Origin of the sequence: Pseudoalteromonas sp. A601, from assembly GCF_002165575.1 — a bacterium.
Lineage (GTDB): Bacteria > Pseudomonadota > Gammaproteobacteria > Enterobacterales > Alteromonadaceae > Pseudoalteromonas.
Window position 1 is genome coordinate 1 of record NZ_MXQF01000014.1, and the last position, 115,343, is coordinate 115,343.

General features: G+C 40.5%; 108 protein-coding genes, 1 other RNA gene and 1 pseudogene (1 of these 110 running past the window's edge). 49 read left to right on the forward strand and 61 right to left on the reverse strand.

The window, feature by feature from the left end; translation table 11 throughout:
• Window positions 1-223: 223 nt before the first annotated feature.
• Both pyrE and rph read right to left on the reverse strand, forming a co-directional pair.
• Complete coding sequence (gene pyrE, locus B5G52_RS12840; protein ID WP_087533049.1) at window positions 224-868, reverse strand: orotate phosphoribosyltransferase; 645 nt, start codon at window positions 866-868, stop codon at window positions 224-226.
• Window positions 869-890: 22 nt separating this feature from the next.
• Window positions 891-1,604, reverse strand: a complete 714-nt coding sequence (rph, locus tag B5G52_RS12845) for a ribonuclease PH (protein WP_058560283.1) — start codon at window positions 1,602-1,604, stop codon at window positions 891-893.
• 177 nt (window positions 1,605-1,781) lie between these two features.
• Here rph and B5G52_RS12850 point away from each other — a divergent pair, with 177 nt between their 5' ends.
• On the forward strand, window positions 1,782-2,642 hold the full coding sequence (locus tag B5G52_RS12850; RefSeq protein WP_087533050.1) for a YicC/YloC family endoribonuclease: 861 nt from the start codon (window positions 1,782-1,784) through the stop codon (window positions 2,640-2,642).
• Window positions 2,643-3,194: 552 nt separating this feature from the next.
• Here the strand turns inward: B5G52_RS12850 and B5G52_RS22545 are convergent.
• Both B5G52_RS22545 and B5G52_RS12855 read right to left on the reverse strand, forming a co-directional pair.
• The gene (locus B5G52_RS22545) at window positions 3,195-3,362 is read right to left on the reverse strand and encodes a transposase DNA-binding-containing protein (RefSeq protein ID WP_140394325.1); all 168 of its coding nucleotides are present in this window, start codon (window positions 3,360-3,362) and stop codon (window positions 3,195-3,197) included.
• Between the two features lie 72 nt (window positions 3,363-3,434).
• Window positions 3,435-3,761 (reverse strand): hypothetical protein, encoded by a 327-nt coding sequence (locus B5G52_RS12855; protein WP_087533051.1) that lies wholly within the window; start codon window positions 3,759-3,761, stop codon window positions 3,435-3,437.
• 57 nt (window positions 3,762-3,818) lie between these two features.
• Between B5G52_RS12855 and B5G52_RS12860 the strand changes: the two genes are divergently transcribed.
• From B5G52_RS12860 to B5G52_RS12870, 3 genes are all read left to right on the forward strand, one after another.
• Window positions 3,819-4,175, forward strand: coding sequence for a DUF5522 domain-containing protein (locus B5G52_RS12860; protein ID WP_087533052.1), 357 nt, complete (start codon window positions 3,819-3,821; stop codon window positions 4,173-4,175).
• Window positions 4,176-4,346: 171 nt separating this feature from the next.
• Window positions 4,347-6,779, forward strand: coding sequence for a TonB-dependent receptor (locus B5G52_RS12865; protein WP_087533053.1), 2,433 nt, complete (start codon window positions 4,347-4,349; stop codon window positions 6,777-6,779).
• Between the two features lie 56 nt (window positions 6,780-6,835).
• On the forward strand, window positions 6,836-8,371 hold the full coding sequence (locus B5G52_RS12870; RefSeq protein WP_254911206.1) for a tetratricopeptide repeat-containing sulfotransferase family protein: 1,536 nt from the start codon (window positions 6,836-6,838) through the stop codon (window positions 8,369-8,371).
• On the opposite strand, the gene B5G52_RS12875 is transcribed toward B5G52_RS12870, so the two are convergent.
• On the reverse strand, window positions 8,372-9,217 hold the full coding sequence (locus B5G52_RS12875; RefSeq protein ID WP_087533055.1) for a sulfurtransferase: 846 nt from the start codon (window positions 9,215-9,217) through the stop codon (window positions 8,372-8,374).
• Window positions 9,150-9,806, reverse strand: coding sequence for a hypothetical protein (locus tag B5G52_RS12880; protein ID WP_254911207.1), 657 nt, complete (start codon window positions 9,804-9,806; stop codon window positions 9,150-9,152). Before B5G52_RS12880 ends, B5G52_RS12875 begins: the two co-directional genes overlap by 68 nt.
• A 470-nt stretch (window positions 9,807-10,276) precedes the next feature.
• Between B5G52_RS12880 and B5G52_RS12885 the strand changes: the two genes are divergently transcribed.
• Window positions 10,277-11,281 carry a glycosyltransferase family 9 protein gene (locus B5G52_RS12885; protein WP_087533057.1) on the forward strand — a complete coding sequence of 335 codons (1,005 nt, stop codon included), beginning with the start codon at window positions 10,277-10,279 and terminating at the stop codon, window positions 11,279-11,281.
• Here B5G52_RS12885 and B5G52_RS12890 read toward each other — a convergent pair whose 3' ends face one another.
• The 5 genes from B5G52_RS12890 to B5G52_RS12910 form a co-directional block, all read right to left on the reverse strand.
• Window positions 11,282-11,698, reverse strand: coding sequence for a group 1 truncated hemoglobin (locus B5G52_RS12890; protein WP_087533058.1), 417 nt, complete (start codon window positions 11,696-11,698; stop codon window positions 11,282-11,284). It abuts the gene before it with no gap.
• Window positions 11,698-12,531, reverse strand: coding sequence for a DUF3034 family protein (locus tag B5G52_RS12895; RefSeq protein WP_087533059.1), 834 nt, complete (start codon window positions 12,529-12,531; stop codon window positions 11,698-11,700). The genes B5G52_RS12890 and B5G52_RS12895 overlap by 1 nt, the downstream gene beginning before the upstream one ends.
• A complete protein-coding gene (locus tag B5G52_RS12900) occupies window positions 12,518-14,833 on the reverse strand; it encodes an EAL domain-containing protein (RefSeq protein ID WP_087533060.1) in 2,316 nt (771 codons plus the stop codon). Before B5G52_RS12900 ends, B5G52_RS12895 begins: the two co-directional genes overlap by 14 nt.
• The gene (locus B5G52_RS12905) at window positions 14,823-15,485 is read right to left on the reverse strand and encodes a methylamine utilization protein (RefSeq protein WP_087533061.1); all 663 of its coding nucleotides are present in this window, start codon (window positions 15,483-15,485) and stop codon (window positions 14,823-14,825) included. The genes B5G52_RS12900 and B5G52_RS12905 overlap by 11 nt, the downstream gene beginning before the upstream one ends.
• A gap of 160 nt (window positions 15,486-15,645) precedes the next feature.
• A complete protein-coding gene (locus B5G52_RS12910; protein WP_087533062.1) occupies window positions 15,646-16,752 on the reverse strand; it encodes a phosphoribosylaminoimidazolesuccinocarboxamide synthase in 1,107 nt (368 codons plus the stop codon).
• A 213-nt stretch (window positions 16,753-16,965) separates the two neighbouring features.
• On the opposite strand from B5G52_RS12910, the gene B5G52_RS12915 reads away from it, so the two are divergent.
• From B5G52_RS12915 to B5G52_RS12930, 4 genes are read left to right on the forward strand one after another with little or no spacing between them, the layout of a single operon-like run.
• On the forward strand, window positions 16,966-18,039 hold the full coding sequence (locus B5G52_RS12915; protein ID WP_176372547.1) for a CDP-glycerol glycerophosphotransferase family protein: 1,074 nt from the start codon (window positions 16,966-16,968) through the stop codon (window positions 18,037-18,039).
• Window positions 18,040-18,056: 17 nt separating this feature from the next.
• Window positions 18,057-18,746 (forward strand): ABC transporter ATP-binding protein, encoded by a 690-nt coding sequence (locus B5G52_RS12920; RefSeq protein WP_087533063.1) that lies wholly within the window; start codon window positions 18,057-18,059, stop codon window positions 18,744-18,746.
• A complete protein-coding gene (locus B5G52_RS12925; RefSeq protein ID WP_087533064.1) occupies window positions 18,743-20,038 on the forward strand; it encodes an ABC transporter permease in 1,296 nt (431 codons plus the stop codon). The genes B5G52_RS12920 and B5G52_RS12925 overlap by 4 nt, the downstream gene beginning before the upstream one ends.
• 10 nt (window positions 20,039-20,048) lie before the next feature.
• Window positions 20,049-20,549, forward strand: coding sequence for a DUF3299 domain-containing protein (locus tag B5G52_RS12930; RefSeq protein ID WP_087533065.1), 501 nt, complete (start codon window positions 20,049-20,051; stop codon window positions 20,547-20,549).
• A 54-nt stretch (window positions 20,550-20,603) separates the two neighbouring features.
• Here B5G52_RS12930 and rnpB read toward each other — a convergent pair.
• Together rnpB and rsmI are read right to left on the reverse strand one after the other, a co-directional pair.
• Window positions 20,604-20,967, reverse strand: an RNA gene (rnpB, locus tag B5G52_RS12935) — RNase P RNA component class A.
• A gap of 42 nt (window positions 20,968-21,009) precedes the next feature.
• A complete protein-coding gene (gene rsmI / locus B5G52_RS12940) occupies window positions 21,010-21,867 on the reverse strand; it encodes a 16S rRNA (cytidine(1402)-2'-O)-methyltransferase (protein WP_087533066.1) in 858 nt (285 codons plus the stop codon).
• Between the two features lie 61 nt (window positions 21,868-21,928).
• Between rsmI and B5G52_RS12945 the strand changes: the two genes are divergently transcribed.
• Genes B5G52_RS12945 through dolP form a run of 4 tightly spaced genes read left to right on the forward strand, consistent with a single transcriptional unit; the run spans window position 21,929 to window position 25,344 of the window.
• Window positions 21,929-23,794, forward strand: a complete 1,866-nt coding sequence (locus tag B5G52_RS12945) for a penicillin-binding protein activator (protein ID WP_087533067.1) — start codon at window positions 21,929-21,931, stop codon at window positions 23,792-23,794.
• 23 nt (window positions 23,795-23,817) lie between these two features.
• Window positions 23,818-24,189: a YraN family protein gene (locus B5G52_RS12950; protein WP_087533068.1), complete on the forward strand. Its 372-nt coding sequence runs from the start codon at window positions 23,818-23,820 to the stop codon at window positions 24,187-24,189.
• Between the two features lies 1 nt (window position 24,190).
• On the forward strand, window positions 24,191-24,778 hold the full coding sequence (locus B5G52_RS12955; RefSeq protein WP_087533069.1) for an SIS domain-containing protein: 588 nt from the start codon (window positions 24,191-24,193) through the stop codon (window positions 24,776-24,778).
• A complete protein-coding gene (gene dolP / locus B5G52_RS12960; protein WP_087533070.1) occupies window positions 24,778-25,344 on the forward strand; it encodes a division/outer membrane stress-associated lipid-binding lipoprotein in 567 nt (188 codons plus the stop codon). Before B5G52_RS12955 ends, dolP begins: the two co-directional genes overlap by 1 nt.
• A 73-nt stretch (window positions 25,345-25,417) precedes the next feature.
• Here dolP and B5G52_RS12965 read toward each other — a convergent pair whose 3' ends face one another.
• The 7 genes from B5G52_RS12965 to B5G52_RS12995 all read right to left on the reverse strand — a co-directional run bounded on the left by B5G52_RS12965 (window position 25,418) and on the right by B5G52_RS12995 (window position 37,308).
• Window positions 25,418-28,471, reverse strand: coding sequence for a TonB-dependent receptor (locus B5G52_RS12965; RefSeq protein ID WP_087533071.1), 3,054 nt, complete (start codon window positions 28,469-28,471; stop codon window positions 25,418-25,420).
• Window positions 28,472-28,542: 71 nt separating this feature from the next.
• Window positions 28,543-31,299, reverse strand: coding sequence for a poly(beta-D-mannuronate) lyase (locus B5G52_RS12970; protein ID WP_087533156.1), 2,757 nt, complete (start codon window positions 31,297-31,299; stop codon window positions 28,543-28,545).
• 550 nt (window positions 31,300-31,849) lie between these two features.
• Window positions 31,850-32,782, reverse strand: a complete 933-nt coding sequence (locus tag B5G52_RS12975) for a sugar kinase (protein ID WP_087533072.1) — start codon at window positions 32,780-32,782, stop codon at window positions 31,850-31,852.
• A gap of 75 nt (window positions 32,783-32,857) precedes the next feature.
• Entirely contained in the window at window positions 32,858-34,165 is a 1,308-nt protein-coding gene (locus B5G52_RS12980) for an MFS transporter (RefSeq protein ID WP_087533073.1), read from the reverse strand.
• A 282-nt stretch (window positions 34,166-34,447) separates the two neighbouring features.
• Window positions 34,448-35,326: an NAD(P)-dependent oxidoreductase gene (locus tag B5G52_RS12985; protein ID WP_087533074.1), complete on the reverse strand. Its 879-nt coding sequence runs from the start codon at window positions 35,324-35,326 to the stop codon at window positions 34,448-34,450.
• Window positions 35,327-35,978: 652 nt separating this feature from the next.
• The gene (gene mutM, locus B5G52_RS12990; RefSeq protein WP_087533075.1) at window positions 35,979-36,791 is read right to left on the reverse strand and encodes a bifunctional DNA-formamidopyrimidine glycosylase/DNA-(apurinic or apyrimidinic site) lyase; all 813 of its coding nucleotides are present in this window, start codon (window positions 36,789-36,791) and stop codon (window positions 35,979-35,981) included.
• A 1-nt stretch (window position 36,792) separates the two neighbouring features.
• On the reverse strand, window positions 36,793-37,308 hold the full coding sequence (locus tag B5G52_RS12995) for a hypothetical protein (protein ID WP_087533076.1): 516 nt from the start codon (window positions 37,306-37,308) through the stop codon (window positions 36,793-36,795).
• A gap of 165 nt (window positions 37,309-37,473) precedes the next feature.
• On the opposite strand from B5G52_RS12995, the gene B5G52_RS13000 reads away from it, so the two are divergent.
• A complete protein-coding gene (locus B5G52_RS13000) occupies window positions 37,474-38,400 on the forward strand; it encodes a manganese-dependent inorganic pyrophosphatase (protein WP_087533077.1) in 927 nt (308 codons plus the stop codon).
• Window positions 38,401-38,581: 181 nt separating this feature from the next.
• Here B5G52_RS13000 and B5G52_RS13005 read toward each other — a convergent pair.
• The 5 genes and pseudogenes from B5G52_RS13005 to ftsY form a co-directional block, all read right to left on the reverse strand.
• Window positions 38,582-40,461 (reverse strand): annotated as a pseudogene (locus B5G52_RS13005) (methyl-accepting chemotaxis protein).
• Window positions 40,462-40,868: 407 nt separating this feature from the next.
• Window positions 40,869-41,732, reverse strand: a complete 864-nt coding sequence (rpoH, locus tag B5G52_RS13010; protein WP_087533078.1) for an RNA polymerase sigma factor RpoH — start codon at window positions 41,730-41,732, stop codon at window positions 40,869-40,871.
• Between the two features lie 225 nt (window positions 41,733-41,957).
• Window positions 41,958-42,944, reverse strand: coding sequence for a permease-like cell division protein FtsX (gene ftsX, locus B5G52_RS13015; RefSeq protein ID WP_087533079.1), 987 nt, complete (start codon window positions 42,942-42,944; stop codon window positions 41,958-41,960).
• Complete coding sequence (gene ftsE, locus B5G52_RS13020; protein ID WP_087533080.1) at window positions 42,941-43,618, reverse strand: cell division ATP-binding protein FtsE; 678 nt, start codon at window positions 43,616-43,618, stop codon at window positions 42,941-42,943. The genes ftsX and ftsE overlap by 4 nt, the downstream gene beginning before the upstream one ends.
• A gap of 58 nt (window positions 43,619-43,676) precedes the next feature.
• Window positions 43,677-45,605: a signal recognition particle-docking protein FtsY gene (gene ftsY, locus B5G52_RS13025; protein WP_087533157.1), complete on the reverse strand. Its 1,929-nt coding sequence runs from the start codon at window positions 45,603-45,605 to the stop codon at window positions 43,677-43,679.
• A 460-nt stretch (window positions 45,606-46,065) separates the two neighbouring features.
• Between ftsY and rsmD the strand changes: the two genes are divergently transcribed.
• The 13 genes from rsmD (at window position 46,066) to B5G52_RS13090 (ending at window position 61,526) form a co-directional block, all read left to right on the forward strand.
• Window positions 46,066-46,665 (forward strand): 16S rRNA (guanine(966)-N(2))-methyltransferase RsmD, encoded by a 600-nt coding sequence (rsmD, locus tag B5G52_RS13030; protein WP_087533081.1) that lies wholly within the window; start codon window positions 46,066-46,068, stop codon window positions 46,663-46,665.
• Window positions 46,666-46,828: 163 nt separating this feature from the next.
• Window positions 46,829-47,044 carry a 30S ribosomal protein S21 gene (gene rpsU, locus B5G52_RS13035; RefSeq protein ID WP_002957797.1) on the forward strand — a complete coding sequence of 72 codons (216 nt, stop codon included), beginning with the start codon at window positions 46,829-46,831 and terminating at the stop codon, window positions 47,042-47,044.
• Between the two features lie 20 nt (window positions 47,045-47,064).
• Entirely contained in the window at window positions 47,065-47,511 is a 447-nt protein-coding gene (locus B5G52_RS13040; protein WP_087533082.1) for a GatB/YqeY domain-containing protein, read from the forward strand.
• 163 nt (window positions 47,512-47,674) lie between these two features.
• Window positions 47,675-49,426, forward strand: coding sequence for a DNA primase (dnaG, locus tag B5G52_RS13045; protein ID WP_087533083.1), 1,752 nt, complete (start codon window positions 47,675-47,677; stop codon window positions 49,424-49,426).
• A 124-nt stretch (window positions 49,427-49,550) separates the two neighbouring features.
• A complete protein-coding gene (gene rpoD, locus B5G52_RS13050; protein ID WP_087533084.1) occupies window positions 49,551-51,395 on the forward strand; it encodes an RNA polymerase sigma factor RpoD in 1,845 nt (614 codons plus the stop codon).
• A gap of 67 nt (window positions 51,396-51,462) precedes the next feature.
• Entirely contained in the window at window positions 51,463-52,347 is an 885-nt protein-coding gene (gene prmA / locus B5G52_RS13055) for a 50S ribosomal protein L11 methyltransferase (RefSeq protein WP_087533085.1), read from the forward strand.
• 278 nt (window positions 52,348-52,625) lie between these two features.
• Window positions 52,626-53,597, forward strand: a complete 972-nt coding sequence (gene dusB / locus B5G52_RS13060) for a tRNA dihydrouridine synthase DusB (RefSeq protein ID WP_176372549.1) — start codon at window positions 52,626-52,628, stop codon at window positions 53,595-53,597.
• Between the two features lie 20 nt (window positions 53,598-53,617).
• Window positions 53,618-53,908, forward strand: a complete 291-nt coding sequence (gene fis, locus B5G52_RS13065) for a DNA-binding transcriptional regulator Fis (protein WP_002957804.1) — start codon at window positions 53,618-53,620, stop codon at window positions 53,906-53,908.
• 305 nt (window positions 53,909-54,213) lie between these two features.
• Window positions 54,214-55,800, forward strand: a complete 1,587-nt coding sequence (gene purH, locus B5G52_RS13070; protein ID WP_087533087.1) for a bifunctional phosphoribosylaminoimidazolecarboxamide formyltransferase/IMP cyclohydrolase — start codon at window positions 54,214-54,216, stop codon at window positions 55,798-55,800.
• 108 nt (window positions 55,801-55,908) lie between these two features.
• Complete coding sequence (locus tag B5G52_RS13075; protein WP_087533088.1) at window positions 55,909-56,727, forward strand: class I SAM-dependent methyltransferase; 819 nt, start codon at window positions 55,909-55,911, stop codon at window positions 56,725-56,727.
• 14 nt (window positions 56,728-56,741) lie between these two features.
• On the forward strand, window positions 56,742-58,025 hold the full coding sequence (gene purD / locus B5G52_RS13080; protein ID WP_087533089.1) for a phosphoribosylamine--glycine ligase: 1,284 nt from the start codon (window positions 56,742-56,744) through the stop codon (window positions 58,023-58,025).
• Between the two features lie 99 nt (window positions 58,026-58,124).
• Window positions 58,125-60,638 carry an EAL domain-containing protein gene (locus B5G52_RS13085; protein WP_087533090.1) on the forward strand — a complete coding sequence of 838 codons (2,514 nt, stop codon included), beginning with the start codon at window positions 58,125-58,127 and terminating at the stop codon, window positions 60,636-60,638.
• A 78-nt stretch (window positions 60,639-60,716) separates the two neighbouring features.
• Window positions 60,717-61,526, forward strand: coding sequence for a DUF2797 domain-containing protein (locus tag B5G52_RS13090; protein WP_087533091.1), 810 nt, complete (start codon window positions 60,717-60,719; stop codon window positions 61,524-61,526).
• Here the strand turns inward: B5G52_RS13090 and B5G52_RS13095 are convergent.
• Window positions 61,498-64,017 (reverse strand): EAL domain-containing protein, encoded by a 2,520-nt coding sequence (locus B5G52_RS13095; RefSeq protein ID WP_087533092.1) that lies wholly within the window; start codon window positions 64,015-64,017, stop codon window positions 61,498-61,500. The genes B5G52_RS13090 and B5G52_RS13095 overlap by 29 nt on opposite strands.
• Before the next feature lie 75 nt (window positions 64,018-64,092).
• Between B5G52_RS13095 and B5G52_RS13100 the strand changes: the two genes are divergently transcribed.
• Complete coding sequence (locus B5G52_RS13100; RefSeq protein ID WP_087533093.1) at window positions 64,093-64,389, forward strand: hypothetical protein; 297 nt, start codon at window positions 64,093-64,095, stop codon at window positions 64,387-64,389.
• Here the strand turns inward: B5G52_RS13100 and B5G52_RS13105 are convergent.
• The 6 genes from B5G52_RS13105 to B5G52_RS13130 all read right to left on the reverse strand — a co-directional run bounded on the left by B5G52_RS13105 (window position 64,375) and on the right by B5G52_RS13130 (window position 69,324).
• A complete protein-coding gene (locus tag B5G52_RS13105) occupies window positions 64,375-65,292 on the reverse strand; it encodes a histone deacetylase family protein (protein ID WP_087533158.1) in 918 nt (305 codons plus the stop codon). The two genes, B5G52_RS13100 and B5G52_RS13105, sit on opposite strands and share 15 nt — an antisense overlap.
• 69 nt (window positions 65,293-65,361) lie before the next feature.
• A complete protein-coding gene (locus tag B5G52_RS13110) occupies window positions 65,362-66,906 on the reverse strand; it encodes a serine hydrolase (protein WP_087533094.1) in 1,545 nt (514 codons plus the stop codon).
• A gap of 20 nt (window positions 66,907-66,926) precedes the next feature.
• On the reverse strand, window positions 66,927-67,421 hold the full coding sequence (locus B5G52_RS13115) for a gamma-glutamylcyclotransferase family protein (protein WP_087533095.1): 495 nt from the start codon (window positions 67,419-67,421) through the stop codon (window positions 66,927-66,929).
• A 12-nt stretch (window positions 67,422-67,433) separates the two neighbouring features.
• The gene (locus B5G52_RS13120) at window positions 67,434-68,057 is read right to left on the reverse strand and encodes a LysE family translocator (RefSeq protein WP_087533159.1); all 624 of its coding nucleotides are present in this window, start codon (window positions 68,055-68,057) and stop codon (window positions 67,434-67,436) included.
• A 4-nt stretch (window positions 68,058-68,061) separates the two neighbouring features.
• A complete protein-coding gene (locus tag B5G52_RS13125) occupies window positions 68,062-68,844 on the reverse strand; it encodes a hypothetical protein (protein WP_087533096.1) in 783 nt (260 codons plus the stop codon).
• A 9-nt stretch (window positions 68,845-68,853) separates the two neighbouring features.
• Window positions 68,854-69,324 carry a CreA family protein gene (locus B5G52_RS13130; protein ID WP_087533097.1) on the reverse strand — a complete coding sequence of 157 codons (471 nt, stop codon included), beginning with the start codon at window positions 69,322-69,324 and terminating at the stop codon, window positions 68,854-68,856.
• 122 nt (window positions 69,325-69,446) lie between these two features.
• Between B5G52_RS13130 and B5G52_RS13135 the strand changes: the two genes are divergently transcribed.
• Together B5G52_RS13135 and B5G52_RS13140 are read left to right on the forward strand one after the other, a co-directional pair.
• Complete coding sequence (locus tag B5G52_RS13135; protein WP_087533098.1) at window positions 69,447-70,034, forward strand: hypothetical protein; 588 nt, start codon at window positions 69,447-69,449, stop codon at window positions 70,032-70,034.
• Window positions 70,035-70,043: 9 nt separating this feature from the next.
• The gene (locus B5G52_RS13140; protein ID WP_087533099.1) at window positions 70,044-70,373 is read left to right on the forward strand and encodes a 5-carboxymethyl-2-hydroxymuconate Delta-isomerase; all 330 of its coding nucleotides are present in this window, start codon (window positions 70,044-70,046) and stop codon (window positions 70,371-70,373) included.
• A 53-nt stretch (window positions 70,374-70,426) separates the two neighbouring features.
• On the opposite strand, the gene zapE (B5G52_RS13145) is transcribed toward B5G52_RS13140, so the two are convergent.
• Window positions 70,427-71,527 carry a cell division protein ZapE gene (gene zapE / locus B5G52_RS13145; RefSeq protein WP_254911208.1) on the reverse strand — a complete coding sequence of 367 codons (1,101 nt, stop codon included), beginning with the start codon at window positions 71,525-71,527 and terminating at the stop codon, window positions 70,427-70,429.
• 63 nt (window positions 71,528-71,590) lie between these two features.
• Between zapE (B5G52_RS13145) and rsuA the strand changes: the two genes are divergently transcribed.
• Together rsuA and B5G52_RS13155 are read left to right on the forward strand one after the other, a co-directional pair.
• Window positions 71,591-72,289: a 16S rRNA pseudouridine(516) synthase RsuA gene (gene rsuA / locus B5G52_RS13150; RefSeq protein WP_087533161.1), complete on the forward strand. Its 699-nt coding sequence runs from the start codon at window positions 71,591-71,593 to the stop codon at window positions 72,287-72,289.
• Window positions 72,290-72,385: 96 nt separating this feature from the next.
• Entirely contained in the window at window positions 72,386-74,032 is a 1,647-nt protein-coding gene (locus B5G52_RS13155) for a methyl-accepting chemotaxis protein (RefSeq protein WP_087533100.1), read from the forward strand.
• 64 nt (window positions 74,033-74,096) lie between these two features.
• Here B5G52_RS13155 and B5G52_RS13160 read toward each other — a convergent pair whose 3' ends face one another.
• The 16 genes from B5G52_RS13160 to zapE (B5G52_RS13235) all read right to left on the reverse strand — a co-directional run bounded on the left by B5G52_RS13160 (window position 74,097) and on the right by zapE (B5G52_RS13235) (window position 92,064).
• Complete coding sequence (locus B5G52_RS13160) at window positions 74,097-74,870, reverse strand: YggN family protein (protein WP_087533101.1); 774 nt, start codon at window positions 74,868-74,870, stop codon at window positions 74,097-74,099.
• Window positions 74,871-74,980: 110 nt separating this feature from the next.
• Complete coding sequence (locus tag B5G52_RS13165) at window positions 74,981-76,354, reverse strand: Gfo/Idh/MocA family protein (protein WP_087533102.1); 1,374 nt, start codon at window positions 76,352-76,354, stop codon at window positions 74,981-74,983.
• Window positions 76,355-76,490: 136 nt separating this feature from the next.
• Window positions 76,491-77,564 carry a phosphotransferase enzyme family protein gene (locus B5G52_RS13170; protein ID WP_087533103.1) on the reverse strand — a complete coding sequence of 358 codons (1,074 nt, stop codon included), beginning with the start codon at window positions 77,562-77,564 and terminating at the stop codon, window positions 76,491-76,493.
• Window positions 77,565-77,613: 49 nt separating this feature from the next.
• A complete protein-coding gene (locus B5G52_RS13175; protein WP_087533104.1) occupies window positions 77,614-78,495 on the reverse strand; it encodes an NTP transferase domain-containing protein in 882 nt (293 codons plus the stop codon).
• A gap of 191 nt (window positions 78,496-78,686) precedes the next feature.
• Window positions 78,687-80,759, reverse strand: coding sequence for a M13 family metallopeptidase (locus tag B5G52_RS13180; RefSeq protein ID WP_087533105.1), 2,073 nt, complete (start codon window positions 80,757-80,759; stop codon window positions 78,687-78,689).
• 227 nt (window positions 80,760-80,986) lie between these two features.
• Window positions 80,987-81,430, reverse strand: coding sequence for a ClpXP protease specificity-enhancing factor (locus tag B5G52_RS13185; protein WP_087533106.1), 444 nt, complete (start codon window positions 81,428-81,430; stop codon window positions 80,987-80,989).
• On the reverse strand, window positions 81,430-82,056 hold the full coding sequence (sspA, locus tag B5G52_RS13190; protein WP_087533162.1) for a stringent starvation protein SspA: 627 nt from the start codon (window positions 82,054-82,056) through the stop codon (window positions 81,430-81,432). The genes B5G52_RS13185 and sspA overlap by 1 nt, the downstream gene beginning before the upstream one ends.
• A gap of 79 nt (window positions 82,057-82,135) precedes the next feature.
• A complete protein-coding gene (locus tag B5G52_RS13195) occupies window positions 82,136-82,879 on the reverse strand; it encodes a cytochrome c1 (RefSeq protein WP_087533107.1) in 744 nt (247 codons plus the stop codon).
• Entirely contained in the window at window positions 82,876-84,141 is a 1,266-nt protein-coding gene (locus B5G52_RS13200) for a cytochrome b N-terminal domain-containing protein (RefSeq protein WP_087533108.1), read from the reverse strand. The genes B5G52_RS13195 and B5G52_RS13200 overlap by 4 nt, the downstream gene beginning before the upstream one ends.
• Window positions 84,141-84,731, reverse strand: a complete 591-nt coding sequence (gene petA / locus B5G52_RS13205; protein ID WP_087533109.1) for a ubiquinol-cytochrome c reductase iron-sulfur subunit — start codon at window positions 84,729-84,731, stop codon at window positions 84,141-84,143. The genes B5G52_RS13200 and petA overlap by 1 nt, the downstream gene beginning before the upstream one ends.
• Before the next feature lie 677 nt (window positions 84,732-85,408).
• Window positions 85,409-85,801, reverse strand: a complete 393-nt coding sequence (gene rpsI, locus B5G52_RS13210) for a 30S ribosomal protein S9 (RefSeq protein ID WP_024600778.1) — start codon at window positions 85,799-85,801, stop codon at window positions 85,409-85,411.
• A gap of 8 nt (window positions 85,802-85,809) precedes the next feature.
• Window positions 85,810-86,238, reverse strand: coding sequence for a 50S ribosomal protein L13 (gene rplM, locus B5G52_RS13215; RefSeq protein ID WP_002957960.1), 429 nt, complete (start codon window positions 86,236-86,238; stop codon window positions 85,810-85,812).
• A 230-nt stretch (window positions 86,239-86,468) separates the two neighbouring features.
• Window positions 86,469-86,954 (reverse strand): DUF721 domain-containing protein, encoded by a 486-nt coding sequence (locus tag B5G52_RS13220; RefSeq protein WP_087533110.1) that lies wholly within the window; start codon window positions 86,952-86,954, stop codon window positions 86,469-86,471.
• Window positions 86,955-87,042: 88 nt separating this feature from the next.
• The gene (gene mutT / locus B5G52_RS13225; protein WP_087533111.1) at window positions 87,043-87,432 is read right to left on the reverse strand and encodes an 8-oxo-dGTP diphosphatase MutT; all 390 of its coding nucleotides are present in this window, start codon (window positions 87,430-87,432) and stop codon (window positions 87,043-87,045) included.
• A gap of 446 nt (window positions 87,433-87,878) precedes the next feature.
• The gene (gene secA / locus B5G52_RS13230) at window positions 87,879-90,587 is read right to left on the reverse strand and encodes a preprotein translocase subunit SecA (RefSeq protein ID WP_087533112.1); all 2,709 of its coding nucleotides are present in this window, start codon (window positions 90,585-90,587) and stop codon (window positions 87,879-87,881) included.
• Window positions 90,588-90,975: 388 nt separating this feature from the next.
• Complete coding sequence (gene zapE / locus B5G52_RS13235; protein ID WP_087533113.1) at window positions 90,976-92,064, reverse strand: cell division protein ZapE; 1,089 nt, start codon at window positions 92,062-92,064, stop codon at window positions 90,976-90,978.
• Between the two features lie 182 nt (window positions 92,065-92,246).
• Between zapE (B5G52_RS13235) and B5G52_RS13240 the strand changes: the two genes are divergently transcribed.
• The 3 genes from B5G52_RS13240 to B5G52_RS13250 all read left to right on the forward strand — a co-directional run bounded on the left by B5G52_RS13240 (window position 92,247) and on the right by B5G52_RS13250 (window position 95,358).
• Window positions 92,247-92,690, forward strand: coding sequence for a YhcB family protein (locus B5G52_RS13240; protein ID WP_087533114.1), 444 nt, complete (start codon window positions 92,247-92,249; stop codon window positions 92,688-92,690).
• A 130-nt stretch (window positions 92,691-92,820) separates the two neighbouring features.
• Window positions 92,821-94,173: a Do family serine endopeptidase gene (locus tag B5G52_RS13245; RefSeq protein ID WP_087533115.1), complete on the forward strand. Its 1,353-nt coding sequence runs from the start codon at window positions 92,821-92,823 to the stop codon at window positions 94,171-94,173.
• Window positions 94,174-94,275: 102 nt separating this feature from the next.
• Window positions 94,276-95,358 carry a trypsin-like peptidase domain-containing protein gene (locus B5G52_RS13250; protein ID WP_087533116.1) on the forward strand — a complete coding sequence of 361 codons (1,083 nt, stop codon included), beginning with the start codon at window positions 94,276-94,278 and terminating at the stop codon, window positions 95,356-95,358.
• Window positions 95,359-95,397: 39 nt separating this feature from the next.
• Here B5G52_RS13250 and murA read toward each other — a convergent pair whose 3' ends face one another.
• Genes murA through mlaF form a run of 7 tightly spaced genes read right to left on the reverse strand, consistent with a single transcriptional unit; the run spans window position 95,398 to window position 100,057 of the window.
• On the reverse strand, window positions 95,398-96,657 hold the full coding sequence (gene murA / locus B5G52_RS13255) for a UDP-N-acetylglucosamine 1-carboxyvinyltransferase (protein WP_087533117.1): 1,260 nt from the start codon (window positions 96,655-96,657) through the stop codon (window positions 95,398-95,400).
• Window positions 96,658-96,670: 13 nt separating this feature from the next.
• Window positions 96,671-96,928: a BolA family protein gene (locus B5G52_RS13260; RefSeq protein ID WP_087533118.1), complete on the reverse strand. Its 258-nt coding sequence runs from the start codon at window positions 96,926-96,928 to the stop codon at window positions 96,671-96,673.
• Window positions 96,929-96,933: 5 nt separating this feature from the next.
• Window positions 96,934-97,227: a lipid asymmetry maintenance protein MlaB gene (locus B5G52_RS13265; RefSeq protein WP_087533119.1), complete on the reverse strand. Its 294-nt coding sequence runs from the start codon at window positions 97,225-97,227 to the stop codon at window positions 96,934-96,936.
• Window positions 97,220-97,894, reverse strand: coding sequence for a phospholipid-binding protein MlaC (locus tag B5G52_RS13270; protein WP_087533120.1), 675 nt, complete (start codon window positions 97,892-97,894; stop codon window positions 97,220-97,222). The genes B5G52_RS13265 and B5G52_RS13270 overlap by 8 nt, the downstream gene beginning before the upstream one ends.
• 5 nt (window positions 97,895-97,899) lie before the next feature.
• Window positions 97,900-98,448, reverse strand: coding sequence for an outer membrane lipid asymmetry maintenance protein MlaD (gene mlaD, locus B5G52_RS13275; protein WP_087533121.1), 549 nt, complete (start codon window positions 98,446-98,448; stop codon window positions 97,900-97,902).
• Window positions 98,449-98,462: 14 nt separating this feature from the next.
• Window positions 98,463-99,242: a lipid asymmetry maintenance ABC transporter permease subunit MlaE gene (mlaE, locus tag B5G52_RS13280; RefSeq protein WP_087533122.1), complete on the reverse strand. Its 780-nt coding sequence runs from the start codon at window positions 99,240-99,242 to the stop codon at window positions 98,463-98,465.
• Complete coding sequence (gene mlaF, locus B5G52_RS13285) at window positions 99,242-100,057, reverse strand: phospholipid ABC transporter ATP-binding protein MlaF (protein ID WP_087533163.1); 816 nt, start codon at window positions 100,055-100,057, stop codon at window positions 99,242-99,244. Before mlaF ends, mlaE begins: the two co-directional genes overlap by 1 nt.
• 255 nt (window positions 100,058-100,312) lie before the next feature.
• Between mlaF and B5G52_RS13290 the strand changes: the two genes are divergently transcribed.
• From B5G52_RS13290 to mgtE, 12 genes are all read left to right on the forward strand, one after another.
• A complete protein-coding gene (locus tag B5G52_RS13290; protein WP_087533123.1) occupies window positions 100,313-101,284 on the forward strand; it encodes a calcium/sodium antiporter in 972 nt (323 codons plus the stop codon).
• 23 nt (window positions 101,285-101,307) lie between these two features.
• Window positions 101,308-102,279 carry a KpsF/GutQ family sugar-phosphate isomerase gene (locus B5G52_RS13295; protein WP_087533124.1) on the forward strand — a complete coding sequence of 324 codons (972 nt, stop codon included), beginning with the start codon at window positions 101,308-101,310 and terminating at the stop codon, window positions 102,277-102,279.
• On the forward strand, window positions 102,280-102,831 hold the full coding sequence (gene kdsC / locus B5G52_RS13300) for a 3-deoxy-manno-octulosonate-8-phosphatase KdsC (RefSeq protein WP_087533125.1): 552 nt from the start codon (window positions 102,280-102,282) through the stop codon (window positions 102,829-102,831).
• Window positions 102,828-103,382 (forward strand): LPS export ABC transporter periplasmic protein LptC, encoded by a 555-nt coding sequence (gene lptC / locus B5G52_RS13305; RefSeq protein ID WP_087533126.1) that lies wholly within the window; start codon window positions 102,828-102,830, stop codon window positions 103,380-103,382. The genes kdsC and lptC overlap by 4 nt, the downstream gene beginning before the upstream one ends.
• Entirely contained in the window at window positions 103,372-103,899 is a 528-nt protein-coding gene (lptA, locus tag B5G52_RS13310) for a lipopolysaccharide transport periplasmic protein LptA (protein ID WP_087533127.1), read from the forward strand. The genes lptC and lptA overlap by 11 nt, the downstream gene beginning before the upstream one ends.
• On the forward strand, window positions 103,896-104,621 hold the full coding sequence (gene lptB / locus B5G52_RS13315; protein ID WP_087533128.1) for an LPS export ABC transporter ATP-binding protein: 726 nt from the start codon (window positions 103,896-103,898) through the stop codon (window positions 104,619-104,621). Before lptA ends, lptB begins: the two co-directional genes overlap by 4 nt.
• A gap of 68 nt (window positions 104,622-104,689) precedes the next feature.
• The gene (locus B5G52_RS13320) at window positions 104,690-106,186 is read left to right on the forward strand and encodes an RNA polymerase factor sigma-54 (RefSeq protein ID WP_087533129.1); all 1,497 of its coding nucleotides are present in this window, start codon (window positions 104,690-104,692) and stop codon (window positions 106,184-106,186) included.
• 30 nt (window positions 106,187-106,216) lie between these two features.
• Window positions 106,217-106,504 (forward strand): ribosome hibernation promoting factor, encoded by a 288-nt coding sequence (hpf, locus tag B5G52_RS13325; RefSeq protein WP_087533130.1) that lies wholly within the window; start codon window positions 106,217-106,219, stop codon window positions 106,502-106,504.
• A 4-nt stretch (window positions 106,505-106,508) separates the two neighbouring features.
• Window positions 106,509-106,961 (forward strand): PTS IIA-like nitrogen regulatory protein PtsN, encoded by a 453-nt coding sequence (ptsN, locus tag B5G52_RS13330; protein WP_087533131.1) that lies wholly within the window; start codon window positions 106,509-106,511, stop codon window positions 106,959-106,961.
• 20 nt (window positions 106,962-106,981) lie between these two features.
• Window positions 106,982-107,824 (forward strand): RNase adapter RapZ, encoded by an 843-nt coding sequence (rapZ, locus tag B5G52_RS13335; RefSeq protein WP_087533132.1) that lies wholly within the window; start codon window positions 106,982-106,984, stop codon window positions 107,822-107,824.
• A 20-nt stretch (window positions 107,825-107,844) separates the two neighbouring features.
• Window positions 107,845-108,117 carry an HPr family phosphocarrier protein gene (locus tag B5G52_RS13340; RefSeq protein ID WP_087533133.1) on the forward strand — a complete coding sequence of 91 codons (273 nt, stop codon included), beginning with the start codon at window positions 107,845-107,847 and terminating at the stop codon, window positions 108,115-108,117.
• A 105-nt stretch (window positions 108,118-108,222) separates the two neighbouring features.
• A complete protein-coding gene (mgtE, locus tag B5G52_RS13345) occupies window positions 108,223-109,581 on the forward strand; it encodes a magnesium transporter (RefSeq protein WP_087533134.1) in 1,359 nt (452 codons plus the stop codon).
• A 485-nt stretch (window positions 109,582-110,066) separates the two neighbouring features.
• Here mgtE and B5G52_RS13350 read toward each other — a convergent pair whose 3' ends face one another.
• Window positions 110,067-110,225: a YqaE/Pmp3 family membrane protein gene (locus B5G52_RS13350; protein WP_087533135.1), complete on the reverse strand. Its 159-nt coding sequence runs from the start codon at window positions 110,223-110,225 to the stop codon at window positions 110,067-110,069.
• A 73-nt stretch (window positions 110,226-110,298) separates the two neighbouring features.
• Window positions 110,299-110,868: a BON domain-containing protein gene (locus B5G52_RS13355; protein WP_087533136.1), complete on the reverse strand. Its 570-nt coding sequence runs from the start codon at window positions 110,866-110,868 to the stop codon at window positions 110,299-110,301.
• Between the two features lie 328 nt (window positions 110,869-111,196).
• On the opposite strand from B5G52_RS13355, the gene B5G52_RS13360 reads away from it, so the two are divergent.
• The gene (locus B5G52_RS13360) at window positions 111,197-111,853 is read left to right on the forward strand and encodes a LiaF domain-containing protein (protein ID WP_087533137.1); all 657 of its coding nucleotides are present in this window, start codon (window positions 111,197-111,199) and stop codon (window positions 111,851-111,853) included.
• Window positions 111,854-112,003: 150 nt separating this feature from the next.
• On the opposite strand, the gene B5G52_RS13365 is transcribed toward B5G52_RS13360, so the two are convergent.
• On the reverse strand, window positions 112,004-112,420 hold the full coding sequence (locus B5G52_RS13365; RefSeq protein ID WP_087533138.1) for a VOC family protein: 417 nt from the start codon (window positions 112,418-112,420) through the stop codon (window positions 112,004-112,006).
• A gap of 171 nt (window positions 112,421-112,591) precedes the next feature.
• Window positions 112,592-113,941, reverse strand: coding sequence for a metalloprotease PmbA (pmbA, locus tag B5G52_RS13370; RefSeq protein WP_087533139.1), 1,350 nt, complete (start codon window positions 113,939-113,941; stop codon window positions 112,592-112,594).
• A 136-nt stretch (window positions 113,942-114,077) separates the two neighbouring features.
• Between pmbA and yjgA the strand changes: the two genes are divergently transcribed.
• Window positions 114,078-114,602: a ribosome biogenesis factor YjgA gene (gene yjgA / locus B5G52_RS13375; protein WP_087533140.1), complete on the forward strand. Its 525-nt coding sequence runs from the start codon at window positions 114,078-114,080 to the stop codon at window positions 114,600-114,602.
• A gap of 48 nt (window positions 114,603-114,650) precedes the next feature.
• On the opposite strand, the gene B5G52_RS13380 is transcribed toward yjgA, so the two are convergent.
• Window positions 114,651-115,343 carry the end of a methyl-accepting chemotaxis protein gene (locus B5G52_RS13380; protein ID WP_087533141.1) on the reverse strand. Its footprint extends 1,233 nt past the window's final position, so the window shows 693 of its 1,926 coding nt (coding positions 1,234-1,926); the start codon falls outside the window, past its right edge; its stop codon occupies window positions 114,651-114,653.

The window sequence follows — 115,343 nt, forward strand, 5'->3', positions numbered from 1 at the left end:
CTCAGTGGGGTCGCATTATAGGGAGATCCGATTTTTACGCAAGCGTTTTTTAAAGAAAACTTAAAATAAAGTACTGTTCGCTCATTATTCATGCCAAACACTACAAAACCTATACTTAATTTACGTTTTAATAACCTTGTTAAGTAATTTAGTGTAAAAAGCCCAGTGAAAATCACTGGGCTTTTACTATATATCGATTAGATAACACCTAAACAAAGCGTAATTAAGCGATACCGTATTGCTCGCGGTATGCTTTAACGGCTTCTAAATGTTCATCCATTGTCCCTTTGCTCTCAAGGTAGCTAATAAGGTCAGCTAATTTCACAATTGAAATTACTTTAGTACCAAAGTCACGCTCTACCTCTTGTATTGCAGATAACTCTGCTTTACCTTTCTCTTGGCGATCAAGTGCGATTAATACACCACTTAAGTCTGCACCATTTTGCGCGATGATTTCCATTGACTCTCGAATAGCAGTACCTGCGGTTATCACATCATCAACTAACATGATTTTGCCTTTGAGCTCAGAGCCTACTAATGTGCCACCTTCACCATGCGCTTTTTTCTCTTTACGGTTAAAGCAATAAGGCACATCTTTATTATGGTGATCAGCCAACGCAACAGCTGTGGTGGTCGCAATTGGAATACCTTTATACGCTGGGCCAAATAAAACATCATAATCAATTGCGGCATCTTCAAGGGCAGCGGCATAAAAACGACCAAGACGAGCCAGGTCACGGCCAGTGTTAAATAAACCAGCGTTAAAAAAGTAAGGGCTAGTACGGCCTGATTTTAAAGTAAACTCGCCAAATTTAAGCACCTGCTTTTCAAGTGCAAATTCAATAAACTCTATTTGATAATCTTTCATTACTATTAAACCTATTACTTTATTAAGCGAGTGCTTGCTTTTGCACGTCAATAATTTCGCGAATTGAATGTTTAGCTAAAGTTAGTAGCTCATCAAGTTCATCAAACGAGAAAGGTTCACCTTCGGCTGTACCTTGCACTTCGATGATTTTACCTGTTTCAGTCAGAATCACATTCATGTCTGTTTCAGCATCAGAGTCTTCTAGGTATTCTAAATCACTAATCGCTTGGCCTTTATAAACACCCACTGAAATTGCTGCGATCATAAACTTAAGAGGATTAGAGTTAATCATACCTTTACTACGCATATGAGTCAGCGCATCAACTAAGGCAACACAGGCTCCGCTGATAGATGCAGTACGCGTACCACCATCGGCTTGAATTACATCGCAGTCGATTGTAATAGTATTTTCACCTAATGCTTTTAAATCAACCGCAGCACGAAGAGAGCGTGCGATTAAACGTTGAATTTCCATAGTGCGACCGCTTTGCTTGCCTCGCGCCGCTTCACGACCATTTCGAGTATGGGTTGAGCGAGGTAACATTCCGTACTCAGCTGTGATCCACCCTTTACCTTGGCCTTTCATAAAACGCGGTACACCTGATTCAACAGTTGCTGTACACAGTACTTTAGTGTTGCCAAACTCAACCAACACTGAGCCTTCTGCATGCAATGTATAATTACGCGTAAATGTAACCGGTCTAATTTGGTTAGGTGTTCTTTCGCTTGGACGCATTAACGATCCCCTTAATTCTGAATTTGACATATTATAAGTATATATAGCGGCAGATGCCATGGTGAATTGTAGAAATGCTATAAGCAAAAACAACATCAACAAAAATTTCCGCTAGAGCTTATGCAGTGATACGGTATAATCAGTTCAATATTGTTTAAATAAACTAGGAAACCATCCATGATCCACAGTATGACAGCTTACGCGCGTCGCGAAATAAAAGGCGATTGGGGCACTGGCACGTGGGAAGTTCGTTCAGTTAACCAACGTTACCTTGAAACTTTTATTCGTGCGCCTGAGCAATTTCGTGGCATGGAGCCCGTTATTCGTGAGCGCTTACGTAAACACTTACAGCGCGGTAAAGTTGAAGTATTCTTAAAGTTTGTTGCCAACCCTGCCCATGTTGGTGAGCTTTCAATAAATGAATCGCTTGCTGCGCAACTTATAAATAGTGCTAAATGGGTGCAACAACAAAGTAATGGTGACATCAACCCTGTTGATATTCTGCGTTGGCCTGGTGTCATGGAAGCCGAAGAGCTTGATATGGACAGCGTTAACACCGCCCTTATTTCAGGTTTTGATCAAGTTATCGAAGACTTTAAATCTGCTAGAGCTGGTGAAGGTGCAAACCTTGAAGAAATGATAGCCACACGTCTTGATGCTATTTTAGAGCAAGTTGCTGTTGTAGAAACCCACATGCCTGAAATAGCAAAATGGCAACGTGAAAAATTAAATCAAAAGTTAGAGGATTTAAAAACCGATATCGATGAATCTCGCCTCGAGCAAGAGCTAATTTACCTTGCCCAAAAGCAAGATGTAGCTGAAGAACTAGACCGCTTGAAGTCGCATGTGAAAGAAACTAAAAAGATCCTTAAAAAAGGCGGTGCATGTGGCCGTCGTTTAGATTTCATGATGCAAGAGTTCAACCGTGAAGCAAACACCCTGGCCTCTAAATCAATTAATAGCGACATCACCAATGCAGCAGTAGAGCTAAAAGTATTGATTGAGCAGATGAGAGAGCAGATCCAAAACATCGAATAGGTTCCTAGGTAGAAGGTTACCCGTCCAAGAATGTCTTAGAAGCCCTGCATTACCTTGTGAAGAGTATTGAAAATAAAGGGCTTTTTATCCCCCAGTCCAAATCGGTTTGCAGATTTCCGTTACCTACTACCTGTTTAGTGGTGGGCAGAATGATAGGCAGCCCCCTCATTTTTCTCAATAAGCGTTTTGCGGTGAGCAAATCGGTGGTGAGCAACCACTATTGCACTCTCCATTATTTCAGAAACTATGGAGTGAACAGGGAAAGCTCACAGCAAAACAGGTTACTGTATACAGCAAAGCCGCCCAAAAAATATTCAGGCGGTGAAAGCCTATACTTCTGTGTTAGCAAACAGGGCTCACCTAACTGCATGATCGGCTCTATTGTATACCGTAAACACTTTAATTTAATCGGCGAAAAGCTGACATCTATACTGGTTGTTCGTGCTTTTCTTCCGCCTCTTTGCTGAATTGACTTCACCTAATTCATCACATACGGAATGTTTATAGCTCAGCCCTGTTGCATCTTAAAGAGCGAGCACGAGTGGCCGCTCTCTAACTATGTTGTCTGTGTAGGCAAGATGACATTAATGACTTACTGGCATTACTTTCTAAAGAAGCACTTATACTTACCAAGCGTTTAGTGGGACGAGGATCATTAAGCTTAGCTTTACTGAAAATAAGTTGCGCCAATTCGAGAGATTCATTGCTTAGCGTATTCATGACCTAACTTTTTGTTTATTATATCATAAATCTAAGAAAATAAAATCTTCTGTATAAGAGACAGACTGATGGCTAGATTTTCAATAATCCAACCAACCTCTCAATTTTACTAGTATCCAACTCGCCCATTTGTTCGCTGTTGCTTAGGGCATAAATTGCACCTTCCACGGCGCTGTGATCGATGTCGGTTCTTGATTCAATAACATTGGCCCACAGCTCAAGGTCATCTAAAGCTATCTCGCCTGCCAAGCAGCGAGTGAGTACATCGAGTACGGTTGCGAGCGTTAATGTGTAAGCAGGGCTTTGCTCATCACTTGTTGTTGAAACAATAATACTGATGGCCTCGTCTTTTTGTTTACCAAAACGGGCAAATTCTGCTAACGCTTGTGCTCTGTTCATAGTTAGTTATCTGTTATTCTATAGTGGATTATTATTAAAAAATTAAACGAATCTCGAATGACTATTTTAGCTTGCTCACAATGCCAAACCACGCTTACCTGTAATGTTGATAATATCAACGTCTGTTGGTGCAATGAGCTGCCAGCTATTTTACCGCTTGATAGCACAACAACCAGCTGTTTATGTCGAGAGTGTACCTTAGCGAAAATAAATCAATTTCTAACTACCCTCTATCTACGGCCCCTCAAAGAGCAACTTGCTTTTGCAAAATCCTTTCACACTAACGCCAATTTAATCGAAAACCTCGATTATGAAATGCAAAATAGCTATATGGTATTCAGTCGTTGGTTTTTCTTAAAACGTGGAAAATGCTGCCAAAACAACTGCCAAAATTGCCCCTATAAAAAACCATAGAGTATTTATTCAAAATAATTACATAATCTTGCAAATAACGCATGACTAGAAGAATAAAAATACACTATAATTTGATATAAATTCACTTTATATCTAATTAATTTTGTTTAAAAAATCACTCAACTTTGATTTTAAAGCATAAATTAACTGTAACTTATTCGGAATAAAAACATGAACACCTTTAGGCCAGCACTTCTTGCATCAGCTGTTTCTGCTATTTTATTTAATAGCCAACACCTTGCAGCTGAAGAATCAACAACCCAAGCAGACAAAGCTATTGAGACTATACAAATCACAGCAACTCGTCGCGCCGGTTCAGTGCAGGAAGCACCTCTTAATATTACAGCTCTTGATGGTGATGTGATTAAAGATCAAAACATTGGTGATCTTGAAGATGTGGCCCGCTGGGTTCCAGGTTTAACTATTTCTGATCAAGGTGGCCGCGAAGGGTCTCCTATAATAGTTCGTGGCTTAAATACCAATACTTCTGATCGTATTTCTGACGGCGGCACTGTTGCAACATACGTAGGCGAAATTCCGCTGAATATTGATTTACGCTTAACTGATGTTGACCGTGTTGAAGTATTAATAGGCCCACAAGGCACACTTTATGGTGCTGGCACATTAGGAGGGGCGATTCGTTACTTATTAAAGCAACCTGCGCTTGATATTACCGAAGGCCAAGTAACTGGCGATGTTTTTAGCTTAAATGAAAGCGACGGCACCGGTGGTGAATTGGGTTTAGTTTTTAATACACCACTGATTGACGATGTATTAGCAGTGCGTGCCAGTGTAAATTATTACACAAACCCAGGTTATATAGATTATAACTACGTGGTACAAAACCCAGGTGTATCAAACCCAAATCCTGACTTTACTAATGAGCAAGACGTTAGCGCTAACTTACGTAGTGTGAATGATGTGAACGATGAGCAAATTACCACAGGGCGTTTATCACTGCGTTGGCAAGCAAACGAAGATATTGGTGCCACCCTTAACTACTTTTATCAAAAACAAGAGAACGGCGGCAACTCAACATCACAATATAACTCATTAAGTGACAGCAGTGCGTTACAAGGCTTGGTTGGGCAATATGAAAATGCAGCCCGAGTGCTTGAGCCAGGTGAAGAAGAAAACGATTTACTAAGTTTAGAAATTAAAGCTGATTTAGGCTTTGCTGAACTTGTATCTGCATCTGGCTGGTCAAGCTACGAGCAATCAGGGCAACGAGATCAAACTGACTTGCTTTACGACATTTGGAGCGGTTACGCGGACTTCCCAGCCTTTGTTGGACAAACACTAGATACATCAACACGTGATAGCTTTACCCAAGAGTTACGTTTAGTGTCTAATTCCGACAGTGCTTTTAACTGGATTATAGGTGGTTACTACAACAAACTAGAAACTCATTCTGATGATAGAGAATATACGCCAGGCTTAACTGAGTTTTGGGGTGGTGGTATTCCAAATGTACAAGATGACCTTGAGTATATTTTAATTAGCGATTCAGAAACCACTGAAAAAGCACTCTTCGGTGAAGTCGGTTATGCTTTTACTGAGCAATTTAACGTAATCCTAGGTGCACGTTTTTATGAGTACGATGTATCAACCACATCAGGCTCTGCGACCCCACTGTATTCAGGTGACTTTGCATCTCTTGATAATTTAGCAATGGAAAATGTTAGCGCTAGCGACAACGGTAACCTATTCAAGTTTAACGCCAGCTACACGTTTGATTCTGGTGTGCTAGCCTACTTTACAGTGAGTGAAGGCTTTAGAATAGGTGGTGGTAACGGTATCGCACCTTGCCCTGAGGTACTACCCGAACAACAAATTGTTTGTGCATATCCAGATGAAGAAGATTACGAGCCAGATACTACGGTAAACTATGAGCTTGGTTTTAAATCAAGTTGGTTTAAAAACCGCCTTCATTTTAATGCCGCATTATTTAATGTTGATTGGAATGATGCCCAAGTTGGCTCTGCTACTGTCAATGGTCAAGAACTTATTACGTCTAATGCCGGTGCAGCAAACTCAAAAGGTGTGGAAATTTCATCTCGCGCAATGATTGCTGATAACTGGACTGCCTACGTCACTTATGCCTATGCAAAGGCTGAGCTAACTGAAGATGCACCTGGTTTGTTAGGTGTACTGGACGATGAATACGCACAGTATCAAGCATACTATGATGGTGCTGATGGCGATCGCTTACCAGGTGCTCCAGAGCATCAGTTTTCATTCGGTTTACGTTATGAGCAAGATGTATTGAATGATAAACTGCTCAGTATCAATTACGGTATGACGGCACAAAGTGACACCATCACTAAAGTTGGCTTAAAAGCGGATGGCGAAACATTAGCCGGTTATGCACTAAGTAACTTATCGGCCAAGCTAACAGGTGATATGTGGTCTGCGACTCTCTACGTTGATAATTTATTCGACAAATACGCGTATACCTCAGTACGTCGCGATAAATCTTGGGCAGGTATGGCTAAGTACGAAGAGTTAAATAAAGAGTTACCAGACTTACAACGTGTATACGGCCACTACACAACGGCGCCTCGAACTATCGGGATGAAGTTTACTTATAATTTTGAACTGTAAGTAAATTAACTTTATAAACAAAAGCCTTGGTGTTTTACATCAAGGCTTTTATGCTTATGACTATGCAACTAACATCAGCTCAAACTCAGCTTCAACGCCATATTGACCAAGCAATTGCGCAAGGTAAACTTAATGACGCCCACCATTTACTAGTAAGTAATATAAAAAAGACCCCAAACGATCATTTTAGTTATTTTTTATTGGCACAAGTAAATTTAGCCGCAGGCGATACCAGTAAAGCACAAAAGCTACTCGAAAAAGCACTGAGTATTACCAAGCATCCTTTATATATTGCTCACTTAGCAAAGCTTGCTACATTATCAGGCCAATTAATGAGTGCTCAGCATTATATTGATCAAACATTAAAGAGTGAACTTGAAGATGCTACGTATTATGACCTTGTGGCCAACGTACTGACTCGGCTAGGGCAATACGAAACGGCACTCGTTTGGCAGAAAAAAGCTTTTACATGTCAGCCATCAAATCCACAAGTAACTTATAATTTGGCTGTCGGTTACAAAGTGATGGGGGAGTTTGATAAATCTCGTGATTTACTACAGCAATTAATTACTCAGCAACCTGCGTATTTTCAAGCTCATTATTCTCTAGCAGAGTTAAATAACTCACACTCAGCAAAAGTACATTTAGCGCAGCTTAAAGCCTTAGTTAAAAGTAAACTATCAGCGCAAGACAGTCACTATGCACAACATGCTATGGCACTTAATTATGAGCACTTAGGTGAATTTAAAAACGCTTACAATGCGTTTATCGCCAGCAAAAAGAACATTAACCAGCTCGTAAAATATAACGCAGATCAACATAGTCAATTTTGCCAGCAGATTACAAAGCTTAGTCAGCAATTCCCCAACACTCAAACTGACACCGACTTTGCGCCAATATTTGTTGTCGGCATGCCACGTTCAGGCACCACATTAATGGAAAAAATTATAAATCAGTCTGATCAAGTTCAAGGTGTTGGCGAGCTTAATGACATTGTTCAACTTTGCCAAGGGGATAATAAGCAGGTTTTAAATAGCAATGTTTTAGCAAACGCCTATAAAAATAAACACACTATTGAGCAACTTAATAGTTATCAACAGCGGGTTAGACAATTAGTCGCACCATCACTACGTAGCTGTGATAAGCAGCCCTTCAATTTTTATTATATTGATTTAATTTTAGCTGCATTTCCACAAGCTAAAATAATTTGTATGCAGCGGGGGCAACAAGATACCTGTATTGCAAATTTCCGTCAGCTTTATAACCCTGCGAGTGCTTTTCATCATTACAGTTATGATTTAAAAAATATAAATCGGTATTACTATGACTACTGTGACCTAATAAATCACTTCGCGAGCACATATAAAGACAATGTCTTGATCATCCAATATGAAGAGTTGGTAACTGAACCTACCAGTAATACGCAAAAGGTATACGCTTTTTGTAATTTAGAGTGGCAAACCGACTGCTTAGACTTTTATAAACAACAAAGCCCCTCGGCTACAGCGAGTAAAGTGCAAGTGCGCCAACCACTTAATCGTAAAGCAATTAACTATTGGCGCCACTATGACTTTGCAGTAAATACTTTGTAACTATACCCGCCTAGGGCAAGGCCCTGTTTCGATAGGGAGTTCGTCTCGTGCTCCCCACTCACTCCAAGAACCATCGTATACATGCAGGTTTTGATAGCCGCACTCGCTAGCAAATAACGCTAAGATGCACGCAGTAACCCCCGAACCACAACTAAATTGTAATATTGCCTCGTTATCAATGACTTTCTCAAAAGCAGCTTGAATCTGTTCAAGGGATTTAGCTTCTCCGTCATTCAGTAGTTCACTGTATGGCATAGCACAGCTATTTGGTATATGACCACTGCGCATGCCTTTTCGCGGCTCAGCCATTTCGCCTGTGTAACGCTTGTAATTGCGTGCATCCAATAGCAAAACGTCGTCATTATCAATGTTATTAAACACCGCTGCGGCGTCAATGAAGTAGTCGGCTCTGGGTTTGGCAATAAAGTTACCTGTATGATGATTATGGCTGTATTCAACTTGAGTCAGGTATCCTAAAGACTGCCATTTGGCTAAACCACCACTAAGTACTTTAACGTTATCAAAGCCCATTGCCTTAAACATCCACCAGCCACGAGCAGAGCTAAACAGGCCTTCATCTTCATAGATAACCACCAACGAATCTTGGTCGACGCCCATAAGCTGCATTTGCTGCGTAAATTGCGCAGGGCTACACATAGTATGAGATAAGCCGCTGGATAAATCCGCGAGTTGTTTTTTAAAATCAAAACTCTGTGCATTGGGTAACATAGCATCAGGTTGGTACTTTCCGGATAAACCCGGGCGCACCATACCCGCATCAAAGATAACGAGTTTTGAATCGTTTATGTGCTCGTTCAACCATTGGCAAGTTACTACATTCTTCATTGTTATCCTTTACGTTATTCAGTTGCTGCGAAAAAACATCTAAACCTATCAGGCGTTCTTCCACAGCCTTAGCATGTTGTGTTGAGCAATCTTGCCACCTTCCTTCAACAGTGTAAACATGCTTTAGATAACCAAAAAACTGATCTCGTAACGCCAAGTTTAGTTGCCAGCCTTGATCCAGTTGTAATAAGCGCTCAAATAGCTCTTGCCTACTATTTGCATGTAAAACTAAATCATCAATGTTGTAACAAGCCTGACCAAGTGTAATTACATGCTTTGCTAATAACAGCGCCTCTAACCCTACAGTTGAATTGATAGTGATTACAGCCTGTGCATTTTCGATTAGATCAGCAGTTGCATTGCCGTTTGCAAATATAGCTTGAGGGTGCTTTTTGTATAAGTGTGTATAATGCTTATGCCAAGATGGATGCTCTTTAAAAACCACTTTTAAATCAGGGTCATTTAACTTTTCTACAGCGTTCATTACCTCACTGTAAAGCATTTCCATTGAATTCAACCAAGGCGAGTAACACACAACTTGCGTATCATGAGGAACCTGAAACGGCACAAAAATATAACGCTTTGGCAATTTACTTTTAATAAATTCTTTGCGTTTTTTATGACTTACTCTGGGGATTAAATTTGCATCTTCAACGTTAAAGTGACTTGAAGCCTTAAAAGGTACCGAAATACCCCATACCTAAGGGCGCTCATTATATGTATTTCTCTCTCCCAATATGTGAAATAAGATGCTTACAGTACCAAATATATAAGTTTTTCATGAAGTGAATAAATGTTCCATCGAAAAGACTGTAAAACAAAAAGTACTTAAAAATTAAGTTACAATATAATTTTGCAAAAAACTGCACACTAAAATTATTTGCAGCAACATATAATCGCCTATAATCCTTTACAGGGCTTATACTCCGGTATATTTTTATAGGTTAATTCTTTAACACTATTGATGAGTTATTAATTATAATAAAATACTGGCGCCAAATAGACTTCATAAACTGACGTTGGTACAATAAATTTTTATAAGGACCTCAAGCCCAAGTAATGAGAAATAACTCCCTAGAAATAAAGATTTCAGTTACTGGCACGATCCTCGTAGTACTTCCCAAGTTTATTGGTGATGCAGTTAATTGCACCCCCGCACTTCAGTTGATAAAAGAACAATACCCGAATCATAAAATATCACTGCTAGTTCGTCCCTACTTAGCCGAACTTTTCAAAAGAGATTCGCGCTACTCAGTAATTATTGACGAGCGTTTTAATAGCTCCAAGTCCATTTCAATGCTAGCTCAAGCCAAAATATTAAAGTCAGAAAGAATTGAATTAGCCTTTATCATGCGTAATTCTTTATCTGAAGCTATGTTATGTTTTTTAGCGCGTATTAAATACCGTGTAGGTTATGCTAAAAACGGTCGCTCGCCTCTGTTAACACACAGCTTGATCCTCAACCCTAACCATCACTATATTTATCGCTATTGCAGACTTATTAATGAACCCCTTGGTAACCCATTTTCAACGATACCAAGTACTTCTTTAATGACAAATGAGAGTGAGTTGATAGGTTGTACCAATAATAAAAATATTGGGATTTATTTTGGAGGTAAAAATAAAGAGTTGCGTCATTACCCTTTAAAACTTGCTCTAAAAAGCCTTGAGATAATTGCTAAACAAAATGATTGCTGCTTATATTTATTTGGTGATCCAACTGAAGTCGAAGATGTAAAACAACTACATGAGCAACTCATTAAGCAAAGTATAGACTCTAAAATGCTAGCTGGAAAAACATCAATAGCATCAATGGCCGATGCTATTGGTACTTTAGATTTAATGATAAGTATTGACTCAGGGCCCATGCATATTGCAGCGGCGCTTAATGTACCAATAATACCAATTGTAGGTCTAGGCACATCACCATGGAGCCTGGTCGTACCTAAAACCTTAAACCAAATAGCATTAGTTGCAAATGGCTCTCAATTACTTGAAGGCGATATCATTAAAGAAATAAATCCTAAAGATATCGCCGATGCCACTAAAAAATTATTAGATTAATCAAATATTAATAATTTCAGCTCTTAATGGCGCCATTTTCGCTAAAATTTGATTTTGTACCGAATGGCTGATGTGTTGCTCATCCATCGCATTAATTAATAAATCCACCACCCGATTAAAGTCTCGTTCGCTAATATGCATTCCAGTATGAATATCAACCATATTATCGCCTTTATATTCACAGGGGCCATTTGTGATAGAACATAAGTGAGTAATAAAGCCCGCTCTAAAGTGTGCAACATTGGCGTGCGTAAAATAAGGTAATATAGTATCGTCATTACCTATTTGATTAATAAAGCTATCAACCAAACGTTCAATGCCTTTTTGACCATCCAACTGCTGATATAAACTCAGCTTTGATGCTGATGTACATGCTGTAAGTGTAAATAAAAAAAGTAAAAATAAAACGTTTTTCATTACCAATAACCCGTTACAGATAAATACCAACCAGTTTGATCTTCTGCGCCTGCAATACGGCCTAAATCAAGCCATGCAGCAGTCACACTTACATTCTTATTAGGCATCCAAGCTATAAATAAGTCCTGCCAATCCTGCTCACCTAAACCAAGATTATTAGACTTTTGCCGATACTCAATACCAACCGCTACCTCACGGCTGAAAAATACCGCAGTGCTGCCTTCAAATAAGATTTCTTTATTTTTATCTACTCCACCAAAACCTAATAAACCTAGTTGATTGGCATCACTGTAGCGCGTGGTGATATTCCAGAACCAGTTATAACCAGCTATGGCGCCTAAATGTAACTTGCTTGCCGCTAAATAAATATCAGTCCCGCTGGTGTCTTGTGCACCAAGCAAGGTCGCAACAGTGCCATCCTCTAGTGACTTATGCTGTACGCCAACACTTAATTGTGGCCATTGACTATAAACAATATCACCATACACTCTCACCTTAGCTGATGTAATTGACTGCTCGATTTGTGTATCAAGTGCTGGTACATCAAATTGTTGCTGTGCATAACTAAATTCAACACGGTTAAACAAGTTAACTTGAGCACCACATACATCTAAACTGTAATCAGTGACATCTGCTCGGCTGCAAAAGCCGTTTACAGCAAATTCGTCATCACTGGCATAACCAGCTAACTGCGCCCAAGGTACAATACCGCCGCCCGCACTGCCCTCCACCTGTGATACTCCCGGCGTAGCTAACAATTTACCTTGTGCAGCAAGAGTGTGAAATGAATAAACACATGTTATTAAAACTATGATTACTTTAAGCAGGTTCATTATATTGCTCCAACCAATGCTCAAATACATCAGTTTTTAAGGGCCTACTTAAGTAATAACCTTGTACATGGTCACACTGCATCGCTTTGAGTAACTCTAAGGAGCCCTCGGTTTCAACTCCTTCAGCCACTACCGAAAAGCCTAATTGATGACCAAGTGTAATAGTTGACTCGACAATAAATTGATCTTTTTTCGATTCGTCTAGCTTTAGAATAAAACACTTATCCAGCTTAAGCTCATCTATGGGCAGCATTTTCAAGCGCCCGAGTGATGTTTGCCCTACTCCATAGTCATCCAGCGAGATTTTAACGCCAATGGCTTTCAAGCTCTCTAATGCTTGAATGCCTTTTTCTTCATTTTCAATCATATCGCGTTCTGTCAATTCGATCGTGATCAACGCAGGTGCTACCGAGTGATTCTTTAATGTTTTTACTAAGTTTGCGTGAAAGCCTGGGTAAGCAATATCTTGAGCCGATACATTAATAGCCGCCTGCATATTAATGCCATTTTGCTTCCATAAGCCGACTTGCTTCACAACTGTGCTAATAACCCACTCAGTTAACTCGACGATGAGTCCTGACTGTTCAGCAAGATCAATAAATAACTCAGGTGATACCCAACTGCCGTCTTTTCGTTGCCAACGGATCAAAGACTCAACTTTATCTATTTGTTCCGTGGCAATATTTAATTTGGGCTGATAGGTCATAAATAACTGCCCATCATCATCACTGATCGCTTGTTTAAGTTCATCGATCATGCGTAGGCTTTCAAGATGTTCTTCATCTTCACCATCTTGATAGTAATGAATATTCTCATGTTCAGTTGACGCACTATCAACAGCAATTAACACTCGACGGATCAAATCATCGGCTTGCTGCCCTTGCTCTGGATAATTCACAACCCCAGCACTAAAGCGTAAACTAATATTTAATTTTTGAATTGTGTAACAAGCCTGTAGCTGGTCCATTAGACCTGGTATGCCACACTTTATATTTTGGCTGGTTAATGTAGGAAACACTGTTAAAAACTCATCCCCCCCAATACGTGCATGAAAGCCTCCTAATTCGTCAGAAAACTCGGCAATACGACACGCAACCGCTTTTAAACAGTCATCTCCTACTCTTGGGCCAAGTTTATCGTTTATATGGCGTAGGCCGCGAATATCAATTGCGACTAAGGTGTACTGTTGAGCTTCTTCCAGAGACTCATTTAACACTTCAAGCATTGCAGAGCGATTATAAAAACCTGTTAATGAATCATGTTTTGCCGCAAAACTAATTTGCTGTTCGCGTTCGTTGATATCGTTACCCATGTTTTTGAACGCATCAATAAGCGTTTTTATTTCATTACTTTGCTTATTGCTCATAGCATCAACACTGTAATTACCACGGGCGAACTGACGGGCTAAGCTAGCCAGTTGCGATAAAGGCATGGTTAAATTTTTTGCTAATAAGCTACTGGTGATAATACCTATTACAATAGTTAAGAAAGCTAAAAATATTAACGTAAAAAACAACCGTTCAAACTCGCTATAGCTTTGTGATAAATCAGCGCTTAGCAATACATTAACAGGATGTTTTTTTAGTGAAGCTAAGTGTAAATCTCGATTACGATAGATGGGTTGCTCACCAAACAAACGTGATGTAGTTGCTTGATGAAAATAACTATTTGGTACAAAGGGAGTGGGTCTAGACACTAGCGAGCTGCGAATAACCCCGTCGCTTTGCGCAATAAAACTCACATCCATGCCCGTTAGGTTTTTTAACTCTATTGCTACGTTGTCACTAATTTGAAAGCCAACCAAACTATAAGCAACCGTTCTAGGCGCTCTCACTGGCAGTAATATAACTTGGTATAATTCACCGTCAAAGACCACAAAACTTGATTGCTCAGAGTTATTAAGTAGCTCAGTCATTAGCTGCTTAAAGTCATTGCTAAAAATCTGGTTTGGCTGATTTGATGAAATTAGCTCACCCGATAAATCTAATAGCAACATTACATCGGCATTTATGCGTTGGCTATGATTATACAAGGCACTGCTGATAGTATCTGCATCACGTGTCGCTACAGCTTGTTTGAAGCCAAAGTCTGATGTTAAAACCTTTGCCGCCGTTAATAGTAGGCTTTCTTTTGCCGTTAAATATTGCTTGTACACATTCTCAGCAACGTTTATATCCTGAGTCACTTTATTTTCATTAAATTGACTCGTTGACCACCAAAAGCTAGCCAAGCTAACTACTGTGGTTAATAACACCAAGCCGACACACAGTATAATAATGCGATTTTTTAAACTATTGGTCATTCTCAGCCTTAAATTTATTACCAAATGTATTACGTGGCGCAGGGGTATCCGTTTTAATCACAATAGCTAAACTGCTAACAGCATTTTCAGTAATGCTTAATAGCGCCTTTTCTTCAAGGGGCTGCGATTGCAGAGGATGCCAAAGGCTAATTTTCACAGGTAATCGGCTCTGCTCTATACGCACTATACCATTTGCATCACTTTGGTAAGTATAAGGACTACTTGCTATATAAATATAGCCCACCATAGAATCATGAATATTACAGCCAAGCACCACAATGCCATCATTTTCAAACTCAACAGGCTGTTCTGGTTGCCCTGAGTACAATTTTAATTGAAATGGTTTAGCCTTCGAAAATGAATAAACGTGGTGGCGAATGTTATCACTATTGGGAAAGTTAACTTGCTGTCCCTGCTGGGCAACAAGTAAAGTCGGTGAAAAATGTTTATCTATTTGATCCATAATCAACACAGGTAAATCACCTGCAACAGCTTGATTATTCTGCCCGAGTAGCTCTACAACAGAGTTAACCAAGGGCTGGCCATGTTGATCCGTTACCTTAAGAGTAATATCTGCAGCAGAGATAAAGCAAGAGAATAGCAAAAGACCCAATGCCGCCATGTATTTAGTCACAATCCCCAGCCAAGCCATTTTATACCCTTGGATACACGAAGTACCACGTTTAAAGTTTTTATCAGGTTTTACTTAAGCTAATTGAACTGTGCTCTGTAATGCAACTATAAAAGCCCAATTACACTAAATAATAGTAAAATATTGGGCTTTTTAAAGTCACTTAACTACCAACTCATTATTAAGACTTAGTAATTAATCCATATTGATCGTCTAATATGGTAATCACTTCTCTACGTGGATCCGCAGGAATAGCGATATCTTTACCGACAATTTTACTTGCAATACCAACATAAGTATCAGAAACAGCAAGCATAACAGACTCCGGTAAGACATACTCTTGCGCTAGAGTTTCACGTTCATCCATACGGTCTTTATTTAGTAATACATCACTATCTGGCACATTGTTGATCAATAACTGGCGGAAACCTTCTTTTGAGTTTTCAACAATTTTACCATCTCGGTAAGCAGCTCCATCCCAAATGCGAGATGAATCAGGCGTACCCACTTCATCTATGTAAATAAGTTTATCTGTGCCATCGACATCTTCTACATAACCAAACTCAAACTTGGTATCAACAAAAATTTGGTCAAGCTTCGCAAGCTCTGCACTTATTAGACCAAAGCCTTCTGTTAATAACTTTTCGTATTTAGCTACATCATCTTCAGACTTAAAATTAAAGACGCCCAAGTTATTAGTGATATTCTCACGCGTGATATTTACATCATCCACTTCAGGGATGTCTGTAACGCCCGTAATGATCCCTTTTGTAGAAGGAGTAATTAACACGTTATCTAACTTTTGATTAGCCGTTAAACCTTCTGGCAGTTCTAAGCCACAAAAACTACGTATGCCTTTGCTATAGTCACGCCACATGCTGCCTGTAATGTATTGACGCGCTATCGCTTCAACTTTAACTGTGCTCGCTTTACGTACAATCCATACATAAGGATGAGGAATATCAACAATGTGGTTACCCGCAAGGCCAGCTTGGTCAAATAATTTAAACCAATGTGACGCTACAGTATTTAATGCAATGCCTTTACCTGGTACACCATTTAACCCGTTCTCACCTTGCCAAATACAATCAAACGCAGAGATACGATCAGAAATAACCATAATGGCAAGCTCTGTTCCTTTTGGAACTTTATAGCCTTTTTCACTAATTAAACGAGCGCTATCTTCATCAGTTAACCAATAAACTGAACGCACTTTACCACTGTGAACAGGGCCTTTTGTGCGAATAGGTAAGTCATCGTTTACGTCTAAAACTTTATAGCTAGTCATGCTATCTCCGGATGTATGGCATGCCCATAATGAGCATAAGTATGGTATTGGGGTTATGAGGTGCTAATAATAATCGAGACGAGCCAAAAGCTCAATCTCTGCTCTTTTATACATAGCTTATAAATATAAGAGCTAAAGGGTCATTCCAGTGTAACTTTGCTGTCATAAACAATATAGAGTTATAATATGGGTCTATTTATTGGGGGACTATACTTGGACTATTTAACAGCAACTAAAAATAAAAAATACTTAATGTATATTTCTCAAAATTATTCTTATGCTATTTTACGGCCATTACAGCAAGAAATACTAGCTCAAGGAGGTGAGGTAAAGTGGTTTTTGGAAGGAAATGAAGTTACATCTAGTTTCTTGAAAAATAATGAATCTCACCTATTAACGATCGAAGAAGTTATTAGGTGGTCTCCAGATGTTTCATTCGTCCCAGGAAATGTTATACCTCCTTTCATCCCAGGTATAAAAGTAGGTCTTTTCCATGGGTTCAATTCAGGCAAACGAAATCGTAAAGGCTTCGAAGATCACTTTAATATCAGAGGATGTTTTGATTTATATTGTACTCAAGGCCCTAATACAACATCAAGATTTGAACAACTGTCAAAACAATATAAGCACTTTGCTGTAAAAGAAACTGGTTGGCCTACATTAGATCCTCTATTCAATCCAGACACCAAAAGTATCTATACACAGCCTGATGATAAAAGAAAAACACTATTAATTTGCTCAACATTTTCAAGAAACTTATCTCTGGCACCGAAGCTTTACCAAACAATAAAAACTTTTAGTGAGCAAGGTAAGTGGCGAATTCTAATGCAGTTCCACCCTAAAATGCCAAATGAGTTAGTCACTAAATATCAAGCTCTTGAGAACGAAAACCTAACTTTTATTGAAACAGATAATGTATTACCCCTTTTAAAAGCTGCTGATGTCATGCTCTGTGATACTTCATCAATTTTATTGATGTTTATTTTACAACGAAAACCAGTCGTAACTTTTTGCAATCAAGATCCAGGAAAACACCTTCTTGATGTCACTGAACCTGAAAAAGTAGAAGCTGCCATTGAGCTTGCTTTATCTCATCCAGCTCAGCTAATGGACGATATTGAGTCTTTTTGTCAACAGCTTCATCCATACCAAGACGGCCTATCGAGTCAACGTGTACTTGCAGCATGCAATGAATTAGTATTAACAAATCCAAAACTTAAGCCCAAACCGCTTAATTTAATTCGAAATTTAAAGATGCGTAAAAAGTTAAATTATTGGCGTTGGTAATAATTATATAGGTTTTTATGATCACACTTAACAATGTGCTTTTCAAATGGCACAAGCAACAAGCAAAGCCCACGCTTAGCATACCGGCATTAAACATTGCAGATGGCGAACATGTTTTTTTACATGGGCCGAGCGGCTCTGGTAAATCAACCTTATTATCATTGCTTGCTGGGATCAATACTGCCAACTCAGGTACCGTAAAACTATTAAATACTGATTTAGCAGCCCTGAGTAACCGCAAACGTGATGTTTTTCGCTCTGATCATATAGGCTATATTTTTCAGAATTTTAATTTACTGCCTTACCTATCACCACTTGAAAACGTGATGCTAGGTTGCCAATTTTCAAAGCCACGCCAAAAAAAGGCGCTACAACAAAGTGCCTCTTTAGAGCAAGAAGCCGCACGGTTATTAACTGCGCTTGGCCTCACAACTGAACACCACCAGCAAAACGCAGCAAATTTAAGTATTGGCCAACAGCAGCGAGTTGCTGCCGCACGCGCTTTTATTGGCAGTCCAGAGCTCATTATTGCCGATGAACCGACCTCTGCACTGGATGCTAATAACCGCACAGCATTTATTGAGCTGTTATTTGCTCAGGCCAGTATAGCCGGAAGTACCTTGGTATTTGTCAGCCATGATGAAAGCCTACAATCACTGTTTAATCGCTCAATCAGCCTAAGTGATATTACGGAGCAAGTAATATGATATTGATAAAGCTTGCTTATAAAAGCTTACTGAACCGCCGTGGCAGTGCATTTTTAACCCTGTTTACCATTGCCATTAGCGTGATGCTACTGCTGAGTATTGAACGTGTACGCGTTGATGCAAAAAGTAGTTTTAGCAATACAATATCAGGCACAGATTTAATTGTTGGCGCCCGCACTGGCGATATTCAATTACTGCTGTCGTCTGTGTTTCGTATTGGCCACACAAACAATGGCGTAAGCTGGCAGAGTTATCTATTTATCAAGCAACAACGCGGCGTAGCGTGGACAATTCCCTTATCCCTTGGTGACAGTCATAAAGGCCAAGCCGTGCTTGGCACCAGCTTAGATTACTTTACACACTACAAATACGGAAAAAAACAGCCGCTAACTTTTACCCAAGGCACTGCATTTAGCCATTTAAACGAAGTGGTGATAGGCAGTGAAATCTCTAGTAAACTAAACTATCAGCTTGGCGATAAAGTGATTATTTCACATGGCATGGGTAATACCAGCTTTCATCATCACGATGAAGACCCATTTACCGTAGTCGGTATTTTAAAAGCCACAGGCACACCGGTTGATAAAACCTTGCACATTCCGCTTGCTGCCATCGAGCTAATTCACGGTGGGGGTCACTCTGAGCATGAGCATGAGCATGAGCATGAGCATGAGCATGAGCATGAGCATGAGCATGAGCATGAGCATGAGCAGCATAATGAAAACCTAACCGGAGAGCCAAAACAAATTACGGCCTTTTTAATGGGCTTTGACTCGCCTTTATATACCTTGCAAGTGCGCCGTAATATTAATCAATATAAACCAGAAGCACTACTAGCTATTATGCCCGGCGTAACATTGCGCGAGCTGTGGGAAATGCTCTCAATAGTCGAAAAAATCCTACTGTTATTTTCATCAATTGTGGTATTAGTAAGCCTGCTTGGCATGTTAACAACACTTTTAGCCAGCTTAAACCAACGCCGTCGTGAACTGGCAATTTTACGTTCAGTAGGTGCCAGACCTTGGCACTTGTTCTCGCTTATTAGTATAGAATCACTCCTTATCACATTGTTTGGTTGCCTATTGGGGTGCGGTTTATTTTATGGCTTGATGAGTATCGCCGCAGGTTTTTTACAAAGCCACGGGGGCATATCAGTCACAATCAGTATGCTCTCCCACTATGAACTAGTGTTGATCGGCGCTATTATGGCGGCAGGTTTTATCGTTGGCCTTATTCCCGCAACGCGTGCTTATTTCTATTCACTGACCGATGGCATGAGCATTAAAATTTAAGAGGAACACCATGCAGTACATTCAAAAACTTAGCTTTGTGAGCTTAGTTATTATTAGCTTAGCAGTAAGCTTTTTAGCTCATGCTAATGCGCCAAAAGAAATATTTTGGGAAGACCTGATCCCCCAAGGGCATGTGCAAATTGACACTCAAGATCAAGCAAGCCATGAAGGCAGTGAGCAAAACTGGGTGCAACCCGACCTTGATGCGCCAGTCGTTAAAGAACTTGATGGCCAATCAGTGAGTTTACCAGGTTTTGTGGTACCACTTGAAGGTGATAGCGAAGTCATCACCGAGTTTTTACTGGTACCATATTTTGGTGCTTGTATTCACGTACCACCACCGCCACCTAATCAAATTGTTCATGTCACCATCAAAGGCGGCGTACCAATCGAAAGCTTATATGATGCGATTGTAGTCACCGGCATCATCAGCACAGAAACATGGAGCGGCGACATCGCCCAAGTCGGCTATAAAATAAAAGCCATTGGCGTCGCCCCGTTTGAGCTTTAAAAAGCTACAAACACAAAAAAGCCCGCAGCGTTAACTGCGGGCTTTTTTGTTGAATGAGTGAGTCAGCCTATAAGCCGGGTTCTGTTCTTTCCTAAGAAAGCGATAATCATTCGTCTAGGCCATAAATCGCTCTATGGCTCAAGCAACCTACCCGGTTCCAACGTGGGCCACGCCATAAGGAACCCTATTTGGTCTTGCTCCGAGTGGAGTTTACCTTGCAACCGACTATTACTAGCGGCCCGGTGCGCTCTTACCGCACCCTTTCACCCTTACCAACCGAAGTTGGCGGTCTCCTCTCTGCTGCACTTGTCGTGGGCTCACGCCCCCCAGCCGTTAGCTGGCACTCTGCCCTGTGGAGCCCGGACTTTCCTCCCCCTGCGCATTTTCGTTGCAGGCAGCGATTATCTTGGCTGACTCGGCGCGCAGTATACCTGAGCTTGATGCTCTGTGCAGTAAAGAATTAGCCTTTTTCGTCAATAATTGTTTTATACAGGGCGTTTTTTTTCATACCAAAGTAATCGGCCACGATACCGCAGGCTTTTTTCATCGGCATTTCACTCTCAAGTAAGGCTAACATTTTACGCGCTTCTGGCGGAATATCATCTACCACCTTAGGTTTGCCCGGTAGCATTAAAACAATTTCACCACGTTGTTTAGTTGGATCATCCGTTAAAAACTGTTTTAACTCAGTTACCGTGCCATTAAAAAAGGTTTCAAACGTTTTGGTTAGTTCTTTAGCAAAAACCACCTGTTGTTCGCTACCAAGGGCGCTTTCTAAATCATCAAGACTAGCCATAATACGGTGCGTACTTTCGTACATTATACTGGTAATGCCTGAATTAACGGCTTCAATGAAGAAGTCTTGGCGAGCTTTACTTTTCGCTGGAGTAAAACCAATAAATTGAAAGCGATCGGTCGGTAAGCCTGAACAGCATACCGCAGTAATTGCTGCACACGCACCCGGTACCGGTGTTACATGAGCCCCTTGCTCACGACATAAATTAACAACGGCATAACCAGGGTCGCTAATTAAGGGAGTACCAGCGTCTGAAACAAGTGCTATATTTAATCCTTGGTTCAACTGGTCAATTATTTGCTGCGCTTTTTGCTTTTCATTATGATCATGTAAAGCAAAGGTTTTTGCTTTAATACCAAAGTGACTGAGCAACTTACCTGTATGGCGAGTGTCTTCAGCAGCGATTAAGTCAACCTGCGATAATGTCGCGATTGCACGCTGACTTAAGTCGTCAAAATTGCCAATTGGGGTGGCAACGATGTAAAGAGTGCCGATTTTATCTGAATTCTCCTCATTTAACATTGAGGTCTCCTGCGTCAGTCAGTAATATAAGCAAATCGCGTTAACGTATTGGGAAATCATTGTGCGACTTAAACTTGTTAGTCTATTAATCATATTGTCAGGGTTATCGGCTTGTAGTACAACCGAAAAACAGACTAAAACCACTGAAAACCTCAGTTCAGCTAATAGTACGTCACAAATTCAAGCGACTGATGCACAATCAATGTACCAACTTGCGTTAAATCGCCAAGGTGCAGATAAAATTCAGCTGCTTTATAGCGCGCGTGACGCAGCTATCGAAGAGCAACGTTGGCCACTGCTAGAACAAATATGTACTGAGCTTGAGCAAACCCCAACGGTTGATCAGGTGCAAAATAAACTCTACACCGCATTTGCACAAAAGCAGCAGGGTAAAAACACCTTAGCGCTGGAAATGCTAGCCACTTTAAATAACCAGTTAACGCAACCTGAGCATTTTGCTTGGCACCAATATTTAACGGCCAGCATCTACTCATCACAAAAATTACCTAAACAAGCTGCACCGTATTTTTTTAGAGCATCAGAGGCTGCCAGTAAAAATAATTTAACTATCCCTGAGCTTAATAAAGCACTTTGGCAAAATCTACAACAACTTTCATCTTACGCATTAGAGCGTTTTAATCGTGGCTCTGTGGTACAGCAAGGTTGGGTAAACCTGGCTTTATACCATCAAGTTTATTTAGGTGCACCGGTTGAGTTAGATCAGGCAATCAATAATTGGCAGCGCCGCTACCCGACTCACCCCGCAATGGCAGTACTCCCTAAAAGAGCAGCTGAATTAATCGCGATAGAGCCTGTTAATATTGAGCGGCTAGTGGTGCTACTACCTCAATCTGGGGCTAATGAACGCTTAGGCGATGCATTAAAAGCAGGAGTGCTTGGGGCACTCGATAACAGTAATATCACCGAAACAGTTTTTCTTGATGAAATGCTGACGACCACAGAGCTAGAAACTAAGCTCGCAGAATTAAAACCTAACTTTGTTATTGGCCCACTACTCAAAGCAAACATTGATAAACTAGCGAATAATCGAACCTTAGTGAACTACCCTGTTTTGCATTTAAATTCTTTTGAAGGACAGCGCGTCTCAGGCCAACACTTCTTTTTTGCTTTAAATCCTGAGCACGAAGTACAACAAGCTCTTGAGCACTTTTTAACTCAAGGTTACCAAAAGCCTATGATTCTTGCGCCAAATAGCAGTGCCGGACAACGCTTAGTTGATTTTTTTAATATGCAGTGGCAACGCTATAGTGAAACAAAGCCACAAGTAGGACTGTATAGCAGTAAAAAGGATATGCCAAAAACAATCGCAGGTTTACTCGAAGTTGATAAATCAAAAGAGCGCATTGCAACTGTTAAATCGTTATTTAAGCAAGAAGTTGAGAGTGAAACCCGCTCACGCAGAGATATCGACGTTATTTATATTTTGGGCGACGCCATAGAAACCCGTTTAATTAAGCCTTACTTAGATGTTAACGTAAGTACCTTTGTAGAGCGCATACCTCTTTACGCGAGCTCTAAGAGTCATAGTAAACAAATCGATAGAACCGACAAAGGTGATTTAGACGGCTTATATTTTACTGAGCTACCTTGGATGCTTAGCGGTCAAGTATCTAACCAAGCCTTGCGCCAACAATATAATTCTCTATGGCCAGAGCAAGCCGATATCAGCCAACGCTTATTTGCCATGGCCTATGACTCTGTGGCTATGCTAAGTGATATTACGCAACTGAGCATGATCCCAGGTAAGCAATATACCGGATTAACGGGTCAATTAAGCATCGCTAGTGATGGCCAAATTAATCGTCAGCTTAAATGGGCACAATATAAAAATAAACAAATTAAGCCTGTGCAATTAAAAACCCAAGCGCCAGTACCTTTATTTATGCAAACAGCTACAAGTGAATAATTACCAACAGACAAGGACGTGTCATGTCGTGGTTCAAACAATTATGGCAAAATAGTCGAGAAAAAGGTCAATACTATGAGCTTCAAGCGCAAAAGTATTTACAGCAGCAAGGGTTAACACCCATAGAGCGTAACTATAACTGCCCCTATGGAGAGCTTGATGTAATAATGCGTGACGGTGATACACTTGTATTTATAGAAGTAAAGTTTCGTGCAAGTAGTATCAAAGGCGGTGCAATGCATGCGCTAGGAAAACAGAAGCAACAACGTTTAAAGCGCACTATCTATCATTATTTAGCAGCTAAAAAGCTAAAAAATCAAGCGCTAAGAATCGACTTTGTCGCTATTACTGGCGACAAAGCACAACAACTTAATTGGATAAAAAACGTATTTTAATATGCAAGATACTATAAAAGAGATTTTTACAGAAAGCATTCAAGTGCAAATCGCCGCTGGTGAGGTACTACCAAGCGCGTTAGAAGCCGCCGCTTTTACCATTGCACAAAGCCTTATTAATGGTAATAAGTTGATTTGTTGTGGTACCGCAAGCTGCCACATGCTAGCTCAACATATGGCTGGTGTACTAATCAACTTTTATGAAACCGAGCGCCCTTGCCTACCTGCAATAGCCCTATCGCAAGAAAATATTAATTTAGGGCAAAGTAACCACACAGATGATCACGAAACATTTGCACGTCAAATTCGTGCGTTTGCTCAACAAGGTGATTTATTACTGGTGATGGCAAGCAACGGCAACGAAAAAAATATAATTTCAGCAGTGGAAGCAGCACTTACAAAAGACATGAAGGTCATAGTAATGGTTGGCGATGATGGTGGAGAATTAGTTGGCCTACTTGGCGCTAATGATGTAGAAATCCGCGTACCTTCTAAACGACCTAGCCGTATCATCGAGTCTCACTTGGTCAACCTCCATTGTTTAAGTGGGCTAATCGATTTAACCCTATTTCCACAGGAAGAAAGTTAATGTTCAAGCAATCACTTATTGTTATGGGAACCGTTTTATTATTACAAGGCTGCGCAGCTGCTGTTGTCGCTGGTACTGCAGGCGCAGTCACAGCCGCAAACGATCGCCGCACGCTTGGCTCACAAATTGACGATAACAACATTGAAATTAAAAGCGGTATTGCTATTAACGACGTAGAGCGCTTAAAAGATCACGCCAATCTAAACGCAATTAGCGTTAATGGAATTGTGCTGTTAATTGGTCAAGTTACCAATCAAGAAATGAAAAATGAAGCACAGATTGCTATAGAGAAAATAGATGGCATTCGTAAAATTCATAATCAAATTCGTATTGGCTCAAATATCAGCATGAGTACAAAAACCCATGACTCATGGCTCACCTCTAAAGTGAAAACCCAACTACTCACCACTGAGAATATCAGTAGTAACAATATTAAGGTGATTACTGAAAACAGCGAAGTATTCTTAATGGGCTTAGTAACAGATGCAGAAGCCAATACTGCAGTAGATGTTGCGCGTAACGTATCTGGTGTTGAACGAGTTATAAAAGTGTTCGAGTATTTATAACGCGAGTAATCTATTAAAGTTTTAAAATTAAAAAAGGCGAGAGTAAATCCCGCCTTTTATTTTGACATGTACCTTAGAACTTAAACGATACACCGGCAAATAAGCGTGGGCCGTAGCTATTCACTTCCCCTAAGTTACCCTCAGTATAGTAATCTTGTGATTTAGGCTCACTAAATAAGTTAATTGCTTCAACTTTAACCTTAACGTGGCTATTAACTTTGTATGACGCTCTCATTTCCCATACACCAACCGCATCTACATAACGTAAACGGGTACCATTGCTTGTATATGGTTGGAAATACTCACTACGGTATTTATAAATAACCGCCGTATCAAAGTCGCCAATTTGATAATAAAGTTGACCACTGAATACATGCTCAGAGAAGCCTGGAACAGAGCCTGGCTCAACAATTCCCTCTGTTAACTGGGTAGTGTTGCCATCAACATCAGTGATGAAAGTATCGCCATAGTTACTATCTTCAAACTCGTAATCTGTATCAGCATAGTTATAGCCAAATTTCACACCAATTCCTGTGTCCCAACGATAAGCAATTGAAGTCTCTAGACCAAATATATCGCTTTTTTCATCCGTTGTTACGGAGTTAGTGATTGGTAATAGGTAGCTATCTCCATCAATTACAAACTCTTCTAATACCGTTTGTTGCTGGAAACCACCTTGGAATTGCTTGTAGTAAAAACCAAGCGATACAATAGCATCTTCATTAGGATACCATTCAGCTGCGATATCGTAGTTCCACGACATTAATGGTTTAGTATCAGGGTTGCCTGAACCGTTAACACCAACAAATAAGTCTTCAACCGTAGTTGGTGCTGCATTATCATCGGTTTGGAATGTACGGCTATAGCTCATATCACTTGGATCAGCACGCGACATACCACGGAAAATACCACCACGAAATAAGATGTCTTCGCTGTAATCTACTACTAAGTTAAAGCTTGGTAACACTTCAGTGTAACCACCGCCACCTTCGATTTTCTCTAGTGATTCACCGGGCACAACACTCAATATACCTAACTCATCAGCAACTACTTCAAAAGTGTTTCTAAAGCCTATTGACGTTACATCAGTATCAACGACACGCACACCAAAATTACCGCGAATAAACTTACCGAACATTTCTGTATCGTAATTCGCCATTAAGTAAACTGAGGTTGTTTCTTCGGTAACATCTTTCGTGCCTGCATTCGCGTACTCCAGTTCAGGGTAGGCAAATTCACCACCATTAGAAGCTGCAAGCGCTTGTGAGAAGCATACATTGTCGTATGTTGCCCAAGATGAACCGGTGCCACTATCCACTACATTTCCGCTACTGTCCACTTGGGTAATAATGTCGCCATCTGATACGCTCGATAAGAACCCTGACTCAGGGAAGTCTATTTGACACCCTTGTAACACATCAAGCGCTGCAGTCGTCGTTTCATCAAGTGTGTACTCAGTACGAGAACCATTACCTTGCAAACCACCATACTGAATAAATGATAACTCAGACATTCTCACGCCACCTTGAATACTGGTAAATACATCACCTTCAAGTGCATAGTCAAAGTCTACACGCGCACCTATCACTTCATTATCACGTACGTTTTCACGGTCAATACGTGTACGCAAGCTGTCGGTATAATTTGTAATATCTGTCACATCAAAATCTGTTAACGTGAAATGAGGAATGCTTTCCCCCATATCCCAACTAAAGAAAGGACGATCGGCGGTTCTACCCCGGTTAGAAATTTGAATTTCTTCACGCTTAGTTTGTGAGTAAGAAACATCAAAATCTAATGTTAGTCTGTCTGTTGCATGATACTCAACGTTTAAACCGTAACCTTTGTAGTTTTCTTCTCGAGAGAATTGCTCGCCAGCAGACTCAATGCGTTCTTGACCTTCCCAGTGTAAAATTCCACCTGCTTGATTGGTCACGAGTGAAGGACCCGTTATGCCTCGAGTCACTCCTTTTTGTAAGAAAATTAAGTCGTGTCGTGCTTCTTGCTGTATACGATCTGATAGTTGAATATCTAGATTAATATCCCATGCATCAGATGGCTGATATTGAAAAGCGACAAACAATGCATCACGTTCATCTGAAGTTTCATTTTGACGAAAACTTCTACTACTGCCAGTCCACGCGTAAGGTGTGCCATCACTAATTGCTTTACCAGTATCTGAGTCAATTTCGGTATCGTAACCTTGGTTAGTGCTACCACTTACTTGATCTTCACAATCCTTAATCGATCCTGTAGGTTCATAGCGATAAAAGCCTTCATTAGTGTTACTTGGATCATTTAAGCATGCCCACAATGAAGAACCTGTAGGGCTAGAGCTACGGTATTCCGCTTCTGGCTGGCTAATATCTTGACGTTGCACACCAAAAGACACACCTAAAGCTTGACCATTATCAAATTCAAATTGATCTAAATAACTAAAGGTACCACGAAAACCAACATCACTTTGTAATGAGTTATCAACATTACTTTCATCTGGGTTATAGTTTACTTTAACTTCACCTTGAATACGCTGCTTACCATAATCAAGCGGCTGTACCGTTTCAAGAGCGATAACACCCGCTACACCACCTTCAATCATCGATGCATCTTGCGTTTTATAAATCGCGATCTTTTTAACTAACTCTGAAGGAAACTGAGAGAAGTTAACCGAGCGGTCACCACTGCCGTTAGTCGCTTCACGGCCGTTAATATGCGTAGCACTTAGAAACGGGCCCAAACCACGAATAGTAATTTCAGTTGCACCACCATTTTCACGATGCGAAGCCGCACCTGTGATAGATTCAAGTGCCTCACCAATTGATAGCGCTGGTAAATCACCAATATCTTCCGCAGATAAGCCATCTACAACCGTGGTTGCTTCACGCTTGATTGCGATTTGATCTTGAATGGTTCTACGTGAACCTGTAACGCTAATAATTTCAATATTATCATCTTCAACTTCAGCATTTTGAGGTGCTTCTTGAGCATTAGCAGTCAAAGTAAATGAACCTGCCATACCTGCAAAAATAGTTGCTTTAACAAGCTTAGCAACTGGACGAAGTGCAAATTGATTTTGCGCTTCTTTTTGCGCTCCATTTGCTATTGTGTGTTCTGTTGTCAACGACATGTCGAGATCTCCGTTGTTATTATAAAGGTAGCGTTCGCTACCTATTTAGCAATACAAAATTATTTATGAGGTTACTCTTGCTCTACTGTCCAAGTAGAACCAGCTCCAACTTCAGAGGCTTGGATATAGTGCAGGCCTTTTGCACCAGCAATCGCTTGAGCGCCACTAGGGTCTGTCACTGTCAACGTATTTGCCTCTGTAGCAATGATTAATTCAGGTACTTCTTTGCCATTTTCAGCTGGCGCTTGGTCAACCGCACCTTGAGAATCAAATTCGCCATTGCCATTTAATTTTCTGATATCTACCCAGTCTTCATCTTCAACATCACCTGAGGCGTAGCTCACAGTGAAACCATAGTTATTTGAAAATAAAGATTCTTCATGGTTAATTAAGTCACAATCGTATTCAAAAGCATGTGCTGAACTACTGTCACCATTTGCTAAAAAGTAGCCATTAATTAATGCATCAGAAATGTCATCATCCGACTCATCTGTATCATCAACACCCACACCATTTGCAATTAGGTTCGCGTCGAAGTTAATTTTGAAAAAGTTTTTAGTTAATCCATATAATACTGGATCATCTGCTGCGGTCAGTTCATCACAATCACCAACACGTGCTTTAGAGCCAATTTCAGTACTAAATACGATAGGTTGAATAGAGTTTAAAACAGTGTTGTTACTAACATTTAAAGTAAAATCACCCGCCGCATCTAGTACCGCTTGGTTACCACTATTAGGCAAGCCACCCGTTGCTTGTGAGAAAGGGTTTGCAGAGAAAACAATACCACCCGCTTCTTTATTTGAGGCACGTGAGCCTGCTATATAATTATTTGTAACGGTATGCCCTAATGGCGTCATAATTACACCACTTGGTCGATCGCTCGTATCGTTGATATTGGTAGTGCGAATTATGATGTTATCACTAACGGTATTAAAGCCTCCGTCTTCTAACGAGATACCACCATTGGCATTTATAATCGTATTACCTTGAATCGTCGCACTTGAAGTTTGTACACGCATCAAACGACGACCTGTGGCGAAGTTATCAATACGATTATATTGAACCTTAAAATTAGAATTATCTGCGGCATCAGAACCTGTAGTACTACCTACATTTAATAATAATAAACTTGATTCGCCATAGTTAGGATTTTCACTGTTGCTGAATAGATTGTATTGCACTGTATGATCAGTACTTGAAGAGGCCATTTTAATTACAGACCCTTTAACCGCATTATTACGATTAGAAAAAGTATTACGCTCAACTAGTGCGCCTTTACCTTTTAATACAATCCAATGATGTGTTTCTTCGCGTATTTCACTGGCGGCAACATCACCGTCCATTGTATTGTGAGAGAAAACGAAGTTATCACCTTCAGAATATACGATGGCTTCTTCTTCGTTTTCGCAAAAAGAATCCGCTTTAGTATTTAAGTTTTTAAATGTAACACCTGAAATTCCTGCACCATCAACTCCGCTTGCCACATGAATACATGATTCACCCGAGAAAATAGGAGTCTCACCTTCCACTGCACGTATCGTTACAGCATTTGTTAGTAAGATATCTGGTAGGTCGCTGTATACCGCAGAGTTCAACCCTAATACTGACCCTTCAACTAAACCACTTGTAAGCGCATTTGAAAGTTCTGTAGAGTCGCTAATGATTTGTGTGTAAACAGTACCATCAAGTACACCTGTTACGATCTCGTCAAAACCATCATTATCGGTATATATTGCCTTGACTGAAATAGTCGCTCCGGCATAATCAGTCGGTGTAAAAGTATTGCTATTTGTATCTGCAATTTCAACGCCATCTGCTAACCAAGTGTAAGTAATGCTGGTTTCATCAACACCATTTTGTTCATCAAGCTGAGCTGTTAACAAGGTGTTTTCAAGACGAGGTATATCACCTGTAATAATGATACTACCATTAATATTAATAGCCTCATCTGTCACGGCTTGAGTAGGTTCTGAAAGATTATCTTCTGCAAAGCCATTATCGTCGGTATAAATAACTTGTACTGTGATTACTTGACCTAGCTGTGCTTGCTTAACTACAAATTCACTCGCCGTTTCACCAGTAAGAGCAACTGAGTCAGCAAACCATTGATAAGTAATAGTACCCGTTGCGCCATCAACATCAGTTATCTCAGCACTCAACGTTTTGCCTACAGTAGGAACCCCACTAATACTAACCATGCCTTCAGTGTTAACACGTTCTACAGCTGAAGTAGCCGCAGAGATAGGGGATTCATCAAAACCTCTCGCATCTTCGAATAAAGCTTTAACCCTAATCATCGTGCCATACTGCGCTTCAGTAAGTTGTAATTCTGATTGAATCTCACCCTCTATAAGTAGGCTATCGGCATACCATTCATACACAACTATTTCACTGTCAAAACCGTTTTCATCACTTACATTCGCTGTAAGCGTAGAGCCAACTAAAGTATCACCTGAAATGGACACCGTTGCATCAAAAGCTACAGCTGCAACATCATCAGTTGGATCACTTATATGTGACTCATTAATACCGCCGTCATCAGTGTAGCTCGCTTGTGCAGTAATGCTCATACCAACTTGTGCATCTGTTAAGGTAAATGTTGTACTATTTGCGCCTACAATGAGTTCATTATCAGCATACCAATAATATTTAACATCACCTGAAATACCGTCAGGATCACTCACACTCGCACTGAGTGTCTCACCCATTAATGCTGTGCCAGATAGAGCGATAGTGCCCAATGAGTTCCCTTCGTCTTTTGAGTCACTATTACAACCCATTATCGCAGCAGCAACGGCGCAAAGTGCAAAATGTTTTAAATTCATAACGGCTTTATTCTCCACAGTCATGGTCTTGGTTCTTTTCATTATAATGTGTGCAATCATTACCAAAACTCGCTAATTTGTTATTACCAAAATAATTACTTAAAAAGATAAATTGTTAACCAGAGCGGTAATATAATCACAATGTAAATACCATTACCAGTATAATCGTTCAATAAACATAACATTTAATTCACATACTGATGCATTACCTGTAATTTAGTGCTCTGCAGCTATGTCACTATTTTCAATACTTAAATTTAAATACGCAGAAAAAGCAATCTCATTTTTGGATTGAATTGGTAAAACAATATACAAATATAATTGATAGCCTGTATTGGATCTTTTGGTTTACTTCAAAACGTCCATGTACACGTGCTTAGAGATCACTCATTACCGTAGCTAAAAGACTAAATGAGGGCTTAGAAGAATGAGGGGGTAACATATGAGAATTTATTTTAGTTATAACTATGAAGCTAAATTAATACGCTGAGGATAAAGAGGAAAATATACAAGGTAGGCAGAGCAAGCAGCTCCCCTACCTAAAGTCTAACTACAAGCCAGCAATTGCCATGGCTTGTTGAAAAACATCTTTAGGCGCAATAGCGCCCGGTTGTTGAATAACCGTGCCAGCAGCTTTAGCTGCTAAATTAACTGCATCAGCTATTTCGCGGCCTGATAAACGCGCACCTAAGTAAACACCATTAAACGCATCACCAGCAGAGGTTGTATCAACAACATAGGCAACTGGGGAAATAGTATGGCTTAATTGTTCGTTGTTAATCACAGTTACAACAGATTTCGGGCCGTTTTTTACAACGATCTCTTCAATGTCATATGGCTTACAAAAGTCTATCACACCTTGAATAGTGTCAATTTCGTATAACATTTCAAAGTCTTCAACTCCAGGTAACACAACATCTGCAGCAGCAAAGGCACTATCATATTGTTGCTTAGTTTCATCAATACTCTGCCATAAACGAGCTCTGTAATTAGGGTCAAATACAATTTTTACCCCAGCTTGTTTAAGCTGTGTTACTTTTTGCCAAAATAGTTCACGTGCATCTTGTTCAATCACAGCAAGTGAAATACCTGAAAAGAAAAACATATCTCCAGAAGACAATTGTTCAACAATATTAGTCGTTAAAAAATCAACGATCTTTTTAGCTGCTGAATCATTACGCCAATACGAAAAGCTACGCTCACCGAATTCATCAGTTTCAATGTAATACATGCCAGGTACTTTTTCATCATGAGCAAATACAAAGCGCGTATCTAGCTGCTCGCTGTTAAAGCGATCTAACATTTGTGCACTTAACTTGTCTTGCCCGATTGCAGTAACTACAGCAGCGTTTAACTCAGGAAAACATCTTTTTAAATACACAGCAGAATTATACACGTCACCTGCAAAAGATTGATGTAAAGCGGATTCGTTCATCGTTCTAAGCTCAACCATGCATTCACCTAGGAAGTAAATATTTTTCATTAATCACACTTACCATATGTAACTAACTGTTAAGCTTCACCACCTTGGTGGTAAAACTTAACAGTTACAGTTTAATTATTGTGGCTTTTTAAGAGGCTCTATTTTTGGAATTAATATCCAAACTGCTGCCATCGCAATAATAGCTAACGAAGCACCGATAATAAATGCAGGAGTATAGTTACCGCCCGCAGTTAAGATTGGCACTAACGATGTAAGGCCAACCGCACCCAATTTAGCAGCCATACCTGAGAAACCAGATAAAGTACCCACCGCTTTTTTGCCCAACAAATCACTTGGTAAAGTTTGTACATTACCGATTGCGGTTTGAAAACCAAATAAGATCACAGCCATAATCATAACAGCGATTGCTGGTGCACCAGGGTTTGCCATAGCGAGTAACGCCGGTAACATGATTAAACAGCCTAGAGTAATTGTTAACTTACGAGTTTTATTAGTACTCCAACCTGCTTTAAGCCTATTTTGCGCAAGTAATCCGCCAAACCAAGCACCAAACATAGCACCTACATAAGGCACCCAGCCGTAAATACCAATGGCTTTGACGTCCATACCATATACTTCGTTTAAGTAAATTGGGATCCAGAAAACAAACAACCACCAAATAGGGTCAATCGCAGCAGAGGCAATAATTACACCCCAGCTTTCTTTACGAGAAAGTAGCTCACCTGTAGAAGGGTTATATTCTTCAACTTCTGCAGAAGATGCATCATTAGGATCAGCGGTGCGGCGTTGGCCTGTTAATATATATTCACGTTCTTCTTCAGTGATCCAAGGGTGAGAGCCTGGTGGCGCTTTTACCAATACTAACCAAGGTACAAGCCATAAAAAGCCCATTGCACCCACAAGTACAAACACCATCTGCCAGCTAAAATAAATGGTTAAATAAGCGATAAGTGGAATCGCTATAATGCCACCAATAGCAGCACCAGAGTTAAATATACCTTGCGCTAAAGCACGTTCTTTAGTCGGAAACCATTCTGCATTACCTTTCGCTGCGCCTGGCCAGTTACCAGCCTCGGCAACACCTAAGATAGCGCGGAAGATACTAAAGCTTAAAACCCCTTGCGCGAATGCATGAGCAATTGTCGCCAGTGACCAAACACCAATAGAAAGCACAAAGCCAAACCGTGTACCAACCCAGTCAAATATCTTACCAAAAATGGCTTGACCAAATGCATAAGCAAATACAAATACGATTGAAATATTAGCGTAAATTTGCTTTCGCTCTAACGCTGATTTATCAGGGAATAAGTCTTCAACAATGTCAGGCCAAAGTACACTTAGTGCCTGACGGTCGATGTAGTTAATTATGGTAGCAAGCGCAATCAGCGCAATAACCCACCAGCGTAAACCTTTAAGTTTCATAGTTAATCCTTAAGAAAAGTCTTCACGTAAAATGAATTAATTCTGCTTTTAGCTATCACTCTACGAACAAAGCCTCATTAAGTTAACATTAATTAAATGTTTGGTTAACCACTTCATATTATGACAAAAGTTGTTCTGCACAATTATTAATAAAGTCATAATTTAAAGTAGGCTAAATCTAGCTAACTAATATCAAGTGTGTGTGTGGTGCTTTAACCACCGACTCATTAAACATAACAAACCGGTGGTTAACTAAAGCGCCGAGTTATCTTACTTATACAATTACTTTTCTAACTTTTTAAAGTAATCAAAGATCTCAGGTACGTTACCTTGACCCATACCAGCATCAAATGCTGCTTGTAAGTTTGCAGAAGAGCCTTCAGCAATCTTTGACTCAGTACCTAAGTCTGCAACCATTTGTAGGAAGTAACCTAAATCTTTATTTGCATTAGCAATTGAAAAGCCAAGGTCACTTACGTTATCTACAGCGTAATTCTTACAAAACTGCATAAATGGTGAATTAGATGGACCTGTCGACATGATGTCGAATAATTGTTGTCTATCAACACCTGCACGATCCGCCACAGCAAAAGCTTGCGACATTGCACACACAGTGGTCATACCCATAAAGTTATTGATTAACTTAGTTGTATGGCCTGCACCAAGTTCACCTAAATGGAAAACATTTTCGCCTTGCTCATCAAGCACTGGCTTAACTTTATTAAAGGTATCAATATCACCTGATGCCATAATGTTTAGTAGGCCATCTTTAGCGTGCGCTGGAGTTCTACCTAAAGGAGCATCAATCATGCCTACACCTTTATTTGCTAAATCTGCACCAATTTTCTTAGTCGAAGATGGGATTGAAGTACCAAAATCAACCAGTACTGCACCTTCTTTAATCCCTGCTAAGATACCGTCTTCTGAGTAAACTACTTTTTCTACAATTGCAGAAGTAGTCAAACAAAGCATGACAATATCTGCGCCTGCAGCAAGTTCCTTCGCACTATCTGTGGTTTTTGCGCCTCTGGCAACACATGCCGCCACAGCATCTTTATTAAGGTCCATTACAATCAGCTCATAGCCTTTATTTTGTAAGTTTTCGACCATATTGCCGCCCATTAATCCTAGGCCGATAAAACCGATGACTGGTTTAGACATGAATAACTCCTAATCTGTTGGCGTATGTTTATTGGTAAGTACAAAATTATACTTACCTTTATAAAACTAACGCAGTGTCGCTGTTTGAATTCTGTAAAGTTACTTTCATTCACGCGATACAATTTTGCGAGTACGCATAAATAGCTAAATTAACACTCGTAAAATACGCGTTAAGAGTAACTTTGGTTATATACTGATATAGCTCTGACACAAAAAACCAGAGCTTACCAATCGGTATGTAAAAACATTATTACTATATATCCAACTTGTCAACCAATAAGCAATATTTGTAAAACAAGTGATTTTCAATTTAACTACAGTTATTTGACCACGATGAATGACAATACAGCACAGAAGAACTTGAAAAGAAAACTTAACCTGCTATTTTTGAAGAAAATTTCAAAAGATAAATTGGTAAAATGGAAGTGAGAAAATATTAAATCTAGAGTTAGGTTATTAACCAGCTCAATTGACTGAACTGGTAATAAGCATGTGGTTTAAACTAAAGTATAATAAGTTAATCGGTATTGCTCGACAGCAAGAATGTAGCTGTACAACTGAAGATGGTACATGCTGAGAATAAACTATCCATAGTAAAATATATTGGCCTCCCTTTTAATTAGTATTACGTTTTATCGACAGTATATTTTTGCTATGAACGTTGGCACTTGCTGCAAAATATCGTGCTACGTTGTCCTAAACGGATTTCGGTTAACTCCTTATGGCACACAAAACAAGGCTCACCTTTACGGCCATACACAAGTAACTGCTGAGCAAAGTAACCTGGTTTACCATCACTTTGGGCAAAATCTTTTAATGTGGTGCCACCTTGAGTGATTGCTGACGCTAAAGTCTCTTTAATAATAGGCACTAATTTTTGATAACGCGCTAAAGATACTTTACCTGCTTCACGTTTTGGGTGAATGCCCGCTTTAAATAGAGATTCATTGGCGTAAATATTCCCCACTCCCACCACTACAGCATTGTCCATTATAAATTGCTTAACCGCCGTTTTTTTGTTGCGTGATTGTTCATACACACGTTTAGCTGTAAATTCATCTGTTAGTGGCTCAGGGCCAAGTTTACTCAATAATGTATGACATTCTTTTGGGGCTTGCCATAAGCAACAACCAAATCGTCTTGGATCGTTTAACCTAAGTGCTTTTCCATTTTCAAAAATAAACTCAATATGGTCATGCTTTTTAAGTGGTTCTGCTTTATCAACAACCCGTAAATTCCCTGACATACCTAAATGCAAAATCACGCTACCAAGCTCACAGATAAGCAGTAAATATTTCGCCCTGCGCTCAACAGCAACAACAGGAAGGTTAGCTAGTTGGTACACTTCGTCAGGCACTGGCCAGCGCATGTTCGGGTTGTGAATATTCACCTTAACCACGGTTTGTTGCAAAATATGGGGAGTTATCCCCATTCGGCTCACTTCAACTTCAGGTAACTCAGGCATACTAGTTAGACTCACTCGGTAAAAATTCAAAACTTACAAATAACTGTTGGGCTTTATTTGCATCAATCAAAAATACCCGTTGCGTACTTTTATCTAACAAATAATAACCTTGTGGTGCGCTGTACAACTGATAAAGCCAGGGTAATTGCTCGCCTGCTAACCAAAGCGTTGCAACTGTTATTGGCTGAGTTAATTTTGCAGGGGATACCTCGCTCACACTTAACTCTGCGCCTTGCCAATCATTTATAAGTTTAACGATGTTTTCTTGATTTGCAGACCATTCGCTGCTGGTTGGATTTTCGAGCAGAAGCAGACTTCGCCACGCCGTACCTATTCTTTCAACTTTTTGCTCAGGAAAGCTCAGAGCAAGAATAAAACTTTGCGCAGGCAAAAGAGTTTGTATGCTGGGCTGCTCAGGCACACTGTTAAGCTTTTTATGAAGACCATTAAAAAAGAAGATCATCAATAACATAGAGAAGATTAAAACATTATTCCATGCTTTGCGGCTAAGCTGCATCTTATACTCTTTTAAAAAGATTCAAGTAGTGAAAGTGTAACTAAAAATAGTAAATAATGGCACCGGTAAATTTGTTATTGGTTATTACAAAAATTCACCTATGTTGAATGTGCCAAAGCACGATTACTTTGCTAGAATATCTGCAAATTTTAAGGAGCTCCGTCAATGTCAATGTATGTAGTGGGTCACAAAATCCCAGATTCTGATTCTATTTGTGGTGCAATTGCACTAGCCTATTTAAAAAACCAAATCGATGAGCCAGCAATACCAACTCGTCTTGGTGATGTTTCGCCAGAAACACAGTTTATTCTTGACCGCTTTGGCTTTGAAGCACCTGAACTTAAATTAAGCTATGCCGGTGAAGATGTTTACATAGTTGACCATACAGAAAAAACACAAGCCCCTGATGATATTGATCAAGCCCGTGTTGTTGGTGTGGTAGATCATCACAAACTAGGTGACTTAACATCATCAACTCCCCTTGAGTGTTGGATCCGCCCTGTTGGCTGTTCAAACACTATCATTAAAATGATGTATGACTTCTACAATGTTGAAATTCCAAAAGACATTGCTGGCATCATGATGTGTGCAATTTTAAGCGACACCGTTATTTTTAAATCACCAACCTGCACGACCGCTGATATCAAATGTGTTGAAGCACTGGCTGAAATTGCCGGTGTTGAAGACTTTAAAGAGCTAGGCATGGACATGTTCCGTGTTAAATCTGCGGTTGAAGACACTCCCGCTCGCGATTTAGTAATGCGTGACTTTAAAGACTTTAACATGAACGGTAAGTTAGTGGGTATTGGTCAATTAGAAGTTATTGACCTTGCTGTATTTGATGAAATTAAAGCAGACCTTGAAGCTGACATTGCGCTTCTTAAAGAAGAAGGTGGTCGTCACTCAGTATTTTTACTACTAACCGACATCATGAAAGAAGGCTCACAAATGCTAATTGCATCTGATGATGCAACACTTGTTGAAACTGCTTATGGCGAAATCCCTAAAGACGGTAAAGTATGGCTTGATGGCGTTTTAAGCCGTAAAAAGCAAGTAGTACCACCACTGCAAGATGCTTTTGCAAAGCATTAAGAACTAGCTACAAGAATGATATGACTCTGTGCGATTATAGAGTCATATCACACCCACTCTGTCGCCAGACTATTTTTCTATCATAATTAATCACTTAAAACTTAGCGAGGGCATATTTAATCACCCCCACATACTTAAAGGTTTTCTAACTTGATACTTCCCCTTAAACAAACATGCTGTTTTACAGAATAAAAGTAGCGACTTTTTCATTCAGGTTAGCGGCACGATCTTTAAGTATTTTAGCTTGGCTTAAATGATCCGTTGCTGATGACGTGATTTCATCCGTCACATCTTTTATCGCGACTGTATTTCTAGTTATTTCATTAGTTACCTGAGTTTGCTCTTCTGCTGCAACGGCAATTTGCCCTGCCATATCAGAAATCTCATTCACTGCTTGAGTTATTTCATCAAGTGCCTTTGCCGCTGCATTAACATCATCAACACTATTGCTTGCTAACCCCTTGCTACTACCCATTAAGCTTACCGCTTGTTTTGTGGTATTTTGCAAAGTTTCAATTGTTGTATAAATCTCAGCCGTTGAATTTTGAGTGCGATGTGATAGTACTCGCACTTCATCTGCGACAACAGCAAAACCACGCCCTTGCTCTCCAGCACGTGCCGCTTCTATAGCTGCATTCAACGCTAATAAATTAGTTTGTTCAGCAATTTCCTGAATCGTGGTAAGAATACTTGAGATTGCTTGTGCATGCTGACTTAATTCACCAATAACCACTGTGGTTTCATCTATTTCAGAGGCTAATGAGTTAATTGTCGTTCTGGTTTTATCAACCAAGCTTTTACCCTCAATACTGCTTTGCGCAGACTGCTGTGACGCTGCAGCGGTATTTTCAGCATTTGCTGCTATTTCATGTGTGGCACTGGACATTTCGGTAACAGCTGTAGCGACCATAGTGACTTCTTGCTGCTGACGCTCTAATTCCTCTACGCTAGAATGATTTGTTAGCAGGCTTTTCTCTGCATCTAAATCCAAATCAATGGCTAGCTGACGAATATGGCTAATTAATTGATGCTGGCTACTGACAAATGAATTGAAACTGTCCGCTAATACTCTGACTTCATCTTGGCTATCAACACGGATACGTTGAGTTAAGTCTCCATTTCCCTCTGCAATACGTGATAATGCTTGCGATACACGGCTTAGAGGACCTAATAATAACGTTAGTAACCAAGATATAGATAATACACTAACTATTAATGCGATAGTCGCGAGCCCTAATTGAGTGACCATTAAGCGCACCAGCGGAGCTTCTAATGTTTGTTTATCAAGAACAAAAATAAGTTGCCAATCAGTATTAGAAATTTTTTCACTCCATAATAGTTTTTCGCTATTTTCAGTTTCAAAATATACTGGCGTTAATTGACCCGCTTGGTTACTCGATTCAATTAGCCTATTGTTTAACTTACTCTCAATATTGGTTATCTTTCCCATCAGTTTACTCGCATCTTTATAAGCAATGACGGTTCCATCATCATGTATCATGATGGCATGACCATTAGCTGGTAAAGACATATTGCTAACACTATCGACAATACTAGCAATTGATACGTCACCGCCAACGACCCCATTGCGAGCTGGCTGAGCAATACTCACCACAAGTAAATTAAAAGCTACATCTAAATAAGGCTTAGTAATAATACCTTGTCGAGCTTGTTGTGCTTGTTGATACCAAGGACGAGTCCTCGGATCGTAGCCGGTACGATCTATACGCGGATCTGAATCCATCATCACCCCGTCACGATCACCATAATAAGTTAACTGAAAATCGCCTGATGCTTGTGCTTGTTGTAAAGCATTAAGCGTATCACCGCCAACTTTATTGGCTAGCGAAGCGATAACTCGTTGGCGATCTGCCAACCATGCTTCGATACGATCCGCTTGCTGTTTGCCTGTTTGCCTGTTTGCCTTACACTATCAACGCTACTTTGTAGCAACAACGCTTTTTGTGTGAAATAGCTATACCATGATAAAAGTCCAACAACAATTACAAGGGCAAGGACAACGGATAATAATATTTTTTTCTTTAGTGAATATGAGTTCATATTGAGTGCTAATACTGATTTTAATTAAATAGAAACGGAGATAAATACAGCTTGGGGTTAGCTTAATTTAGAGTATGAATTGAGAGACAATCTCAACCTTGTTTTATTTTCGCATACAAGCTTAAAAAACAAATTAAAATCAAGACATTAGGAGCAATTTTAAAACAAGTGATATGGATAAAATGTAAAACTTAAATTAAAAATCTACCGACTGTAAATAAATAACTTGGTATAAAAACGGTATGTATATTTTTATTTAAAATACTGTTTTTATCACCTTCTGTAAAAGGGCTTGATGGGATTTTTCTCGAGCTTATGACTTATCGCTTAAAACTTGTAGCCCCCCCTAAACACAAAAAGCCCCGCATTTTCATGCGGGGCTTTCAAATTCTATACAATATTAAGCGTTAGCTCATTGCTGCTTGTAGCTTTTTCATCGCTGTTTTTTCAAGCTGACGAACACGCTCTGCTGAAACGCTGTACTTTGCAGCTAGCTCTTGTAGTGTTGCTTTTTCATCAGATAACCAACGAGCGCTTACAATATCTTGCGAACGTTCGTCGAGTGTTTTTAATGCGCTAAACAAACGTGTGTGAGATTGCTCTTGCCACTGCTGTTGTTCAACTTCTTCAGCTAAATCGTTACTACCGTCAGTTAAATACTGTACTGGTGAGTAAGTGCTGCTTGGTGCGTCGTCATTATCGTCGCTCGTTAAGTCAAAGCCCATGTCTTGGCCGCTCATGCGCGATTCCATTTCACGTACTTCTTTTTCACTTACACCTAGCTCGCTTGCTACAGTTGCAACCTCAGCTTGGTTAAACCAGCCTAAACGCTTTTTATTTTTACGTAAGTTAAAAAACAACTTACGCTGTGCTTTAGTGGTCGCAACTTTAACGATACGCCAGTTTTTAAGCACGAATTCGTGAATTTCTGCTTTTATCCAGTGCACTGCAAATGAAACCAAACGTACACCCACTGACGGGTCAAAACGTTTTACTGCTTTCATCAGACCGATGTTACCTTCTTGAATCAAATCAGCTTGTGGTAGGCCATAACCTGAATAACCTTTAGCAATATGCGCCACGAAACGTAAATGAGACATGATGAGTTGCTTTGCAGCATTAAGATCGCCGTCTTCCTGTAAGCGGGTCGCTAACTCTTTTTCTTGCTCAGCCTCTAGCATAGGTATTGTACTTACCGCTTGTAGGTAACCATCAATACTTGCGCTTTGCTGTCCAACTGTGAGTGCCATTGCGTATATATCTTTACTCATTTTTCACCTCGGTGATAAACATTTTAAACCATCTTAGCACTCTTTAACCGAGAGTGCTAACTTCAATTTAAATCTTTTTTTCGATTGAAGCAAGTGGTTTTTTTGATGTTTTTTATTGTACTTTAAACGTCTGAATATGCGATGAATTCTAGCTTTATGACGAGTTGATAAAAACAACGGAGGGTTATTATTACCAACTCGCTAATTGATGATACACACCAATTGTTACACTTTATCAGGTTCAATTTCTTTTATATAACGATTAACGGATAGGTAGGAGCCAACAAACCCTAAAGTGGTTGCTAGTAACACTAAAGAGCCAAATTCAACTAGGCTTAAGCCTATTAGATCGAAGCTTGTTTGATACACCCCTGCCACCTCAGTGACAGCCGAGCCTAACCACCACATCATGAGTGCAACACAAATAAACGCAAACAAACCACCGATAATACCATACCAAATACCCGTCCATAAAAATGGCGCGTGTATAAAGGTGTTGGTTGCCCCTACGAGCTTCATTACTTGTATTTCCTCTTTTTTATCCATGATAGATAAACGAATGGTATTGCCGATAATTAAAGTAACTGAAGTAAGCAGTAATAAAGCAATAGTGATCACACTTTCTTTAAGTAAACTTAGTAATGCATTTAAACGCTCAAGCCATGCAATATCTAATTTGCCAAAGTCTACTTCACGTTCTTTTTCAAGCTTAATAAGTAACGCTTGGGCAGCTTGTGGTTGACGGTGGCGCGAGGTCGGTGTCACTAGCACTACATCAGGCAGTGGATTGGAATCTAAATACTCTAGTGCTTGGCCAAAGCCAGAAACTTCTTTAAACTCAACTAATGCGTTTTGTTTCGAGATAAATGTGACGTTATCAACCTCTGGGTATAATGCGAGTCGCTTAACTAATGTTTGCGTTTCTTGTTCGCTCATTGACTCTTTAACAAATAATGAGATCTCAGCAGCTTCTTCAAAACCGCTGCTAACTTGCTGTACATTTTTAACCACCAAATAGAGCGTAGCTGGTAGAGTTAAGCTTAAGCCCAAAACAGCAATGGTCATCATTGACGCCATAGGTGTGCGCCACATTTCACCTAAGCTATGAACTCCCTGACGAAAGATATTCAATACAAAAAAGTAGCCAGCAGCTATAAATGATTTTTTAGCGCGCTCATTTTGGCTTTGTCGCCCTTTAAATAACAAGCTCATAGTGTTGCCTCTGCCAATGGATCTTGACTCATGCGGCCATCTTTTAAGGTAAGGCTGCGATAACGCATACGTGAGATAAGCCCTAAATCATGAGTCGCAATGAGTACTGTTGTACCGTGTTTATTAAAGTCTTCAAATAAACGCAGTATATCCATTGATAATTCAGGGTCTAAGTTACCGGTAGGCTCATCGGCAAGTAATAACGGCGGTGAGTTCACGATGGCACGGGCAATACCTACACGCTGCTGCTCACCACCAGAAAGAGTGGATGGATGGCACTTTACTTTATCTAGTAAGCCAACTTTATCTAGCGCGCCGTGCACTCGCTTTTCGATTTGTTTATGGTGCGTACCTTCAATAATCAGCGGCAAAGCAACGTTATCAAAAATGGTATGACGTTCTAATAAACGGTGATTTTGAAAAATTATGCCGATATCGCGGCGAACGTATGGGATCTGTCTTGATTTAACTGCGCCTAAGTCAACGCCATTGATCAACACCTGCCCAGCGGATGGGCGTTCCATTAAGCTAATTAATTTAAGTAAGGTACTTTTACCAGCACCACTGTGACCGGTTAAAAAAGCTAGTTCACCTGGTTTTACATGAAAGCTCACTTTTTCCAGTGCTCGGTGGCCTCCTGGGTATGTTTTACTGACTTGCTGAAAATTTATCATTCTTATCCCTCAGCTAAAAAAGGCTTAAACCAGTTTAGTTTAAGCCCCTTTTTTAAATTTATGCTTCATCCTCGTCTTGGCTAAACAGCGCATCGATAAAGTCGTTACTATTGAATGCTCTTAAATCATCAATACTTTCACCAACACCAATATAGCGGATCGGAATATTAAACTTATCAGCGACAGCGAAGATAACACCACCTTTAGCTGTACCATCTAATTTAGAAAGTGTAATACCTGTTAAGCCAACACACTGATTAAATAGATTTACTTGGCTAATTGCATTTTGGCCAGTACCTGCATCGATAGTTAACATTACTTCGTGAGGGGCATCTGGGTCTATTTTTTTCATTACACGGGCTATTTTTTCAAGCTCTTGCATTAAATTATCTTTATTTTGCAAGCGCCCTGCTGTATCAGCGATTAACACATCAACATTACGCGCCTTGGCCGCTTGGAAGGCGTCAAATACCACAGATGCACTATCCGCACCGGTATGCTGCGCAATCACAGGGATTTCATTACGCTCACCCCATACTTGCAGCTGCTCAACTGCCGCTGCACGGAAGGTATCACCGGCTGCAAGCATCACTGATTTGCCTTCGTTTTGGAATTGCTTAGCAAGCTTACCTATTGTGGTGGTTTTACCGACTCCATTAACACCGACCATTAAAATAACAAATGGCTTTTTGTCACTCGGGATTTCTAATGGTTGCTCTGCTGTTTTAAGCATAGTCGCCATTTCTTGCTTCATCAGCTCATAAAGCGCATCACCGTCTTTTAGCTGCTTTCGATCGGCTGCATCCGTTAAACTGTCGATTAACTTCATAGTCGTATCGACACCTAAATCAGCGGTTAGCAATTGTGTTTCTAACTCTTCAAACAGCTCATCGTCAATCTTCTTACCACTAAAAATTGACGCAAAACCAGATCCTATATTTAGCTTTGTTTTAAGTAAGCCTTTTTTAAGGCGAGAGAAAAAGCCTTCTTTTTTAGGTTTTTCTGCTTTTTTGGCTTCATCGCTGGCAAGCTCGGCAGTTAAGCGCTCTTGTTCTAGGCGCTCTGCCTCAGCCTCTGCTGCAATACGTTCTTGCTCTACACGCTCGGCCTCTGCCTGCTCTGCTGCAATACGTTGTTGTTCTACACGCTCTGCCTCTGCCTGCTCTGCAGCAATACGCTCTTGCTCTACACGTTCAGCTTCTGCTTTTTCTGCAGCAATACGTTTTTGTTCTAAACGTTCTGCCTCTGCTTTTTCTGCGGCAATACGTTGTTGCTCTAATTCGGCATCACGCTGAGCTTGCTCTGCAGCTTTGCGTTCAAGTTCCAAACGCATTGCTTCTTCTTGCTGTGCTAAACGATCTGCTTGCTCACGACGAAGCTGTTCAGCCTGCTCTGCTGCAAGTAGCTGCTCATGCGCTTTTTCTGCCGCAATGCGCTCTTGCTCTACACGTTCTGCATCGCGCTTTTCTTGTGTAATGCGTTGTTGCTCTAACTCTGCGTCATGTTGCGCTTGCTCTGCGGCTTTGCGTTCAAGTTCCAAACGCATTGCTTCTTCTTGCTTTGCTAAACGATCTGCTTGCTCACGACGAAGTTGCTCAGCCTGCTCTGTTGCGAGTAGCTGTTCATGCGCTTTTTCAGTTGCAATACGCTCTTGCTCTACACGCTCAGCTTCTGCTTTCTCTGCAGCAATACGCTCTTGCTCTACACGTTCCGCTTCTGCTTTTTCTGCAGCAATACGCTCTTGTTCTACACGTTCCGCCTCTGCTTTTTCTGCAGCAACGCGCTCTTGCTCTACACGTTCCGCTTCTGCTTTTTCTGCAGCAATGCGCTCTTGCTCTACACGGTCAGCTTCTGCTTGCTCTGCAGCAATACGCTCTTGCTCTGCTAATTGCTTTTGGTTATCAGCCTCTGCTGCCTGCTCTGTTTGTTGTTTATTTTCTGATTTGCCAAAACCTAGCCAAGACAGGAATTTACTTTTTTTTGCCATAGTTGCTAATAACCACTTATAAAAATCTGATAAACTAATGCAAATAGTTTTATCTGAACCCGCTTTAAAGCCATTGATAAAACTATTGCCCAAGGGGTTTATACCCAAGCCAGCTCAAGATGCAAAATTCAGCGTTTCACAGGAGCTTAATATCAAGGCGTTACTTTGCAAGAATGGCCATCCCTTTTAAGAAGTAACAACGATGAGAGTAAGTGCCTGTGAAGCGCCCAATGGGTTGGTTTAAAAGCGATGTATACTGCGTTATTGATTTTAACAATAGAACCACTATTACTTGCAATCAATGCCTTGCCTAAATCGCTTTTAATTCCAACTGAAACTCGTATCTTGAGCTTGTTTGGGTATATAGTAACACTTTTAGCGCAGTTGAAAAATGACGCGCTACAATATCAGTACAATATTATCTGAGCCGCGTAACAGATACCATTTTTTAGTGAGCTAAATGAGAAAAAAATCACCACAAAAAAAACCAAATAACAAATCAAATGATGGCTTTATTCGAATCATCAGCGGGCAGTTTCGCAATCGTAAGTTACCTGTTAAGGATGTACAAGGATTGCGTCCAACGACCGATCGTATAAAAGAAACTGTTTTTAACTGGTTAATGCAAGATACCCGAGATGCTAAAGTACTCGATTGCTTTGCAGGCTCAGGCGGGCTGGGCTTTGAAGCACTCTCTCGGTTTGCTCACAGCGCCACATTTTTAGAAATGGACAATTCAGCCAGTGCGCAATTAAAAACAAACGCGCAAACACTTAATTTGAATAATGCAGACATTCATTGCACCGATAGTTTGCGTTATTTAGGTCAAAACACCAACGAACAACAATTTGATTTAGTTTTTGTTGACCCGCCTTTTCGCCAAAACTTAGCTAAACCATGCTGTGATTTACTGATAGAAAATAACTGGTTAAGTGAAAATGCGTTGATTTATGTCGAAGTTGAAAGTGAACTTAACAATTTAGATCTTCCTAGCAGTTGGCTGTTATTAAAAGAAAAAATTGCAGGGCAAGTACTTTGTCGCCTGTATCAATTTCAGTAAAATTAGCAACATAGCGATATTTTTCGTTTACTATTAGAACAGACAATATTTATCCTTTACATGTGGTGTGGCTTCGGATTACAATACCGCACCATTTTTGAACCACTTGATCATTGTTTGATCAACTTGAGCAACGCTCATTATTTAGGTAGGTGAATTTTTAATGCCAGTAATTAAAGTAAGAGAGAACGAACCGTTTGACGTAGCACTTCGTCGCTTCAAGCGTTCATGTGAAAAAGCAGGTATCCTTTCAGAAGTTCGTCGTCGCGAGCACTATGAAAAGCCAACAGCTGAGCGTAAGCGTAAAAAAGCTGCAGCGGTTAAGCGTCACATGAAGAAGCTTTCTCGCGATAACGCACGTCGCGTTAAATTATACTAATAGTATTAGGTCTTGTATAAATGAGCCTTTTAATAAAGCTAAAAGATGCACAAAAAGATGCGATGCGAGCAAAAGACAAAACACGTCTTAACCCTATTCGTATGGTACTTGCTGCAATCAAGCAGCGTGAGATTGACGAGCAAATAACACTTGATGATGACGGTATTACCGCGGTCTTAGTGAAGCTTGTTAAACAACGCCGCGATTCTTACACTCAGTATAAAGATGCTGGGCGTGATGATTTAGCTGAAGTTGAAGCCAGTGAAATTAAAGCACTTGAAGAGTTTTTACCTCAACAATTGAGTGAAGACGAAATCATTGCTCTCATTGATGCGGCTATTGCTGATACTAACGCAGCAGGTATGCAAGACATGGGTAAAGTAATGGGTATAATCAAAAGCAAAGCTGAAGGTCGCGCCGATTTAGGTAAGATTTCTGGCTTAATTAAGCAAAGATTAACGGCCTAATACGCCCACATACATAAAGTATGATTGAAGCAAACCGAGCCAAGTGCTCGGTTTCTTCGTTTTTAGCTTTAACAAAAATAGCATTTGTGTTCAAATCTAAATTTGCAGAACTAAAGCTAGTTCGTTCATCTTTTTCTATTTATTTCAGGACTACACTTTACTAATGGCCGGAAAGATCCCACGAAATTTTATTGACGATTTACTCGCCAGAACAGACATTGTCGAGCTCATTGACTCTAAAGTTGGTCTTAAAAAAGCCGGTAAAGATTACCAAGCGTGCTGCCCTTTTCATAACGAAAAGTCTCCGTCGTTTACTGTTTCGCAAGATAAACAGTTTTACCATTGCTTTGGTTGTGGCGCTAACGGCAACGCAATCTCCTTTGTAATGGAATACGATAAACTTGAGTTTGTTGATGCAATTGAAGAACTTGCCAGCTTATTAAACCTCGATGTACCACGCGAACAAGGTAACACCAGCTCAGGCCCACAAAGAACAGCAGAACAAAAACGTTCAGATTACGACTTAATGCTACACGCCGCCCGCTTTTATCAGCATCAATTAAAACATCATGCAAATTCTGCTGAAGTTATTGAGTATGTAAAAGGCCGTGGGTTAAGTGGCGAAACCGTTAAAAAGTTCATGATTGGCTATGCACCAAGCGAATGGGAAGGCTTATGCCAACAACTAGGCCGTAACAAAGAACAAAAAGAGCAACTAGTAGAGCTAAAACTTGCTTCAGAGAAAACCCCTGGCAGGCAGTTTGATTTTTTCCGCGACCGCTTAATGTTTCCCATCCGCGATAAACGAGGTCGTGTAATCGCGTTTGGTGGTCGTGTTATGCAAGCCGACCAAGGTCCTAAATATTTAAACTCCCCTGAAACCCGTATTTTCCACAAAGGCTTTGAGCTATATGGGCTTTACGAGGCAAAGCAAGCGCATAAAAAGCTCGAGCATATTCTTATTGTTGAAGGCTATATGGACGTGGTCGCGCTCAGTGAGCAAGATATAGAGTACGCGGTAGCGGCTCTAGGCACTGCAACAACGGCTGAACACATGCATACTTTGTTTAGAACCACAGACAAAGTAATATGTTGTTATGATGGTGACCGTGCAGGTCGCGATGCCGCTTGGCGTGCGCTAGAAAATGCGCTGCCTTATTTGACTGATGGTAAAGCACTGCAATTTGTATTTTTACCTGATGGCGAAGACCCTGATTCATTAGTACAAAAAGAAGGCAAAGATGCGTTTGAACAACGTTTAGCCCAAGCTGATGATTTCACCCAAGTACTGTTTAATAAACTAAGCCAAGAAATTGATTTAACAACAGATGCAGGCAAAGCAAAGTTACTTAGTGCGGTACTGCCTCTGGTAGAAAAAATCCCTAGTGAGTTTTATCAGGAAAATTTACTTGAGCAACTAGGGCGATTAATTGGGCGCACAAAAGAGCAGCTAAATAGTCGCTTAAAAACACCGAAACAACAGCACTCTATTGAGCGTAAGTTTAAAATAACACCGATGCGTCGCGCAATTGGTTTATTAGTTCAGCACCCAAATTTAGCAAACGCAGTGCCTTATTTACCCGACCTCGCGCAAATGAATATCGGGGGTATCGCTCTGTTGATTAAATTACAGCATTACGCATTACAAAAAGGCACTACTACCGCCCAACTACTTGAGGCGTTTAGAGAAAGCCCAGAATATGAAGCACTTATAAAACTTGCAACGTGGCGCCATGAAATAAATGACGACCGGTTAGAGGATGAATTTAAAAATACTTTTAAATTTATTGAAGATCAGTGTTTAAATTATCGACTCGAGACCCTATTAATAAAGGACAAGACCCAAGGGTTAAATAGCGATGAAAGACTTGAGTGTCATTTATTAACTCAAGCGCTAAAAGGCACTAACAGCTAGCCAAAATTGATTTTTATTGCTATACTGTGCTATTCACTGCGTCGAATTATACTTAGCTTGGCTTTATATGTAAGCAAGCTGGCGCCTGTTGTATCAACTTATCAGAGTGGAAGAAAAAATCTCTATGGATCCAACTCCTCAGTCACAATTAAAACTTCTGATTCAAAAAGGTAAAGAGCAAGGTTATTTAACTTTTGCAGAAGTTAATGATCACCTTCCACAAGATATTATCGATTCAGATCAAGTAGAAGATATCATTAGTATGATCAATGATATGGGTATCAAGGTTAGCGAAAACGCACCTGATGCCGATGAATTGATGATGCAAGAAACCACGACAGATGAAGACGCAGCAGAAGCCGCAGCCGCTGCGCTTGCTACTGTAGATAAAGAAATCGGCCGTACTACGGACCCGGTTCGTATGTACATGCGTGAAATGGGCACAGTTGAACTACTGACCCGTGAAGGCGAAATTGTCATCGCAAAGCGTATTGAAGAAGGCATCAACCAAGTACAGATCTCGGTTGCTGAATATCCTGAAGCAATAACTTATCTTCTTGAACAGTGGGATAAATTTGAAGCTGAAGAAATGCGCTTAAGCGACATTATCTCTGGTTTCTTTGATCCTAACGAAGATGAAGCTCAAATTTCTGCAACGCACATTGGCTCTGAATTAAGTGAAAAAGAACTTGATGAAGAAGATGAAGATGATGCAGATAGTGACGATGATGATGACGAAGAAGAAGTAGATACCGGCCCAGATCCTGAAGAAGCCCGTATACACTTTGAAAACCTTCGTGATCTCTATAACAAAGCGCGCGACACTTTTGATAAAAAAGGTCGTTCACACCCAGATTCTCAAGCCGCTATTTTTGAGATCGGTGAGTTATTCAGAACATTTAAATTAGTACCAAAACAGTTTGATCGCATGGTTAATAACATGCGTGAAATGATGGACAGAGTACGTGTACAAGAACGTCTCATCATGAAACAAGCGGTACAATTTGCAAAATTACCAAAGAAAACCTTTGTTAAGCATTTTGCAAACAACGAAACAGATGCATCGTGGCTCGATTTAGAAATTGCCGCTAACGAAAAGCATTCAGCTAAACTTGAAGAAGTTAAGCCAGAAATAATTCGTTGTATCAATAAACTTTCTGTAATTGAAGAAAGCACTGGTTTAAGCATTGAACGTATTAAAGACATCAACCGTCGTATGAGTATCGGTGAGGCAAAAGCCCGTCGTGCGAAAAAAGAAATGGTTGAAGCAAACTTACGTCTTGTTATCTCAATTGCGAAGAAGTACACCAACCGTGGTTTACAATTCTTGGACTTAATCCAAGAAGGTAACATTGGTCTAATGAAAGCAGTTGATAAGTTTGAGTACCGCCGTGGTTATAAGTTTTCAACTTATGCTACGTGGTGGATCCGCCAAGCAATCACTCGCTCTATCGCTGACCAAGCACGTACAATCCGTATTCCGGTGCATATGATTGAAACGATCAATAAATTGAATCGTATTTCACGTCAAATGCTACAAGAAATGGGTCGTGAGCCAAACCCTGAAGAATTAGCAGAACGCATGATGATGCCTGAGGACAAAATCCGTAAGGTACTTAAGATTGCAAAAGAGCCAATTTCGATGGAAACGCCAATCGGTGATGATGAAGATTCGCACTTAGGTGACTTTATCGAAGATACCACCATTGACTCGCCAATTGACTCGGCAACAATGGAATCTCTTCGTGGTGCTACCAACGACGTACTTGCAGGCCTAACAGCCCGTGAAGCTAAAGTATTACGTATGCGCTTTGGTATCGATATGAATACCGACCATACTCTAGAAGAAGTAGGTAAACAATTTGACGTAACCCGTGAGCGTATTCGTCAAATCGAAGCGAAGGCACTGCGTAAACTACGCCACCCTTCTCGCTCTGACTTACTTAAGAGCTTCTTAGACGCTAAATAATTAGCTACTAACAAACATAATCAAAAGGCCGCTGTAGCGGCCTTTTTTCTATTTCAAGGAAACTATCATGGCTTGGATCCAAATCCGTATCAATGCTAATGCCGCAACCGCTGATGCTGTAAGTGACTTATTAATGGAAGCAGGCAGCGCATCTGTTACCTTCATTGATGCTAAAGATACGCCTATTTATGAGCCTAAAATTGGCACAGTCGAATTTTGGGCTGATACCACTGTTATTGGTCTGTTCGAGGCTAATCACGATATGAATGCAGTCATTGAGTTGTTGAAGCGCCATGACGAGATAAGAGACTCGTTAGTTTATAAAGTCGAGCAACTAGAAGATAAAGACTGGGAACGTGAATGGATGGATAATTTCCATCCGATTCAATTTGGCAAAAAGCTATGGATTTGCCCAAGCTGGCGCGATATTCCAGACCCTGATGCTGTAAATGTATTACTCGACCCAGGCCTTGCTTTTGGCACCGGAACTCATGCGACTACTGCACTGTGTTTAAAATGGCTTGAAAGCCAAGACTTAACAGGTAAAACCGTGGTCGACTTTGGCTGCGGCTCAGGTATTTTAGGCATTGCAGCTATCAAATTAGGTGCTGAGCGTATGATAGGCATCGATATCGACCCACAAGCACTTGAGGCAAGTTTAGATAACGCACAGCGTAACGGTGTAGCCGACAAACTGGAAGTTTACCTACCAGAAAATCAGCCTGAATTTACAGCTGATATAGTAGTAGCAAACATTTTAGCCGCACCACTTCGAGAATTACACAGCGTGATTTTAGGCTTGTTAAAACCAGGCGGTAAAATTGCTATGTCAGGTATTTTACAAGAGCAAGCACAGTCAGTGGCTGATGTTTATGCGCCGTTTCTAGCCCTTGATGAAATTGCTGTTGAAGGTGAATGGACACGAGTCAGCGGTAAAAAGCATGCTAACTAATCGTGTTACCTTTGTTTAAGCATTAACTCTAAATACGTTTGTAAAGCCTGTAGTTAACAGGCTTTACCTATTATTCACACATTAATTTACCGTGCTGATTATTACCACTAAATTTGTTTTGTATAAATATCAAACAAATCAACCCGCCCGTCAAACTGTTATCAAAAGTCAATACGAAAAAGGCAAAAAAAAGTCACTTTTGTTCAATTTATAGCCTTTGATTTTTAGTGAAAACACCGTAAACTTAGCGCCCCTTGAAAAGAGGCCTATTGAATACAGTGCGTATCGGTTCATACCAACTTGAGAACAATGTAATTGTCGCGCCAATGGCAGGCATTACAGACAGACCATTTAGACAGCTTTGCCGACGCTTAGGTGCGGGGCTTGCCGTGTCTGAAATGCTATCGTCAAATCCTAAAGTATGGAAAACCGAAAAATCGATGAACCGTATGGATCACAGCGGTGAATCAGGAATACGCGCGGTGCAGATCGCAGGAGCTGATCCTGAGCTTATGGCTCAGGCCGCACAATTCAATGTCAGTAATGGTGCACAAATCATAGATATAAATATGGGGTGCCCAGCTAAGAAAGTGAACAAGAAACTCGCAGGCTCAGCGTTATTGCAGTTTCCTGAGTTAGTCGAAGAGATTATTGATGCAGTTGTAAATGCTGTTGATGTACCTGTAACACTAAAAATCCGCACAGGGTGGGATCAGGAAAACCGTAATGGTGTAGAGATTGCGAGCATAGCTGAACGTTATGGTATTGCTTCATTAGCCGTGCATGGGCGTACTCGCGCATGTATGTATAAAGGTGAAGCAGAATACGCCACGATTAGGGATATTAAACGTTCAGTGTCGATACCTGTGGTTGCTAATGGTGATATTACGTCACCAGAAAAAGCAAAGCAGGTTTTGGACTATACGGGTGCAGATGCCATTATGATTGGTCGAGCCGCCCAAGGTCGCCCTTGGATATTTAGGGAGATAGACCACTATTTGCGAACTGGAAAACACTTACCAACACCTGAAATTTCAGAAGTGCGTGGTATTTTGATGGAACACTTAGTGAACCTTCATACGTTTTACGGGGAACCAATGGGAGCGCGAATAGCTCGCAAACATGTATCTTGGTATTTGCAAACCCATGACAGTGACGGTCAGTTTAGGCGAGTATTTAATGCTCTCGATAATCCACAGGCACAAATCGAGACATTAGAGCAATACTTTAAAACACTAGCAGCTAACTAAGAAAGAAAGAGATATAAACAATGTTCGAACAAAACGTGACTTCTCCATTTATCACTAACCCTCATGTTCAGTCGCACGAGAAACCGCAGCCATTACGCGATGCAGTGAAGAAAGCTGTTCATCACTATTTAAAACAGCTTAACGGTCAAGATGTGCAAGACGTTTACGACCTTGTTCTTTCTGAGCTAGAAGCACCATTACTTGAAGAAGTAATGACTTATACACGTGGTAACCAAACACGTGCGGCAATCTTACTAGGTATCAACCGTGGTACTTTACGTAAGAAGCTTAAGAAATACGGCATGAACTAATACCAGCTATATTGAAACTGTAATCATTCTAACGAGCTAAATAAGCCCCTAACTGCGTTAAAATTTTTTTATGTAGAATAACTACACAGCAAAATTTTTGCCTTGTTATTGACTTATTTCTCTGTCGTTATAATTGCTTACTAATCCAATACAGTTGGTATAAAGTATTTTGAGTAAAAAGCACCTTAGGGTGCTTTTTTTATATCTTTAAAAATCCTCACCCTTTAAATATCGTTTTTTAAGCGATATTCAGTTAAAATAGCGCCTTTCTAAGCTAGCTCAAACACTGAGGTAATCAAACTACAATGGATACACATCGTCCAATTCGTCGCGCACTACTAAGTGTGTCAGATAAAACCGGTATCGTTGAATTTGCTCGTTCACTTGAATCACAAGGTGTCGAACTTTTATCAACTGGCGGTACTTGTAAATTACTTGCTGATAACGGCATTAAAGTCACTGAAGTATCTGACCACACAGGTCACCCAGAGATCATGGATGGTCGCGTAAAAACTCTTCATCCAAAAATTCATGGCGGTATTTTAGCGCGTCGTGGCCAAGATGAAGACGTAATGAGCGAGAATAACATCTCTGCTATCGATATTGTTGTAGTTAACTTATACCCCTTTGCGAATACAGTCGCTCAAGAGAACTGCAGCCTTGAAGATGCGATTGAAAACATTGATATCGGTGGTCCAACTATGGTTCGTGCTGCGGCTAAAAACCACAAAGACGTGACTATCGTAGTAAATGCAAAAGATTACGATCGCGTAATTAGTGAGATGCAAAGCAATAATGGCTCAACAACGTACAAGACACGTTTTGATTTAGCTATTGCCGCTTACGAGCACACCGCACAGTACGATGGCATGATTGCTAACTACTTCGGTAAAATGGTTGCAGACTACACTGATGAAGCGGCAGAGGAAACTAAATTTCCACGTACAATCAATATGCAGTTCACGAAAAAGCAAGATATGCGCTACGGTGAAAACTCACACCAAGACGCCGCCTTCTATGTTGAAAACGACGTGCAAGAAGCCTCTGTAGCAACCGCTGTACAGCTTCAAGGTAAAGCCTTATCGTTTAACAATATTGCTGACACTGATTCAGCCCTTGAGTGTGTTAAAGAGTTTGACGTACCAGCCTGTGTTATTGTAAAGCATGCAAACCCTTGCGGCGTATCAATTGGTGAAAACATCCTTGAAGCCTACGACCGCGCATTTAAAACAGACCCTACATCTGCATTTGGTGGCATCATCGCCTTTAACCAAGAGCTTGATGCCGATACCGCAGAAGCAATCGTGTCACGTCAATTTGTTGAAGTGATCATTGCACCTAAAGTATCTGAAGCTGCAGCGCAAATCATTTCAGCTAAGCAAAATGTACGTTTACTTGAGTGTGGTGAGTTCTCTGCTAAAGGCACAGGCCACGACATTAAACGTGTAAATGGCGGCGTATTAATTCAAGACCGCGATTTAGGTATGGTAACGCAAGGCGACTTAAAAGTTGTCTCTAAACGCCAGCCTACTGAGCAAGAACTTAAAGACTTATTATTTTGCTGGAAAGTGGCTAAGTTTGTTAAATCAAATGCCATTGTGTATGCCCGCGATGGCATGACAATTGGTGTAGGTGCAGGCCAAATGAGCCGCGTTTACTCTGCTAAAATTGCCGGTATTAAAGCTGCTGATGAAAACCTTGAAGTTAAGGGCTCAGTAATGGCATCTGATGCATTCTTCCCATTCCGTGATGGTATTGATGCTGCAGCCGACGCTGGTATTACTGCGGTAATTCAACCTGGTGGTTCAATGCGCGATGAAGAAGTTATCGCTGCTGCTGACGAAGCTGGCATGGCAATGGTGTTTACTGGCATGCGTCACTTCCGCCACTAATCACGCAAAGAGCTAACTGCATCAGTTAGCTCTTTTTGTTTGCATCAAATTCACGTATTCTGCTTATTCTATAACCTCTCGTAAAATTATAATGTGAAGGAACAGACGATGAAATTTGCACTAAAAACGTTACTGGTTGCCACTTTGGCTGTCAGTGCTACTACCGCCGTTGCTCATAATCACGGCCATGATTCAGCATTAAAGCACGCTGTAAAAGCAACCGAACGTAACGCTGAACGCGACCAATATCGCCACCCAGTCCAAACTCTGGAATTTTTTGGCTTTAAACCAAGTATGACAGTGGTTGAAATTGCCCCAGGCGGTGGTTGGTACAGTGAGATTTTAGCGCCAGCATTGAAAGAGCACGGCACCTATTACGCTGCGCACTTCCCTGCAGATTCATCGGTTGGTTACTATCAACGTTCATTAGCTGGCTTTAAAAAGAAGGTTGCTGAGGATGAGCGTTTTAGCAAAGTAAAAATCACTGAATTCGCCCCTTCATCACATTTAGATATTGCTCCAGCTGGCAGTGCGGATATGGTTTTGACCTTTCGTAATGTTCATAACTGGTATATGAGTAAAGATAAAGAAGCGGCAGCTAACGCTTTTAAATCGTTTTACACCGCGCTCAAATCAGGCGGCACCTTAGGTGTAGTTGAACACCGCTTGCCAGAAGAGCGCGCTGATGAAATGCAAAAATCATCAGGTTATATGAAGCAAAGTGTTGTGATTGAACTTGCTAAAAAAGCAGGTTTTGAACTTGAAGCAAGCAGTGACATAAATGCAAATTCACTTGATACAGCCGATCACCCTAAAGGGGTATGGACACTACCACCTAGCCTAAGACTTGGCGAGCAAGACGCCGCTAAGTATAAAGCCATTGGTGAAAGTGACCGCATGACGCTGAAATTTAAAAAACCGCTTTAAATAGGATATTCGCCATGAATGTATTAGTCATTGGCAGCGGCGGCCGCGAACACGCACTTGCGTTTAAGGCCGCTCAAAACAAAAAAGTAACCACTGTATTCGTTGCTCCAGGTAATGCAGGTACTGCACTTGAGCCAAAACTTGAAAACGTTGCGATTAATGTTGAAGACTTAGATGGTCTACTTAATTTTGCAAAGCAAAACAATGTTGGCCTTACTATCGTAGGTCCTGAAGTACCACTGGTACTAGGTGTGGTAGATAAGTTCCGTGAACACGGCTTAGCTATTTTTGGCCCAACCGCCGGCGCCGCACAGTTAGAGGGCTCTAAATCGTTTACTAAAGACTTTTTAGCACGCCATAATATTCCAACTGCGGATTATCAAACGTTTGAGCAAATCGACCCTGCCCTTGCCTATTTAAAAGAAAAAGGCGCACCGATTGTCATCAAAGCTGACGGTTTAGCTGCAGGCAAAGGCGTTATTGTTGCTATGGACGAGCGCGAAGCTGAAGCTGCTATCCGCGATATGCTAGCTGGAAACGCCTTTGGTGAAGCAGGCAGCCGCGTAGTCATTGAAGAGTTTTTAGAAGGCGAAGAAGCGTCATTTATCGTAATGGTTGATGGCGAAAATGTACTTCCGTTTGCTACTAGCCAAGATCATAAACGTGCTTACAATGGCGATAAAGGCCCTAACACAGGCGGCATGGGTGCATATTCACCAGCACCCGTTGTGACTGACGAAATCCACCAGCGCATCATGAACGAAGTGATAAACCCAACGGTTGCAGGTATGGCCAGCGAAGGTCATCCATACACAGGCTTTTTGTATGCTGGCCTGATGATCGACGCCGACGGTACACCTAAAGTTATCGAGTATAACTGTCGTTTTGGCGACCCAGAAACACAACCTATGATGCTACGCTTACAATCAGACTTAGTTGAATTGATTGAAGCGGCTAACCGCGTAGAACTCGATAAAACCACCATTGAGTTTGATTCACGCGCAGCTGTCGGTGTGGTATTAGCTGCTAAAGGTTATCCTGATAGCTACCCGAAAGGCGATACAATCAATGGCCTTAAAGTTAGCTACGCCGAAGGCGAAAAAGTATTTCACGCAGGCACTAAGCAAGACGGCGATAACGTAGTAACCGCAGGTGGTCGTGTGTTATGTGCCACGGCTCTTGGTAATACAGTGACGCAAGCACAGCAACGTGCTTATGAGCTTGTAGACGAGATCAGTTGGGAAGGTATGGAATATCGTACTGATATAGCTTATCGTGCTATCGCTCGGGAAAAATAATTAATTGGTATAACCAGTTAAGATTTAATAAAAAGCGCAGTTTATCTGCGCTTTTTAATGCTACACTCATTTCTAGGGACTGAAAAAGAACGTTAAAAATTGAAAAATAATTACTTACGCTATCATTTTATTGCCGTATTAATATTACTTGTGTTGTTTTATGTAATAGCAACGCTTGCAGGCCATTTAGCGACCCCTACAAAATACACTATTGACAAAACCACTCCTATTTACCTATCCCATAGTTACTTTATTGATGAAACAAAAAAACTACCAATTCATCAAATTATCGATAATCTAGATGATTTCACTGTGGGGTCATTTGCAGATATAAACTGGAACTTTACACCCCGTAATTATTGGTTGTTAGTAGAGCTGGAGAATCGAAGTCAACAAAATGAAAAAATTGTCGCTCATTTTGATAACCCTATGGTCGATCATTTAACGATTTATCACTTGGATAAAAGCAATCATATTATAACGACTACGCAACTTGGCGACTTAACCCCAGAGCTCACTCGTTTTGAGTACAGTGTACCGCATATTCGCTTAACAGTTACCCCGCAAAGTAAACAGAAACTATTAATAAAAATTGATACAACCGGAATTAGTAAAACGCCGATAAATCTTTATGGTGAAACTGAGTTTCAAGATTTAACCCGTTCACAAACAGCCATTTGGGGAATTTTTGTTGGCGTGCTGATCATGGCGGCACTGTATAACTTAGTGCTCTTTTTTGGCATAAAGGATCGCGTTTACTTAATTTATATCGGTTATATTATTAGCGCGATTATTCTAATGGGCTGCGTACTCGGCTTTGGTTTTTACTTATGGCCTGTTAGTTGGCAACTGTTTTTTCAAAAGTACATTATTTTTAGTAACTATGCGATTGCAATATTCACCCTTGCATTTTGTACTATGTTTTTACGCTACCATAAAGAGCAATGCTGGCGTTATAAACTCAGCGTTTACTTTATGGGGCTCATGCTTGTGTTAGGCTTAAGCTGTTTTATCATTCCTGAAAACATCGCTGCGCCGATATTTTTTACTATTTTAGCACTGCTTTATGTAATTTGTATCATCATGATTTATAACAAACTGCGCAGTGGATTTCGTTGGGCAAAGTTTTATGTTATTTCATGGATACCCTTAATTATAGGTGCAGCTATACAGCCACTTGAGTTAACGGGAGTATTGCCGTATAGCTTTGCAATTCGCCATACTTTTTTAGCTGCTATATTGTGCGAAGTGGTGCTCATGGCCATGGCCTTGGCTGATAGAGTTCGCTATCAAAGAGAGCGAGCGCTTTATCATGCCACTCACACCCAGCAAACCAAACTTCTTAATAGCGCAATGTTAAAGCAAGCTTATATGGCACTTGAGCAGCAGCAAAGACAAAACACCCTGTGTCTAATTAAAATTCGTTATTTTCACTCACTAGATACCATTTTGACAGCAACAAAAAGCAATGAATTAATCATCAAGGTAGCAAAATCATTAGAGCTGCAGCTAGTTGGCGAACGTCAGTTTTACTTTTTAGATTCAACCTTAGATAGCAACTCTAAACTTGCCGACTTAGGCACAGGGGTATTTGCCTGTATTTCTACTAAAGCACAAACCGCTGAAGAGCTATCTTTAAGTTTAACAAAGATCATTAAAGGCTTACCAAAAAACTACCAAATACAAGGGTTAAACTTACAGCTAGAGTACAGTGTCGGGATCAGTTTTCCCGATACAGTCAATAACTTTGAAGCAAGCCTACAGCGTGGATATGTTGCATTAAAACAAGCAAAGGGGACAGTGAGTCACATTAGTGATTCACAACAGCAACCGAATCAAGTCATGGACATTGAGCTGGCAGCAAAACTACAAGAGGCGATAAGAGCCAATGAACTTGCATTATATCACCAACCGCAAATTAACCTCGCCAACAACCAAGTAGTAGGTAGTGAAGTCCTGTTACGTTGGCCTTGTACTCAGTATCAGCACATAAATATAGAGCAGCTTATTCAATTAGCCGAACGCACAGGACTTATTAACGAGCTCACCTTGTGGGTATTGGACAAAGCCTGCCAAGACATTGCCCAGCTTAATAAGCAGGGTTACAGCGGGCAATGCGTTAGTGCTAATTTAAGCGCTAAGAACATAGGCATAGTGCAATTAGCTGAAAAAATTGAAAACACCTTATTGAAATATAATGCACCTGCAAAGCAACTCAAATTAGAACTCACGGAAACCGCATTAATTGGCGATCAACAACAAATGCAGACGCTCATAAAGCAATTAAATGAAATTGGCGTTACTGTGGTACTTGACGACTTTGGTACTGGTTATGCTTCTTTGACTTATTTACTGCATTATACCTTTGCTAATTTAAAAATTGATAAGTCATTTGTTATTGATCTGGAAGCAAATCCTACTAATAAAGTGGTCGTGAAAACGGCCATTGATATGGCCCATAACCTAGGCTTAAGTGTCACCGCTGAAGGGGTTGAAGATAAGCAAACTCACCGCTTATTAAAATCAATGGGCGCAGACTTTAGTCAAGGTTATTACTATTCTAAAGCACTTTCTTTTGATAGTTACCTAGACTGGTTAAGTAAAAATAAATAAGCCAATTACAGTTAAAGTACCACAACTTTACAGATTACTGATAAAATCCCCTTTTTAAACATCTTTAGGGGCGTAAAGATGCAAGGTACTATTAAAAAGTTAAAATCATCTCTTACTCAACCAATCCAATATCACCTACCTGTAGGTGAAAAGCTGGTTGATTTGAATGCTTATATTGGTAAACAACTAACACTCACTTTTAGTGGCACAATTTTATGCTCAAATTGTGGTAAAAAAACCAAAAAAAGTTATTCTCAAGGACACTGCTTTGTCTGCATGCGTAAGCTAGCAAGCTGCGATATGTGCATTATGAAGCCTGAGACCTGTCACTACGACCAAGGAACGTGCCGAGAGCCAGAGTGGGGTGAAGAAAACTGCATGATCCCACATTACGTATATTTGGCTAACACCTCAGGTCTAAAAGTAGGAATTACACGCCACACGCAAATTCCGACTCGCTGGATTGATCAAGGTGCAACTCAGGCATTACCAATATTTAAGGTACAAACTCGGTTACAATCTGGCTTAGTTGAAGTTGCATTAGCGCAGTTTATTGCCGATAAAACTAATTGGCGTAATATGCTCAAAGGGCAAAATGATGTGCTTGATCTAAAAGTAGCTGCCGCTGAATTAATACCGCAAATTGCAGACAAACTTAATGAGCTCGCAGAATTATTCGGTGCAACAGCGATAGAGCAACTTGATGAAGAAATTGTTGATTTAGATTTTCCTGTTACCGAGTACCCCACTAAAATCACATCGTTTAATTTTGACAAAGACCCCGTTGTAAGCGGTATTTTACAAGGTATAAAAGGCCAGTATTTAATTTTTGATAATGGCGTAATCAATATCCGTAAGTTTACTTCTTATGAAGTGACTGTTGGCTAAACTGCGTATAAAAATCAACCCATTGCCGCTGCGCTAAAGGGCGGCAATAATGATATCCTTGTATTACATCACAGCCTAAACTCAATAAATATGCTTGTTGTGAAGCTTTCTCCACCCCTTCAGCAACAACAAGTAAGTTTAAATTACTTGCTAGCGCAATAATGGCCGCCACAATCTCACTATTACCGTATTCATCTGGGACTTTTGCAATAAAGCTAGCATCTATCTTTAATGTATCAAAAGGTAGCTTAGTTAAGTAACTTAAGGCCGAGTAACCGGTACCAAAATCATCCAAAGCAACGTTTACACCCAGTGACTTTATTTGTTGTAATTGTTTTTTTGCTTGAGAAAACGAGCTTATAAAACTGCTTTCTGTTAATTCTATCTCTAATAAACTACCTGGAAGTTGATAACGTTTGAGCATCTGATCAATATGTTGTACCAATTTCCCCTGACTTAAATGACATGCTGAAATATTAATTGCTAAACGCCCTGCATCTATACCTAAGGTTTGCCACTTAGATAATTCTTTTCCTGCCTGCTCAATGACCCATAAATCTAAACGCACGATCAAGCCTAGCTCTTCAGCTAAAGGAATAAAATGCGCAGGTGAAATCATACCCAAGGTAGGGTCGTCCCAACGTAATAAAGCCTCAACTCCCTGAATGCAGTTTGTTTTTAGGTTTAGCTTAGGCTGAAAGTACAACTCAAACTCATCATTATCAAGTGCATATTGAAAGCGGCTCATCATAGCTAAGCGCTCTAAAGATCGTGCATTCATTGATGGTTTAAATAGTTGGAACGAATTGCGTCCTTGCTCTTTAGAGCGATACATTGCAATATCAGCATGCTTTAAAAGCGTTTCACTATCTTGGCCATCTTCAGGATAAATAGCGGCACCAATTGAAGCTGTTACACCTACTTGTGCGCTATCGAGCAAAAATGGCATATTGAGTTTATTCAGAATTGTTTCTGCGACTTCACTAACATACTCAAAGCTATCCACATCAAACAATAGTACAAATTCATCGCCACCTAAGCGTGCAAGCGTATCTCCTTCATTTAAAACACATTGAATACGTTTTGCAACGAGTTGTAATAAGCAATCACCAGCGCTATGGCCCAATGTGTCGTTTATTTCTTTGAAGCGGTCTAAGTCGATAAACATCACCGCTAACAGAGTACTATCACGGTGTGCTGTGGCGAGTGCCATTTGTAACCTATCGTTAAACAAACGCCGATTGGGTAAGTCTGTAAGCTCGTCAAAATAAGCTAACTGAACTATTTTTTCTTCTGCATTTTTGCGCTCAGTGATATCGCTAAAAATGGCAGCATAAAGTACATCTGCATTATTTAGCTCTTTTATTTCAATAATAGTTAACCATTCAACATAAAGATCACCGCTTTTTTTACGGTTACATATCTCTCCCTGCCAAACTCCCTTAGTAGTAATCTCATGCCACATATCAATATAAAACGGCTTATCATGGCGCCCTGAGCTAAGAATATTAGGCCGCTTGCCAATGACCTCAAACTCTTTATAGCCCGTTAATTGAGTAAAAGCAGGGTTAACTTGAATAATAATCCCTTCTTGCGAAGTGATCATAATGCCATCAAGAGAAGAATCTATAATTTTATTTGCTAGGTAAAGGTTACTCTGCGAATGTTGTAGTGCGGCATCTCGTTGCTCAAGCACTTTTTCAAGCTCGCAGCAGTATGCACTTTCAATCTCATTGATTAAATGCTCTAAAGACAGCACCCCCATAACGTTATTATTATCAACAACAACTAGGTGGCGTACATTATTACTAGACATCAACCGATAAGCATCAAATAAACTACCAGTAGAACTGATTTGATAGGTAGGTCTACAGGCAAAGTCCCAGCATATGCCACCATTTTGATACTCTAGTATAAGGCTTAACAGATCACGCTGGGTAATAATACCGTGCTCTTGTAGCTGTTCATTAAAAACTAAAATCGCTTTATCATTACGTTCCCGCATTAGTTTAATAGCATCAGTAACAATCATCTGGCTCGAGACAATTAACACATCTTTATTATATTGATCGTTGATCGCTCTAAATTGTAAATAATGATCCAGCCCTTGATTACGTACAATATCGCTTACGCTAATTACACCACATACAAGACCACTTTCGTCTGTCACCAATAAGTGGCGTACACTATTTTGATGAAATACTAACGCTGCATCACTCAATAACCGTTGACTTGAAATACTCAATACAGGGCTCGACATCACACAACCAATTGTTAGCCCTTTAATCTCTTGATAAGTAAAATCAAGTTTCATGCAATCAGATTCAGTCCAGACACCTATAACCTCTTGCTGTTCTTCAATAAAAATAGCGCTAACATTATGTGCTCGCATTAGCTTTACAGCTTCTATAAGATGGGTTTCCTTAGAGCAGGCAATAACTTTATTAGTAAATACATCACAGACTTTTTGATAGCGACTACTTTTAGGCATCTTCAAATTCTTTTGCACAATAGAACCTATGAGTATAAATTAAGCAACAGGCTACTATTTGATTTAGGACAAAAAATGAGTGACTTTCAGCCTCAATTACTAATTTATAATAATGAAATAGACATCATAGAACATGCGAGCGATATCAATGATTTGCTTTATGGTGTGGATGATAAACAAAAAGAAACCGTTGTGTTATTAGATAAAAATAGAGGCTATCTAACACTCTCGGGGAGGCCGGCAAAAGAACGCTCTAGCGAGGAGCTCGCTGAGCTTGTGAAAAACTATTTAGTTAAAGAGGGACAGTGTTGTCTCGGAAAAATAGATACCCTTACACATGCTCAAGCCTTTACATTACTAGCTATCGACTAACGCTTTTACATGAGCTATTGCGCTTCTACCAAGAGCTGAAAGCGCATATCCCCCTTCAAGATAAGAGATAATACCTTTGCAATCAAGCTGCTTACTTAGCGTAGCTAATTGCTCAGTCAGCCAAGCATAATCGTCTTCTACAAATTTTAAACTTGCCATATCATCTTCAAGGTGGGCATCAAAACCTGCGCTTATAAAAATAAGCTCAGGCTTAAAGTTAGTTAGTTTAGGTAACCACTGTTGCTCATATAATGCTTTTAAATCTGAACCATCACTGGCAATCGGCAGCGGTGAATTAACCAGCGTTGCGTTATTCTCAACTGCGGTATTGGGATAGAATGGATATTGAAATAACGAACAAAACAACACAGAATCATCATTAATGAAAATATCTTGGGTACCATTACCGTGGTGAACATCAAAATCAACAATGGCAATACGCTTCACCCCTTTGCTTTGTGCATACTTTACCGCAATGGCCAAATTGTTATAAACACAAAAACCGGCAGATGTCGCGCGAGTAGCATGGTGACCTGGCGGTCTAACCGAGCAAAAAGCGGCATCGAGGTTATCAGCTAAAATCTCATCAACGGCAAGTAACCCTGCACCTACTGCGCGTTCAACCGCTTTTTGAGAGTCTGGGCATAACCATGTATCACCATCAAGCGACACAAGCCCTTCGGTTGGTAAGGTGTTTTCTACGTGCTTTACCAGCGATTCATCATGGGCTAATAGGTAATGTTCACGCTGTGCTTTTGGGGCCTGTTTTTGTTGTACTGCGACATCGAGTCCGCTTGCCAATAAACGATCAGCAATAGCATCCAAACGCTCTGGGCACTCAGGATGATCGTCAATCATTTTATGTTTACGACAATGTGGATGAGAAATAATCGCGGTACGCATACCAAGCTCCAAATAAGTTAATCGAGCCATAATAACAAAGCCACCTAATGGTGGCTCTGCGACTTTGGTTTACTTTGCTTGTAAATTTAGGTTTCTAAAATCAAAGCTAAAGTCTGTAACCGACGTTGATACTGCGCGCATATCTGCACTTTGTACACGATTCTTAGGACTCATTTGAAACTGAATAAATGCATCAGCTTCTAATAACTTCTCATCCCATTTCACGATAAAGGTATTACCTGTGTAGTGCTCAAGCTGTCCTTTTAAACGTTTAGTATGGGTAAAGTCTATTCGTAACTTGCCATCTAATTCCTCTATGATCACATCACCATACCAATCATCATGTAACGTGCCTGTATAGCTGATATTTGGTAGTTGTGGCTGATAATCTGCCGGGGCTTCAGGCTCTGCATTTGCGTACGCTTTTTGTTTACCTTCAAAGTGTTTTTTTGCTAAATCTTCAACCCAATCTTTATCTTCAAGGTCAAAGGCATCCTCTAGCACTTCGTAAGTAATCGCAGATAGTGCGCTAAAAGCTTGCTGATTACTGAGAATGACAATCCCTAGATTTTTCTCGGGCACCAAGGTTACCTGCGATACCATGCCTAAAATCCCACCGCCGTGTGCAAGCTTTTTAACCCCGTGGAAATCTTCAATACTCCAACCTAAACCATATCCCCTAAACTGTTGGTGATACGCTTCATATGCTTTTTCTGACGCCATAGAAGTAATATGTGGGTGCCACATTTGCGCTTGCTGTTTTTCACTAAAGAGTTGCTCACCATTTGGCATCTTGCCACCAGCAAGTTGCGTACGAAGCCACTGGCTCATATCACTAACACTTGATGCAATTGCTCCAGCACCACGAAAGTCTTCTAAGTAATTAACAAAAAATGGATTTAATTTCCCATCCATAGGAATATGACCCGTCGCCCAGTTTTTATTGCTACTTGGGATACGTGAAAAGCCAGCACGTGAGTTTTCCATTTTTAGTGGCTGCAAAATATTCTTCTCGATATAATCGTTCCAGCTCATACCAGAAACACGCGCAACCACTTCGCCTGCAGTGACAAACATTAAGTTGTTATAAGCATATTTACTACGAAAACTGCTCGCCGGTTTTAAGTACTTTAAACCTGCTAAGATTTCTTCTACTGATTTATCAGTATCAGGCCAGATCATTAAGTCGCCTTGACCCAAACCTAAACCACTGCGGTGGCTCAATAAATCACGAATAGTCATTTCTCGGGTGACGTAAGGGTCGTATAAACGAAACTCAGGTAGATGATCGATCACTTTGTCATCCCAGCTAATTTTGTCTTCATCGACTAATTTAGCCAACGCAGCTGCAGTAAAAGCTTTAGTATTTGAAGCTATGCCAAATAAAGTATTTTTATTAACTTTTTTTCCTGTATTTAAATGGCTTACACCAAAGCCTTTAGCAAATACCACTTTATCATTTTCAACAACAGCGACAGCCATCCCTGGGACATCAAAGCGTGCCATTGAGTTTTCAATCACTTGATTGAGCTGTTTAGTGTCTATCTCAGCATGGCTATTAAATGCAAAGCCAGTTAACAATGAGGCTGCAATGGCGAGTTTTGTTAATTTCATAACATTCCTTGGCGTATTTTTTATTGTTGATGTACGGCAAACTCAACAGCTGCACGTACTTTATCGCTATCTTGGCGGGTGGGCCGAGACTTTATGTTTTCACTGTACTCATTTGGCAAGTCCGCTTCAAGCGCTCCGCGATGAACGTGCTCTATATACCAGTCATAGGGTAGGATTGTTGCATCTGTGGTGTTTGCAATATAGCAATGTGCGGCTATTTTTTTGCCATCGAGTAAAATAACTTCAACTTCAACACAATCGTAACGCGGTCCTTCAATCGCATCGAGAATCTCTTTTTCATCTGCCGTTACTTGGTATACCACGCCATACACTTGTGCATCTTGGACTGTACTTTTTCTTACACTGCACTTACCAGATCCATCAAGGCTGACCATATCAAACGTTAACTCATACCCCATTAAGCGTGCGGTCCCTATGCGTTTAACTTCAGGAAGACGTGCTAATAAGCGATTTGAGGACATATTTGAGCCAAACGAAAAATTATAAAGTGCCATGCTTGTTTACTCCTATAAAACTACGCGTATTGCTAATGCGATTAAAATCACACCTATACCACGATCGAACCAATAACCACTTTTTTGAAAAAATCCACGTACATTAGATTTAGATAACACCAATGATAAAAATGAAAACCAAAGCCAGGTTGCTACTGCCATGTACAGACCATAACCTGCTTGCACCAAAAGCGGTGTTGTTTGACTGATCACCAAGGTAAATAACGACATAAAGAATAATGTCGCTTTAGGGTTTAGCGCATTCGTTAAAAAGCCTCGACGAAACGCAATCCAGACTGATTCTTCACTTTGCGTTTGTGATACTTCTTCGCGAGTATTTTCTTCAGGTTTAGCACTTCGTAACGCTTGAAATCCTATATACGCTAAATAAGCGCCTGCTAAGTATTTTAATGCCATAAATACAGAGGGTGATTGAGCTAATAATACCGCTACCCCCAATAAGCAATAACCCACATGCAGCAAGATCGCCAAGCCTACGCCAAAGCTAGTCCATAGCGCATTACGCCGTCCGTGTTGAATGCTTTGTTTGAGCACAATTGCAAAATCTGGCCCTGGGCTTGCTACAGCAAAAAAATGAGCTAATGCGATCAGTAGAAATTCATCTAAGTAATTCAAAAGTTCACCCCGCTTTTTTATCATCAAGAGCTAAAAGCAAAGGGTTTGCTGTGTCATTGATTACAGCTTTAATTTCTTTTTGCGCCTTTTTAAATTGACTGCGTAAATGAGGCTTTAAATACTTTTTAGAATCTCTATGCCCTTTAAAGTGACACGCAAGTGCATGCATAAATAATGTTTGTGATTCGGTTAATGCCGCTTGTCTATTAGCATACGGGTTATAACAAGAACCACATCCACCTTTAAATTGGTAAACGGTATTGCTCATCATTACACCAAAGCCTAAAAAGCACGCTAATGCATCACTGGCTTGTGGCAAAAACTCTTTACCGCCGGGGGGTAATACACCCACATGGTGAATCATAATGGTTGCTAATGTGCCTGCAAAACTCGCTACTAAATCTTGTGGTTGGTTTATTTGATTTGGGTTAAACGACACATTAACTTTATGTGGAGGAGGTACTATTAACTGACTCGCTTCGCCACGTAAGTATTCATTAAATACAAAATGCGGAAATACTTGCGGTTGTAATTGCGCAGGCCCTACAAGTTGAATAGGCCATGCCTGCATACCAGCATAACCCGAAACGCGTTCAAATACCTTACTAGCCATTTCTTCAATACTCGATACAGAGTCCGGAAAAAACTTATGGTTAGGTAAAATAAGCTGCGTATGATTGTGAAAAAAATCACTATCAAAGTTTTCCACGGTCCAAATAAATGTGTCAATAAGCCATTGTTGTTCTTGTGCTTCTAACAGTGGTTTGGGTTTAAATAACGCTAACATAAAATGCTCTTATTCTTGCTCTTGTGCCCATTGCCAAGCTTGCGTGTTATACAAAGGTACCGTCGATAATGCATGATGATGACTACCTGTAGACTCTTTAGTTGAATACGATAGATACAATAAAGACCGTGTTTGTGCATCATAAATTCGACGTACTTTTAATGATTTAAATAAAATACTTTTCGATGATTTAAAAACCACTTCACCCGATTTACTTCGGTCGATACCTTGAAGTTGCTCAGCAGTAATAGGGCCCGTTTGGCGACACGCAATTGACATATCCGAAGGGTCTGAGAAATCTAAGTTAGCTTCAATATGACTAATGTGGCAAGTCACCCCTGTAACCAACGGATCTTGCTGAGACACGACCTTAATATCTTTAGTAGTAAATAACCCTAAACTTACTGATGCAGCATCGTCTGAGCACCCTGCTTGTAAAGCCAATAACCCTAATAGACTAATTACTTTTAATGATTTCATACCATTCCTTTTATTCAATGTGTCAACAAACCCACTACAATAGTGCGCTGCGTGGTTACATTTTTATAGTAGCTATGCTTCAATAGTAACTGAAAAATTCTTCAACAACGAGCTGCAATACAATGAAAAAAATACTCATCCCGCTGTGTTTTTTAACTGCCACGGCTTACGCCCACGATGATTACTCTGTAAGCCTCTATGCTGGTAAAAACTTTAACCAAACATTAGAAACCAAAGAAGCACTTGAAGTTGAAATTAATGACGGCAACCACTTCGCTTTTAGTATTGACCGTAATATTGACCGTGCCCGCTATGGCTTTTACTTTGCACAAAGTAACAACGAGCTTGAAAACACTGAGGATAAAGAAGTAACCATGAAATACTTTTTATTCCAAAGTGCGGTTGAAGTCGCGTTAAGTAATCATATAAATAGTTATGTAGGTGCTCAAGTAGGCGCCAATTATGTACAAACTAATTTTACAAGTAATGACGTATTCTTTGCCAGCGGCATATATGGCGGCATTGAATATTTATTTAGTGATAAAGCCCGAGTTTTATTTGAAACCCGCTGGTTGGCAACTATAGTTAACAACGAAAGCACGGTTAACTGCACTTTGCCCACTGACGAAGATGATCAATGTTTATGGCATTTCGATGGCGACGTACTAAACCAATTTCAAACAAGTTTAGGTTTTACTTACCGCTTTTAGGAGCCCTCAATGCCCCATGTTGTGATCGAACACTCTGAAGACTTACCACTTTTACCACAAGTTTTAGTTGATAAAGTACATCAAACTACCTTTGAGAGTGGTTTATTTGAATTATCAACCATTAAAACTCGCGCCATCGCCTACCAACATTATCAATTAGGCGAAGGTAAAGACGGCTTTATCTATATCGCGGCTTATATAATGGCAGGTCGAACAACAACAGAAAAACAAGATCTCAGTGAGCGATTACTTAACTGCCTGCGCACCTATTGCAGAAAATCCTACAGCTTGAGCGTTAATATTTATGAGAATAACAGCGACACTTACCGAAAGTGTTAAGCTCTTTGTATGTTTTAAGTTTAGATATATTTATAGTTAATGATTATTCTGTATCACCAGCTTTGCATTTCAACTAATCTGGATTCTGTTCGTGCATATTCAAAGGCTAACTTTTTACCGCAATATAAGTTAGCCATGTCAACTTGGGTGCTTATAACTAATAATTTACCTCGGTCATAAAACTCATCAACTAAGGCTATAAAGCGTCGCGCTTCATCATCTAAAGTATGCTCTTGTAAGTCTTGCTTCTCGCGTTGATAACTGTCTTCAATGCCATGCACTATCTGCTTGCCTGTTGCCCTACTTCCCATGACGGGAACATTCGCAATATATACTCGTTCAAAATGCTCTGCTAAAAAAATATAATCAGCAGTGCTTCTCGGTCCTGAACACAAAGCCATGAAATCAAACAGAATAGCCTCTTTTGCTAGATGTATAAAGTGAATAGGCCGATGACATACATTTAAATTAGAGTGCGAATTGAGTTTAATTTCACGTTGTTCAAAGAGCATCGTAAGTGCTACATCATCATTAATAAAATAATACTTAAATTGATGACCATACCGAAAACGATGATCGAATTTCCCTTCTACACTAATCACTTTACAGTGCTCTTTGAGTAAATTTATAGTTGGTAAAAAGCGCACTCGTTGTAAGCCGTTCCTATATAATTCGTCGGGATGACAGTTTGAGGTTGCAATAAGAATAAGTCCCTGCTTGAAGAGTGCTTTGAATAACCCTGCCATCAGCATAGCATCACCAATATCACTGACAAAAAACTCATCAAAGCACAAAACGTTAACACTATGGCGCCATTCTTTAGCAATGATTTCTAATGGGTTTTTGCTGCCTTGTAACTGCCCTAGCCGTTGATGAATTTGTACCATAAAATGATGAAAATGCAGTCGTATTTTTTTATCATCACTTAACTGATGATAAAATAAGTCCATCAACATCGACTTTCCACGGCCTACCGGACCATGTAAGTACACGCCCCGAACCTTTGGTTGTGTTTGCCACCAAACACGTTTTTTAACTAAACTTTCAGCAAGACTTTGCAAGGCATTGACCGCTGTTAGTTGAGCTTGATCATACTGTAACTCTTTTTGCTCTACACGCTGCTGGTAGGTGGCTAAAATTTGTATTTGTGACACTGTTCTGGCTGCTTACTATCGGCTATACTCGCGCCATTGTAGCCGACTAAAAATGTGAACCCAATGAAATTTCCATGTCGTTTAGATAAATTTATTAGCCACCTAGCTCAAATACCGCGCAGTAAAGCAAAAGCAGGAATAAAGCAAAAAAACGCAACGATAAATGGTGAAACTGTAACCGCATTTGATCACCCAATTAGTCAAACTGATGAAGTATTATGGTTTGATGAAGCCTTGATATTTTTAGGAAAACGCTATTTTATGCTCAATAAACCGGCGGGTTATGTGTGTGCCAACACTGATGAATTACACCCAACCGTTTTTGACTTGCTCGATGAGCCTAATATGAATGATTTTCATGTTGCTGGCCGCCTTGATATAGATACCACAGGGCTAGTTTTAATTACCAATGACGGCGATTGGTCGCACAAAATCACTTCACCTAAACACAATAAATTCAAGAGTTACTTGGTTGAAACTCAAGAGCCATTGACTGATGATGCACTTGCGCAGCTTCGCCAAGGGGTGCAATTACACAATGAAAAAGCTCTTACTCGGCCAGCTAAAGCAGAGGCCTTGGCCAGCTACAGTTTACGCTTGTCGATCAGCGAAGGTAAATACCATCAAGTTAAACGAATGCTTGCCGCTGTAAATAATAAAGTAGTTGAATTGCATAGAGAAAAAATAGCAAACATTGAACTTGACCATTGTCTTGCTCAAGGAGAATATCGACCCCTTACAGAACAAGAACAACAACTTTAATATAATCTTGATAATATTTCATGATAGCGTTGTCATTTTTTATTAATAAAAACTAACAAATCGACGAAAAACGTGGTAGAAATTACTTAGGCATACATGATAAGGGGTTACATTGTGCATTCAGGTCTACCACTAAAAACAAAAATAGCGATCTTTGCAATTGCAATTTTTATTGCATTAATTGCAATCGCAACATTAGGATTACAATCATTAAGTCATGCAAGCCAAAGCGATAATATTGCGCGGATAAACCAACTTATGAAAAGCACCAGTAACATCGTGTTGCAATTCGAAGAGATGGTAGAAAAAGGTCAATTAAGTAATCAACAGGCCCAACAATTAGCAACACAAGTGTTACAAGAGAACAAATATCATGACTCTGAGTATGTTTATGTTGTTGATGATAAATTAAACTTTATAGCCGCTCCTCATGACCCGCAGCTTCACAATACCAGCTTTAATGACTTTAAAGATGCCAAAGGCAACAGTATTGGACGAATAGTTGAACGATTAGTTGGTAATAAAACAAACACAATTATTACATATCACTGGGATTCTGTCAGAGACGGAGACATCGTTAATTTAACCTCAGTTGTACAAAAGACCCCATTATTTGGCTGGTATATTGGCACTGGTATCAGTGAAAAAGAAGTTAATGAACGTTATTGGAATACCGCAAAGTGGTTACTTGGTCTATCCTTAATTATTGCAGTTGCACTAACTATTGCAATAGCTCGCTTTGGTATTTCATTGAGCAATGCACTCGGTGGTGAAGTTGATGAAGTTATTGATATTGTAAAACAGGTATCTCGAGGCAAATTAAACTCACATATTCGAACAGATGCGCCGCCAGAAAGTATTATAGCTGCGATGCATTATATGCAACAGGGCTTACGAGGTGTTGTTGGTAGTATTAAAGATGTAACTGACAGCCTTAAAAGTCAAAGCGTAGATAACGAATCGCGTTCTACTGAGCTTGATAAGCTAACTCGTAGTCTAAATGAAGAAACCCACATGGTTGCCTCAGCAATCACCGAGCTTACAGCATCAGCGCAAACAGTGGTTGAACATGCCGAGCAAGCAGCCCACTCGGTGCAAGAAGCTGAAAGCCAAGGTCAAAACGCAAATCACTTAACCACAGAGGCTGCGGATACCATAGTTCTTTTAGAGCAACAAATTGATAGCGCTGGCAATAACATCCAACTTCTTGATGATGAAGTAAATAATATCGCAAATGTGCTAAGCGTTATTCAAAGCATAGCTGAGCAAACCAACCTACTTGCGCTTAATGCAGCGATAGAAGCCGCACGAGCAGGAGAGCAAGGCAGAGGCTTTGCGGTGGTGGCCGATGAAGTTAGAGGGCTTGCACAACGTACTCAAACCAGTACAGAAGAAATACGTAACATGATTGGCAAGCTTCAAACCGCCACCCAAGATGCTAAGACCTCTGTAAACCTAAGCATTACTACTAGCGAACAAACCGTTGCTAAATCAAAACATGCTAGTGAGGAGCTGCAACGAGTAGCTTCGTCATTAAGTGCCATAGCACAAATGAGTCATCAAATAGCGATTGCAGCAAAAGAGCAACTTGATGCTGGTGAAGATACTGCAAAAAGAATCGTGACTATTTCAGATACAGCCTCACAGACTGCTGACGTATCACATCAAGCGCATGCAGCAACAGATTTAATTAAAGGGCTAACCAATAATTTGGAGGCTGAGACTGATAAGTTTAGGTCTTAGTTAGCTTTTAGGTAAATACCTTCCCTTACAAAACCCGCTAAATAAACGCGGGTTTTTTATTGTTTTACGATTTTATTTGTACTAGGTCGAAGTCAGCAAGGTCTGGCACGATCATTTGTAAACGTGACTCTGTTACATCTAATGAGTTTAAACACTCACAATACTCAGAGGCTTTAAGCTCAAGCTGATGCGCTTTTTTTTGCAACGACTTATCAATTTCTTTCGAGATAATATCCATCCGCTGGCCCATATCATTAATACGATCCTCGATGTTACCTTCGCGAGATTTAAATGCATCACCCAGCGATACTAAAATAGCACCTAATGAGCCATGAACTGCAGAGTGAATTTTTTTACTTATCTCTTCGGTAAAAAAATCATCAATTTTAGATAGTGATTGTGGCGCAATAAAAAAGAAATCATCGCCACGTTTAAACTTATCCATTAACGCGCGCTCAACGTATTGTAATTGTGTTTTAAGCACTTCAGGCTCTTTATCTGACATACCCTCAACAACTTGTTCAATGGCGCTTAAACCGAGGTTAACACCATCTGTAGCGAGCTCTACCAGCTCAGGGACGGTATCTCGTATTCCTTTACTGAACTGCTCCAATACTTGGCTTTCTTCATTACTTAAATCTATCCAATAGCCGCGAATAAAAAGTTGGTTATTATTATTTATTTGAACTCGCGTTTGCCCTTTATCGACAATACGAATTACGTCATCGGTGATAATAAGGCCGTGACTAAGTTCAACTTCACATTGGACTTGAGAAAAAGCGAAAGGACTTGAAAGTGCTATAGACAACGCCAATATCGAGCGAGATAAAAACGCCATAAACACCTCAAAAAGACAAAACATGGAAGGCGGCTAGGTTAACAAAAAACCAATTTTATGCAAGAGAAACGAGCTAGAACACATTTTCTCTAGCTCGTTTCAAAAGTGTGTCAACTCACAATCCCAAGTGGTTGTGCTGTTTGCCATGCTCCACGGGTAAAGTCAGGAATATCAATCGATGCACTACGATTACCTACAGATTCGGCTGATAGTGGAGATATAACTGACCAAGCAGCACCATCGTATACATCTTGATCTAAAGGTTCGCCATTACGTAAACAATAAATCATGCGCCAAAACATTAAGAAATCCATGCCCCCATGGCCACCGTTGCGCTGTGCTTCTTCGCCCATTTTAGTCCATAGTGGATGGTCGTATTGTTTATACCAATCAGCCATTTCATAATCCCACTCATGAAAGCTTTTAGAGCTCCCCTCTTCAAGTGCAATTCGGTTAGGGAAGCCGGCGAATACACCATTGGTGCCTTGAATTAAGTTATGACGAGAATAAGGCCTTGGCGTAGTTGTATCATGCTGTACCATAATACTGCGTCCTTTCACTGTTTTAATCAATGTTGTGTTCATATCACCAGCTATATATTTAAGCTGATTGCGCTGATGTCCCTCGGGAAACTCTCGTTTAGCGTAAGCTTGACGACCCAGTGCCGGTGAACTCATAGAGGTTAAAAAATCAAAACGGTCACCACGGTTAATATTCATATATTGAGAAACAGGCCCTAAGCCGTGAGTTGGGTATAGGTTTCCGTCACGCTTAGCATGCCAAGCCGTTCGCCACGACCCTGTTTTATGATCGAGTTCTTTCATTTGCCAACGCAGCTCATGAATGTAGGCAGCCTCGCCATGTAATAGCTCACCAAACACGCCTTGGCGAACCATGTTAAGCACCATCAACTCATCACGACCATAGTTGACGTTTTCCATCATCATGCAATTTTTTTGTGTGCGCTCTGCTGTATCTACAATTTGCCACATTTCATCAACTGTTAATGCAAGTGGTACTTCTACAAACGCATGTTTACCGCTGTTCATTGTGTCTATAGCCATCGGCGCATGCCACGCCCACGGGGTTGAAATAATGACAATATCGATATCATCACGGTTTAGCATTTGTTGATAAGCTTTATCAGTGCCAGAGTACAGGGCTGGTTTTGCTAGCCCATTCTGGGTTAAATAATTGGCTGAACGTTGTAATACTTCATCATGGGTGTCACAAATTGCGACGATTTGTGTACCATCAATATGGCTCATTCGCTTTACGTGACCAAAACCGCGTTGACCCACACCAATAAAGGCAACTCTGACAACATCCATCTTAGGGGCTACTAAGCCGATAACAGACTGGCCTTGCTGAGTGGGTGCGAAAACAGTATTAGCTGTGTTACTACTAACACAGCCTGTCACAACACTTGCAGCAGCGGCTGCACTGGCGGCTTTGAGAAAATCTCTACGATTAAACTGCTTCATTATTTTTATCCTTGATTAACCTCAATGCAACTTACCTAAAATAGGTGATTAGGTAAAGTAGACCAAGGTAGTTCACAAAAAAATGAGATGAATCGGGAAAGCTAAACCTAGCGTAAAAATACCCTAGGTTTAGTAATTAAACATCACTTAAAATTGCTTTAAGCGTTTGCTTTTTTGCTAAAATATCACGGTACAGAGCAAACTGGTTTTGCGCTCGCTCAAGGTTGTGGTTTTCATGTTTAATTGCAAAGTAGTTGTCGCCATCAATGTAATCAGTTAGAAAACGCAAACCTATCATAAAAGTCATTACTTTAGTGCCTAGCCAAAAACTTTGCTTTTCTTGCTCGGTTATCAAACCTTTTAATGGTTCAACATAGCCTTTCACTACAGCAGCGAAAATCTCTTCGCGTACGCGTACGTTATCAAGATTCGTTGAATCTTCTTCCTCTGGAGAGCAAAAAGTGCGTACCATGTCGCCAAAATCATACAGCCAATAACCCGGCATGCAGGTATCTAAATCAATCACCGCTTTTGCAGCGTGAGACTTATTACAAAAAAGCATGTTATTGATTTTAGTGTCGTTATGGCAAGGCCTTACTGGAACTACACCACGCAATTTTTTTAGCTCATCAACTAAACCAAGTTGCGATAAACAAAAATCGACCTCAGCTTGGCAACTCGTCAAACGATTAACAGGGTCTCTGGCAATCACAGATTTTAACTTCTCAGCTCGCATTGCTAGATTATGAAAATCAGGGATCACATGGTGCAACTGCTCGGCATCAAAATCTTCTAATGCCACGGCAAATTGGCCAAATGCATTGGCGGCAATTTCTGCTTGTGAAGTATTTTCAACTACATCTTCACTATAACTGCCGCCAATAAATTCGAGTGCGCGCCACACACCATTATCACAATCTACTAAAAAATCGCTCGCCTGGGTCGGTACATGACGAATGATGTCTAAATCATAGTCACCTAGTTGATGTTTTTGCGATAAATGACCTTCAATTAAACGTGCGTTCTTAACCAACATTTCAGGCTCAGGGAACACCTCAGTATTTAACTTTTGCACAACCAAGGATTTATTTTCAGCAGTTAACAGCATGGTACTATTTATATGGCCATTGCCGATTGGCTTCATACTAACAAGTTCATTGCCCAAGCCAAAACGCTCAGACAAGTAAACCGCAACGGGGTTTGACTTCATACTTATTTCACTATTATTTCGCCCAGAACAGGGCAATATCGGGGATAACTCATCCATGGCGTAACTCATATAACTTTTCTGCAACTTCCTGTAATTCTGATTTATATGTCACGCCATACCAAGGCTCTTGTGCAATATATACAGACACTTTTTGTTTTTTTGTTAAAATTAATTTTTGTATTTGATCAGGTAAATAATACTCTTTTCTGACACCGCTGTCATGTTTTTGCAAGAACTCAGCAAATCCACGCTCTAAACTATCAAATAAAGTCGGTGTAATACCCCAAAAGCTCATCGAGCCCAAAGCATTATCAGCTATTTTCTCTCGAATGCCAGTGGGTGTATCCCCCATCAAATCTCCATTTTCATCTTTTATATTTAAATACTCAACCACTCCCTGAAGGCACTCACTTTGAATTTGGCAAACACCGCGGTTCACCCCCCCTTCAGCGGATAAAGTATCAGCAATAGGATAGCCGACCATAGCCCAATTTGATTGATTTTTAAAATGCTCACTGATTAATTTGAATGACGTTGCGCCATAATAATCATCAGCGGTGATCACAATCGCAGGGTTATGAATATATTCTTTAGCACACAATAACGCATGTCCAGTGCCCCACGGTTTTGTGCGGTGTTTAGCTATTTCAGCAAATTGTTTTGGTATTAAATCAATACGCTGCTCTACTAATATTACTTCTAACTGCGCTGGTAATCGAGGTAGAATTGTGTTCTCAATTTCAGCTCTTACGGCTTGATTAATAACAAGCACAACTTGTGTAATGCCTGCAGCGTAAGAATCGTGAATACTCAGCTCCATAATCGTGCAGCCTAAGCCTGTGATCTCTGCTATTTGCTTATTCCCACCAAAGCGACTGCCTAGACCACCTGCTAGAACCACTAAACTTAATGCATGTTTTGTACTTTCCATGTTTTACCTAATATTGCTCTATTGTAAATAATTGTACCAGTTTTACTTATCAAATCTAGCCTGTGAGGGAGTTGGGTATTACTCCAACAAAAACGGCGACTTAGTACTAAGTCACCGTTTTAAAGCTAATCTAAAATAGGCATGAATTAAGAATTCGCGTACATTAATTTATGCTTGATATAGATTTGTGATCACCAGATCTTTACCCGTTCCTCTGGTTTAATGTACATTTTATCACCTTCTTTTACATTAAACGCTTGATAAAACTCAGGCATATTAGACAAAATACCAATTACACGATAATGGCTCGGTGAATGTGGATCCGTCATTAAACGGTTACGTAGTTCTTCATCACGGTATTTACGGCGCCAAATTTGTGACCAGCCCATAAAGAAGCGTTGGTCGCCTGTGTAGCCATCAATTAAAGGCGCTTTGGTTTGCCCTAGTGATAGCTGGTAAGCTGTATAAGCTACCGTTAATCCACCCAGATCACCAATATTCTCACCCAACGTGAGTTCACCATTAACACTGGCATCTTCAAATGGTTTATATTCGTTATATTGAGCAACTAACTGACCTGTACGCTCTTCAAACTGCTTAAGATCTGACTCACTCCACCAATTGCGAAGATTGCCGTCACCATCGTATTTAGCTCCCTGGTCGTCAAAACCATGACCAAGTTCGTGGCCAATCACAGCACCTATCGCACCATAATTGACCGCATCATCCGCTTCTAAGTTAAAAAATGGTGGCTGTAGAATTGCTGCTGGAAATACAATTTCGTTATTTACAGGGTTATAATAAGCATTTACAGTTTGTGGTGTCATGTGCCATTCAGAGCGATCAACAGGCTGACCTAATTTTGCAGTCATATCTGCATAAGACCACTGGCTATGGCGTATATAGTTACCTACGAGATCATCCGCTTTAATTTCAAGCTCTGAATAATCTTTCCAGTTATCAGGGTAGCCAATTTTCGGTGTAAATTTATCCAGTTTTTCTTTCGCTGCAAGTTTAGTTTCTGGGCTCATCCATTCTAGATTTTCAATGGCTACAGCATATCCGCGAATAACGTTATCAACAAGCTCTTCCATGCGCGCTTTTGCTTCTGGCGGAAAGTTTTCTTTAACGTAGACTTTACCTAGGATCTCACCTAATACACTATTGGATGCATCAACTGTTTTCTTCCACAGTGGTGCTTGCTCTTTTACACCTCGTAAAGTAGTACTGTAAAAGTCGAAGTTAAGATCAACTAAGTCTTTATTTAATAAATTCGCATAGTTACTTACAAAATGAAATTTAAGGTAATGCTGCCAAGTTGCTAAGTCGGTATCTTTATAAATATCTGCAAACTTTTCAAAATAGCTTGGTTGACCCACGATTATATCTGCGGTATCAACACCTGACGCTTTAAAGTACTCGACTAAGTCAAATTCCCCGGTTAGTTTACTTGCATCAACAACCGACATTTTATTATAAGTTTTGGTTGCATCGCGTCTTTCTACGCGGCTCCATTGCGCCTCAGCAATTCTCTTTTCAAGAGCAAGAATGTTACTTGCAGCTTGCTGGGCATTTTTAACGTTTGCATGCTCTAATACTTGTGTAACATAAGTGAGGTATTGCTCGCGGATTTTGCTAAACTTTTCATCATCTTTGATATAGTAATCACGATCAGGTAAGCCCAATCCTGATTGATATGCATATAAAGCATTTTCACTTGAGTTTTTTGCATCGTTATTTACATACCAACCAAACGGTACGCTGCCACCCTGGATACGCAATTGCGCCATTAAAGATACTAAATCAGATTTAGCGTTAACGGCATCAATATTTGTCAAAATTGGTGATAACGGCTTAATGCCTAACTCTTCACGCTGAGCTTCGTTCATGTAACTATTATAAAAAGCGGCCAATTTAGATTCGTCACTGCCTGGCTTAACATTTTTATTCGCAGCAGCTTTTTCAAGCACCGCCTTCATGGCTTTTTGCGAGTCATCATAAAGTTGAGTAAATGAACCATAGTTAGATTTATCACCTGGAATTTCAGTCGTTTCTAACCACTGACCATTTACATGGTAGTAAAAATCATCTTGGGCACGAACTGATTTATCCATGTTCGTCAATTCAATACCTGAATTTAATTGCTCAACAGATGCTGTTTGTACTGTGGCCTCAGGTGCATTTGTTTGTTCTTGTTTATCACCACAGCCAACCAGCCCTAAAGCCAGCGCAATACTTGCAGCGCTAAGAGTTACTTTTTTCATGAGAGTCTCGATTGTTAGATATTATTAAAATATTCAGAAGTAAAATACTTCAAAAAGCGATTCGCTCGCATATCTTAAACCTGTTAGTGATAACAATAAACCAGCAAGTTAAAACGACTGTCTTTAATATGTAACAAAATCTATCAAGTCGTGTCAGCTAATTTTGTTGACCCAAATTCAAGATACAAAAAAACCGCTAAAAAGCGGTTTTTTTTATCAATTACAAGTTATTTTATAACGCGTAAATGTGAGCCTTTTTTCTTGTCTGGTTTAGGCGGTGTAGGTTCATCATCAGCGATAAACTCTTCGTCTAAATCAACACTTTCAAGCTCAGTAGCAAAGTCGTCTTCGTCCTCTAAAAACTCATCTGCGGTAAATACTGTGCCTTCTCCATTCTCGCGAGCATAGATTGCAAGTACAGCACCTAATGGTACATATACCTGCATCGGCTGTCCGCCAAAACGGGCATTAAAACTTAATTGTTGTTTATCCATCGAAAACTGCGTGACGGCTGAAGGACTAATATTCAATACAATTTGACCATCTTGGACAAATTGCGTTGGTATTTGCACAGCAGGAAAATCAGCATTCACCACTAAATGGGGTGTACATTGATTATCGACAATCCAATCAAAAAATGCGCGAAGTAAATAAGGACGATTAGGCGTCATTACAAACGGATCTCACGTTCTGCTTCAGTCAGAGATGCTTGGAAAGATTCACGTTCGAATAAACGAATCATGTATTCTTTCATCTCTTTAGAACCAGCACCATTAAGCTCAATACCAAGCTCTGGTAAACGCCATAATAGCGGCGCTAAGTAACAATCAACTAAACTGAATTCTTCGCTCATAAAATATGGCGCTTCAGTGAAGATTGCTGATACAGCAAGTAACGCTTCTGTTAGTTCTTTACGTGCTTGTGCTGATTCAGCACCGTTTGCGTAAATCTTTGCAGCTAAACTATACCAGTCTGTATCGATACGATGCATCATCAAACGGCTACGACCACGCATTACCGGATATACTGGCATTAGTGGAGGATGAGGAAAACGCTCATCAAGGTATTCCATGATGATGTTTGCCTGATATAAACCAAGCTCACGGTCGATCAGTGTTGGCACTGTACCGTAAGGATTAATTTCATGAAGTGCTTCTGGTAAGTTATCCTTTTCAGCCAGATGAATGTCTACACTTACGCCTTTTTCAGCAAGTACAATACGCACTTGGTGGCTATACATACAGTTAGCACCAGAAAAAAGGGTCATTACAGGGCGCTTATTGGCAGCTACGGCCATGCCTACCTCCATTAAATAACAAAAACAGCAATAGGGGCTTAAGCCCCTATTGCAAAATTACCTTTAAAAACGTTCAAAATTAATGAACATCTCTCCAGTATTCTTTCTTCAGCATAAATGACAAGATAAATAGGATAATTAAAAATCCGATTACCTTAAGGCCAAGCGCTTCCGATTCAAGACGTGTAGGTTCACCTACATACTCGAGGAAATTCGTTAAATCACGAACAGCTTGGTCATACTCATCTACACTTAATTCGCCAGTACCATCAGTTTTAGTGCCAACAACTTTAGTCACAGTGTGACCATGTTCTTGTACATCTTCAATGATAGGTGTCGGTAAACCTTGCAGCTCTTGCAGAACATGCGGCATACCTACCGATGGAAATAACGTATTATTTACACCGAACGGGCGAGATTCATCTTTATAAAACGATTTTAAATAGGTGTAAATCCAATCACTGCCACGCACTCGCGCAACATTTGTTAGATCCGGCGGAGCCGCACCAAACCATTTTTCAGCATCATCTTTTTCAATCGAATTAGTGATGTGGCTACCAACTTTTGAACCGTCAAAAATAAGTTGCTCTTGCCCTACTTCAGTCGGAATACCTATATCGCGGAAAGTACGCTCATAACGTTGATACTGCATTTGGTGACAACCAAGACAGTAGTTCATGAACAACTTAGCACCACGTTGCAACGAAGGCTGGTCAGTTAAGTCATTACCTGCTTCCAATAATGGAACTGACGGGCCAGCCGCCATTGCCGGTAATACGTTTATTGATAAAGCAAATAAACCGATAATTAGCTTTTTCATCATTTCGTTAACCTCTCTGGCAATGGCTTAGTTTTTTCATTCTTACTGTATACAAATAACAGTACGAAGAACATAAAGTAAGTCACAGTACACACTTGTGAGATAATCGTTTTCAAATCAGTTTGAGGAGTTGCACCCACCCAACCAAGTAAAACGAAAGTAACCACAAAGCCTGCGATGTTCCATTTATGGAAGCCACAACGGTAACGAACCGATTTCACTGTACCACGGTCAATCCAAGGTAATAGTGCAAGTACCACAATCGATGCACCCATCGCCGCAACACCAATTAACTTATCAGGGATTGCACGTAAGATTGCATAGAATGGCGTAAAGTACCAAACTGGGAAAATATGTTCAGGCGTTTTCAGTGGGTTTGCCGGCTCAAAGTTCGGCGCTTCTAAAAAGAACCCACCCATCGCTGGCATAAAGAACACAACCCAACAGAATAAAATTAAGAAACCAACCACGCCCATAATATCTTTTACAGTGTAATATGGGTGGAACGGTATCGCATCAACAATGTCTTTTTTGTCAGTGTAATACTCATGGAATTTAAATTTAGGCTTATCTTCTTCAGCTACAGAGCCTTTCTTACGCTTAATTTCAACACCGTCAGGGTTATTTGAACCCACTTCGTGAAGTGCAACAATGTGTAAGAATACTAAGATAACAATAACTAATGGTAAGGCAATAACATGCAATGCAAAGAAGCGGTTAAGCGTTGCACCAGATATTACATAGTCACCACGGATCCACAATGTTAAGTCATCACCAATTACCGGAATGGCTCCGAATAATGAAATAATTACCTGTGCACCCCAAAATGACATTTGACCCCATGGTAATAAATAACCCATGAACGCTTCAGCCATTAATGCTAGGAAGATAAACATACCAAACAACCACAGTAATTCACGTGGTTTTTGATAAGAACCGTAGATCATGCCACGGAACATATGTAGATATACAACGATGAAAAACGCTGACGCACCCGTTGAGTGCAAATAACGTAACAACCAGCCGTATTCAACATCACGCATGATGTATTCAACAGATGCAAACGCACCTTCAGCTGAAGGCACAAAGTTCATCGTTAACCAAATACCGGTTAGGATTTGGTTAACTAGCACTAACATGGCTAACGAGCCAAAAAAGTACCAGAAGTTAAAGTTTTTAGGTGCTGGATACTGTGCAATATGCATGTTCCAAACACGAGTCATTGGGATACGGTCGTCGATCCAACCAATAATCTTACCAAACATTAGGCTACCCCTTTTTCTTCGCCCACTAAAATAGTGGTCTCATCAAGAAAAGTATAAGGTGGTATTTCTAAATTTAATGGTGCAGGTACCGCTTGGAATACACGGCCAGCCATATCAAATTTAGAACCATGACATGGACAGTAGAAACCATCATCCGTGCCTTCTACTTTTTCACCAAAGCCACCGTTAAGGAAACCAGGCGAACACCCTAAATGAGTACAAATACCTACAGCGACAAAAATCTCTGGACGTATTGAACGGTAGTCATTAGTTGACGATTCTAATTGTTGTGGCTCTTGCGATTGCGGATCACGAAGTTGACCTTCGTGAGCTTTCATCTGCTCAAGCATTTTTGGGGTCCGTGATACAACCCATACAGGTTTACCACGCCACTCGACACGTATTAATTGCCCTGGCTCAAGTTTGCTGATATCTACTTCTACAGGCGCACCCGCAGATTTAGCTCGCTCACTTGGATTCCAAGACGCAATAAAAGGAACAGCAGCCCCAGCCGCACCAACACCACCAACAACAGAGGTAGCTATGGTTAAAAAGCGACGTCGGCCATTGTCTACAGGCGCATTGCTCATCCACTTATCTCCACTATGATTCCCAACACTTGCTATATTGAGAACATCAGTTACAGCAATTTAATTTTTAGAAATTTTAAAATAGAAGCGATCATAATTAAAACCCCTGATTAAAACAAGGTTATTAACAGCTTCATGCTCGAATATTCCCGACTTTATCAACCCGTTGACTAAGTCAGCTCGAGCATACAGCCGTTTTTATGATATTACTTTTACAAAAACAATATACTGACCGAGATCAACCCCACTAAGCGGAAGCAGATAAACTGCAGATGGTGCTGTTGAACTCACTCACATTACTTGCCAGACAATTGTAGCAAAAAAATCCACCAATTAACTGATGGATTTACACTTATTATGATTATTATTGAACTTTTTTTAAAGTTATACGCAGTAAAGGCCTAAGCAGGTTAATTATTAGGCGTAAATTTGATATGAGTTTGCTGGTTACTTATAAAAAGTGCGAGTTTGCGAGTTTGCGAGTTTGCGAGTTTGATCAGAATGAATTTTTCAACGCGGTAGTCAAGTACTTCGTCTCTTTACCCTCGCTAACTTTACTCTCACTAACTTTACTCTCACTAACTTTACTCTCGCTAGCTTTACTCTCGCTAGCTTTAGAGCTCCAAAACAAAAAACCCAGCCGAGGCTGGGTTTTTGGAATTCTGTAAAACGTAATATTAACGTTTTGAGAACTGTGGACGCTTACGTGCTTTCTTAAGACCCACTTTCTTACGCTCAACTTTACGCGCATCACGAGTAACGAAACCGGCTTTACGAAGTTGTGGACGTAGTGACTCGTCAAACTCCATAAGTGCACGAGTGATACCGTGACGGATTGCGCCAGCTTGACCTGTAGTACCACCACCAGCAACGGTGATGTGTAAGTCAAACTTTTCAGTCATATCAACAAGCTCAAGAGCTTGACGAACAACCATACGTGCTGTTTCGCGACCAAAGTACTCTTCTAAAGAGCGCTTGTTGATTACGATGTTACCAGTGCCTGGGCGTAGGAATACGCGAGCACTTGAACTTTTACGACGACCTGTACCGTAGTATTGATTTGCCATGATAGTGCTCCTTAAATGTCTAGAACCTGAGGCTGTTGTGCAGCATGGTTGTGCTCAGTACCCGCGTAAACTTTAAGTTTACGGTACATAGCGCGGCCTAAAGGACCACGTGGCAACATGCCTTTAACAGCTTTCTCGATGATCATTTCAGGCTTTGCAGCTTGAAGTTTATCAAAAGTAGTAGACTTAAGACCACCTGGGAAACCAGAGTGAGCGTAGTAAACTTTATCTTTGAATTTGTTACCAGTTACAGTAACTTTCTCCGCGTTGATAACGATGATGTAATCACCAGTATCTACGTGTGGAGTATATTCAGCTTTGTGCTTACCGCGTAGGCGATGAGCAATTTCAGTAGCGATGCGACCTAAAGTTTTACCTTCAGCGTCAACTACGTACCAGTCACGTTTTACTGTTTCTGGCTTAGCAACAAACGTTTTCATTTATAAAAATCCAATGTTTTTCAATTAAAACCACAGGTAATTATTATTAATTACCGCTCTAAATGTTTGCTCCAACCCCTTCGAGTTTAAGACTTTATGCGCCATTCAAAAGAGGCTAAGCTAATGAAGGCAATAGAACGCAACGTGGCAGACGCGGGAGTATACCAGCACTTAATAAACATTGCTACCTGACGGTTGTTTTTTCCGCAAGAAATTTAAAAATTAGCGGGTTACTTCGTTTTTTTTCCGTGCTTTGCTAAACGCTCTAATTTTTCACGTAATGATGGTGGTGCGTTTTGCGCAATGGCGTTTAGATAATCTGAGGTTTGTTCGCTCATGGGGAGCTTTTTAGCTACAGTCGCATTAGCTATTTTGGCTGGATTATTTTTACTTAATCGTTGGCTAGATTGCGGGTTGGCGATGATCTTTATTTGCCCTAACTCCGCTAACCCATTACTGCGAAAGTGAGACTGCATATCCATTTTAAGGTAGTTCAAACGCAGAGCAATAGGTGCTGACACCGCTTCAATCGTCAATGTGCCATCTTTATAATTACTGACTCGACACTTATCCGCTAAATTAGGACTTAAAAACTCAATTAAAAGTGCTTGTTGCTTATCAAGCGCTTGGCTTTTACCTGCATAGCTTGATAAACGACCACTCAAACCCGCCATAATATCGTTTAACGGTTTTGGCGCAAATTTATCTTTAGCCATTACACACACCAAAAGTACAGTTAGAAATCAATTTTAATCCAATATAAAGCGAATGCAATAGCTATTAATCATAAGCGTTCATTTGTGTTTATTGTTTTAATTTTTCTATAATCTCTACATTAGCAGCAGGGAAGTTATAGTCATCTAGCTTATTAAGTGCTACCCATACACTTTGCTGACCTTCAGCACCATGCGCATCACCGCTAAAATCAGTCACTAAATGCACATCTAGTTTCACACACTTATCACCATAATCATGTTCAATAACAATGAGCTCAGTTGAACTATGAATAGTGAGTGCCACTTCTTCTTGCAATTCGCGTTTCAGTGCCTCAAATACGCTTTCACCGCGTTCTACTTTACCACCTGGAAATTCCCATAAACCGCCTTGATGCTTATCATCTGGGCGCTTGCAGATAAACAATGTATTACCAGCTTTAATTACACCCACTGCGACATGTACTATTTTTTTTGTCATTATCATCTTACCTTTATTATTAATCTACACAGCTGCGGGTTACGAGCTGCGAGTAAGAATACAGCTAGAACCTTGCACCTTTAATAATCGTAGGAGAGCGCTTTAGCGCCGATTAATTCGACATAACTCCCAAACAATCACGGCTGAAACCTGTTCCCACAAAAGCCAAATATACCTTGTAACTTCCCTAGCACCTTAGCCTCTTAAGCGCAGCGTCTTTCAACCTCTTTGTAAATAAATTACTTACACTTTTCGCGGCTAAAGCCAGCTACTACGAAAACCATTTTTGCACAGCGAAAAAGCCACGAGCTGCGAGCTATGGACCCTAGCTCCTAGTCACTTCCCTAGAACCTAGCACCTTTAACCTAGCACCTTTAACCTTTAACCTTAATTTACAAACAAAAAAGCGACGCACATGCGTCGCTTTTATTAAACTAAAGCAATAGTTATTTTAACTTACCACAACATTGCTTAAATTTTTGACCTGAGCCACATGGGCACGGCTCATTACGACCCACTTTAGGCTCAGCGCGTGCAGTTACTGTTGCACTTGCAGGTGCTTCTCCACCAACATGCTCTGCTTCCTCATGTTGATATTCGCGAGGAGCATTTTCACTCTTACGATGCTGCTCTTCAACTTTTTCAACATCATCTTCTGCACGAACTTGAACTTTACTTAAAATGCCAACAACGTCGACTTTCAAATTTTCAAGCATTTCAGAGAACAGCTCAAACGATTCACGCTTGTACTCTTGCTTCGGGTTCTTTTGCGCATAACCACGTAAATGAATACCTTGACGCAAATGATCCATTGCCGCTAAGTGATCTTTCCAGTGTTGATCTAAGCTTTGTAGCATAATTGCTTTTTCAAACTGACGAAGAACCGACTCGCCTACTTGCTGTTCTTTCTCTTTGTACGCATTATTCACTTCTTCTTCGATACGCTCACGAAGCTTTTCTTCGTACAACTTGTTATCGTCTGCTAACCATTGTGAAATTGGCAATTCTAATAAGAAGTCTTGCTTCAAGCGCTCTTCAAGGCCCGGGATGTCCCACATTTCTGCAAGGCTTTGTGGTGCAATGTATTGGTCAATGATATTACCAAGTACATCACCACGAATAACTGTAATTGTCTCAGAGATATCGCCTTCAACCAGTAATTCGTTACGCTGTGCATATACAACACGACGTTGATCATTCGCTACATCATCGTATTCAAGTAGTTGCTTACGAACATCAAAGTTGCGTGCTTCTACTTTACGTTGTGCGTTTTCAATTGCACGGTTTACCCATGGATGTTCAATTGCTTCACCACGTTGCATCCCTAGTTTACGCATCATGTTAGTCATGCGCTCACCAGCGAAGATACGCATTAATGCGTCATCCATTGATAAGTAGAAACGGCTTGAACCGGCATCTCCTTGGCGACCTGAACGACCACGTAGTTGGTTATCGATACGACGCGATTCATGACGTTCAGTACCAATAATATGCAAACCACCCGCAGCAATTACAGCATCATGGCGAACCTGCCATGCGGCTTTAATGTCCGCAATTTGCTCATCTGTTGGGTTTTCAAGTTTTTCAACTTCGCTATGCCAGTTACCACCAAGTACAATATCAGTACCACGGCCGGCCATGTTTGTTGCAATCGTTACCGTGCCCGGTAAGCCTGCATCAGATACGATATCAGCTTCTTGAGCATGGAACTTAGCATTAAGTACATTATGCTTTATCTTTTCTTTGCGTAAGAATTGCGACAAGTACTCTGAGCTTTCAATTGAAATAGTACCCACAAGCACTGGCTGTCCACGCTCTTGGCAATCTTTAATATCGACTAAAATTGCTTCGTATTTTTCTTCTTGCGTTAAATAAACTAAATCTGCGCGATCATCACGGATCATTGGCTTATTAGTTGGCATAACAACCGTATCAAGGCCATAGATTGACTGGAACTCAAACGCTTCAGTATCTGCAGTACCTGTCATACCTGCTAGTGTTTCATAAATACGGAAGTAATTTTGGAATGTAATTGATGCCAACGTTTGGTTTTCGTTTTGAATTTTTACACTTTCTTTTGCTTCAACAGCTTGGTGTAAACCTTCAGACCAACGACGGCCTTCCATTGTACGTCCTGTGTGCTCATCAACAATGATTACTTCGTTTTCTTTTACTACGTAATCAATGTCTTTTTGATAAAGTTTGTGCGCACGTAAAGCGGCATACACATGGCTAAGTAGCGTAATGCTACCCGCAGAATAAAGCGAATCGCCTTCTTCAATTAAACCACGTTCAGTTAAAAGCTCTTCAACTTTAATTTGACCACGTTCGGTAAGATGAACTTGTTTAGACTTTTCATCGATAGTGAAATCGCCGTCACCTTCAACACCTTCTTCGTCTTCTTTTTCTTGTAGTTCAAGTAAAGGTACGATGGTGTTAATCTCAGTGTATAGCTGTGAGCTATCTTCAGCTGGGCCAGAAATGATAAGCGGTGTACGTGCTTCATCAATAAGGATTGAATCCACCTCATCGACTACTGCGTAATAAAGTGGACGCTGCACACGTTCATTAATGCTAAACGCCATATTGTCACGCAGGTAATCAAAACCAAATTCGTTATTAGTACCGTAAGTAATATCGGCGCTATATGCTTCTTTTTTCTGTTGCGGCATCATACCTGGTACGTTACAGCCAACAGTTAAGCCTAAAAATTCAAATAATGGGCGGTTAGTTTCAGCATCACGCTTTGCAAGATAGTCATTCACGGTAATAACGTGAACACCTTTGCCTGTTAAGCCACGTAAATAAGCCGGTAAACTAGCAGTAAGGGTTTTACCCTCACCTGTACGCATTTCTGCGATACGACCTTGGTGCAACACCATGCCACCGAGTAATTGCACGTCGAAGTGACGCATGCCATTAACACGCTTCGATGCTTCACGTACCACAGCAAACGCTTCAGGCAAGATATCGTCAAGGCTTTGCCCGTTATCGTAACGCTCTCTAAATTCTGCTGTTTTGGCTTTTAAATCTTCGTCTGAAAGCGCTTCAAGTTGCGTTTCAAGTGCGTTAATTAGCGCGACCGTCTTTCTTAAATTTTTAATAGTGCGGTCATTGCGACTACCAAAAATCTTGGTAAATAAATTAGATATCATGATAAAACCGTTACAATGTATTCTTTGCTAACCAGTCATTGGCTAACCCATTTAATGCACCCAATATATACATGGGGATCATTACTAATTAATATATTGCTCAATAAAAGCACATATTAATTAGTAATTTTGCTAAATGCTGTTAATTTCAGCATTAATTACGTGCGCTACTATACCAGACTCTGCGAAACATCAAACCATCGCGTAGTTAAGATACCCATTTTATGCAAGAAAATTTATCGCAGCGCTAAAGGCCGATTAAATTTAGCCAACTGATAAAACGAATGTGCTTGGTAGATATGGCGACAATAAAGATAAAATCAAGTCACATAAGCAAACTTGTACAGCACAGCTTTTGCTCTTGATATTATATGATGAGAGAACAAAGTTAAGCCAAATGCTCTCTTGCTAAATACTCCAGTGACTGCATTTCTTGCAAACGGCTAATACAGCGTTTGAATTCAAAGTTGAGATTACCTTGGGTATACAATTCAGTGATACCCTTTTCAGCTGAGATAATTAAGGTGACATTACGCTCATAAAACTCATCGACCAACGCAATAAAGCGCCGCGCCGCATCATCATTAGCTTGACCTAGTTGCTTAACGTTAGACAAGATCACCGTATTGTATAAACGGCTTATTTCCATATAATCCACTTGGCTGCGAGCTGTCTCGCACAGTTCACTAAATTCAAACATAACGATACAATCAGCTACTTTACGCGTTTTTATCATCCGCCCTTCGATTTCAATTGAAGTATCGAGCTTGCCTGGCTCTGGCGACAATTTATCAAAATATTCAAATAAGTTTGCATCGGCTTGTTGATCAAGTGGGCTATGAAATATTTCAGCTTGCTCAAGTGTTCGCAAGCGATAGTCAATGCCTGAGTCCACATTAACAATTTCGGTATTGGCATTCACTAATTCAATCGCAGGTAGGAAGCGCGCACGTTGTAGGCCATTACGGTATAATTCGTCAGGCACGATGTTAGAGGTGGCAACGAGCACGATACCTCGTGCAAAAAGTGCTTCCATTAAACCACCTAGCAGCATTGCATCGGTAATATCTTGCACGAAAAACTCATCAAAGCAGATGATGTCTGTTTCTGCTTTAAATATATCCGCAACAATTTCCAATGGGTTCGATTTATTATTTAACTTTTTAAGTTCGTCATGCACTCGGTGCATAAAACGGTGAAAATGCACACGCATCTTACGCTCACCCGGTAGCGCTTCATAAAAAGTATCAACCAAGTAGGTTTTACCGCGCCCTACGCCTCCCCAAAAGTACAAACCTTTTATAGTTGGCGTGCTATCTTTATTAAATAGCTTTGCAAACCAACCTTTTTCAGCTGGCTTGGCAGCGGTTAAGTCATCGTATAATCGCTGTAAGTGACGCACTGCATTTTCTTGAGCTGCATCATATACAAAGTCATCACGCTGTAGATCTTGCTGGTATTTTTGCCAAGGAGTCATAGATAGTTACAATAAAACACGGTTTAATTTGCGCAATATATTAACACGCATCGTAACTCGGGGTATATTAGAGACAGTAAGATTTATTTAACCTGAGCTTAGGTTATCTAACGACAGACTAAATTTATTAATTACACACGCAATTTTTTCGTTATTTTTTATTTCCCAAAGGGGTAGAATTTATGGGCACCATTACTTGGATTGGTATTATTGTTATTGTTGCCGTTGCAGCGTTTTTCTTGGGCGCGTTTGTGACTAAAAAACAATTTAAGCAAGATGAGCTAGAAGAACAAGCAGAGCAAGCTAAGCATGCGCTAGAGCAATATCGCCAGGATGTTGCCGACCACTTAGCAAGTACCGGTAAGCTAGTAAATCGTATGAAAGACAACTATGACCAGCTTTTGAATCACGTTGATGAGACCAACAAGCTTTTATTAAGTGATAAAAAAGAACACCCAGCTGAACCTTTCTTTTCAAAAGAAACCACAGAGCAACTGCAACGCTCATTAAAAGAGCGTCAAAGCGATCGTTCTTCAGCCGAGGCGCAACCTGCCGATTACGTGTCAGGCGAGTCAGGCTTATTTGCTGGAGATGACAAAGTTTCAGAACATTCTAAAGCCTCTTGATGAACTTTTTTTTGACCCCATAGTCTGTAGATATAACAGCTTTATATCTAAACCTAAAAAAGGGCTGCTTATGCAGCCTTTTTTTATGTCTATGTTTTTGCTTTTTTGTGATGTGGAGTAAACCCTGACTATGAAAATGAAATTATCGTTAATCAGCGCAGCTGTTCTATCTGCGAGCCTATTATTAACCCCTGGTGTATCAATGGCTAAAATGCCAGTGGCAGTCAATGGTCAACAATTACCTACCCTAGCTCCTATGCTTGAACAAATCACTCCTGGCGTGGTGAGTATACAAGTATCAGGCTCTAAAGAAGTTCGTAGACGCGCCGATCCTCTTGACTTCTTTTTTGGCAATCCGCAACCGCGCAGCCAAAAAAGAGAATTTAGTGGTTTAGGCTCGGGCGTGATTATTGATGCCGATGAAGGTTATGTTGTTACTAATAATCACGTGGTACAAGATGCCGAAAAAATGCTAGTGACTCTTGAAGATGGCCGTGAATATGAAGCTACACGCATAGGAAGTGATAAAGAATCAGACATCGCCTTATTACAAATTGATGCCGATGATTTAGTAGCAATTAAGTTGGCAAATTCAGACCAACTTCGAGTAGGTGATTTTGCTGTCGCAATTGGTAACCCATTTGGTTTAAGCCACACAGTAACCTCTGGGATTGTCAGTGCGCTTGGCCGAAGTGGTTTAAATATCGAAGGCTACGAAGACTTCATTCAAACCGATGCAGCTATAAACCAAGGTAACTCAGGTGGTGCGCTGGTGAATTTAAACGGCGAGCTAATTGGTATTAATACCGCTATTTTAGGAGCTTCAGGTGGTAATGTTGGTATTGGCTTTGCTATTCCATCAAATATGATGAAAAACTTGGTTGATCAAATTATTGAGCACGGTGAAACTCGTCGCGGTTCATTAGGTATCTCTGGTCGCCCATTGGATGCAGGACTTGCAAAAGCACAACAACTTGACGTCAAACAAGGTGCATATGTTATGCAAGTAATGGATGACTCAGCAGCAAGCAAAGCAGGTATTAAAGCCGGTGATGTTATTATCAGTATCGATGGCAGTGATATCAGCGGGTTCCATGAATTACGCAGTAAGATAGCCACCTTAGGCGAAGGTAAAAAGGTTAAACTAGGCATTTACCGCGACGGTAAAGTAAAAACGGTTAAAGTCACTTTAGATGGCGCATCTGGTATGAGTGCTTCAGGCGATGAGCTACACCCTGCATTCCAAGGTGCAACGCTTGAAAGCATTCAAAAAAATGGCGCTAAAGGCATAGAGCTGACTTCTGTTGATCCTCGTTCACCAGCAGCACGCGTTGGTTTGGAAGAAGGCGATATCATTATGCAAGTCAATCGCCAACGAGTTGAAAATATTCGCGATATGAATAAGATCATCGAAAACACCAAAGGTAATATTGTGCTTGGTGTACAAAGAGGGCGAGAATCTGTATTTGTTTTAATTCAATAACGCAAATATTGTACAAATGACATAAATAATAACAGCGGCACTTGCCGCTGTTATTTTTTTTGTGCCATCATAAAGGGATTGCTCACTAACAATAAGAATACCGTGCTAAAATTTTTTAAATTTGTCCTCCCCCCGTTGTTTGCCGGACTAGGCATTGCTTTTTTAGTGGTGTTCTTTAACCCCAATATGCGTGCAGCGTTATTACCCAATGTGACCTTGCCAAGTGCAATCACCGCACAGCACCTGAGCTTTGCTGACGCAGTTAAACGCGCAGGCCCTTCTGTGGTGACCATTTTTTCTGAGAGTATTTCTAGTCAACCTAGGTATAAACGCCAGAACACAGTACAAGAGCTTGGTTCTGGAGTTATCATGTCCAGCGATGGCTATATTTTAACGAACTATCACGTTATTAATAACGCCGACCAAATTATGGTGATCCTCACCGATGGCCGCCGCTTTTTTGATGTCCAACTTATTGGCTTTGACACCATTACTGATCTCGCATTATTAAAGATAAATGCCGATCACTTACCTGTAATCCCAATAAATAATGATTTTAACCCGCGTGTTGGCGACGTAGTACTTGCCATAGGCAACCCGCTTAACTTAGGTCAAACAATTACCCAAGGCATAGTCAGTGCAACAGGTAAGCAAAAGATCACTGACAGCCCGTACAACAGTTTATTACAGATGGATGCGGCAATTAACGTAGGTAACTCTGGTGGTGCACTGGTTAATTCCAATGGCGATTTAGTCGGTATTACATCGGCGCAGTTTAAAACTCGCGAGAACTTAGATATTCAAGGGATTTTCTTTGCAGTGCCATACTCATTAGCCAAAGAAGTAATGGATAAACTCATTCGTCATGGTCGCGTAGTACGAGGCTATTTGGGCTTCACGGGCACCGCGGTTGATAGTACAGGTAAAGAGGTCAGTGATAACTTTACGCCTGTTGCAGGCCTTCGTATTACCAATTTAGACCCATTAGGCCCTGCATGGCAAGCAGGTATTAAAGAGCAAGATATTATCGTTAAAATTGCCGGTGAAGATGTCAGTAATCCACAAAAAACACTCACTACTATCGGTAACTCAGAGCCAGGCCATGAAATTGAGTTTCAGCTATATAGAAATGGGGAAATACTTAAGGTAATGGTAAATGTGGCAGAGCTTGAGACGAAATTATAAAACCTAGGGCCTAGAAGCTAGGACCTAGGTTTTAGGCTATTAACTACTTCTACGTTTAATATTAGCACCAAGTTCACTGAGCTTATCTTCAATACGTTGATAACCACGGTCAACGTGATAAATACGATCTACAACGGTTTCACCTTTTGCCACTATACCGGTCAAAATCAAGCTTGCTGATGCACGTAAGTCAGTAGCCATCACTTGGGCACCACTTAAGCTTTTAGTGTCACCACAAATTGCTGTGTTACCTTCTAAGCGAATGTTGGCTCCCATGCGTTGTAGCTCAGGTACGTGCATAAAACGATTTTCAAAAATTGTTTCTGTGATAGTCGCACTGCCATTTGCAATCACATTCAATGCGGTAAATTGCGCTTGCATATCTGTCGGGAACCCTGGATGAGGCATCGTTTTAATATTCACCGCTTGCAGCTCACGGTTACGCATGTCTAAGTATATGCTGTCATCAGTCACTTCTACCAGAGCATTAGTTGCACGAAGCTTTTCAATAACAGGTTCGAGACTATGAAAATCAGTGGCTTTACATAATACTTCGCCGCCAGCCATCGCTGCTGCAACTAGAAAAGTACCTGTTTCGATGCGATCAGGCAAAATACGGTGTTCACAACCATGAAGTTTCTCAACACCTTCAATCTCAATACGGCTAGTGCCAGCACCGGTAATTTTTGCACCCATAGCAATCAAACACGCCGCCAGATCGGTTATTTCGGGTTCACGAGCTGCGTTTTCAAGTACGGTTTTACCATCAGCAAGTGTAGCAGCCATTAACAGGTTTTCGGTTGCGCCAACACTGACCATTTCCATGTATATTTCAGCGCCTTTTAAGCGGCCGTCAACACTGGCATTGATGTAGCCATTTTCAACTTGAATATTCGCGCCCATACGCTCAAGGCCTTGGATATGAATATCAACTGGACGAGCACCAATCGCACACCCGCCAGGTAATGACACTTGAGCTTGACCAAAACGAGCAACCAATGGTCCTAACGCTAAAACAGATGCACGCATTTGTTTTACTAAGTCATAAGGTGCGAGCGTTTTATCAACGGTAGTACCATCGATAACTAACTGATCGCCTTGCCACTGTACATCAGCCCCTAAGGTTTTCAACAATGCTTCAGTGGTACCGATATCACGCAAACGTGGCACATTATTAAACGTACTTTTACCATCAGCTAATAGAGCGGCAAAAAGAATCGGTAGCGCGGCATTTTTAGCGCCAGAAATCGTCACTTCACCCGCAAGCCCTGTGCCACCTTGAATTACAAATTGATCCATGAGGAGGCCTTAGTTATTGCGGTAAGATAAATTTTTGTTCACGCTTCCACTCTGTAGGTGTAAAAGCACGAATAGACACGGCATGAATAGTACCGTCAGAAATGGTATTCATTAATGGTGCATATACTAGCTGCTGTTTTTTCACTCGACTCAGACCATCAAAGCACTCGCCTACTGCAATCACTTCATAATGACTACCATTGGCTTTTACATGAACTTCAGCTAATTGTAATTCGTCGCGTAATAACGTCTCGACTTCGCTTGTTTGCATAACTCTCACTCAAATAGGGTTGTAACTTGACCTAACTGCATTAACTTTTGCAATTGATCAGGTATATTTTGCAATTCAAGGCGAATGCCTTGCTGCTTTAATTCTGCGAAAGAGTGAATTAACCAAGCTAAGCCCGCCGTGTCAACCCTTGATACATCAGAAAGGTCAAAATACCAAGTTTTATGGTTAGTTTGTGAGTTTTTATTAATAAGCCGTTCAGCAGCAATTGAGTTTCGGGTTAATTCACCGCTAACTCGAAATTGCTGCTCGTCGATTTGAGTAACGCTTACTTTACTCATTACCACCTTCGCCTCTAAATTGGACTGGTAACTGACTTTTCTGTCTAAGCAGGTTACTGACATGCTCAATACCCTGCTGACGAAGAATCCCTTGCAGTTCGCTTTGTTTCGCATCTAATAGACTGATTCCTTCAGCTACCATGTCATAAGCTCGCCAATCACCGCTTCTGTCTTCGCGTACTTTAAAATCAATTTTAATATCAGGCTTATTAGGATCTACAATTTTAGTTTTTACTAATACAACATCCTGCCCAGCAAACGTTCTAGCAGGTGCAAATTCAACCTGTTGATTTGTATATTGAGTAAAAACACCAGCATAAGTCGCTACTAAATATTCTTGAAAGGCATCAATAAACTCTTTAATGTTTTCAACTGCTTGTTTTTGCTCTGCCGGATCTTTAATTGCACGAACTTTTGATACATGGCTACCTAATACGCGTAGTGCAGCATATTTATAATCAATGTAAGGCATTAATTCTTCAGTAACTATGACACGTAAATGCTCTTTATCTTGCTCAATTAATGGCTGATCGCGGGTAATACGCTGAAAAGTGTTATCAGATACCTGACGAACCATTTTATATGGGTCTTTTAAATTAACGGACTGAGCATTTACATTAGTTGCGATAAAAATAAATGCTACTAAAGTTACAAATTTCTTAAACATAATAATTACTCACCACCTTGATTGAATAAAAACTGCCCGATCAATTCTTCAAGCACTAAAGCAGATTTGGTATCGGTAATAAAATCGCCGTCATTTAACGCTTTGCTTTCTACACCAAATAACTCGTCCAAGCCTAAGTCTTGATCATTACTTGTTACTTCAAGACCTAAGCAGGCTTGCTCTGCAGATTTAGGTGCGATCACTGGGTTAATTCCTAAATACTGCTCACCTAAAATACCTGACGTTAAAATTGATACCGAACTGGTATCTGAGAAGCGACATTGATATTGCGCATCAATGGTCATATCAACTACTGGTAAAAACTCTTGCGGATGGATTGAAATAGCCTCAACACGCCCGACGACAACCCCGCCCACCTTAATTGGAGCGCGTGCTTTTAATGAGCCGATATTTTCAAATTTAGCTTTTAGCAAGTATGTTTCGCCACTACCACTAATGCCTGCGTTAGCTACTTTTAATGCCAGCATAGCAAAAGCTGCAATGCCAAGAGCGACAAAAAAGCCAACTAAAATTTCTAATTTCCGTGAATTCATTATCTATACCTTTTTTAGCTGGTAAACATTACCGCTGTCAAAATAAAATCAAACCCTAAAACAGCCAAAGATGAGTGTACAACGGTCTCTGTTGTTGCTTTACTGATCCCTTCCGAAGTTGGTACACAGTCATAACCTTTATAAAGTGCTATCCAAGTTACAACGATGGCAAATACAAAGCTCTTGATCATGCCATTTAAAATATCTTGTTGGAATGACACTTGTGACTGCATGATTGACCAAAAACTACCGGTATCAACACCTAGCCAATCAACACCCACTAAGTGGGCACCAATTATTGCAACCGCTGAGAAGATTAACGCCAACAGTGGCATACTAATAAAGCCAGCCCAAAAGCGAGGAGCAATAATACGCTTAAGCGGATCAATCGCCATCATTTCAAGGCTCGATAACTGCTCGGTCGCTTTCATCAAACCAATTTCGGCGGTAAGTGCACTCCCTGCTCGTCCGGCAAATAGCAAAGCAGTCACTACAGGGCCAAGCTCTCTGAGTAAACTCAATGCAACAAGTGGCCCTAAACTGTCTTCTGCACCATAACCCACTAATACGGTGTAGCCTTGCAGCGCGAGCACCATACCAATAAATAACCCAGAGACCATAATGATAAGCAGCGACTGCGAACCCACCATATAGAGTTGGCGAATAAGTAGTGGTGTGCCTTTTCTGAAATTAGGTAGATTCCACAGTGCACCAATCAACATTTGCGTTGAGCGGCCAAGTGCAGCAAATCGACCCAATGTTTTATGGCCTAGCTTTTGAAACAAATCAAACATCAGCTACGCCCTCCAAGTAATTCTTCATTATAGGGCTGAGCCGGGAAATGAAACGGTACAGGCCCATCAGAAAGGCCTTTTAAGAACTGCTGTACCAGTGGCGATTCATGGTTACGCATTTGCTCTGGTGAGCCACTACCAATGACACCTTGATCGGCAATAATGATTACATGATCAGCAATACTCATTACCTCTGTTACATCATGAGTAACAATTAGTGAAGATAGCCCAAGAACTTGGTTCAATGATTTAATTAGCTTAACCAGCACACCCATTGAGATTGGATCTTGCCCAGCAAACGGCTCATCATACATGATAAGCTCAGGGTCCAGCGCAATAGAGCGAGCAAGTGCCGCACGACGGGCCATACCACCAGAAAGCTCTGACGGCATTAAATCTTGGGCACCACGTAAACCTACGGCTTGTAATTTCATTAACACAACAAGACGGATTAAATCTTCACTGAGGCGGGTGTGCTCTCTAAGCGGAAACGCAATATTGTCAAAAACAGACATATCGGTAAATAAGGCGCCACTTTGAAATAGCATGCTCATTTTGGTACGCGCTGCATAAAGCTCTTTGCGCGTCATAGTTGGGATATTATCACCTTCAAACAAAATAGTGCCGCTATCGGGTTTTAATTGACCACCAATTAAACGTAGCATGGTAGTTTTACCAATACCGCTGGGCCCCATAATGGCAGTGATCTTGCCTTTCGGAACGCTAAAGCTCATATTTTTATATATGCTTCTATCGCCCCGTGAAAAGCTTACATCCTTGATTTCTACTATTGGTTGCGACAAGTCGCTCTCCATTTCTATTTTCACTACTTCCCCTATTTTAAGGCTTTTTACGCAAAGATGGAAAAAACAAATCGTAAAATTTTGTAATATTCTATGTAATAACAGCCTAAGCCTTACTGAGACTGACTTAACCTAGCCTTAAATAAATTTTTCTATGCTAAAAATAACGACTTACTGAGATATAGACCCGATTCTTTTATTTATACTTTCAGGTTGGCTTTTGTTACTATTTACCGCAATCTGATATTGAATAATTGGCGTAGTGTAATGGTGACTTCTTTTGTCATTTTAATTCTTGGATTTGCAGGACTTGTTTGGAGCGCAGATCGCTTTGTTTATGGTGCTGCAGCACTGGCAAAAAATTTCGGTGTCCCCACTTTAATAGTCGGTTTAACTGTTGTTGCTATGGGCTCATCAGCGCCTGAAATGATGGTTTCGGCCTCCGCCGCGCTTGCCGGTAAAACGGATACTGCAGTTGGCAATGCAGTCGGTTCAAATATCACTAATATTTTGTTGGTATTAGGCATTACCGCCTTGTTGCGCCCGCTTTCGGTATCTTCCACAACACTCAAACGAGAAATGCCGCTGGTGTTACTTATTTCGATTGCTGCTTGGTATGTGTTTTCAGATAACTACTTCTCATTTGCCGAAGGCATTGCGCTACTAATTGCATTTATTGTTTTTATTGCTGGGCTTATCATCATTTCGATTCGCGCTAAAAACCAAGCTGATGACCCATTTGTTAGTGAAGCCTGTGATGATGTGCCAGATAATGTTCCAACTAAATCAGCACTATTTTGGCTCGTCGTTGGTATGGTCGTACTTCCTTTAAGTTCTCACTTTTTAGTTGGTTCAGCTGTTGATATTGCAAAGTATTTTGGCTTAAGCGATTTAGTCATCGGCTTGACTATTATTGCTATCGGTACCAGCTTGCCTGAACTTGCAGCTTGTATTGCAGGGGTGCTAAAAAACGAAGACGACTTAGCATTGGGTAATATTGTTGGCTCTAATATTTTTAACTTACTAGCCGTTTTACCATTAGCGGGGATTATAAACCCTTCGATTATTGACCCATCTGCGACAAACCGTGACGCGCTAATTATGATAGGTGCCACCATCGCATTAATCGCTATGTCCTTGAGTTTTCGAGGGGCACGCCGTATTAATAGAGTTGAAGGTGGCTTATTATTAGCCGCGTTTGTTGCTTATCAAGGTTATATTTTTAGCCAAGTAGCTTAGTACCGAATAAATTGGACAACACAATGACGCAGTTAAATTTTATTGAACAAGGAAAACGAGTACTTGATATTGAACGTCAAGCCCTTGTTGATATAGCTCAATACCTAGACGAAAACTTTAATCAGGCCTGTGAGTTGATGTATCAATGCCAAGGCCGAATTATCGTTGTCGGCATGGGCAAGTCTGGCCATATTGGCAATAAAATTGCTGCCACATTAGCAAGCACCGGCACACCGGCTTTTTTTGTTCACCCTGGTGAAGCGAGCCACGGTGATTTAGGTATGATCACCCGTGATGATGTAGTCATGCTGATATCTAATTCTGGCGAAACCAGTGAAGTGCTCAATATAATCCCAGTGATTAAACGCATTGGCGCTAAAATGATCGCAATGACCAGCAATCCAACATCGTCAATGGCAAATTGGGCTGATGCTCATGTATGCATTAAAGTATCTAAAGAAGCTTGCCCTCTTGGTCTTGCACCAACAGCAAGCACCACAGCAACACTTGCTATGGGAGATGCAATAGCCGTCGCCCTACTTGAAACACGAGGTTTCACAGCCGACGATTTTGCACTATCACACCCAGGCGGCAGTTTAGGCAAACGTTTATTACTGTGCTTAAAAGATTTAATGCATGATGGCGCCTCAACGCCTATTATTAAAGACACGCAATGCATTAAAGACGCGTTAATAGAAATGTCAGCCAAAGGGCTAGGCATGACAGCAATTGTAAACAACCGTGGCCAACTTAATGGTTTGTTCACTGACGGTGATTTACGTCGTATTTTAGAACAACGTATCGATATACATAGCACACTTATCAGTGAAGTCATGACACGTTCGTGTACCACGGCAACTGCGGATATGCTTGCCGCCGAAGCGCTTAATATTATGGAGCGTAAACGTATTAACGGTCTTATTGTCATTGATGAAAATCGTCACCCCATTGGTGCACTAAATATGCAAGACTTGCTCAAAGCAGGAGTGTTATAAATGCAATTTGCTGACTTATACCAACCACTGAGCTTAGATGCTCAAACCCGCGCTAAAAAAATTAAATTGTTGATCTGTGATATTGATGGCGTATTTTCTGATGGTCGAATTTACTTAGGTAATCAAGGCGAAGAATTAAAAGCATTTAATACCAAAGATGGTTTTGGCATCAAAGCGCTAATCAACAGCGGTTTTGATGTTGCTGTTATCACTGGACGTCATTCACAGATAGTTCAGCAGCGAATGACTAGCCTAACAGTACAACATATTTATCAAGGCCAAGAAAATAAGCTGCAAGCCTATCAAGAGCTTAAAGATAAACTGAGCTTAACCGATGAGCAAATCGCCTATATTGGCGATGATGGCCCTGATCTTCCTGTTATGGAGCAAGTTGGCTTTGCAGTAGCGGTGAACGATGCACACCCGTTAATCAAACGCGTATCGCATTATACCACTATGCTACCGGGTGGGTTTGGCGCTGTAAGAGAGCTCACTGATTTATTAATGCTTGAAAACGAAAAATCGCTAACCAGCGAAGGAACCAGCTCATGAATAGTGCGCGTTTAGTTTTAAGCGTATTATTTATAAGCTGTATGGTTTGGCTTTGGTATCCATATTTTAACCAAACAAACATAGAGCAGCTCGTTGAAGAAGATGTTATTGCCAAGCCCGATTACACCGCTGTGGCTTTAAAACAAACAGCCTTTGATGAACAAGGTAAAATAAGCCACAAAGTCACCGCTGCAAAAATGGAATTATATCAGCAGTTAGGATTTACGTACTTTGAAGAGCCTATTTTCACTTTATACAATCAAGAACAAATGTGGCAAATTAATGCAGCAGAAGCCACATTGTATGAAAATAACCAGCTGGTTTTAGAAGGCAATGTGACGGCGAAAAACCTCACAAACAATGCCATGATAGACCATATTAATGCCGATAACATCCAAGTTGATATTGAACTTCAAACAATGAGTTCAGAGCAACCTGTTGAGTTAGTCGGCCCTAATTTAAAAATTACTGGGCGCGGATTACAAGCCGACTTAAAAGCCGAAGTAATAGAACTAATTAACCATACGCGAACCATATATTATGACCAATAAACTAGCCAACCTACTTATAATACCAAGCTTACTCATTGCATTTTCGAGCCTTGCCCAAGATACAATGCCACCGGCCGATCAGGTCTCAATCAGCGCGGATAAACAACAAGCTCAACTTAAATCTAATGTCGGTATTTTTGAAAAAAACGTTGAAATTATCCATGGTAACCGCCGAATTAAAGCAGAACGCCTCGAAGTACATAAACGTGAAGACTTAGGCGATAATAAACAGTTACTCGTGGCCACAGGCAAACCTGCATACTTTGAAGAAAAACAAACCGATGGCACTTTAATGAGCGCCAGTGCTGATGAAGTTCGTTACGATGTAGCAAAGCGCCTGTTAACTTTAATAGGTAATGCGAAAGTAACCCAAGCAGGGCAAAAAATTAACGCTAAAAGCATCACCTACGATATGGAACAGCAGCTAATAAGTGCTGAAAGAGGCGAAGACTCAAATGACCGCGTGCATACAATTTTAGTACCTGTCGATAGCAAAAAATCAAAAGGCCAGCCATGAGTACATTAAAAGCCGAGTTTTTAGCAAAAAGCTACAAGGGCCGCCAAGTTGTAAAAAGTGTTGGCTTAGAAGTTAGCGCTGGGAGTATTGTTGGTCTACTAGGCCCTAATGGCGCAGGGAAAACCACCACTTTTTATATGATTGTTGGCTTAGTGCCCAGCGATAAAGGTAAAATTAGTATTGATGATAACGATATTACATTATTACCCATGCACAGCCGTGCTCGCTTGGGTATTGGCTACTTACCACAAGAGTCATCTATTTTTCGTAAATTGACCGTTTACCAAAACCTGATGGCGATTTTAGAAACCCGTAAAGAGCTAAACAAAACAGCCCGTGAAGAAGCCTTAGATAGCCTACTTGATGAATTTAGCATTCAACACATTCGTGATAGTCAAGGCATGGCATTGTCAGGTGGTGAACGCCGCCGTGTTGAAATTGCGCGTGCTTTAGCCGCAAATCCTAAATTTATCCTATTAGATGAGCCTTTTGCTGGTGTTGATCCCATTTCAGTGTTAGATATAAAGAAGATTATCGAGCACCTTAAAAACCGTGGCATCGGTGTACTAATAACCGACCATAATGTAAGAGAAACCCTTGATGTTTGTGAAAAAGCCTACATAGTTTCTCATGGGGAGTTAATTGCATCAGGAACTCCTGAGCATGTACTTGCCAACCAAACAGTTCGCGATGTATATCTGGGTGAACAATTTAGGCTATAAAGCAACACTCAGCTAACTATCTGCTAAACTAAATTATGACAACACAATAAAAGGATTGTTAGAGATAAATGAGGCAATCACTCCAGCTGCGCATGGGCCAGCAACTTACAATGACACCACAACTGCAACAAGCAATTCGCTTATTGCAGTTAAGTACATTGGATCTCCAGCAAGAAATTCAAGAAGCACTCGACAGCAATCCACTGCTTGAAGTCGAAGAGCAAGAGTTTGGTGATGAAACGGCTGGCAAAAATGAACAAAAACAAGACACTGACGATGTCACAGTAAGTGCCTCAGCCGATGAAACACCCAGCGAATACGAACAAGAAAGCAGCGAAGCACTTAATAAAGACACAGTAAGTGATGACATGGCTATGGATGTGACCTGGGATGAGTACATGAGTGCTGCTCCTGCCAGCTCATCAGGCCCGATGCCTGAAGATGAATCTATTTATCAAGGTGCTTCAACCGAAACCTTGCATGAATATATTATGTGGCAGTTACAGCTCACCCCATTTAGTCCGACCGACGAGGCGATCGCTATTGCCATTGTCGAAGCTATCGACGAGTCAGGTATTTTAACTCTAAGTTGTGAAGACATTGCAGAGAGCCTAAATAAAGATAATAACGAAGAAGAAATTGAGCTTGATGAAGTGCAAGCCGTTTTAAAACGTATTCAACTGTTTGACCCAATTGGTATTGGTGCACGCAGCTTGCAAGAATGTTTATGTATTCAACTAAATCAATTTGACCCCGCAACTCCTTGGATCAGCGAGACAAAAATGATTTTAACTGAGCACATCGATTTATTGGCCAGTCGTGACTATCGCACTTTGATGAAAAAGACTAAGCTTAAGGAAGATGAACTTAAAGAAGTGATGACACTCATCCACAGTCTAAACCCAAAGCCTGCGGATAGCATCGTACGTGAAGAGTCTGAATACGTTATTCCAGATGTCTCAGTAAAGAAAATTAAAGGCCGTTGGGTTGTTGAGTTAAACCCCGATAGCATGCCTAAAATTAGAGTAAACAGCCAATATGCAGCTATGTCTCGCTCGGTTAAATCGAGTAGCGACAGCCAATTTATTCGCTCCCACTTGCAAGAAGCAAAGTGGTTTATAAAAAGTTTAGAAAGCCGTAATGACACATTACTTAAAGTAACCAACTGTATCGTTCAACAGCAACAAGGGTTCTTTGAGCATGGCCCTGAAGCAATGCGCCCTATGGTATTAAACGATGTTGCTGAAATGGTAGAGATGCATGAATCAACCATATCACGTGTTACCACGCAAAAGTACATGCACACCCCAAGAGGGATTTTTGAGTTAAAGTATTTTTTCTCAAGCCATGTGAGCACTGAAAACGGTGGTGAATGTTCATCTACAGCGATCCGCGCATTAATTAGAAAATTAATTAGCGCAGAAAACTCAGCGAAACCATTGAGTGATAGCAAAATTGCAGATATATTGGCAGAGCAAGGTATCAAAGTAGCTAGACGTACAATCGCAAAATATCGCGAGTCACTGGCTATTCCACCGTCAAATCAAAGAAAGAGCTTGATTTAAGGCGTAAAAAAACAAAGAAGGAAAATGCTTATGCAACTGAATTTAACTGGTCGTCACGTAGAAATTACCGATTCACTTAGAGACTATGTACACAATAAGTTTGCAAAGCTTGAAAGGCACTTTGATCATATAAACAACGTGCACGTCATTTTAGACGTAGAAAAGCTAAGCCAAAAAGCAGAAGCCACAATACACCTCAGTGGTGCTGATTTATTTGCTTCAACAGAACACCAAGACATGTACGCTGCGATTGACGCCCTAATAGATAAACTAGATCGTCAAGTTATCAAACACAAAGAGAAGCACGCTCGACACTAATATTATGAAACTAAGTTCACTTACTTGTAAGGACTGCAGTAAAGCTGCGGTCCTTTTTAATAGCAAAAAACGAATTTTAGAATTTATTAGCCAGTTGGCTCATGAACAACTCCCTCACCTTTCAGAACAAGAAATTCTTAACTCGTTACTTAATCGAGAGAAACTAGGAAGCACAGGTATTGGCCGTGGAATTGCTATTCCTCACGGTAGAATAACGGGTGTTGATACACCATTAGCACTGATACTAGTGAGTGAAACGCCCATTAATTTTGATGCGATTGATAATCGTCCTGTTGATATATTTGTGGCACTCGTCGTACCTGATGGTGAGAGTCAACTTCATTTAAAGACCTTGGCCACAATTGCTGATAAACTTAACGATAAAGATTTTTGTAAACAATTACGTAGCGCTAAATCAGACCACGACTTATACCAAGTTATTGTCGAGCAGTCATAAGAAAGTGAAGGAGTCATTACATGGAGTTAATTATCATCAGTGGGCGCTCGGGTTCTGGTAAATCTGTTGCCCTTCGCGTATTAGAAGATCTCGGTTATTATTGTGTTGATAATATTCCTGTGAACTTGCTGCCTTCACTCGTACGAAGCGTTTCTGATAACTATGATAAAACAGCAGTTAGTATTGATGTGCGCAATCTGCCAAAAGAACAAGAAGAGTTTAATGACATTCTTGAGTATTTACCTGGCTTTGCAAACCCAACTTTATTTTATTTAGACAGTGACGACCAAACGCTGATCAAACGCTTTTCTGAAACTCGCCGTTTGCACCCTTTATCGTTAGATTCTCTGCCCCTTGATTTGGCTATCAAACAAGAAAAAGTATTGCTTGATGTATTGATCACTCGTGCTGATTTTATTCTTGATACAACAGAGTTGAGCGTTCACCAATTAGCAGAATCAATTCGTGAGAAGATTTTAGGTAAAAAAGATAAAAAGTTAATTATCACTTTTGAATCTTTTGGTTTTAAGCACGGTATCCCTAAAGAAGCTGATTATGTATTTGATGCCCGATTTTTACCAAATCCACACTGGGAGCCAGAGCTAAAGCCACTTACAGGCCTAGATCAACCAGTCAAAGATTATTTAGCTAGCCATAGCATTGTGCAAAAATTTACATGGCAAATTCAAACTTTTGTACAAACCTGGCTACCTCATTTAGAGCGTAATAACCGCAGCTATCTAACTATTGCCATTGGTTGTACCGGCGGGCAACACCGCTCTGTCTACTTAGCGCAAACTATAGGTGAAAGTTTTGCAATGAGTCATAGCAATGTAAAAATTCGTCATCGTGAACAAGAATAATATCTGCTATAGGCTTTGATATGCATTTAGAAGACACTTTTTTAATCAAAAATAAATTAGGATTACATGCACGAGCTGCCAGCGTTTTAGCTCAGCTCGCGCTGAAGTTTGACGCAACTATTACCTTATATCAAGACGATAAACAAGCTGCTGGCGACAGCGTTTTAGCTTTAATGCTACTTGAAAGCAGCCAAGGTAAAGAAGTTAAAGTAGTCTGTGAAGGGCCAGATGCCGAGCCGGCATTAGCGGCAATAGGTGAGCTAATCGAGCAACGCTTTCACGAACATGAATAGCGCACTTTATTTAAAATTGCGTTAAACTAAATAACGATAGGAAAGCAAAAAACGCTAGCTTACTATCACCCTACCCAACCGAAAATTTGTTACCTAAGGACGCCAATGCCAGAAGCTTTTGAACAAGATTACCCACTACAGCAATTAAAACAAGTGACCAAGTCACTCAATAGTGGTCAATTTGTTCAAGTTAGGCGAATGTTGGCAAAAACAGCTCCTTGTGACACAGCACTATTACTCGAATCTTCCCCGCACAAGATCCGTAAACTACTCTGGCAATTAGTTGATCCTGATGTACAAGGTGATGTCTTAGAGGAGCTTTCTGAAGACGTACGATTAGGTATCATCGCGCAAATGGAGCCGAAGCATATAGCTGCGGCGACAGAAGACATGAGTCATGATGACTTAGGAGAGGTTTTAAGAAGCCTACCTGATACCGTCTACCAAGACGTAGTTGGGGCCATGGATAGCCAAGATAGAGAGCGTGCAACACAAGCACTTTCATATCAAGAACGCTCTGCTGGCGCTCTTATGAACACTGATACGGTGACTATTCGTCCTGACGTTACAATTGATGTGGTGCTTCGATATTTACGCCTACGCGGAGAGTTACCGGAAGGTACCGATGACTTATACGTTGTAGATAAACACAATTGTTTTCTCGGTGCTATGTCACTCACAACGCTTTTGACTAACCCGCCAGATAAAATCATTCGCGACTTAATGGATGAAGACTGCGAATCAATTTCAATCGCCATGGATGAAAGCGAAGTTGCCCAACTATTCGAGCGACACAATTGGATATCGGCACCCGTCGTTGATGATAATGACCATTTGCTTGGCCGTATCACGATCGATGACATTGTTGATGTAATCCGTGAAGACGCTGAACACAGCTTGTTAAGCTTAGCAGGTCTTGATGATGAGGAAGATACTTTCGCTCCCATATTAAAAAGTTCGAAGAAACGTTCTGTGTGGTTAGGTGTAAACTTATTAACAGCTCTTCTGGCCGCTATAGTAGCGAGTTTTTTCGAAAATACCTTGGCTATATTACCGATCCTTGCGGTACTAAACGGCATAGTGCCTTCAATGGGTGGCGTAGCAGGTAGCCAAACTTTAACTTTAGTGATCCGCGGTATTGCTGTAGGCCACATCAATCAAACAAACCAACGCTTTTTAATGTTAAAAGAGCTCGCAATTGGTGCAATTAATGGCATGGTATGGTCTATTTTAATCGCCGGTGTTGTAGCTATTTGGCAATGGGATTTTAAACTGGGTGGCGTTTTAGCGTTTGCTATGTTTATGAATTTGGTTGCTGCAGGTATTGCGGGTGCTAGTATTCCATTACTACTCAAAAAGATGAAAATTGATCCTGCGCTCGCGGGAAGTGTTGTATTAACAACAATCACAGATATTGTTGGCATATTCGCCTTTTTAGGTACTGCGACTTGGTTACTTATCTAGGCTCTTCGAAATTTAATAGAATCGTTTTTAGACGTGTTCATAAGTGCATGCTCTCAATTAGATAAGCATGCACTTATGATTTAATGGATACCATCCTAGCAATCTCCCTGTTTATTCTAAAACTACGACAACAATTTACTAAGTAATTTGTTCCTCCTTGCCACTTATCCATCGTGATACCTTCAATCCTTGTCACTTATCCATCGTGGTACATTCAATCCTTGTCACATCCACCGTGATACATTCAATCCTTGCCACCTATCCATTATGATACGTTCAATCCTTGTCACCTATCCATAATGATACATTCAATCCTTGTCACCTATCCATTATGATACGTTCAATCCTTTGATCATGAATCCATAAATTGCTTCCACTGCTTAGCTGTCCATAACGCCATTGCACATTCAGCTTTTCTTTGCTGAGAGTCCTTTTGTACATGTTTCATAACTCCTCCTTGTAAGACTTGTATTGCAAAGACTTAGTTAACGTCTGGCGATTATATAAATCGCATGAATTAAACCTGGAATATACCCTAGTAATGTTAACAAAATATTAATCCAAAACTGTGCCCCTAGACCAACTTGTAAAAAAACACCAAGTGGTGGGATCAACACTGATAGTATAATTCGTATTAAATCCATTGTGATCGCTCCTTGCCAATTTGCTAAAATGCATAAGAAAGCCCAGCCTAGCTGGGCATTTCATAATAAGTGATTATTCAGCAACAACAGTTAATTCATCAACTACATCGCGAACATCTTCAGCATTTTTAGCAATTTTCATCGCTAGCTGTTTTTCAGCTTCTGACTCAACAGTACCTTTAAGTGTAACTACACCCTTATCAGTATCTACGTCGATATCTGTACCGCCAACTTCTGAGTTAAATAAGAAGCGTGTCGTGATCACCGTACTAATTTTTGCGTCTGTTAAATCGCTTTCAGTGTCATCAACACCAGATTTCATGCGTTTGTGGTCGGTATCAACATTTTTAACGACAGTCAGTTCGTTATCAACATCATTAACACCATCAAGGCTTAATACAAGCTCTTCAGCAAGCTCTTTGTCTAAGTCGCTTTCCACTTTACCTGTTAGCACAACCTTGCCATTTTTTACGTCAGTGTTAATGTCAAAGTTGTTAAGATTAGTGTTCATTAAAAGAACTGTTTCTGCCTTACCATCAATCCAAGCATCTTTACTTTCATTTTCCCAGCTGCTTGCTTGTGCACCCATAGCTGTTGTACCAAGAACTAAAGCCGCAATCATAGATTTGTTAAATGTTTTCATAATCTTTCTCCTTTTGATTAAAGACACTTAAGTTAATGCGAACATCAAGCCAACTTTTAAATAATTACAAATCAATCACTTAGAATGGATTGGTATTTTATAGCTATATTCACCTGGTAATAATTTACAAACAATTCGGTAATTTGTTCTGCCTGTGTCAGATTTACCATTTAGTCGTTGTTTTTATTAATCTGTCGTTAATATTACTACTTAAAAATTGAGTGTGAAAAATAAGCAACTGAATTTTAAGAAGTTAATTATTGGCCTGAGCTTTGCTTTAGTTATCGTAGTTAAAAAATAATACAGCCATTACATAGGGATACCCGTCATGACAGTTAAAATAGAAGATCGCCCAATCGAACAAGTACGCGAACAAGTTATTGATCAATTAATCTATAACTACAGTCATGGGGTAATATCTGCAGAAGCATTCGAACGTCGCTTAGACCAAGCTATGGCCGCAACAGACAACTTAGTGTTAATGGAGCTAGTAAGTGATTTAGATTTAAAAGCTGATACTAGTTACCAAAATGAAAAACGTGCGCAGTTTAGCCCTTATTACAGTAATCAAAGCCAAGACGAAGCATTACACTTAAGAAGTATACTAGGCTCCAATGAGCGTAGTGGTCAGTGGGTCGTACCCAAAGAAATTCATATAACGAATCTATTGGGTTCAATAGAATTGGATTTCACCGATGCAATTTTTCAGCACCAGCATATCACTTTGCATGTTAACTGTTTATTAGGTAGCGATGAGATATACGTACCAGAACATGTGAATGTAGTGTCTAAAATATTTAGTGTTGTTGGCAGTGTTGAAAACAAATCTGTATCACTGAACAAACTGCATGGCCCGACTATTACTATTGAAGGTAAAGTAATACTCGGTTCGGTGGAGATAAAAGTAAAACGTACCATTAAAGAAAAGTTTGTCTCCTTTGCTAATAGCCTAAAAACCAGCTGGAAAGATATGAATAAATCTTAAAGCTCCCCCTACATATAAATAACCGTAGGAACAAGCTTCAGCCGTGATGATATTTAGATTTGCGATATATGAAACCCATCGGCGCTAAAGCGCTCTCCTACATATAAATAACCGCAGGAACAGCTTTAGCCGTGATTAATTGGATTTATATCATAAGTCATTATTACGCTCTTTGGGTATGTCACTGCGGTACTCAACAAACTCAACCTCAAAACCGGCGGGATCAATAAAATACACATTTTTACGAAAAGGATTGTCTGCGCCTAGTTTATCAATACTGTAGCCCGCAAGCTCTAAACGATTAATAACCGCTGCGATGTCATTTGTAACATATGCAAAGTGCGCCAAGCCGACCTGATGACCTGCTAAATCTCGGTTTTTTTGCTCTCCATTATCACTCAACGCTAAATAGTGATAATCATCGCCAAAGTGCAACCATTGCCTTGGCTTACCATGCCAAGCGCTTTTCCCCTGACTTCTGATATACCAATGTGGAAATGCCGCCTTATAAAAGTGCAGCATTGCGTCAACGTCATCAACAACTAAATTCACGTGCTCTAAATACATAATAAAATTCCTTTATTTAAGTAGTTAAAGCTAGCTTAAAACCTAAAGTTAAGTTGAGGTAAAGTTTTTTTATAATAAATTTAATTACAAACATGTGAAGATCAGGGGTAATGAAAAAACCAGTGTGAGGACTAGTGACTGGGTCTCAACCACTGCCCTAAAACTTTTATTCTAACTGCCCGCTATTTGCATTTCTTCAATCAGTACTGAGCCTGTTTGAATTCCGCCACGGCGTTCTATATCGCCACCTAAACCAACAATGGCTTTAAACATATCTTGCAGCTTGCCAGCTATAGTAATTTCACTTACAGGGTATTGAATTTCACCATTTTCAACCCAAAAACCAGCTGCACCGCGAGAGTAATCACCAGTTACAGTATTTACACCCTGGCCCATTAATTCGGTTACCAATAAGCCAGTACCCATAGTTTTTAGTAACTGTGCTAAGTCTTGGTGAGTTTGCTCAATAAGCCAATTGTGAATACCACCAGCATGACCTGTCGGCGTCATATTCATTTTTCGAGCTGCATAGCTGGCTAATAAATAAGTTTGTAATTCACCGCCTTGAATAATTTCACGGTCAATGGTCTTTACCCCTTCGCTATCAAAAGGTGTCGATGCGAGCCCTTTTAAAAGGTGAGGGCGCTCAGAGATATTAACAATATCACTAAATACTTGCGTACCTAGGCTGTCCATTAAAAAGCTCGATTTACGATATAAAGCACCGCCACCAATTGCAGATACTAAATGGCCAAATAATGAATTAGCAATATCAGCACGAAAGATAACTGGCACTTTCATCGTGCCCAGCTTTTGGCTATTTAATTTAGCTAACGTTTCAGTTGCAGCCTCAAGTCCAACTGCTGCGGCATCTTTCAAACCACCTTGCTCACGAGACACGGTATACGCTGAATCACGCTGCATTTGTTCGCCATCTTTACCAATAACCATAGTACTGATGCTATGTCGCGTGCGCGGATAACCAGCAATTAAACCGTGGCTGTTACCATACACGCGCAAGCCTTGGTGAGATGAAAAACTCGCCCCGTCTGAATTAACAATTCGTTCATCGGCATTAAGCGCAGCTTGCTCTGCACTATGGCAAAGCTCAATACCTTGTTCTGGACTCACATCCCACGGGTGATATAAATCAAGATCGAGCGGTGCAAACTCTAATAGTTCTTTATCTGCCACCCCGTTGTGCGGATCATCAGAGGTAAACTTGGCAATATCGATGGCTTTTTCAACTACAGTGCGCAAAGTTTTCGGGTTTAGGTCTGCTGTAGAGGCTGAGCCTTTATGATTGCCGACATAAACACTGATGCCTAAACCGCCATCTTGATTAAATTCAATGGTTTCAACTTCGCCCATACGAGTGCTAACAGATAAACCTGAGGTGCTCGACATGGCCGCTTCAGCACCTGTTGCACCCAGTTTTTTTGCGTGTTCTAACACTTCTGCTACGGCGTCTTTTACTTGAGAGATTTGTGTATAAATAGGATCTTGCTGTTGGCTTTTCATGTTCGTAGGTCCTGCGCGGCTATCACTTTTAATATAGTTTAAATGCTAACACACCCAGTGCATTGCATCAGCTAATATTAATCATTAAAAGAATCAAGTATAATGATTCCAGTTAACGATCTTATATGAGCACCCCATGGCGAAGAAAAAAGGCAACCCTGCTGAAATTGAAGAAGAAATTATTTACGTATCGAAAAGTGAGCTTAAGCGTGATGCGCAAGAGTTTCATCAGTTAGGTTCTGATATTGCTAAAATGGGCAAAAAGCAGCGCGAGCGCTTACCTCTAAATGATGATCTAAAAGAAGCAATGGTTGTTGCCGATAAGATAAGCAATAAAAGTGACGCTTACCGTCGTCACCTAAATTACATCGCTAAAACGCTACGTACCGTTGAAAATATCGATGAGATAAAAGCCATCATCGATATTATGCTCAATAAAAATAATCAAGCCGAAGTAATGATCAAAAAAATTGAGCAATTACGCAGCGACCTGATTGAGCAGGGTGATGATCTAATCAATGAAACAATTGAGCAATACCCAGCACTTGAGCGCCAAAAAATGCGTCAACTAGTAAGAAACGCGGCAAAAGAAGTAAAAGCTGAAAAGCCAGCTCGAAGCTATAAAGAGCTATTTCAGTACTTAAAAGACACCATGATGTAATTTCTGTTAGCAGGTTTAAGTTATTAAACTTTAACCTGCTTACAAATTTTATAACCCTAAGCTACCACGAATGGTTTGCATCTGCTGCTGTAAGCGTTGATGTATATCTTCTACCAAATGACTTGATTCACTGACTTGCCCTTTCATGTTCTGCATCGACTCACTAAAATTTTCTAGTAATGCATTTTGCTGTTTAGCTAACTCCATTGCTTCAAACGCCACTTTATTTGCATCTTGAGCATTACTGGCAACTCCTTCAGAGTTACGCTTAAGATCATGTGCATTATCCGTTTGTAACTGAGCATCATCAGCAAGTGCTGAAATTTGTGTCGATACCATAGTCGAGTTTTCGCTTAACAAATTAAGCTGATCGTTTATATCACTCAACGAACCCTGTGTTTGGCGAGCAAGCTTACGTACTTCGTCTGCCACTACCGCAAAACCTCGGCCATGTTCACCGGCACGAGCTGATTCAATCGCAGCATTTAATGCTAATAAATTGGTTTGCTCAGCAATGGTATGAATTACCTCAATAACCTGCCCTACATCTTGTACGCCACTTAGTAACTCTTGTAAGCTTTTAAGGCCACCATCAACGCGCTGTTGAGTATGTGAGCTGGCACTGAGCATGTTTTCTGCAAAGCCCAAACTCTGCTCCATAGCCGCATATGTTTGCTTTGCATTATCCGCTACTTGGCTATTAATATTATTTACCTGATCGCCTATATGCTGAATATCACT

Excerpts from the sequence above, each read along its gene's own strand:
- yjgA (WP_087533140.1), top strand. The coding sequence starts at position 114,078 with ATGGCGAAGAAAAAAGGCAACCCTGCTGAAATTGAAGAAGAAATTATT.
- ftsE (WP_087533080.1), bottom strand. The coding sequence starts at position 43,618 with ATGATAAATTTTCAGCAAGTCAGTAAAACATACCCAGGAGGCCACCGA.
- B5G52_RS13245 (WP_087533115.1), top strand. The coding sequence starts at position 92,821 with ATGAAAATGAAATTATCGTTAATCAGCGCAGCTGTTCTATCTGCGAGC.
- B5G52_RS13270 (WP_087533120.1), bottom strand. The coding sequence starts at position 97,894 with ATGTTTAAGAAATTTGTAACTTTAGTAGCATTTATTTTTATCGCAACT.
- B5G52_RS13105 (WP_087533158.1), bottom strand. The coding sequence starts at position 65,292 with ATGCGTACCGCGATTATTTCTCATCCACATTGTCGTAAACATAAAATG.
- fis (WP_002957804.1), top strand. The coding sequence starts at position 53,618 with ATGTTCGAACAAAACGTGACTTCTCCATTTATCACTAACCCTCATGTT.
- B5G52_RS12925 (WP_087533064.1), top strand. The coding sequence starts at position 18,743 with ATGATATTGATAAAGCTTGCTTATAAAAGCTTACTGAACCGCCGTGGC.
- murA (WP_087533117.1), bottom strand. The coding sequence starts at position 96,657 with ATGGATCAATTTGTAATTCAAGGTGGCACAGGGCTTGCGGGTGAAGTG.
- B5G52_RS13340 (WP_087533133.1), top strand. The coding sequence starts at position 107,845 with ATGCATTTAGAAGACACTTTTTTAATCAAAAATAAATTAGGATTACAT.
- purH (WP_087533087.1), top strand. The coding sequence starts at position 54,214 with ATGGATACACATCGTCCAATTCGTCGCGCACTACTAAGTGTGTCAGAT.
- B5G52_RS13355 (WP_087533136.1), bottom strand. The coding sequence starts at position 110,868 with ATGAAAACATTTAACAAATCTATGATTGCGGCTTTAGTTCTTGGTACA.
- B5G52_RS12850 (WP_087533050.1), top strand. The coding sequence starts at position 1,782 with ATGATCCACAGTATGACAGCTTACGCGCGTCGCGAAATAAAAGGCGAT.
- B5G52_RS12900 (WP_087533060.1), bottom strand. The coding sequence starts at position 14,833 with ATGACCAATAGTTTAAAAAATCGCATTATTATACTGTGTGTCGGCTTG.
- B5G52_RS13100 (WP_087533093.1), top strand. The coding sequence starts at position 64,093 with ATGAGTGACTTTCAGCCTCAATTACTAATTTATAATAATGAAATAGAC.
- B5G52_RS12865 (WP_087533053.1), top strand. The coding sequence starts at position 4,347 with ATGAACACCTTTAGGCCAGCACTTCTTGCATCAGCTGTTTCTGCTATT.
- mgtE (WP_087533134.1), top strand. The coding sequence starts at position 108,223 with ATGCCAGAAGCTTTTGAACAAGATTACCCACTACAGCAATTAAAACAA.
- mutT (WP_087533111.1), bottom strand. The coding sequence starts at position 87,432 with ATGACAAAAAAAATAGTACATGTCGCAGTGGGTGTAATTAAAGCTGGT.
- rsuA (WP_087533161.1), top strand. The coding sequence starts at position 71,591 with ATGAAATTTCCATGTCGTTTAGATAAATTTATTAGCCACCTAGCTCAA.
- petA (WP_087533109.1), bottom strand. The coding sequence starts at position 84,731 with ATGAGCAATGCGCCTGTAGACAATGGCCGACGTCGCTTTTTAACCATA.
- B5G52_RS13175 (WP_087533104.1), bottom strand. The coding sequence starts at position 78,495 with ATGGAAAGTACAAAACATGCATTAAGTTTAGTGGTTCTAGCAGGTGGT.
- B5G52_RS13140 (WP_087533099.1), top strand. The coding sequence starts at position 70,044 with ATGCCCCATGTTGTGATCGAACACTCTGAAGACTTACCACTTTTACCA.
- B5G52_RS13040 (WP_087533082.1), top strand. The coding sequence starts at position 47,065 with ATGAGCCTTTTAATAAAGCTAAAAGATGCACAAAAAGATGCGATGCGA.
- B5G52_RS13320 (WP_087533129.1), top strand. The coding sequence starts at position 104,690 with ATGAGGCAATCACTCCAGCTGCGCATGGGCCAGCAACTTACAATGACA.
- pyrE (WP_087533049.1), bottom strand. The coding sequence starts at position 868 with ATGAAAGATTATCAAATAGAGTTTATTGAATTTGCACTTGAAAAGCAG.
- zapE (WP_087533113.1), bottom strand. The coding sequence starts at position 92,064 with ATGACTCCTTGGCAAAAATACCAGCAAGATCTACAGCGTGATGACTTT.
- purD (WP_087533089.1), top strand. The coding sequence starts at position 56,742 with ATGAATGTATTAGTCATTGGCAGCGGCGGCCGCGAACACGCACTTGCG.
- B5G52_RS13110 (WP_087533094.1), bottom strand. The coding sequence starts at position 66,906 with ATGAAATTAACAAAACTCGCCATTGCAGCCTCATTGTTAACTGGCTTT.
- pmbA (WP_087533139.1), bottom strand. The coding sequence starts at position 113,941 with ATGAAAAGCCAACAGCAAGATCCTATTTATACACAAATCTCTCAAGTA.
- B5G52_RS13365 (WP_087533138.1), bottom strand. The coding sequence starts at position 112,420 with ATGTATTTAGAGCACGTGAATTTAGTTGTTGATGACGTTGACGCAATG.
- rpoD (WP_087533084.1), top strand. The coding sequence starts at position 49,551 with ATGGATCCAACTCCTCAGTCACAATTAAAACTTCTGATTCAAAAAGGT.
- mlaD (WP_087533121.1), bottom strand. The coding sequence starts at position 98,448 with ATGAATTCACGGAAATTAGAAATTTTAGTTGGCTTTTTTGTCGCTCTT.
- B5G52_RS12860 (WP_087533052.1), top strand. The coding sequence starts at position 3,819 with ATGACTATTTTAGCTTGCTCACAATGCCAAACCACGCTTACCTGTAAT.
- B5G52_RS12875 (WP_087533055.1), bottom strand. The coding sequence starts at position 9,217 with ATGAAGAATGTAGTAACTTGCCAATGGTTGAACGAGCACATAAACGAT.
- rapZ (WP_087533132.1), top strand. The coding sequence starts at position 106,982 with ATGGAGTTAATTATCATCAGTGGGCGCTCGGGTTCTGGTAAATCTGTT.
- B5G52_RS12995 (WP_087533076.1), bottom strand. The coding sequence starts at position 37,308 with ATGCAGCTTAGCCGCAAAGCATGGAATAATGTTTTAATCTTCTCTATG.
- B5G52_RS13220 (WP_087533110.1), bottom strand. The coding sequence starts at position 86,954 with ATGGCTAAAGATAAATTTGCGCCAAAACCGTTAAACGATATTATGGCG.
- lptB (WP_087533128.1), top strand. The coding sequence starts at position 103,896 with ATGAGTACATTAAAAGCCGAGTTTTTAGCAAAAAGCTACAAGGGCCGC.
- B5G52_RS12855 (WP_087533051.1), bottom strand. The coding sequence starts at position 3,761 with ATGAACAGAGCACAAGCGTTAGCAGAATTTGCCCGTTTTGGTAAACAA.
- lptC (WP_087533126.1), top strand. The coding sequence starts at position 102,828 with ATGAATAGTGCGCGTTTAGTTTTAAGCGTATTATTTATAAGCTGTATG.
- B5G52_RS13135 (WP_087533098.1), top strand. The coding sequence starts at position 69,447 with ATGAAAAAAATACTCATCCCGCTGTGTTTTTTAACTGCCACGGCTTAC.
- B5G52_RS12920 (WP_087533063.1), top strand. The coding sequence starts at position 18,057 with ATGATCACACTTAACAATGTGCTTTTCAAATGGCACAAGCAACAAGCA.
- B5G52_RS12980 (WP_087533073.1), bottom strand. The coding sequence starts at position 34,165 with ATGAAACTTAAAGGTTTACGCTGGTGGGTTATTGCGCTGATTGCGCTT.
- ftsX (WP_087533079.1), bottom strand. The coding sequence starts at position 42,944 with ATGAGCTTGTTATTTAAAGGGCGACAAAGCCAAAATGAGCGCGCTAAA.
- mutM (WP_087533075.1), bottom strand. The coding sequence starts at position 36,791 with ATGCCTGAGTTACCTGAAGTTGAAGTGAGCCGAATGGGGATAACTCCC.
- mlaF (WP_087533163.1), bottom strand. The coding sequence starts at position 100,057 with ATGGAGAGCGACTTGTCGCAACCAATAGTAGAAATCAAGGATGTAAGC.
- dnaG (WP_087533083.1), top strand. The coding sequence starts at position 47,675 with ATGGCCGGAAAGATCCCACGAAATTTTATTGACGATTTACTCGCCAGA.
- B5G52_RS13125 (WP_087533096.1), bottom strand. The coding sequence starts at position 68,844 with ATGTTAGCGTTATTTAAACCCAAACCACTGTTAGAAGCACAAGAACAA.
- B5G52_RS12950 (WP_087533068.1), top strand. The coding sequence starts at position 23,818 with ATGTCGTGGTTCAAACAATTATGGCAAAATAGTCGAGAAAAAGGTCAA.
- rpsU (WP_002957797.1), top strand. The coding sequence starts at position 46,829 with ATGCCAGTAATTAAAGTAAGAGAGAACGAACCGTTTGACGTAGCACTT.
- B5G52_RS13350 (WP_087533135.1), bottom strand. The coding sequence starts at position 110,225 with ATGGATTTAATACGAATTATACTATCAGTGTTGATCCCACCACTTGGT.
- B5G52_RS12930 (WP_087533065.1), top strand. The coding sequence starts at position 20,049 with ATGCAGTACATTCAAAAACTTAGCTTTGTGAGCTTAGTTATTATTAGC.
- secA (WP_087533112.1), bottom strand. The coding sequence starts at position 90,587 with ATGATATCTAATTTATTTACCAAGATTTTTGGTAGTCGCAATGACCGC.
- B5G52_RS13265 (WP_087533119.1), bottom strand. The coding sequence starts at position 97,227 with ATGAGTAAAGTAAGCGTTACTCAAATCGACGAGCAGCAATTTCGAGTT.
- dolP (WP_087533070.1), top strand. The coding sequence starts at position 24,778 with ATGTTCAAGCAATCACTTATTGTTATGGGAACCGTTTTATTATTACAA.
- B5G52_RS12970 (WP_087533156.1), bottom strand. The coding sequence starts at position 31,299 with ATGAATTTAAAACATTTTGCACTTTGCGCCGTTGCTGCTGCGATAATG.
- B5G52_RS12885 (WP_087533057.1), top strand. The coding sequence starts at position 10,277 with ATGAGAAATAACTCCCTAGAAATAAAGATTTCAGTTACTGGCACGATC.
- rpoH (WP_087533078.1), bottom strand. The coding sequence starts at position 41,732 with ATGAGTAAAGATATATACGCAATGGCACTCACAGTTGGACAGCAAAGC.
- B5G52_RS12870 (WP_254911206.1), top strand. The coding sequence starts at position 6,836 with ATGACTATGCAACTAACATCAGCTCAAACTCAGCTTCAACGCCATATT.
- B5G52_RS12955 (WP_087533069.1), top strand. The coding sequence starts at position 24,191 with ATGCAAGATACTATAAAAGAGATTTTTACAGAAAGCATTCAAGTGCAA.
- rplM (WP_002957960.1), bottom strand. The coding sequence starts at position 86,238 with ATGAAAACGTTTGTTGCTAAGCCAGAAACAGTAAAACGTGACTGGTAC.
- sspA (WP_087533162.1), bottom strand. The coding sequence starts at position 82,056 with ATGGCCGTAGCTGCCAATAAGCGCCCTGTAATGACCCTTTTTTCTGGT.
- B5G52_RS13075 (WP_087533088.1), top strand. The coding sequence starts at position 55,909 with ATGAAATTTGCACTAAAAACGTTACTGGTTGCCACTTTGGCTGTCAGT.
- mlaE (WP_087533122.1), bottom strand. The coding sequence starts at position 99,242 with ATGTTTGATTTGTTTCAAAAGCTAGGCCATAAAACATTGGGTCGATTT.
- B5G52_RS13240 (WP_087533114.1), top strand. The coding sequence starts at position 92,247 with ATGGGCACCATTACTTGGATTGGTATTATTGTTATTGTTGCCGTTGCA.
- B5G52_RS13095 (WP_087533092.1), bottom strand. The coding sequence starts at position 64,017 with ATGCCTAAAAGTAGTCGCTATCAAAAAGTCTGTGATGTATTTACTAAT.
- B5G52_RS12985 (WP_087533074.1), bottom strand. The coding sequence starts at position 35,326 with ATGTCTAAACCAGTCATCGGTTTTATCGGCCTAGGATTAATGGGCGGC.
- rsmD (WP_087533081.1), top strand. The coding sequence starts at position 46,066 with ATGAGAAAAAAATCACCACAAAAAAAACCAAATAACAAATCAAATGAT.
- hpf (WP_087533130.1), top strand. The coding sequence starts at position 106,217 with ATGCAACTGAATTTAACTGGTCGTCACGTAGAAATTACCGATTCACTT.
- kdsC (WP_087533125.1), top strand. The coding sequence starts at position 102,280 with ATGCAATTTGCTGACTTATACCAACCACTGAGCTTAGATGCTCAAACC.
- B5G52_RS13160 (WP_087533101.1), bottom strand. The coding sequence starts at position 74,870 with ATGGCGTTTTTATCTCGCTCGATATTGGCGTTGTCTATAGCACTTTCA.
- B5G52_RS12965 (WP_087533071.1), bottom strand. The coding sequence starts at position 28,471 with ATGTCGTTGACAACAGAACACACAATAGCAAATGGAGCGCAAAAAGAA.
- rph (WP_058560283.1), bottom strand. The coding sequence starts at position 1,604 with ATGCGTCCAAGCGAAAGAACACCTAACCAAATTAGACCGGTTACATTT.
- B5G52_RS13155 (WP_087533100.1), top strand. The coding sequence starts at position 72,386 with ATGATAAGGGGTTACATTGTGCATTCAGGTCTACCACTAAAAACAAAA.
- B5G52_RS13290 (WP_087533123.1), top strand. The coding sequence starts at position 100,313 with ATGGTGACTTCTTTTGTCATTTTAATTCTTGGATTTGCAGGACTTGTT.
- lptA (WP_087533127.1), top strand. The coding sequence starts at position 103,372 with ATGACCAATAAACTAGCCAACCTACTTATAATACCAAGCTTACTCATT.
- B5G52_RS12890 (WP_087533058.1), bottom strand. The coding sequence starts at position 11,698 with ATGAAAAACGTTTTATTTTTACTTTTTTTATTTACACTTACAGCATGT.
- B5G52_RS13185 (WP_087533106.1), bottom strand. The coding sequence starts at position 81,430 with ATGACGCCTAATCGTCCTTATTTACTTCGCGCATTTTTTGATTGGATT.
- B5G52_RS22545 (WP_140394325.1), bottom strand. The coding sequence starts at position 3,362 with ATGAATACGCTAAGCAATGAATCTCTCGAATTGGCGCAACTTATTTTC.
- B5G52_RS12975 (WP_087533072.1), bottom strand. The coding sequence starts at position 32,782 with ATGAAAAATATTTACTTCCTAGGTGAATGCATGGTTGAGCTTAGAACG.
- ptsN (WP_087533131.1), top strand. The coding sequence starts at position 106,509 with ATGAAACTAAGTTCACTTACTTGTAAGGACTGCAGTAAAGCTGCGGTC.
- B5G52_RS12905 (WP_087533061.1), bottom strand. The coding sequence starts at position 15,485 with ATGGCTTGGCTGGGGATTGTGACTAAATACATGGCGGCATTGGGTCTT.
- B5G52_RS13360 (WP_087533137.1), top strand. The coding sequence starts at position 111,197 with ATGACAGTTAAAATAGAAGATCGCCCAATCGAACAAGTACGCGAACAA.
- B5G52_RS13130 (WP_087533097.1), bottom strand. The coding sequence starts at position 69,324 with ATGAAATCATTAAAAGTAATTAGTCTATTAGGGTTATTGGCTTTACAA.
- prmA (WP_087533085.1), top strand. The coding sequence starts at position 51,463 with ATGGCTTGGATCCAAATCCGTATCAATGCTAATGCCGCAACCGCTGAT.
- B5G52_RS13195 (WP_087533107.1), bottom strand. The coding sequence starts at position 82,879 with ATGATGAAAAAGCTAATTATCGGTTTATTTGCTTTATCAATAAACGTA.
- B5G52_RS13115 (WP_087533095.1), bottom strand. The coding sequence starts at position 67,421 with ATGGCACTTTATAATTTTTCGTTTGGCTCAAATATGTCCTCAAATCGC.
- B5G52_RS13165 (WP_087533102.1), bottom strand. The coding sequence starts at position 76,354 with ATGAAGCAGTTTAATCGTAGAGATTTTCTCAAAGCCGCCAGTGCAGCC.
- B5G52_RS12895 (WP_087533059.1), bottom strand. The coding sequence starts at position 12,531 with ATGAACCTGCTTAAAGTAATCATAGTTTTAATAACATGTGTTTATTCA.
- B5G52_RS13170 (WP_087533103.1), bottom strand. The coding sequence starts at position 77,564 with ATGAAGTCAAACCCCGTTGCGGTTTACTTGTCTGAGCGTTTTGGCTTG.
- B5G52_RS13090 (WP_087533091.1), top strand. The coding sequence starts at position 60,717 with ATGCAAGGTACTATTAAAAAGTTAAAATCATCTCTTACTCAACCAATC.
- B5G52_RS13000 (WP_087533077.1), top strand. The coding sequence starts at position 37,474 with ATGTCAATGTATGTAGTGGGTCACAAAATCCCAGATTCTGATTCTATT.
- B5G52_RS13200 (WP_087533108.1), bottom strand. The coding sequence starts at position 84,141 with ATGTTTGGTAAGATTATTGGTTGGATCGACGACCGTATCCCAATGACT.
- B5G52_RS13260 (WP_087533118.1), bottom strand. The coding sequence starts at position 96,928 with ATGCAAACAAGCGAAGTCGAGACGTTATTACGCGACGAATTACAATTA.
- ftsY (WP_087533157.1), bottom strand. The coding sequence starts at position 45,605 with ATGGCAAAAAAAAGTAAATTCCTGTCTTGGCTAGGTTTTGGCAAATCA.
- B5G52_RS13295 (WP_087533124.1), top strand. The coding sequence starts at position 101,308 with ATGACGCAGTTAAATTTTATTGAACAAGGAAAACGAGTACTTGATATT.
- B5G52_RS12910 (WP_087533062.1), bottom strand. The coding sequence starts at position 16,752 with ATGACTAGCTATAAAGTTTTAGACGTAAACGATGACTTACCTATTCGC.
- rsmI (WP_087533066.1), bottom strand. The coding sequence starts at position 21,867 with ATGTTAAATGAGGAGAATTCAGATAAAATCGGCACTCTTTACATCGTT.
- B5G52_RS13180 (WP_087533105.1), bottom strand. The coding sequence starts at position 80,759 with ATGAAAAAAGTAACTCTTAGCGCTGCAAGTATTGCGCTGGCTTTAGGG.